This is a genomic window from Methanococcoides sp. LMO-2 (assembly GCF_038432375.1).
GTDB lineage: Archaea > Halobacteriota > Methanosarcinia > Methanosarcinales > Methanosarcinaceae > Methanococcoides > Methanococcoides cohabitans.
Genome location: NZ_JBCAUS010000002.1, coordinates 346029 through 461371, shown reverse-complemented (window position 1 = coordinate 461371; position 115343 = coordinate 346029). Strand labels below are relative to the sequence as shown.

Genomic DNA, 115343 nt, shown 5'->3' with positions numbered 1-115343 from the left:
CGCGTTATCCTTCGTAATTATGAAGGTGTTATTACCACCTACAAGGAACCAGAGTCATACAAACAGGTATATTGTGATCGCAAATGCGACGATTGTTGTCTTCAACTTAAACTTGACGATGCCACAGAATACAAGGGAATTGGTATTGCTAAGTTGCTTGCGGACCATGATGATACTACCAGTCTTGTTCCTGAAGATAATGCCAGGATGGAGAGACGGGCTTAATGGATTCAATTGAAAAAATAGGAAATTCCATTATCCAGCACGGTAGATATAACGACCGGATCTATCTCATGAAACTGGATCCGGCAGACATGCCTTCACTTCTGGATAAAATGGATTCACTTGCGGAAAAGGAAGGTTATTCCAAGATCTTCACAAAGGTTCCGGGGTCTTTCAAAGACCTCCTTTGTGCTCGCAACTATCTTTGTGAAGCATCTATCCCGCGATATTACGGGGGAGAGGATGCTGTCATCATGAGCAAGTTTCTTGATGAGAAGAGAAGCATTGACTCTCTGGATGAAATGCATGAGGAGGTTATCAAAAAATCTCTGTCAAAAGAAAAGTTTTTGAATCCAACTCTTCCATTCGGATATTCCATAAGGAAATGCGAGAAACAGGACATTGAAAATATGGCTGAGGTATATCAAGAAACATTTGATACATATCCTTTTCCTATACATGACCCTAATTATCTGTTAAAGACAATGGAAGACCATGTGGTATATTTCGGTGTTTTCAAGGATGAAAAAGTAGTTGCACTTTCTTCTGCTGAGATCGACTATGACCATTCAGCTGTAGAAATGACCGATTTTGCAACATTGCCTGAATTCCGTGGAAAGGGTCTTTCTTCACATTTGCTTATGAAAATGGCAGAAGAAATGAGGTCAATGGGCATAAGGACCGCATTTACCATTGCAAGAGCCAGCTCTTACGGAATGAACATTGTGTTTGCAAAATGCGGATATGAATATTGTGGAAGACTTGTGAACAATACCAACATTGGTGGAGATATTGAAAGCATGAATATCTGGTATCGAAAATTGAAAGCATGAATCCTTGTTTTCGATACTTTCATACCGAGTTATAGTTGCACTACTATTACTTTTTTTTAAAATCCTTATTTTGCACTTTGTCCGAATATTCATGATTCTGTCCGAAAAAACGTATTTTTGACCGAAAATTCGGGCGTTTGTCCGATAAATACCTTATTTTTTGGACAAAGCGCTTATTTTGTTTCCGTTCTCATTGTTAGAACCCTGCTACTTATAGTCGTTTTGTTGTTGCTATAATTATTTCAATATCTCAAAAATCACTATTAACTTTAGCCTGTAGCATGGCTAAACGCTTCAATCTTAATAAGATCATCAAAAAAATCCGAATTATATAAATTCTCCTTTATAATTTATTTTATTGTATATTAATGGGTTTAAGAACCTATAATCATTTTATGTATTCTTAATAGTTTTTAATTTCAATTATGTATATATACTAGGTTTGCTATTCAGGGCTTCTTATGATTAGAATGGATAGAAACTCAAATAAACCCTCTATATACATTATTACATCATGTATTATGTATGGATGCGTTGGTGTGCTATTAGAAGGTATAAATGGGATGGATACCGGTTCCATACTGTTTTATAGATTCTTCTTTGGATTAATAGGTATTATAATGTTTATTATAGCTACTAGAAGGTATAATGATCTATATTTATCTAAAAAAAAGCCTTCTATGGTCTTAAGAGGAATTTTAAACATTATATGCCTGTTTTCATATTTCCTATCCATGAAATACGCAGGGGTATCTATCGCAGTCATGTTACTCTATACATCACCTGTATATGTGACCCTGGCATCACCACTGCTGTTCAAGGAGAGGATAAGTACCCAGAGCATGATAGCTTTGCTATTCTCAGTAGTAGGAATACTAATGCTGATAGACCCAAGTAACATATCATCTGTTGGAGCTGCCGACAACTATCCACTGGGTATTTTCTTTGGAATAATAGCAGGGATCTCAAATGCATCTAGCAGCCTGATGATAGACAATCTCAAAGAAGACTACTCAGGATTGTCTCTGTTGTTCTGGTCAACTCTAATGGGTATGCTTATCCTTTCCCCATATGCGGTCAGGGTATCTGGTCAGGTATTACTTGAAAACATTTGGATGCTTTTGCAGATGGGACTCGTACTCTCGACTGTTGCAAGCCTCATATACCTAAATGGTGCAGTGAACATGAAAGCACAAACCACAAGTGTGCTTGCATTGCTGGAACCAGTAAGCAGTATCTTCTTTGGATACATGATTCTAAATGATCCTCTCTTTGGGAACACTATCAAGGGTTGTGGGCTTATACTGATCGGTGCTTTTATGATAAGTATGGGGGAGATGAACTTCTTTGGAAGTCGCATACAACCACGGTTAAAACTACGAAGGAACCTTTATGCTTCATCCTGGAGAGGCTTCCCGAGATTTCAGTTTGGGAACTTCAGGAAGTATTAAAACATTTTAAGATATAGCAGTCCACCAACGCTAATTGGTGGGCTCTGCCTATTTCTACCCTTTTTCCATTTTCAAATTGCATTAGAATGAAACTTATTTAAATCTTAATTAATGAATATGTAGAAATTCTAAATAATAAAATATGTGATCTTGTTATTGGATAGTTATGATCGATCACTTTTTCAGACAAAAAAAATAAAATGGGAGTTTTTGTCTTATTGTTCTCCCAACCACTCATTTACCTTTTCCGGATTGTTCTCGATCCATTTTGCAGCTGCTTCTTCCTGATCCATTCCCTGTTCAAGGTCTATCATAATGGATGCTATATCTGACATATCCATCTCATATCTTTCAAGAATCGCATATGCTTCTGGTTTGTCCTCTGAAAGACCATTTCTTGCCAGGAGAACAATATTGTCACCCTCGCCATAGACATTCTTCGGGTCTTCCAGGAATTTCAGGTCCATTCTTGCAAATGTCCAGTGTGGCTGCCAAAGGGTTACAACCATCCACTCTTCATTGTCGATGGAATCCTGCAGCTCAGTTGCCATTCCAACTGTACTGCTTGCACTTAATACATAATCAAGGTTGTATTCTTCAAGTGCAACTTCAGTGGTTGCCATTATTCCTGCACCTGGTTCAATTCCCTGTATAACTCCCTCGAACTTGTCACTATTTTCATTAAGTTCGTCTATGGAGTCAATAGTAACATAAGTTGGAACAACCAGTCCGATCTTTGCGCCAGTGCTTATGTTATTAACATAATCAAGGTCACCTTCATATCTTTCCCAGTAAGTTCCCTGAGTTGTCGGCAACCATGCACCTGCAAAGACATCGATGTCTCCCTGTGCAACTCCCTGGAAAATAGCACCAAGATCGGCGTTTACGGTCTCAACATCATATCCCTCTGATTCAAGTACTTGCTTTATTACGAAGGTATTTGCCCTTGTATCATCCCATGGAGGATATCCAAGGACGATAGATTCTGTTTCTTCTACTGTATTTTCGTTACTTTCGGATGCACATCCGGCTCCGATAATAGCCAGTGCAAGCATGAAACATGCTAACACGTATATTGATTTATTTTTCAACTTTTTTCCTCCTGATTATTTAGATACAGGGATTTTATGCAAATATTGAAGATAGGGAAGGAAACCCTGTTTGATCCGACCCAAACATAAATTTGAAGAAGGACAGAGAACACAGATCCTTTTCAGGTATTGTAGCTAAAATATGTATATTAGCTAAAATGAAAAGTGGGGTGAGTAATTACTCACCAAGCCACTCGTTTACCTTTTCTGGATTGTTCTCGATCCACTTTGCGGCAGCCTCTTCAGGAGACATACCGTTCTCCATGTCAAGCATTACAGACTGAATGTCCTCATGTGACCACTGGAATCTTGTGAGCAAATCATACACTTCAGGCATGTCTTCTTCAAGACCCATACGTGCAAGGGTGTCCACATTATCTGCCTGGCCAAATATACCTTCAGGATCATCGAGATATTTGAGATCCCAGCGACCGAATGCCCAGTGTGGTGACCAGAGTGTAACTATAATAGGCTCCTCATCAGCGATAGCCCTGCTAAGTTCAGCAGTCATTCCGGCTGTACTGCTTGAGATAAGTGTATAATCAAGCTCGTATGCTTCAATTGCATTTTCGGTGTTCTGCATGATACCTGCACCAGGATCGATGCCGATTATCTCTGAATCAAATGCTTCCTTGTTGGCATTGAGCTCATCGATGGAATTAACTTCAACGTATGTAGGTACTGCAAGTCCAAGCTGGCATCCTTCAAGGTTGTGTCTTACGTTGACAACCTGGTCACCATACTGGTTCCAGTAGTTCTCCTGTGTGATAGGTAACCATGCAGATGTTGTGAAATCGAAGTCTCCCTGTGAAAGACCCTGGTAAAGTGCTCCTGCATCAACTGCAATGATCTCAACATCATAGCCTTTCATCTCAAGTACCTGCTGGATCACATTTGTACTTGCGATCTCTCCGTCCCAGAGGACATATCCAACGGTTACTTCCTGTTTTTCAGAAGCAGCTCCATCTTCATTTGCATCACCCTGCTCTGCACAACCTGCAGCAAAAAGGGTCACCATCAATACTAAAATCAACATTAATGATTTCGTTTTCCTGTTCAAAATATCACAAACTTATAGTATTCTCCAATTCATTTTTGTATAGAAATCATACGGCCTTTGCCGTTATGAAAAATAAGCATCTTACTTAGGCGTAAGATGCTGTGTGAACCTGTCAAGTATGATCGCAATGATCACGATACCAAGTCCTGCTTCGAATCCCTGGCCGATATCGACCCTCTGGATACCAATGAGAACCTGGTAACCCAGTCCCCTTGCACCGATCATGGCAGCAATTACCACCATTGAAAGTGAGAGCATGATACATTGGTTGACACCTGCCATTATGCTTGGCAATGCGGTTGGAAGTTCCACCTTGACAAGTTTCTGCCATGGGGTAGAACCGAATGCATCGGCCACTTCTGTAAGCTCTTTGGGAACCTGCCTGATGCCAAGGTTCGTAAGCCTGATAGCAGGAGGCATTGCGAAAACAATGGTCGCAACAAGTCCCGGGACATTTCCAAGTCCGAAGAAAATGACTGCAGGAATAAGGTACACAAATGAAGGCATTGTCTGCATCAGGTCAAGTATTGGCTTGAGCACATGGAATATCATCTCGTTCTTTGCTGAAAGAATTCCCAGGGGAATTGCAATAAGCAATGCAAGGAATGCTGATGAGAGGACAAGTGCGATCGTCTCCATCGATAATTCCCAAAGTCCCAGGTTCTCCAGCAATAGCAGTCCAACAGCACTTCCAATTGCAAGTCTTTTATCTTTATTCCCAATGAAATATGCACCAACTGCGATGATCAGTGTGAACAGTATCGGCGGGAACATGAGCAGGCCATCATTAAGGCCTGAGATCATGTAATCGGTCACATCACTGAAAACATCAAGTAAGAATCCGAAATTAGCTTCGATCCAGGTAACAAGAACTTCTACGCCCTCGCCAACCGGAATTCTGGTCAATTCCATTGATCACACCTCCTCGATGGCAAGTGCACCAAGCACACTTCCCCTTACGATTATCCCTGTCAGTTTTCCATCATCCCTTGTAACTGCAAGGGGTGAACTGTTCTCAATTATCGGGATAAGCTCATTCAAAGGTGTATCGGGATGAATGGCAGTGACATCATCTGACATGATGTCCCTCAGTGTCTTTCCTTCTTTGGAAGCACTTACTGCATCATCTACTGTAATGATGCCCTCTACGTGCTTCTCCCTGTTTACGACAAAGATAGAAGAGATTCCATGTTCTCTCATCAACTGTAAGGCCACTTTCGGACCGGAGTTGATCGATACCACAGGTTCGGCACGCTTCATCACCGCTTCTGCTGTGAAGATCTTTGTTCTGTCAACACCTGCAACGAACTTTGAGACATAATCATCCGCAGGTTCGGTAAGGATCTCTTCAGCAGTACCTATCTGTGCGATCTTCCCGTCATTCATTATCATGATCCGATCGCCCAGTTTCAGCGCCTCATCGAGGTCATGGGAGACAAAAACGATGGTTTTCTGCATCTTGTCCTCAAGTGCAAGCAGCTCATCCTGCATCTCGCTTCTTATGAGGGGGTCAAGAGCACTGAAAGCTTCATCCATTAGAAGGATGTCAGGATCAGTTGCAAGTGCTCTTGCAAGTCCGACCCTTTGCTGCATACCTCCGCTGAGCTGGGAGGTCTTGCTTTCTTCATATCCTTTAAGGCCAACTGTCTCGATTGCTTCTACCGCTTTAGGATACCTCTCATCTTTTGACACTCCCTGTATCTCCAGGCCGTAAGCAACGTTGTCAAGAACGGTTCTGTGGGGAATAAGTGCAAAATTCTGGAAGACCATTCCCATCTTTTTCCTGCGCATTTCCCGCAGTTCTTCAGAGGTTGCAGTGGCCACATCGTCACCATCAAGGAGGACATGTCCATCGGTTGGTTCAATCAGGCGGTTAATACAGCGCAAAAGAGTGGATTTTCCGGAGCCGGAGAGGCCCATTATTACAAAAATTTCGCCTTCGTAGATATCGAAATTAACGTTGTAGAGTCCAACGTTCTGACCGGTCTTTTCAAAAATTTCACTTTTTGAGGAACCATTTTCGATGAGAGAAAGAGCTTTTTTGGGACGCTTCCCAAAAATCTTAGTTAAATTTCGTACTTCAATTTTTTTTTTTGGCTTTAAGATACTAAAATCTCCAGTTTACATTGAATGCCCTTTCAATGTTGAGTAATAGTGTATAAGGTTGCAATCCCTTAGTGTCCCTTAATTGAAACGATATTACTTATATAATTTATGGATTTCTGGAAATTTTTAAAGATATTGTGACTGATCATTTTGTAATAATCTAATGATATCAAAAAATGCAATAGTTTTGTAATAACAAAGATCAATAAATTTGAGATATCTATTGTGATCATTTTTGATATGCAGTCTCATGATCATATGGATTTTTTTATTCCGGGATCGAAGATCAAAAGGTTTTATTCTGGGATCTCCACCTACAATTAAACTAAAACATAACATCATCTATGAAAGCAAGATAAGCGAAGATTTTATATTTATATATTAATAATTTTACAATGGGGGTAAAGTTATTGGATAATATCATATATTCATCTGCTAAATCACTGGCACAGGCTATTCGTTCAAAAGAGATCAGTTCTGAAGAAGTTGTTGAAGCGTACTTAGAGCGGATCGAAGAAGTAAATCCTGACTTGAACGCGATCGTACAGCTTCAGGCCAATGAGGCCCGGGAACAGGCTCGAAAAGCCGATGCTGCTCTTGCACGGGGAGACATTAAAGGGCCGCTTCACGGTGTACCATTTACGGTCAAAGATAATGCAGAGGTAAAAGGAATTACTTGCACATCAGGAACTAAAGGGCGTTCATCCTTTATTCCGGCTCAGGACGCTACCATTGTAACCCGAATGAAGGAGGCAGGTGGCATCTTATTGGGAAAGACAAATCTTCCGGAACTTGCTCTTGGATTTGAGAGCGATAATCTAGTCTATGGACGTACATCGAACCCTTACGATCTTTCGCTTACATCCGGGGGTAGCAGTGGAGGAGAAGCAGCCATTATTGCTGCGGGCGGATCTCCATTAGGTCTGGGTAATGATGCAGGGGGAAGCATTCGTTTACCATCCCATTTCTGTGGCATAGCCGGAATCAAGCCAACTGCAGGACGAGTGCCATTAACAGGTCACTTTCAGCCTCCATTCGGACACATAACTCCATTATGGCAGGCCGGACCAATGGCAAGGTTCGTAGAAGATCTGATCTTAACACTCCCGATCATTGCAGGGGTTGACTGGCACGATCCTGCGATTGTCCCTATGCCTCTGGATGATCCTGATAAAGTTGAGATTGATAAACTGCGTGCCGCGGTTTACACAGATAATGGTATCATACCGCCTACGCCGGAAATATCTAAGGTCGTAATGAATACAGCAGAGGTGCTTTCAGATGCGGGTATGGAAGTGACAGAAGACATACCTGAAGGTATTGAACAGTCCTTTTGGCTCGAGAATGCTATGTTTGAAGCAGATGCAGGGTATTGTATTGAAAAGCCCTTAGAGATTGCAGGGACAACTGAAATCCATCCCTTTACAAAAGGCATTTTAGAAGAGTGCCACTCTAAAGCCGGATCATCTGCTGATTTTAGTGAATTGTTGATCCAGCTGGACAGGTTCCGCAGTAAAATGCTCTCTTTCATGGAGAACTATGATGTGATGATCTGTCCTGTGTGTGCATCTCCTGCTATGCCTCATGGAACCACGTTCGAAAATTTCTCTGCATTTAGCTATACTATGACCTATAACCTGACCGGGTGGCCCGGTGCAGTTGTTCGTGCCGGTACTTCACCGGAAGGATTGCCCATTGGCGTACAGGTGGTAGCTCGTCCGTGGAGAGAAGACGTTGCTCTGGCTGTGGCTCAGTACATTGAGAAGGCCATGGGTGGCTGGCAGCCTCCGCAGCTCTGAGGAAGTATTCATATTTGTTTCTGCATGGCAAATTGGATTATTTACAACGCTAAAAAAAGTGTGCGAGCTGTGGAGAATTATAAAATTCAATTGTTCCCGGGAGGAGAACGCCAGATCTCAACAAAGGTGCACGCATCCAAAAATATTAAATAGTTACCTCTCCCACTTTATAAAGTGGGAGTGGTGTTAGATGGAAGAAATCGATGAAAATATGAACTCCTACAGAAAGACCGCAATAATTGTGGGAATATTGTTCATATTTGCAATCGTCATGCTTTTTGTTGGAGAGGCTCTTTACAAGCCAATTCTGGATTCTCCGGATTATCTGGACAATGCTTATCCGAACAAAGTAGTTGTGATAACTGGAATTCTTATAGAGTTTACAGGTGTTCCTGCAGTAGTTCTTTTATCATTGTTCCTGTTTCCAGTCTTAAAAAAGTACAATGAAGTCCTGGCACTGGGATATGTCGTTTTCAGATTGTTTGAGGCTGCGCTCTTAAGTGTTGCTTATATCAGTAAGCTGCTACTGGTCAATCTAAGTCAGGACTATTTGAGCAAAGGAGGTGTTGATGCTTCATATTTCCAGTATATAGGAAGCTCGATACAGTCAGTAGATCAGTGGGCTGGCACACAGGGACTGATCTACCATATCGCTTTTGCTTTAGGATCCCTGATGCTTTATTATGTATTATATAGATCAAAGCTCGTTCCACGATTCATATCGGCTTGGGGCTTCATTGCTGCTATAGCTTTGTTGACCGGTTCTGTGCTGATCAATATTGATATGTTTTCCGGAATTTCAGAGGTGGGATTGGAGCTCATCTTTGCCCTTCCTATCGCTGTGGCCGAGATTATGCTCTCGATATGGCTTATAGTGAAAGGTTTCGATCCATCTGCGATCGCTTCCACGTCTGCCAGAACAGATACAGATGAAGTTTGAAGAAGCACATCTATAATATGGAAAGATACACAAATGAAAGCGATTATAGCCACAAAATATGGGCCAGCGGATGTTCTTGAATTAAAAGAAGTAGCTAAACCAATACTAAAGGACAATGAAGTTCTCATAAAAATTCATGCGGCAGCAGTAACAATATCAGACATAATGATGCTAAAGGGTACTCCTTATATTACAAGATTTTTCACTGGTCTTATAAGGCCAAGAAGGGCTATACAAGGCTCTGAGTTTGCCGGAGAAATCGAAGCAGTGGGTAAAAATGTAAAGCGATTTAAAAAAGGCGACAAGGTATTTGGAACGAACGGTGCCGATTGTGGTTGTTATGCCGAGTTTGTATGTATTCCTGAAGAGGATTTTCTGGATATAATGCCAGACAACATGTCCTATAAGGAAGCTGCTCCCGTCTGTGGGGCATTAGCAGCATGGAATTTTCTTAAAGATAAGGCAAATATTCAGAGCGGACAGAAAGTCCTTATCAATGGCGCTTCTGGAAGTATGGGTACAGCTGCGATACAGATCGCCAGGTACTTTGGAGCAGAAGTTACCGGGGTATGCAGTACCACGAATTTAGAACTGGTGAAATCTCTGGGAGCAGATAAGGTAATTGATAACACCAAAGAGGATTTTACCAAAAGTGGTGAGACATATAACATTATCTTTGACGTGGAGAGCAAGACTTCATTTTCACGTTGTAAAGGTTCGCTAACGCAAAAAGGCATATATCTTAGAACATTTCCCGGGATAGCGATCCTTCTTCAAATGTTATGGACTTCAAAGATAGGCAGTAAAAAAGCCAAGTTTTCAGCCACAGGTCTTCTGCCAGTTCCAAAGCGTCTTACCTTCCTCAAAGAGCTTAAAGAGCTTATTGAGGCCGGGAAGCTAAAATCGGTCATTGATAGAAGCTATCTGCCGGAACAAATTGTCGAGGCTTACAGGTATGTAGAAACAGAGGGAGAAGTAGGAAATGTAGTCATAACTTTGGGGGATAATATCAAAAACTGACAACTTCTTCTCAGGATAAGATTCACATCAAGTTCAAAGTGCTTAAATAGATTTTAGTCTTAAATAAAAATGGGGTGTGAACATGAAATTAGGCTTAACTCTATTCTTGGTCGGTGTGATCCTTGCAGTGGCAATTGGAGGGATTGCAAGTCACAGTGTAACTTCTACTTTTAAGGAAGCTTCTTCAATGGAAGAAGTAAATGAGACCATATGGAAAGTTCCGGGGTTTTGGTTCTTATTGTGGGCATATGGTGTTCCATTTGCAGCTATTTTAGCAGGAACTGGTATAATCCTTTATGGCAATGGAGATAAAAGTGTTCTTTTTGGAGGCGGAACTCTTCTTGTTGTTGCTTTTATTAGCATTATTAACATGCCACTTCCACATATTCCTGTTCTGTTCGGTATCGGTGGGAATTTGATACTGCTGTTCTTTTTTGGGATATTGTGGCTCTATTCCAGTAAACTTAAAGAAAAGAGCTCTTATTTTAAATTGACAGGATATACTTTTCTGCTTACCGGAATGTGGTTCTCATGCGAGAAGATGGCCAGACCATATTTGACTGCAGCCGAGGGGTTGGGGGAAAGCCCGGCAAATATAATGATCTTTTTTGTTCTGGCCTTTCTGTTCTTCTTCCTTGGTGAGAGGGATAATAAATGAGCGAAAACAGAAAGACCGCAAGAATTGTAGGATTATTGTTTATAACTGCAACAGTTGCCTACTCACTTAGTGTTATTTTATTGGACCCTATTCTGGGGGCTTCCGATTATCTTACCAGTGTTTCTGAAAATGAAAACCAGATGGTGATAGGATCGTTCCTTGTTTTGATCGATGCCGTTGCAGTTGCTGGTATTGGAATCATGATATATCCAATCCTAAAAAAGCAGAATGAAGCTTTAGCTCTTGGTTACGCTGGTGCCAGGATCGCGGAGGGCGTGCTTTTTACTATTAATGTGATCGCTATACTAACACTATTGGCATTAGGTCAGGAATTTTTAAAAGCAGGAACTCCGGTTGCTTCCTATTATCAAACCTTTGGCACGATATTACTGGCAGCAGGTGATCTGGCCTTTTTGTTTGGGTTTGCAGTTGCTTTTACCATATCTGCCCTGATCCTGAACTATTTATTGTATCGATCAAGGCTCGTTCCCAGATGGTTATCAGGCTGGGGCTTTATTGGAGTTGCATTGCTGTGGGTATATTATCTTTTGGAGCCTTTCAATATCGATCTACTTGGTATTCTATTTATTCCAATTGCCGTGCAGGAAATGGTTTTTGCATTATGGCTTGTCGTCAAAGGATTTGATTCATCTGCGATTGCTTCTGCATCTGCAAAATGAATGTAAACGCGACATAATTAGCATCTTGGAAAAAGGTAGTCCAGAAAGGAAAGAGGGGTATTGAAGAATGGATGAATGGCTGGAACCAAATTCACACTCTCCTGAATTCCTTAGGACTATACAGTCCAGAATAGCAGCTTCTGTGAGCACGGAGGACGAATTCGGTGAACTGGAAACAATAGCAGGATCAGATTGTGCTTTCCTTGGAGATCGTATCATCTGTGGAGTGGTCCTTCTTGAGTATGACACGATGGATGTCATTGAAAAGACACATGTGGTCCAAAGGATCAACTTTCCTTACATACCAACATACCTCACATTCAGAGAGGGAAAACCGATTGTTGATGCTCTTTCAGAACTCGGGAAAAAACCCGATCTCCTTATGGTCGATGGTTGCGGGATCAACCACCCGAGAAAAGCTGGCCTTGCTACCCACATAGGCGTCGTAATGGACATGCCTACCATAGGGATTGCGAAGAACATCCTTTGTGGTGAGGCTGACAGGCCGGATGTAGGAGAAGCAAAACCGCTGTTATATCATGGTGATCAGATAGGATGGCTCCTGAAAACGAACAAACGGAGTAATCCCATTGTGGTTGCACCAGGTCACCGGATATCCGTGGACACCTGTCTTGAGGTTACCAGAAAATGCCTGAGGGGTTACAAACTGCCGGAACCTACAAGGCTGGCTCACATGTATGTCAATGAGATCAAAAGGGATATGTTAGAGGATGGTCATGAAGTATTGGCAGAGTTGTAATTTTATAAGATCATTTGAGTTACAGCAAAGATCTGAAGTCCATTATTTTTGTTAAGATCTAAGTGGATCATGATGCGTTGATTCTTTTTTTCATATAAACACGGGTGTCATCATGTCCAATCTCTGACCATCCCAAATGGAGATAAAAAGAAATATTCTCTTTCAATAATACATGAGTTGCTAAACGCATTTCCAAATATCCTTTACGTTTAGCTTTAGACTCAGCGAATTCCATTAACTCACGCCCCAGACCAGTTCCCTGGAAATCAGGGTGTACTGCTATATTTGCTATTGTGGTATAATCTTCCTCGAACATTAATATTAGACCACCGACTATCTCTTTGTCAGATTCTGCGACCCAGACCGGGAAATAGGTTATTTCTTCTTTGTAATCAATATCCATGGGTGGCAAGCGTTCTCCTTTGAGCCTCTCCAGATACTTTGAATATGCCAGGTCCATACAAAGCTTGAGATCTTCTGCATCATCAACAACAGCTTTCCGTATTTTCCAGTTTTTTTGCTTCATATTCTTGCCTTTAATTTCAGTCATGGATACCAATTAACAATTTTAAGTTTCAGGTATATAGTATCATCACAAGGTCATTCAAAATAAAATATTCTAATTGTTTTGTTACTATGATTTTAATTTATTCTGTTCAATAACTTGAGATCGTGAATTCCTCGATAATCTCCTTATTGTATGATCAATTTCTGGGGAAATCGGTATATTCCAGCAACACAACATTTTAACAAGCAAAGGGGAGAGGAACATGAAAATAATAATTTTATCTGATACTCACATCAAAGCCGGAATGTCACTGATCGAGAAATTGCCGGATGACCTTGTAACGATTATGAGGAACAGTGACATTCTGATCCACGCCGGTGATTTTGAGACAATGGAATGCTACAATGAACTTGCAAGTCTGGGAAACCTTGTGGCGGTCCGTGGGGATACCGATGTACCCGAAATAATGGAACTACTGCCTGAAAGGAAGGTCATTGAGGTTGAAGGTTTAAAGGTAGGTGTTATCCATAGGGGACAGCTGACATCTGATAACCCGGATGGCCTGCGATATCTGGCAAAAGAGATGGGTGTGGACGTTCTGATCTTCGGGCATTTCCATCATCCGATCATCGAGGATTATGAGGTCCTTCTGCTATCCCCCGGCAGTCCAACTGTACCCGGTGTTGCTGAACCCAGTGCTATAGAACTCGAAATCGTTGAGGGCAAGGTAACTGGGAGGGTAATTAGGTGTGATGAGGATGTGTGCCGCTATTTTGAGTATGAGAAGAAATGATATGATATGAAACTATATGAAGTAAAATAAAAAAGATGTCGATAAGGTTTAAGAGAACCTTATCAGTCTTTGATCGTTCAATTAAGGTTCGGTCTCTGGTTAGTGACCATATATACGACGCTTTCACAGATGTTGCATGCGTGGTCTGCAATACGCTCCAGATACCTTAAAACGAATATAAGGTCCACTGCATTTGGAATAAGGATCGCATCATCGATCATCATATTAACCATCTTTTCCCATGTGGAGTAGAAGAGCTTATCGACTTTCTCATCCTCTGCAGCGGTCGCTTTTGCAAGTTCTGCATCTGATTCTGCGTAGGCTTTGATACAATTAGCGATCATATCCTCGGTGATGGATGCAATGGTAGTAATTTCGGATAGCTGGATCGTATGTTCGCCTTCGATCTTCTTGACAAGCTCTGCAATGTTCACCGCAAAATCGCTCATTCTCTCAAGGTCAATGGCGATCTTGTAAGAAGCTGTGATCAACCGGAGATCACCAGCCATTGGTTGCTGGAGGGCTAACAGGTGTGCTGTGGCTTTCTCAACGTCGTATTCGTAATTGTCGACGGCTGTATCCATCTCAATGACCTTTTCGGCGAGTTCTATATCAAGGGTTTCCAGTGCCTTTATCGAAATGGCCAGCATTTCCTGTGATACTTTTCCCATCTCTTCTATCTCTGATCTCAAATAATCAAGTCTTTCAATGTATCTTTCTCTCACCATTAAGATCACCCGAATCTTCCTGTAATATAATCCTCAGTACTTTTTACCTGTGGGTTCTCAAATAAGTTCTTCGTCTTTCCGAACTCGATAAGTTCCCCTAGCAGGAAGAACGCAGTGTAATCGGAAATACGGGCTGCCTGCTGCATGTTATGTGTAACAATAACAATGGTATAGTCCTTTTTTAGCTCAAGGATAAGGTCCTCGATCTTGGAAGTGGATATCGGGTCAAGAGCACTGCATGGTTCGTCGAACAGGATAATTTCCGGTTTGACCGCGAGTGTCCTTGCGATACACAATCTCTGCTGCTGTCCGCCACTGAGTGCGAATGCCTGATCTCCAAGCCTCTCCTGGACCTCTCTCATAAGGGCTGCATCTTCCAATGCACCGTGAACCCTTTCTTCAATCTCTGATTTTGGGCAACCGTGTATCTTCGGACCATAGGCGATGTTATCATAGATGGACATGGGGAATGGGTTTGGCTTCTGGAACACCATTCCGACCTTTTTCCTCAGGTCAACTACATCAATATTCTTTTCATAGATATTCTCGTCATCCACAAGAACATCTCCTTCTATTCTGCATGATTTCACAAGGTCGTTCATGCGGTTCAGGCATCTCAGAAAGGTGGATTTTCCACAACCTGATGGGCCTATTAGTGCAGTAACGCTCTTCTCCGGTATGTCAATTGAGATATCCTTAAGTGCGTGTTTTTCACCGTACCAGAGATTGAGGTCTTTAACATTGATATTTGTAGTAATTTCTTTTTTTGACATTATATCTCCCCGGATAATTTTACCTGTTCAGTTTTTTCCTGTAATGTCTTCTTATCATAACCGCGATACTGTTCATGAAAACAACGATCAATAGCAGTATCAGTGCGGTTCCGTACTGGATCGGTCTTGTCTGTGTGATGCTCGTACCTGAGGTCGCCAGTACAAAGAGGTGGTATGGCAATGCCATGAACTGGGTGAAGACCGAATCAGGTATTCTTGGTAAGAAGTATGCTGCTCCGGTAAGCAGTATAGGTGCTGTCTCGCCTGCAACCCTGCCGATACTAAGAATAATACCGGTCATCATTCCGGGAATTGCTGCAGGGAGAATTACCTTAGTTGTGGTCTGCCATTTAGTGACACCAAGCGCAAGGGATGCTTCCCTGTATTCCTGTGGGACTGTCATCAATGCTTCCTTGCTCGCACGGATTATCACTGGCAGGATAAGCAATGCCAGTGTAAGGGATGCTGACAGTAGGGATGCTCCAAATCCGAAGTACTTGACGAACAGTGCCAGTCCGAAAAGACCGAATACCACTGATGGAGTTCCTGCAAGGTTATTGATGGCCATCTCGATGGCCCAGGAGGTACGTCCAGGTGTTGAGTATTCGTTCAGGTAGACTGCTGAGAGTATACCAAGCGGGATGGCAAATGCCATTGATAGCCCGATAAGCATAAGGCTGCCCATAATTGCCGGATAGATCCCTCCTTCTGTCATCCTTTTCATCGGCATCTGGGTTATAAAGTCAAGGCTGAGCACGCTGTATCCGTTCACGGTAATGTAGATCACAAGGATCGATACGAAGGCAAGTACAATCGCCATGGAAAGCTTCAGCGTAGCAAATGCCAGCTTCTCGGAAGTCTTTGCTCCAAAGAACATTATACTGCCTCCTTAAGTCTGTATTTCTTCTTGACGCTGTCAGCGATGAGATTGATGATGAATGTGATTATGAAAAGTACTGAACCGACTGCGAACAGTGCATGGAAATGGTCACTTCCCTGTGGAACTTCCCCCATCTCGAGTGCAATGGTTGCGGTCATGGTCCTTACCGGATCGAAAAGCCCTTCCGGAACTCCTGGTATGATGGCGGTATTTCCTGTAACCATCATGACGGTCATGGTCTCCCCGATAGCTCTTCCGATACCAAGCATGACGGCTGCGGATATTCCTGACAATGCTGCCGGCAGTACTACCCTGTAAATGGTTTGCCATTTGGTACTTCCAAGTGCAAGGGATCCTTCTTTAAGTGCGGTAGGGACTGAATTGATAGCATCCTCTGATACTGATATTATGGTGGGAAGTGCCATCATCCCAAGCATAATGGAACCGGCCAGTGCGGTCTGTCCCGTAGGAAGATCGAGCAGGTCCTGTAGTAATGGGACCACTATTACAAGGCCGAAGAAACCGTAAACAACTGAAGGTATGCCTGCAAGGATCTCTACAAATGGCTTGATGATCTGTGCTACCTTAGGGTCTGCAAGTTCTGAAATATAGACCGCTGCAGCAATTCCTAGCGGGACTGAAAGGATAATAGCTCCGGCTGTAACGATCAGGGATCCTGTCAGTAACGGCAATAATCCGAATTTTGCCGGTGAGGATGACGGATACCATGAACTTCCGGTAATGAATGAAATAGGGGAATAATCACCGAATAAAAGATATCCTTCTCTGAAAAGGAAAAAACAAAGAAGGAACAAGGCTACAACTGTCACTCCACTTACCATTAGGAGAGTGGATTCGATGGCCTTTTCCTTCCTTTTTCTATCTAACATAGTTCATCCCGGCCCTTGAAGGACCTTAAAAGAATTAAGCAGGGAAGTACCCTACTTCAAAGACCATTGCTTCTCCTGTCTCGCTTGAGATGAACTCGACGAACTCAAGTGCAAGGCCGGTTGGTTCACCATCTGTGTAGAAGTAAAGTGGTCTTGCAAGCGGGTATGTGCCTGCGAGAATGTTCTCGGATGTAGGTTCTTCAGCACCGTCTCCCTTGTCGACTGCAAGTGGCTTTGTGGTCCTGTCAAGGTAAGCAACACCGACATATCCGATAGCGTTCGGGTTCTGTGAAACGGTCTGGATGATTGCTCCGGTTGATGGGTTGATCAGTGCATCAGCTCTGTACTCATTTCCTTCCATCACTTCTTCCTTGAAGTACTCGTAGGTACCGGAACTGCTGTCACGTGAAAGAACTACTATTTCCCTGTCTTCGCCGCCAACTTCATTCCAGTTTGAGATATCTCCTACATAGATCGCTTCGAGCTGCTCGTATGTCAGAGCAGATACCGGGTTCTCAGGATTTACAACAACTGAGATACCGTCCCATGCAATTGTAAGCTGGATCGGATCGACACCATTTGCCTGTGCATTCTCGATCTCTGCTTCTTTCATTGCTCTTGATGCCATTGCGATGTCAACTTCGTCGTCAATGAGTGCTGCAATACCGACACCTGATCCTCCACCGATAATAGAGACGGTCTTGTCAGGGTACTCCATCATGAAAATTTCGGCTTCAGCTTGTGCAAGCGGAAGAACTGTGTCAGATCCCTTGATCTGAATTGATTGCATTTCTCCATCACTGCCGGAATCGGCAGCGTCATTGCCTACACACCCTGCTCCGAAAAGAGCAAGTGAAGTGACCAGCAAAAGCGTGATCATATATGACATTGATTTCTTGAACATTGGTTTTTCACCTTATCGAACTAAATTGGTTTTAAATCACAGATCTGAATTTTGACCTTCTGGTCTGCAAGGTGGAAGATAAGGTGAACTGTATATAGACATTCGCTGTATATTCTATATTTATCTATATAATACTAAATATTTACTATATAGATATATATTTTATATATTTTTATTATTTACAGATCATCTGGTCCGCTTTTTGGCGATCGCATCGGAAAAGGGGAATGCCAAAAAATAAACTTAAAGAAGAAAGAACAGTTTTATAATACATAAAAAAGTAAATCCAAGCGTTAAGTTCAGCACGAATTATAATCCATCATTTTTAAAAGGGGCTCCATCGATGACTGATATCCTTATTAAGAACACAAAGGTCTTCTACAACAACTTTTTGCAGCCAGGCGAAATACTGATCAATAATGGAAAGATCGAGCGCATTGCAAAGGATCTCAGTGGGTCGGATCCAGATCTTCTTATCGATGCCAAAGGAGCGCTGACAATACCTGCCGGTATAGATGCTCATGTGCATTTCAGGGAGCCTGGCATGACACAGAAAGAAGACTGGCACACAGGTTCCTGCTCAGCAGCAGCAGGTGGTATTACTACTGTGGTCGAGCATCCAAACACTATTCCACCAACGGTGGACAAGTCATCTTTCAAGGAAAAGCTGAAGCTGGCAAAGCGCAAATCTGTAATCGATTTTGGAATCAATGGCGGTGTGACACAGAACCTTGAATCCCTTTCATTGCTCTGGGAGCTTGGTGTTACCTCATTTGGTGAGATCTTCATGGCAGAGTCCACAGGTGGGTTGAATATCTGTGAAGAGGATTTCGCAGAGGCAATGGGGATCATCAAGGAGCTTGATGCAGTGGCCTGTATCCATGCAGAGGATGAGAATCTGCGCCTGGAGAATGAAAAATTACTCAAGAAAGATCTTTCACCTTCATCACACTCACGTATTCGATCAAATCTCTGTGAAGGATATGCCGTGGAGAAAGCCCTCGAAGTTATTGCAGAGAAAGACACAAGGTCTCACTTCTGTCACATCAGTACCCTTGAGGCCATCGGTCAGATCCGCAAGGAAAGATATGTGGCAGCATCAGAGAACCGTGCACACACTGTAACCTGTGAGGTTGCTCCTCACCACCTGTTTTTGTCCACAAGGGACTGGGACAGGCTGGGTACCTTTGGAAAGATGAACCCGCCGCTTCGAGACCGCAGGAACGTTAAAGCACTTATGAATGCAGTCAATGACGGTACTGTGAGTTCCATAGCCTCTGACCATGCTCCGCACACGGAGTTCGACAAGGACCTTGACATCAGGAGTGCACCATCAGGAGTGCCGGGTGTGGAAACATTGATGCCGCTGATGTTGATGGCTGTCAAGAAGAACATTCTTCCTATTGGCAGGATGATCGAAGTGACAAGCAGGAACCCTGCACATATATTCGGTCTTGACACACGTCATTCAAAGGGAGTTTTTGCTGAAGGCTATGATGCAGACCTTATCATTGTGGACACACGCAATGCAACCACGATAAAGGCTGACAAACTCCACAGTAAGGCCGGATGGTCACCCTTTGAAGGCATGGATGCTATCTTCCCGGAGATAACGATAGCAAGGGGTGAAGTAATCTGGGAAGAGGATGTCCTTGCTGAGAAAGGTAGAGGTAAATTCCTTGAAGGGCAGGGTTATCCTGAAGAAGAGGAATGATGGACATAATGTTAATATCTGTGAACACAGCGAAAGTAAGCCTTATATACTGAGTGTCTTAATCTACTTTTATGGCACGAAACAAGTTCCCTGTTCACACAACATTAAGTTCTGACGCTGTTAAGATACTTGAAAGGTATGAAAAGGAACTTGGAGCCAAGAACCTTGTACTTGAAAAGGCACTGATGTCCCTTGACAGTAGCAAGTTCAAATCCAAGATAGATACGAACAATATAGACAAGGCTATCAAAAGGATCAATACCGGTGTAGTAGGTCTTGACGACATGCTCGAAGGTGGGGTTCCCGAGGGATTCAGCGTTGTAGTCACCGGTCCGCCGGGTACAGGCAAGACCACGCTTTGCATGCAGTTCCTGATGGAAGGCGTCAGGAACGATGAGAAATGTCTCTTTTTCTCCTTTGAAGAAAGGATTCAGCAACTGATACAGCATTTCATGCGTTTTGGCTGGGATATCGGCAAGCACATTGATGATGGCTATCTTGAGATATTTGGGATGTCACCACTGTCGTTTGAAGAGATCGGCGAGATAATTGATGCATACAAGCCAAAGAGGATCGTTTTTGATTCCCTGAACATTGTAACCGACCCGTCGGAGTTCAGGAAATCCCTGTCGTGGCGTACATTGCATAAGCAGCTTAAGGCAAAGAACATCACTTCATTCCTTATTACTGAAAAAGAGCATGGTATTGAGACAAAATCATATGATACATATGATTTCCTGGGTGATGGTATTATCTTCCTTGACCAGATTCAGGCAAATGAGGTGGAGCCAAACCTTACCCCTGTGATGGCCGTCCGGAAGATGAGAGCCACACGTGTGGATACTTCGCCACAGCCTTTCAGATTCACTGACAAGGGTATTTCAAAGTACAGGACGGTAAACCTGACAGCCAGTAAACTTCAGGAAAGAATGAACATGCACCAGAGTGCATCTTCACATGAACCAGGATATTAAAGCTGCAACAATCGTTGTTACATATATCGCCTTAAAGCTTCCAACCCCTCCAAGGTTGATGAAAGCACTTCCATTATTTTCCCTGTCCACCATAACGAGCCCTGTGAGATTCCCGAGAAGGATTCCTCCAACACCGGCCACGAATGTCACAGCAGCCGCGTTCTCAGGTGCGAATATTAGTGCGAAAGGAACTGCTATCAGTCCTATGTAATCGGGCATGACCACGCCGATACCATTGACAAAATCAGAGAGTAGTGTTGCGGCCACGATCATGATAAGCATGATCTCAAGTCCTACGAAATCAGGCTGGAATACGATCAGGAACAGCATCATAATAAAAGGAATTATGAACCCGCCAAGGTTGAGGGTCACAACTGTATTGAATGCCAGTTTCATGCTGGATGAGACATCCTTTACAAGAGGCACGGAATATATCTCTTCCAGTATCATTGCATCCCTGTCGAGAGACTGTGGTTTCCTTGACTTGAAAGAGCTGACAGGTATCTCAATGTTAGCGCCAACAAGCATGAGGACAAGCAGGATGAACAACGGATAAGAGGGTATTATCCCCAGTGATAGTTCTTGCTGGAAGAACAGGACCGCCATGGGTATAAGCATTATTCCAAAGATCAAAAACATCCGTATTTCTGATTTATTTATATAGCCTCTCATTGTTCTCATTAACAAGAGCTCGTTTTTAGTTATTAAATATTTCTAATGAAGATCGAATTGAAAGGTTTTGGTATATCGTGGATTTGGAATGCAAACTCCGACCAGATCATCCTCTCTAAATTCATAACTCAACAGCAACTGCAGGATGAATTCCTGTGTCTTGCGATCCTTCGCAGGTATTCTTTAGGAGGGAGCTTTATCGCATCTTCCGGACAGACTATGGCACATGCAGTGCATCCGACAATACAATTCTCTTTGTTGCAGACAACCGGCCTATCGTTTTCATTGCTAAAAACGTCGTGATTGCATTGTAAACAGACCATGCAACCATTACAGATTTCATAATTAATTGTCGGGAACCATTCGATGGTCTTTCTATTGATGCCGAACCATTTCTCTTCCTTCATTGTTCAGTCGCTCCTATGCTACTTCTTCTTCCTCTTCCATCTTGTTGTTGCACAAGCTATGTTCTAAAGTTCATTTGAACTCGATACACATCGGACCTGATCTTTGAGCCAGGGATCTTGCCAGGAAGCCGGCTTCGATCCTGCATACATTAAGAATACCGCATGGAACAAGACAGTTTGAAGAGCATTTTGCTTCCTGGGCCTTTACCATTACGTAGTTGTCTTTAATGTCGAGTATTTCCATCATTGGAACTTCCAGGTGTGACATCTGCTGTATTTTTTCACAGGGGGATTCGATATCAATTATTATTTTATCCCCTTTGAGTTCCCCGTGGATTTCATGAACAAAGTCACATATTGTTGAATTTACTGTTACATCTGTCATATGATCATACCTCTATAATTCATCTTTTTAATTGCAGGAGCCCTTAATGAGTTATAATTATTCTAGCATTTAAAGATATTTCAAAAATATCTGAAATTACATCTGTCTTTCTTATTATTTCCATTTAAGCTGAAATTATTCGCATGGAGATCTCATATCTCTCCTTTTGACATAGCTTAGTTTATTGCTGGAGTATAAAATCTATATATTTTACATTCAATTATATAAACTAATTACAAAGCATATATATTATACAATCGCGTATTGTCAAATGTAAAAGAACAGAGCAAAATATTGTAAAAACAAATAGAGGAGAGTTTATGAACACTATTCGAAATACAAACAACAGCATCCCGGCAAAAATGGCTCCGGGAAATAATGATCAGCATTCAGTTGTCGGGGGTCACACTTTTAATGATCTGGATGCTGACGAGCTTGACATTTACAGGTTCTTGCTCGGTGGTCTTCTGTCCAAATAAGTCCGGAACTCCGATAGTCAAAGGTGGTATAGAGCAAAGGGAGGAGTAAATTATGATAAAAGAGCAAAAACTATTCTGCCAGAATTGTAACACAGAACTTGAAAAGCAGGTTATAGGCCTGAACACATTCTACTGTTGCAGGGAATGCATGAGCATGACATCTGTAAGGGAAATTATCAAGCTAAAACTTGATATGATGAAATCGACAGAAGTGCTGGAAGCAAGTTCGTAACACAAAAATGATAGAAGCGTATGTGTCCCGGAATGTATATGATTCGGACACATCCATTTTCATTATTTAAGCTTAAAAAGGATCCTTCATTTTCGAGACTAAAAAGTCCGATATGATATGGACCTCAATTGAAAGCATCACTCCGACTATGGCCACGACAGCAAACCTTAAAGGAACGGTATGCAGGTCTACCCCGGCAAGCAATAGCAATAGAGCAACTATAACTGCAAGGTTAGCCACAATTGACAGAGGCCCGAGGATAGGATTGTGTGAGATTCCCCTGTGCTTGAATATGACCTTGTAGGGCCACCAGATGAACCTGAGGACACCCCATCTTTTGTAAGGTGTGCTTTCAATATCAAGGTCCGGGCTAAGGAAGAATGTTCCAAACAGGTAGGACATGGAAAAAAGCGCTATCGTGTAACTGTTCAGGTACCTGACAGCTATGGAATTCTTCTCCCAGATCACAAGATAGGAAAGACCTGCCAGTATAGCTATCATTGTTCCGATATTTATTGCGTCATGTGTTTTTGCATCCGGCATTGTTTATTCATTCCCCTGATTCTGAATCGTTCTTTTATGGTGTAGGGGACCTTATATCTTTGCATAAGGCCCTTTCCATATCGGGAAAACAGAAAAACGGGAACAGAAATCAGAAAAATAGGGTCAGAAAAGTGAAAAATTAAAACAGGAATGTGTCCCTGGAAAAAATAACTTCACATAAGGCCTGTGTCCGATGTAATACTGTTTTTATGGTCACATCAATTCCATCCAGAGCAATATGGCGGTAAATACTCCGATCAGGATCAGGAATGCTAATATGAAGAGAATATAATCTGAAAATTTTGCTTTTTTAAGGGGTATCTCAGCTGAATTCATTTTCTTTGAGGTCGTGTAAGCATCATATACTCCATATGCACAGATTATGAGTCCTGGCATAATGAAAACAAACCAGCCTACAACGGTACCCAGCAGTATGGCAATCCCTTTCACAAGCTCGCCGTTGTAGACCTGTCCCAATCCGCTGAACAAAACAGATAGAACAGCTGCAAGCCCGGGGTTCTTGGCAGATCGTGATGCAGGATATTGTGTGTCGTCAGGAACTTCACATTTTGGGCATATCACAGCATTTTCATCGATCTCAGCGCCACAATTTGAACAAAACTTCATTGCTTTTGCCATTATTTGTTCTCATACAGTTCAATAACTTATGCTACTAAATACAAACTATTTATAATGTAGGGATTTCAGACCTCACTGATCCCTGTTATCAAAGACCCTCTTGCTCTTTTTCTCACTGCGTGGAAGCTCTCCCATGCCAACGCATTCCACATTTACACTGATACCTATGAAATCCCTGAAGGCTTTATTCAGTGCTTTTGCAGACCCGGCATTCTTTTCAGGATCATCCGCTCCATCGATCTCGACCCTGAACAGCATTGAATCCCTTCCCTGATCCCTTTCAAGGATTATCTGGTACTCGCTGCTGACGCCTTCGACCCTGTGGATGACATCCTCGATCTGACCAGGGTAGACGTTTACTCCCTTGATCTTGATCCTGTCGTCGGTACGTCCCAGCAGGCGGTCTATTCTTGGGAAAGGACAACCACATTCGCAGGGTTCGGGAATGATACGTGTAAGGTCCCTTGTCCTGTAGCGTATAAGGGGGGCACCTTCCTTTGTGAGTGTTGTTATCACAAGTTCACCCAGGGTGCCATCGGGAAGTCTTTCTTCTGTGACCGGATCGATGATCTCAAAGAGCAGGTGGTCTGACCAGTAGTGGAGACCGTTATGCATGGAACAATCCAGGGCAATGCCGGGGCCGTAGATCTCGGTGAGACCGAAAATGTCAAAACTTTCGATACCAAGCTCGTCCTCGATACGGGACCTCATCTTGGGGCTCCAGCGCTCGGAACCTATGATGCCGACCTTGAGATTGATCCTGTCTTTCAGGCCCCGTTTATTGATCTCCTCTGCAAGGAGGAGGGCGTAGGATGAGGTGCTTGCAAGTGCTGTGGACTTGAGGTCGAGCAGCATCTGCAGTTGTTTTTCCGTATTCCCAGGTCCCATTGGGACTGCCATTGCCCTGAGGCGCTCCGCTCCTGCCTGGAAACCGATACCTGCGGTCCAGAGGCCGTATCCGGGTGTGATCTGTATCCTGTCAGTTTCGGTAAGGCCTGCCATCCGGTAACATCGCATCATCATTTCTGCCCATACATCAACATCCTTCTGAGTGTACGGGATAATAACGGGACTGCCGGTGGTGCCTGATGACGAATGTATCCTGATGATCTCTTCATCCGGAACTGCCTGAAGGCCCAGGGGATAAGCATCCCTAAGTTCTTCCTTGGTTGTGAAAGGAAGCTTTGCGATATCGTTTATCGTTTTTATCGACTCGATGTCAACTCCAGTCTCCTCTAACTTTTTCTGGTAGAAGGGACTTCCTGATACCACTCTTTTGAGGAGGTCTTTGAGCTTTGCCAGCTGATCTTCCTCAGAAAGTCCGGGGAACTCTTCTTTCTGACAGGGGTTGTTTTGGTCCATTTCATTGTTCCTGGAATCATTGCACATATTCATGCCCTCCGGATGTCTGAGACCTTTTCGAGGGACATGTCGAATGCCTTTCTGTTCAGTTCCCTGTACTTCTCCGGTACCATCTTCTCAAGCACGCTCCACAATTCGTCCGGATTGAAAGGAAGCAGATCCGCACCTGCAGCAGCGGCCAGCATGGCAACGTTCGCTGCCCTGTAGGTTCCTGCTTCTTTTGCAAGTTGTGTGAAATCCACGTTTATTGTTTCCTGGCAGTTCTCTTTCAGGAATTCGATGACCTGTTCCGGGATGTATTCAGTATTGATGGCTGAAGCTGAAGGGATCACAGCGTGTTCATTTACTACGATGCTGCCGTCCTTGCTCAGGAAATGGATGTTCCTTGCGGCTTCCGCAGGCTCAAGACCGATTATCAGGTCTGCATTCCCGGCAGGGATGAGTGATCCACAGACCTCATCTCCGATCCTGACGTGGCTGGTAACAGAGCCTTCTCTCTGGGCCATACCGATGGTCTCAGCGGTGGCCACATGGTAGCCGGCATCTATGGCAGCCGTTGCCAGCAGGCGGGATGCAAGTACAACTCCCTGGCCTCCCACACCTGCAATAAGAATATCGAATTTCATTGTAGTACCTCCCTGAGGACGATAGCATCCGACGGACAGACCTGTGCACAGAGACTGCAACCAGTGCAGTTGTCCTGTATCTGCGGTATTCCGGAAGACATCGAGAAGATTGCAGGACATCCAAGCTGTGAGACACAGAAGTTGCAACCTGTGCATTTCTCTTCATCGATCACGTATTGTCCGGTTGCTTTTGTGATGCCCACACATTTTCCTTTGAAGACCACAGCAGAGGGTCCTTCGTACTCAATTGCTTTTTTTGCCATGTCGATGCATTCACCAAGGTCATCCGCCCCGATGGTCTCAACAAGGTCCACGCCACAGCTTCGGAGCACTTCGGCAATATCGATCGCTTTTGTAGGATTGCCCATAGCTGTCAGTCCGATCCCCGGATGTGGCTGATGTCCTGTCATGGCAGTGGTTCGGTTGTCAAGGACTGCCAGTGTGATGTCAGCATTATTGTAAACGGCGCTGATCATTGCAGCGATTCCGGAATGGAAGAAAGTGGAGTCCCCGATGAAGGCCACCTGTTTAGCATAATTTCCATTCTGGTATTGTTGTGTGTGGGAAAGGCCTGCTGCCATACTGATACCCGCACCCATACAGAGGCAGGTGTCCACCATGTTGAGAGGCTGGGCATTTCCGAGGGTGTAGCAACCGATGTCACCTGAGAATACGGTGCCTTTTCCGTTCTCTTTCTTCAGCTTCGCTGCTGCTTTCTTGAAAGCATAGAAAACATTTCGGTGCATGCATCCTGCACAGAACGTGGGTGGCCTTACAGGAAGTGCAGGTATGTTCTCCCTGGCGACCGCAGGAGTTGAATGTGTCAGGAGAGGGACGTCTGCATTCATGGCCTGAAGTGAGCTGTTAACTCCATCTATAACGGCATCCACATCATATTCTCCACTTACAGGGAAGTGGCCGTTCTTCTTTCCATACACGTTCACATCGAGATGATGCCTGCCTATCAGTTGCAGGAACTGCTCCTCGAGGTATGGGTCAAGCTCTTCGATGACTATAAGGTCTGTAATGTCGCTGAGGAACTCAAGAGCTGCTTTTTCAGGGAATGGGTGGACTGTTGCGACCTTGAAATGAGAATATCTATCGGAGTGATCCTTTATGGCCTCCTTGGCGTACAGGGAGGACACACCGGATGATGCAATACCTATCCTGCTGTTTCCTTTTGTTATTGAGTTGAATGTGTTTTCACTGAAAAGATCTGAGAAACGGTCCGAAAGCCTTACCTGAAGATCTTCAAGCTAGGGGTGCCTTTGTGCTGTCAGTTTTGGGAATATGGTCCAGCGTGGCTCCTTTACGTAGCCTTCGATGTCACGACCTGCCTGCTCGATATCTTCGGTGATCACGTCAGCACAGCCATGGGAGACACGGGTGGTGGTCCTGAGTATCACAGGGATTTCCATCTCATGTGACAGTTTGAAGGCCAGTTTAGCCATATCATAGGCTTCCTGAGGTGTGGAAGGGTCAAGGACCGGAATGTTCGAGAAGTGACCAAAGGCTCTTGTGTCCTGTTCGGTCTGGGATGAATGTGGTCCGGGGTCATCAGATACGAGGATAACAAGGGAGCCCTTTACTCCTATATAGGAGAGGCTCATGAGGGGATCAGAGGCTACGTTGAGTCCGACCTGCTTCATGGTGACCAAAGTATTGGCACCTGAGTATGCGGCTCCGACTGCTGTTTCAAGGGCTACCTTCTCATTGGTTGCCCATTCGGCATATATGCCATATTTGCTCGCATGAGAGGCGATGGTCTCCATAACTTCGGTAGAAGGTGTTCCAGGATAGCCGCTTGCTACCTGAAGACCGGCCTTCATCGCCCCAAAGGCGATCGCTTCGTTTCCCATTAATATACGTTTAGCGGTCAATATCGTTCCTCTTGTATTTGATAGGTGAAAATAGGTAATTTGAATTACTCCTACGGATGTTTCAGTAGTAATTCAGATATGAGCCATCATGTTGTTTAAGCAGATGTCTGGAAAGTCCGCACATTTTAACCATAATGGAATTGTAGGGCCATTTAATTAGGCAGAGCTATAACATTGCATATATTTATACATTGATGTGATCATATGCACTTATTTAATGAAATATAAACGTTTTGTTATGACTTTTCTGACTTTGGCAGAAAGTCCGAGAACAGGTTCCAGATTGCTATGCTTTCTCTGAATATGATGGTTATGAGACTCTTTTAGAAAGGTTCTGTCATTGGGAACAAACAATAATGTTTTTAATCTATAATGTGCTATTCCGCGCATCATAGTACATAGTAGCCCAATGAAGAGGAGGATAGGAATTGGTATTGAAACACAACACATTAAAAATAACCATCACTAAGAATGAAAACCAGAATAGGAGGATGAGCTCCTGATGCCTCTACCCTACATTTACCTGATGATCGCCGTCATGATAATGCTGGCCACAACATTCTTTATCGTATTGAGGCAAGACCATGATTAATCAGGTTCTTCTGGTTTTATATATACTTGGGATACTTTTACTTTCCCTGAAGCTCAGGCAGGGAACCTTTTCAGGATTTGTGGTCTCGGACAGAAATGTGATGCACCCTGCGGTAATAGGCATTGCTTACATGGCTGCCTACTTTAGTGCTGCCTCTTTCCTCGGGGGCGGAGGCTACGGCCTCATTGCCGGGCTTCCATGGGTCATCTGGGGTGTATTCTTCCATGTTGCTTTTGCCTGCCTGGCATTCATCATTGCACCGAAGATATGGATGTTCTCCCAGAAGTACGATGCAAAGACAGTACCACAGCTACTGGAACGCAGGTACGATTCACAGGGAGGAAAAGTGCTGCTTGCAGGGATCATGCTGTTGATGTACACAATATACCTGGTTGCCATTTTCAAGGGTTGTGCCAACCTTTTCCAGGGACTGCTGGGAATAACATATGTTCAGGGTCTCCTCATAGCTGTTGCCATCGTGGCACTCTACTATGTGATAGGAGGACTGCCGGCAATTATCTGGATAAGCTTTTTGCAGGGTTTGATCATGCTTGTGGGTGCAGTGCTGCTTTACACAGGTCTTATTTCAAGTGGAGGGGGCCTGGCAATATGGGATATGGTCCCGGCCGACATACTGAGTATGACAGGTGCAGCAGTACCATGGCAAAAGACCTTTGGAATGGCATTTGCTATCAGTCTCGGACTTCTGGCATTACCTGATCTGCTGATCATGCTGTTCTCTGCAAAGGACAAGAGAGTAGTACGTTTTGCAGGTATCTATGGCCCCATATCCATCACCATTTATGCAATATGCATTTTCTCTCTGGGAGTCATGGTTCACGGGGTATTCAGTTCAGAACAACTGGCACCTTTCATGACAAACCCGGATGGTCTGATACCTTTCCTGGCAACATCACTGCTGCCTCGTGGATTTGACAGTATCGTACTGCTGGCCGCAATTTCCGCTGCCATGTCAACCATGAGTGCCATTGTATTGGTCACGACAACCGCCCTTACTTCGGATATCCTGAGATACCTGCGTCCGGCAACCCCGGATGATAAGGTGCTACGCATAACAAGGGTAGTAGGTGTTCTCATCATCATAGTATCTGCATTCTTCGCAATGGATGTGCCACAGATGATAGTGCCTCTGGTATCCGTAAGTATGGGTGTGATCGCTTGCTGCGTCTTTATACCCCTTATCTTTGGACTTTACTGGGACCGTGGTACTTCCACCGGATTTGTCGCAAGCCTTGTGGCAAGCTTTGGTTCTGTGGTACTGTGGCAGTTCCTTGGAAATCCTCTCATCCACCCCGTGTTCATCGGTTTGATCTGCGGTACCGTGGCATACCTGGGAGGAAGTCTGGCAAGTCCCCGTCCGGCTCCTGTAGTAGAAATGGAATAATGTATAAAGGTCTTCAATACCTGATTCGGTGCTGAAAACAAAACTTCAGCACCACTTCTTCTTCAGCCAAGTGTTTATTTTAAGATGAATGCAGTTCATCTTTATGGAAATCCGATTCTGTTTTGTTGTCTGATATTATGTTTGAAGTGATGCAATATGATGAATATCTATTCATTCCTCTCACAAAAATGATTTAACTTATCAATATCAATAAACCGACAGGGTGTTCAAAATTGAAGAATGTGATCAGCAAGAGCTTCGAAATTAAGGATTATGCCATAGATAATTCCCTGATCAATGGATTCTGGATGACTCTGGTGGACAGGGAAACACTAACAACAGAAATACTTTACAGTCCGCTAGAGGGCGATTCTTTTGATGCGGACCGGACAAAAAGGATGATTGGAGAGATCACCGGCAAATGTGACCACTTCAGCTCATTTCTCCCTGAGAACATCAGTTGTGCGGTTACCTTCAAGGAGCTCGATGGTCTCACATACGTTGAAGGCTCAGGTGATTTTGATGTGGATGCTGCTGAGATGGATGAGATAAGGGTGATCTATAGGCTGCATGTTGAGTATCATATCTGATCGCTTTCACTTGTCGGCCGAAGATGCTATAGAAATGTTTTCTAATAGCAGGTTTCCTTTTAGCCAATCTATCAAAGTTCAGCAATGCATGTTCCCGGGCTCAGCCGGTATGCTGAATCCAAAGGTGCTTCCTTTTCCGGGTTCGCTTTCCACCCAGACCTTGCCGCCATGCATTTCAACAAATTTCTTGACAAGAGTAAGCCCGAGCCCGGTTCCTCCAAATTCTCTTGAGCTCGAGGAATCCACCTGGAAGAAAGGCTTGAACAGTTTTTCCTGATCCTCCGGTGCGATTCCGATTCCGATGTCCTTTACGAAGAAATCAACGGCCTTATCGGAGATCTTACCGCCGATGGTCACTGCACCACCTTTTTCTGTGAACTTGATGGAGTTGTTAACCAAATTGTAAAGTATTTGCTTGAATTTCAAAAGGTCAGCTTTAATTACAGGTTTCTCGATCTCGATGTTGCATGTCAGGTCGATTCCCTTCTTCTTTGAAAGAGGCATCATCAATGCTTCGATCTCATCAATAGCATCAGATACGCGGAATTCGTTGACATGCAGTTCCATCTCCCCTGTTTCAATGTTAGAAAAGTCCAGGAGATCATTGATGAGCTTTAAAAGGTGATTCCCATTGTTGAGGATCGTGGATATGTAACTCTTCTGCTGTTCGTTCAGACAACCGTAATCTTCACTGCAAAGCAGGTCCGAGAACCCGATGATCAAAGTAAGGGGAGTTCTCAGCTCATGGTTGATGTTTGAGATGAATTCGGTCTTGGCCCGGTTCGAATCTTCCGCAGCAAGTTTGGCCTGAAGCATTGCCTCTTCTGCCTGTTTTCGCTCGGTGATATCCTCGACTATCCCCTGGTAGTGAGTTGCTTTTCCATTCTCGTCCCTCAGGATGAAGGTCTTCTCACTTACCCATAGCAACTTTCCATCCTTTGTTATCAAACGATATTCCGAGGTGAAGTTGTCACTACCATCATCGCACTTTGCAGCAAGAGTGTCCCATACTTTTTGATAGTCGTCGGGATGGACAAGGTTACCATAATTAATGTGACCATGTATGAAATCTTCAGCTGAATAACCAAGTTTTGCAACATTCTCCGAAGCATATTCCGCAGGCCAGAGTTCTTCTGCCTTCCACAGGAAGACCATTGTAGAGCTGTTGTTTATGATATCTTCCAGGGCTCTCTGTCTTTTAATTGCTTTTTCAAAGGCGAGATCATTGTTCTTCTTTTCAGTTACATCATCTACAGTTAGTAATACAAGTGGTTCACTATTTTGTTGTATTAATTTTGTTGAGATTATAAAATTGAGTGTCACAGACTTATCATTGGTTGTGATCTCCAATTCGCCTTCTTTTTTGTAAATGCTTTCACCTGTTTCAAAGGTGTGCATAACAGAGTTTCTTACAGCACATTCTGAGCATTCCCTGTTCTTCCCGCAACCGTCTCCATTTATCGAATTTACGCAACCGAACAGTTCACCACCAAGAAGACCAATGCTATCCTGTTTTTCGTTCCCTAGTTCAATAGAGGCAGTCCGATTGAGGTATTTAACTCTCCCTTCCTGATCCACAAGGATGATGATCATAGGAATATCCTCAAAAATGGGATTTAGGATATCAGGATCTATAAAGAATTCAGCATGATCCTTACAGGATCCTTCCAAGGCAAATTCACGTTGAATTATGTTACTTTCATTCAGATATGGCCCCTCCGTCTTCCCATATACACTGTTGAGCAGATTATGTGATTTAATGTGCTAAATTAGTATAATTTATGGTTGTATATATAATGCTATGATTTGATCTTTTTAGAGATGATAGTACTTCAGTAGCAAAATTAAAAAAAAGCATTAAAATAGTTTGAATGCTTCCAAAATGCCCAATGACGGCGCAAAAGCAACATTATCTGACGCCACAGGAAGTGGCCAAACATCTGAGGGTTGAGACAAAGACGATCCATGCATGGCTTGAGGAAGGAACCATGGACGGCCTGAATGTGGGAAGACTCTGGAGGATCCCGCGAACCCAGCTGGAGCAGGTGGATGATAATTCTTTCATGAAGAACGCAGACAAATTGAGTACTAAAGAGTTCCCTCGTAATATGTGTGATTACGACAGGACCAGGGAAGAGTGGAACAATGAGATGCCTGAGTTCTTTAATTTCGGTTATGACATCATTGATGCCTGGGCAAAGGAAGACCGCAACAAGCTTGCAATGATCTGGGTGAACCAGAAGGGTGAGGAGAAAAAGTACACCTTCAGGGACCTGATGAAACTATCCAACCAGGCAGCGAACATTCTTCTTAAATACGGTATCAACAAGGGTGACAGGGTCATGCTGATGCTCCACCGCGTGCCTGAATGGTGGATCTTTGTGATCGCACTGGCAAAGCTTGGTGCTATTGTGTGCCCGTGTCCTACACTTCTTACGCCAAGCGATCTCCAGTACAGGATCAATGCCGGCAAGTTCAAGATGGCAGTTACCGATCTGGAAAATGCTCCGAAGTTCGATGAGGTCCGCGAGGAATGTGCATCCCTTAAGGAATGCATGGTGGTTGACGGGGAAAGAGAAGACTGGATCAGCTTCCAGTATGAGCTGCTATATCCTGCACCTGTGTCACATCATTCGGTGTCCATGCCTGCACTTACCAGCTCCACCGACCCGTTGCTGATATACTTCACATCAGGGACTACCGGCAAGGGAAAGATGGTGCTTCACAACCATGCATACCCGCTGGGTCACAGGGTGACTGCAGAGTTGTGGCAGGATCTGACCGAGAACGACCTGCATTTCACCTACTCGGACACCGGTTGGGCAAAATGTGCATGGGGAAAGATCTTCGGCCAGTGGATTGCCGGAGCATGCGTTTTCGTGTATGACATCAGAGGCAAGTTCAAGGCAACAGAACTTCTTCCGCTTATCGAGAAGTATGAGGTCACATCCTTCTGCTGTCCTCCAACTATCTACAGGATGCTCATCCTTGCAGACCTGAGCAAGTTCGACCTCACCCAGCTCCGTCACTGCTGTAGTGCAGGCGAGCCGCTGAATCCTGAGGTCATCAAGGTGTGGAAGGAAGGAACAGGTCTTAACATCTACGAAGGCTACGGCCAGACAGAAACCTGCTGTGCTATCGCATCCTTCGCCTGCCTGGAGAACAAGCCCGGCTCAATGGGAAAACCATCTCCGGGATGGAATATCGAACTGCACGATGATGACGGCAATCCGGTGGACAACTTCGAGGAAGGAAGGATCGCGATCTCACTTGACCCACGCCCACCGGGCCTTCTTGTGAAATATGTCAACAACGATGAAGAGAACGAAAAGTCATTCCAGAACGGCTTCTACTACACCGGTGACAAGGCATACAGGGACGAGGACGGTTACTTCTGGTTCGTGGGCCGCGATGACGACGTTATTAAGAGCTCAGGATACCGTATCGGCCCGTTCGAGGTGGAAAGTGCACTCCTTGAACATCCTGCTGTGCAGGAATCCGCTGTGATCGGTGTTCCGGACAACATCAGGGGTATGATCGTCAAGGCTTTCATAGTACTTCATGACGGGGTCGAGCCATCGGAGAACCTGATAAAAGAGCTTCAGGACCATGTGAAGCACACAACAGCCCCATACAAGTACCCGAGAGCCGTTGAATTCGTGAAGGACCTGCCAAAGACCATTGGTGGCAAGATCAAGCGAAAAGAGCTCAGGCACATGGAATCTGAGAAAGCTGGTTGCGAGTGATCTTTCGGTTATTTTATTTTCGTGGGGATTGTTCCCCACATTTTTTTCATTAGATTCAGGCAAGCAAGCAAAAAGCTTCAAAAATGTACAGCTCTGAGGTTATGTTCATTCACTGAATAGCTGGGTGTTCGTAACATGCTTTTTTTTATAAGGAAACTCCTTTTCGAATTCCTCAGTGACCTCAAAGGAATTTGATGCGAAGAATTTCCCGGATACCTCATTCAGGCTTCCGTCATTGAGTTCCAGTGCCATGAAAGCATCGAAATGTTGGCCAGGGTCATTCCGAATACAGAAAATACCAGCCAGATCCATGCTATAAAGAAAAGAGATGCTTCCCAGGGTATCTCTTTGATTTTATCGATTAATGATGCCATCAATCCATAACTTTTGTTCATTTTTTTCTCCAACTCCCTTCCTCACTTTCTGTCCTTTCTCTTCTCTCCCATATTTATAACTTTAGACAAATAATCGCGATAAAATAAAAGAATTTATATAGAATGCAATATTACTGGCATCAGTCAGGCAATGCGTGATCATCTGCAACTTGCAGACAGGGAAAGGGGTCCCCTGGTCTTGTTGCATCCATACTATCCGGTAATGGCACAAACATGATGATGCAGACATATCTAAATCTTGATCTGTCGATATCATTGTTTTCATGAAAGATAGCAGATACCAGACAATATATACAGGTAGTAGATAAAAAAAGTAGCTACAGGTACTGTATACCAGGCGCTAACACTCCTTACATCATGCAAATGTCTGAAACCGACTATAACATGACAAAGTGATGTAATATGGAACAAAGGGGTACAACAAACAGAACATTAAAGGATACAATAATAATTGCAATTGTATTTTGTACGATCATAGGTGGCTTTACATTCCTGGCAGCTGCAGCAGAGCTTAATCACCAGATGAAGAACAGCGAAAGTTTTGCCCAAGGGTATTCAGATTATCCAAGCGATGACAAGTATAATCAGGTCGTGGTAAATGCGAACGTGTTCGAAGATATTGATTCATTCTTCTACGTGCGTGGATTTGAGACTGCTAAGAACGATGAAATGATGCGCTTACCGCATCGTGATGTGATCCATGGGTGATGAGGGATGGTATTGGGGATCCTGGTAATCCTCAATATCTGCTATTTTTGGTTTTTGGAATATTGTTGGGAGTATGTTGATTCTTGTTGGCAGCTACTTTTTGTCTTATGGTATTGACAAAAAAGATATAATGCTAAAAAGAAGACTATGCGTTTATGAAATCAGAGCATGTTAAAGGAACTCCATTTGATTATAGCGATGACAAAGTAACTGTCTATTTTGAGATCGCTGATAAACAAAGCACAAAAGAAATTATGGATAATATGTCTTTTATAGACAGCATTAAAGATCTGGAACATGGCTTTGAAGTAAAAATCGCAATACAACAAATACCAGAGGTAATCCGTTATTTATCAAGGGAAAACATTGCTATATATGCTGTAATTCCTAAAAAAGAATAATAACCATAAACGGTATATCGCTGTTGAAACTCTGTTTTAAACAGGTCTTATTTTTCTCCGTAAAATATTGGGAGATTTCTACGAAGTTCCAAAGTGAAAAGCCGTTTACTCTTAATGGTAATGTTCGGGAAGGATTTCACTGCATGATGAAACTAAGCTGCAGATTGTCGCAACTACAGTTGCCTTTATTTCCATTAATCCTCCTCTTTACTATTAGTTATGTGCCTGGCGAAATTATACGGAAATCGAAATCACGAAGATTTGATTCTTCCTGTTTAATGTCCTTTCGGATTGCTATAATTATCTGCCTAAGAATCTTATCTTGTTCTGCTTGAGTATAAGGTGCTCCATTGCGAGCAGCATTAATGTAATCAAGGAGCTTGTTCACATTGCTTAAAACTTCAGGGCTTGCGATAAGATTCATCTTGCTTATTGACTGAGCCACCTTCAGATGGGCTTCGTGTGTCTTAGACTCTGATCCAAGATCAGAGATACCTGAGAGGAACTCCGAATATATATCCAGACGAAACTCCAATTCTTTCAGTTTATGCTCTCGGCGACGATCAACTAAATAAACGATAATTGATGTAAAAGCTCCTATAACTGCAACCCAGATTATAGCTTCCATTGTATCCCATCTCCCTATGTTTAATATTTAGTATATCAGTGAAGCACGCTGTTACTTTGCGGAGATCAATAACAACGTTGTAGCATAGTTTTTCGTCTATGCTTCGTGTCTGATTAAAATAACTCCTTCACACCAGTAGGTAAGCACTTTTGAGAAGACATTATTCAATCCACATTTTTTTATTTGTAACATGTATGTTTATAGTTAATTATTTAAAATTCTTAAGATGAAATACTTTATGAAATTATCTGGATAAATACAAATTTAGTAGAATCAATTCGGGTAAGTAAGAATACTGTAATGCTGCTTTCTATATTTGTAAAGGAATAATTCTGAAGATAAGATCTCTTTTCCTTTCAATGCTCCTTATCTGGAAAGATTGGGGAGTTAGGAAGAGTATTCTTAAAATTTTAGCAGTTCATTTGAATTTAGAAAAAGTATTTCTACAAAACCTATTACTATTTGCTCTTACATATTACACAGGAAAAAGATAGAGATCAAAAAATAAACATTTGTCAGCTTCCCTCTTACCAATGATCATTTTATGATATGTCCGCCAGAGGCAGTTTTTTCAAAATATTGCTGGTGATATTCCTTTGCCCTGAAAAATCTTGCAGCAGGACGTATCTCGGTGATAATGTCCTTCCTGAATTTCCCGGAACTCTCGATCTCCCTTTTTGAAAGTATTGCAAGTGACTTCTGCTCATCGTTATGGTAAAAAATAACTGAACCATATTGACCTGGCACTTTTTCCCCTTTTTCATCAGGAGCCGTTGGGTTATGCAGTTCCCAGAACAATTCCAGGAGCTTTACATAAGGCACAACATTCGGATCATAAACGATCTGGACAACTTCAAAGTGTCCGGTATCTCCCACGCTTACTTCTTCATAGGTAGGATATTCAAGTTCTCCTCCCATGTAACCTACTGCAGTCGCGACAACGCCCTGAACCCTGCGAAAGATGGCTTCTGCTATCCAGAAACTTCCCGCAGCAAAAGTGGCGACCTCATATCCTTCGCTCCTTAGCTTCTCAAAAAGCTCCATTGTAACATCGGTAAATGTAATACCTCCATCATTATGTTGGTGAATCCTTTAAGATTCATTTTGAGTTCTTAGTTTATAATTGCGTTCCTGGAAGCAATAAATATCGGGTTTGTAGGGAGTTAAAGAAAGATTAAAGAAAGGGTTATTGCCCCCCAGCTAACCTAATTATGTCCTGTATCCTCTTAATAGTTCCTCTGTAAGCAATGCCTACCTTCCTGAGAATGAACAGCTCCAGATTCTCTTACCATGGCTTCATCCAGGGCCAGAAGTAGCACATATAATATAAATGAAGATAGAGCAATTAATAGATAGGTGAGTTGTATGAAAAGAAACATTATCTTAGTTCTGCTCATTTCCATAGCTCTTTTGACCGGAATGATGGGTACAGGCCTGGCTTTATCCAATACAGGGGGAGGAGAATGGGATTTCTCTGAAGAACTGACAATAAAAGAGAACTCTGGTAAGGATCTAACCAATTACCAGGTACAGGTTCTGCTGGATCCTTCAAATTTCGATTTCTCAAAAGCAAATCCGGATGGGTCAGATATCAGATTTTCCATAAATGACAGGCAATTGTATCATTGGATCGAAGAGTGGGATGCTGGATCAGAGAGTGCTATTATATGGATCAATGTCCCATTTATTCCTGCTAATGGAATGACAGATGTGACAATGCATTATGGAAATCCAGCTGCAACTGACATTAGCAATGGTGCTTCCACGTTCGATTTCTTTGATGATTTTGTCGAATCGCGCCTGGGTATTGCGAACTGGAGATCTGATACAAATGCAGGAGGAGAGATTGAGATTAGCAATGGGATCCTCCGCCTGGTAAACCCAGTAAAACACCCCACGGATTTTGCAAAAATAACTTCCAAGGATGCATTTGGGATAAACTCAATGTTCGTTGTCAAGAGAATGAAGGTTACCACAGGGTCCGAACCAATAGGTCCGGTACTGGAGCAGGGACTTCTTGATCCGCAAGATGAAACCGAAAATAGGATAATCCTTCGTACAGAACTCGCCAATGAGAGTAAGGTTTCATGGACTCTGACCAGGGATGACGATAGGTTCAAGTCATGGGATCTGACAAACCTTGGTATTGCAGAGGGAACATGGTATACATCAGGTATTGCATGGTATCAGGATGGTGATTTCAAAAACGTTTCATGGTTCAAGAATGGGGTAAGAGATACAAGGATGGATTATTCCTATTACATTGAAAATGAAGATGAAACTATAATTGACCACATCCCGGACAATGAATTGAAATTATACCTGTATTCAAGTACAGCCAGCACCATAAATAATATGGGCTATATGGCTGTGGATTATGCAATTGTACGTAAATATACACCACAGGAACCAACCGTTTTCATGCCTGGAGAGATCGTTACGCAAGAGCCTGAGTCCTTGCCGGAAAGTGATGTACAGGTACCTCAGCCCATTTTAAAAGATATTAATATGCCTGCCTCTGAGGCTGGAAAACAAGCGATATTTATCTTTGAGCCTTATTCTGACGACAGATCGATTTCTGTTATAAACGATCTGAAGGACAGTGGCATAAATACAGTGTTCCTGAGGACGGATATCGACAATATCTGGAGCTCTGAGAGATTCATAAAATCGGCCCATGAAAATGACATAACAGTCCACGCAATGATCCTTGATGAAAAGAAGGATTTCGTGGATGGAAGTGGTGAAAGTTCAATTGAGGCGGTCGAGGCAGTCCTTGATTACAACACGAAATCACTTGCAGGATTTGATGGCATATACATAAGCCTGAAAACCTGTGATCCTGCTGAACTGGAACAGGTGTGTCTGGAAAATGCACTGCTTTTGGAAGCCATCCATGAAAGAACAGCTGGAAATGTATTACTGGTTGCAGGAATTCCGGCAGCTTATGACAGATCAGCTATAGAGAACATTACATCCAATGTTGATCTCTTTGTTCTAATGGCCCATGACATGGATGAGGTCGATCTGACAGCTGAAGAAATAGAGGATTCCGTTGCTTCAAAAATGGGAGAGATCCGAGGGGCTGAAGAATATGCCCTGATCACAGTTGTCGTTAGCGAAGAATCTGATGATGCAAAAGTCAATGAATTGTTGAATAGCCTATACGCCTACTACTCTGAAGATCCGGCATTCCTGGGTGTTTCTCTTCTAATGCAGGAAGACCTGCAAGAAGTCATAGAGGCTTCAGCTCCGCCCGAAGATAAGGGAACACCAGGATTCGAAGCTATATTTGCGATCATTGGTTTGCTATCGATCGCATATATACTGAGGAAGCGATGAGAGCGTTGGTATTGCGGAACAACTGAAAATGTAAATAGGATGGATATTTGGATAACAATTTTCAATTATTCATTCCTTAAGCTCTTTTTTTAATGATCTCTTTTTCTTTTATACAGATACTTCTTGAAATCAATCACGAAGAATGGCGAGCTTGCAACTGCCTTATACTGAATGGAAAAAGATAAGATTCTCTAAAGGTACTTTGCACTACATGAAGCAGAATGCGAGGAGTGATAAACCATTTACTCTCAATGCTCATCACAACGTGCAATTGTCCCTAAGGATAGTGAAATTGCTTGAAGTTTTTTGATGTATTTTGTCGTACAATTGTCATTTTTTTTGTAAATATAAAATTTGATAGCAGAGGTTATTTATATTATACGATGCTGTTAAGTGCTAGTTCGATTGCTCAACGATTTTATAAAGGATTACTCTATTTTCGTGTGCTTCTTTTAACAATTGCTGATAGTAAGAAGTAGTCGTATCGGAATGAGCGATTTGGTTAAGACAAGGTAAAACTGGTCATGCGATAATTCTCAGTCTCGGTTCTGCTGTACGGACTATATAAATATTTAGGAGATAAAACAAATGGGATACAATGACAGAGGCGGAAACAGTAGAGGCGGCGGTGGCTTTAGATCAAACAATGGTCCAAGAGAAATGCACAAGGCAACATGCTCAGACTGCAAACAGGAGACTGAAGTACCTTTCAAGCCATCTGGTGACAGACCTGTATACTGCAGGGAATGTTTCCAGAAGCACAGACCAGCCAGATACTAATTATATCTTGATATAATTCAATTCTGACATATTTTTATAAAAGACAGATACACTGTAATCGTCCCGATTGATCAGTATCTGTCTGATATACTTTTTCTTTGTCCTTTTTTTTGACGATCTATCTTGTAAGCTAAGCTAGAGAGGTATCTATTAATAAAAATCGAAAATCCTTTTCCCCAATAATTCATCGGTTTATTCCCACCAAACCTCTCACAAATCGTTTAATACTAAAAGTACAAATAGCAGACTATGTCTCACAGCTCCTATGCTGAAGAGGACGACGATGTTGAGATCGAAGAGGAATACCTGGGAGATTATGCCAGTGTTCGGTCTATTGTGAAGGAGGCATTGCCGTTCCAGCTTATTGCTACGTTAGGAGGAGCTGTGGCCGGGCTTATACTCACGGGGATGACGGAGGAGCTTGAGCTTATTCCGGGGCTGATCGTTATTTATCCGGCGGTCCTGGGGATGCGTGGGAATATTTCGTGTACTCTGGGGTCACGGCTTGGGAGTGCTATTCATATGGGTCTTATTACTAAGATCGAGAGGAATCCGGAGCTTACCAATAATATCCTGGGGTCTTTGATACTCGGTTTTATTCTTTCTGTGGCTCTTGGTATACTGGGGCATGGCATGACAGCCCTGCTGGGGCTTGAGAGTGCTGGTGTTGTAGCACTTACGGTGATCGCTGTGCTTGCAGGGGTGTCCTCAGGGCTCATTCTTGCGGTTATTGCTGTGTTCCTTGCGCTGGGTATGTTCAGGTTCGGATTTGATCCTGACAACGTTGTGACGCCTGCAATTGCCACCATTGGTGACATCGTATCCATGTTCATGCTGTTAATGGCTGCAAAGGTGGTGCTGATGTTATGACCTACTATACCATCGACAGCATCGTTCGCAGGGGATTGCCTATCCTTTTGCTCACATCACTGCTCGGGCTTACTGCAGGACAGCTGATGAACTCCCAGATCGACAATCTCGTAGCCATTCCAACCATACTTCTACTGATACCCGCGCTGATCAAGATAGGTGGCGACACCGGGAGCATGCTGGGCGCAAGGCTGTCCTCGGCATTCCATATGGGTATCGGTACCACGCATATTCAGAAGAACCCGGTGGTCAAGAACAGCGTCATTGCAGCGTTCATAGTCGGAATATCAGCTTCGGTGTTCCTTAGCATCATCGCCTGGATGATATGCTGTTTCGGGGAAAGTGATTTTGGTTTCTTCAAGATCTTTACCATATGCATCATCTCCAGCTTCTTTGAGCTGATAGCTGTCTTCTCAGCCACCATTGCGATAGCATTCGCATCCCACAGGTTCGGGATCGATCCGGATGATACCGTAATTCCCATCATCGCAACACTGGGGGATATCGTGGGGATCATTGCTATCTTCTCAACATTACATCTAATGCACATCATCTAAAAACGTCATGAAAAACGATTATATATAAATAATTAGAAAATCATAGCTAATAGCTGGTATTAATAACATGAGTCCCAAAGAAATCAAGTATATTCCGAGGAATCTAAAAGACCTTCTCATTGAAATGAAGGACACTTCGGAGCTGATGGTCGATCTTGCCTATTCTGCAATGGTATATGATGACGAGGACATTGCCGAGGAAGTGCTTCATCTTGAAGAAAGGATGGACACGCTTCACTACCACATGAAAATGGCCGCAATGCTTAGCACACGCCGTATTGACGAGGCTGAGGACATGGTAGGCGTTCTCCAGGTGGCAGCATCCGCCGAGACCATCGCCAACGCAGCCGGTGACATTGCAAAGATCATCGACATGGACATCGGAATTCCTCTTGAGCTCAAACTTGGTCTCAGGGAAGCCGAAGAGACCATCGTAAGGGCCACTGTCAATGAGAACTCCGACATGTGCGGACGTACTCTTGGTGACCTCGAACTTGAGGTCGAGACCGGCATGTGGGTCATCGCCATCCGCAGGAGCGATGACTGGATCTATGACCCGCACCACGACACCCGCGTCCGTCCCAATGACGTGATCTTCGCAAGAGGTCATGACGAAGGCGTACCTCTATTTGTTGAGCTTGCCACCATGAAAAAATATGTCCCGCGCAAGTTCGAACACGAGAGCGTCTTAAAGGACCTCGAAAAGGCAGTGGATCTTATAGTTGACATGAAGAACACCGCTGAACTGTCCGTAGGACTCGCATATTCAGCCTTGCTCTTTGACAATACCGATATCGCTGAAGAAGTAAAGGCCCTTGAGGCCGAGATGGACAAAAAGAAATCCGATCTCCAGCACTGGGTCCTTGAGACCGCAAAACACGTTCCTGACGTGAACCAGCTTCGTGGCCTGCTTCAACTGGCCAATGCATCAGAGTTCATCTCTGACGCCGCATACGGAATTGCAGATATCGTCCTCCGTGACATCGATCTGCACCCCATCATCACCATCGCTGTACGTGAATCCGATGAGGTCATGATCAAAATGCAGGTTGACGGCTGCTCACCTATCATCGGCAAGAGCCTCAGGGAGCTGAAGCTTGAGACCGAGACCGGAATCCACATAATGGCTATCAAGCGTGATGAGCGCTGGGTCTACAGTCCTGTCCCACGCACAATGGTCAGGGAAGGAGATATCCTCATAGGCCGTGGTTCACAGACCAGCGAGGAAGCACTTCTCGAGATGTGCGCCTGTCCCACAAGAGCAGATGAGTGATTTTAGCTCTGTAGAATTGTCAACTAAGCTAAATACATGGCCTTGATATCCCATCGAGGTTGTGTATTAATATCTTTAATTTCACTTCTTTCACTTGATTTTCGTACTTCTTTGCATAATAATTCTCTTTATGATCTTTTTTCAGAATTGCAATAGCAATGTCTATGTACATTTTAGGCCAGATTGCAATTGATATGAACAAATTCTGCATAAACTAATCAAAATATTTATAAAACATCAGTTAATTTATTGTAATGTATGGGTTCGGCAAAGTTTAGCAGCAACAGCTAAACCCTACAACAAAAAGGTACGATCATATTTGTCTTAATTTAGTCTAAAGCTTTTGTGATTTTGCCTCTGTTGTATATGAAATGAAGTGAGAAAATGAAACGAAAAGATGGATTTCCACAGAGCCTGATCTTTAGTAGCGGGGGTTTTTGCTAAATGGATAAAGCAGTTGTATACGGCCTGCTTATACTTTTTTTAGGAATCGCAATTGGGTACAGCATCAATGACATGGCAACTATCGAAGAGGTTCCCGGTGGAATGAAAGTACCGGAAATGTCAGTCGGCTTGGGCTCCATTGATGAGAACAATACTGACAGTCACAGACTTAGTTACAATCTCTTTTTGTATAATTCAGGAGATGAAGATGTATACGTAAATTCGGTAGAACCAATTTTCGGTGAGAACATCTCAAAAATGGTAGTGACCGAAAACAATACTATAGTTGTGGACAGAACTATAAACGGAAACTCTTCGGCAGAGATTAGCGGTCAGGTGGAATTGAATACCACCGGTCTATCAAAAGAAGAGATTTTTGATGCAACTGAAATAACCATCATAGGATACAACATATCTTCAACAGAGACCATCTATAATTTCTGGGCAGAATTTTAAAAAATCGTAGAAAACACCTGTGTATAAGCCAAATGATCATTGCAGGTCTTTCTCCCTCTTTTTTGTAAGATCAGTTCAGCAAGTTGAAATGACTTAATGATTTCAGCATCTTCATCTTTAAATTAATTTAGCAGCTGAGGCAGAATTGACCGATATTACTACCATCCTCCTTAAGTACTAACAACTCCTTTATATATGATGGAAAAAACACAATCGGATATACAATGAACTCAGACCACAGTAATCGTGGTAATGGACCCATAACTACAGCATTATTATTGGCAGCCGGAAAGGGCAGCCGTCTTTATCCTCTGACACGCGACACACCGAAATGCCTCACAATGGTTCACGAGGCGTCTATTCTTGAACGACTTGTCATCAATTTAAAAAAGCAAGGCTTCAAACGTCTTGTTGTAGTCACAGGATATCAGGAAAAATGCATTCGTGATTTTTTAGAAACGCGGGCTTGCGGAATGGAGATCGACTTTATTATAAGCCCCCTTTACGCGACCACCAATAACATATATTCACTCTGGATGGCACGTAATATCATCAATGAGCCGTTTTTGCTTGTTGAAAGTGATCTTGTTTTTGATGGATCTCTTCTGGATGACATGTGCTCTCCTGACAGAATTGCTGTTGCACGCATGCAACCGTGGATGAATGGTTCAACTGTTACGATCAACCGATCCCAAAATGTTAAGAAATTCCAAAATGGTATTGCCGGGACGTTTGATGAGGCCAGATACAAGACTGTTAATATCTACAGTTTTTCACTATCTTCATGGCATCGTATTACAGAAAGACTTGACCAGTACATTTCAGCCGGCAAAGTAAATGACTATTATGAAACCGTATTTGCAGAAATGGTGGCTGATGGCAGTCTCGACCTTAAAACAGTCTCTTTTGACAGCAAGCGATGGTATGAGATTGATACAGTTGCAGACCTGGCAAAGGCTGAAACACTATTTTAGGCGGATAAATACGAAACAATAATTCCTTACGAAACCAAGCCACATACTTCTGGAATACCAAGGCCGTTTTTCCAGCAATCAAAATGTGGGGTGAAGGTGGGGATTCCTCGTTCACTTTCAGGTTTAAAACCATTACCTAAGCCCTGCTCTTTAAACCTGAAACCACTTCTTGAGGCTAACAAATTAAAAAATAAAGTATCACATCAAAAAAGTTCTATGGAGGGGATGCATGATGCAACAAAATTATGAGACTCAATCTGAAAAATATGAATTTATTTCCGGACAGCATGGCGGTTACTATCGCCATGATTTTATTGATCATGCTTATCTTTACAATCTATATTTCCCGCCAGAAGAAGTTTTTACAAGCTTTAAAGATAAAATTCACGACCTTGTCCTTAACTACCCGATTGCACAGGATGCTCTTGACGATCTCATAGGTGATCTGATCGATCAGCCTGCTGAAAGGATCGTTGTAGGAAACGGCGCTGCCGAGCTTATCAAGATCATATCCGGCCACATATCCAGCAAGTTGATTGTTCCAGTACCATCTTTTAATGAATATGTGAATGCAGCACCAGTAGACAAAGTAGTTGAATTTCCTCTTGAATTTCCATCTTTTCAATTGGATGTAGACAAGTTTGCTGCTGAAGCGATCAAGGTTAAAGCAGATGTTGCTGTCGTGGTAACACCTAATAACCCAACATCGATCCTGGTTCCAAAGTCTGATCTAATATCTCTTGCCCAAAAACTTGCAGACCATGACTGTATGCTGATCATCGATGAATCATTCATAGATTTTGCACATGATAAGGATAAGGCAACTCTGGAACATGAACTCGAACGTTATCCGAACATAGCCATCATTAAAAGTATGAGCAAAGCCTATGGCATCTGCGGTATCAGGATCGGTTATCTGCTAACTGCAAATTTAGCATTTGCTGAATCTGTAAGAAAAGGTGTACATATATGGAACATTAACGGATTTGCCGAAGAGTTTCTGCGGATATTGCCCGATTACAGACAGGAATTTGTTGAAAGCTGCAAGCAGGTACGGATCGACAGGTACAATCTGTACAAAAGCCTGTGTGCGATCCCGGGAATGACTGTTTACAAACCCGATGCAAACTTTATTTTCTGCCGCCTCCCTGATCATGCACAAAGTGGTCCTGAAGTCACACGGAAGTTGTTCATTGAGCATAATATGTACATAAAACACTGCCAAGACAAGACCCTGCCTGATTCTGACCGCTATGTTCGTATCGCCAGCCGTACTGAAGCAGAAAATTGCAAATTAGTTGAAGCATTAGTAGATGTTATTGACTCCAACAAGGTGGAAGTATTCTGATGAATAATTCAGAACGTCAGCGATCGCATCAGACAGGAATGCTTGCTTTCACCCGTGATCTTCCAAATATCTGTTCGCTTGCAGGACTGTTATGTGCGGTCCTTAGCATATACTATGCCATATTAGGTAATTTGTCGATCGCGATAATTGGTATGATGTGGGCTGTTGTTTTTGACTGGGGTGATGGTCTCATTGCTCGCAGGATGAAGGGACGAACTGATGAATATCGAGCTTTCGGGGGACAGCTTGATTCATTGATAGATATTGTAAGTTTTGGAATTTGCCCCGCTGTATTTCTCTTGAGCTATGGAGAATTCAGCCCATGGTTCCTACCCGGAGCGTTCGTGATCGTCGCCGTCAGTGCAATACGGTTGAGTTATTTCAATGTTTTCGGCCTGGTCGATGATTCGACATATATGGGATTAGCACTTGACAACAATGTACTGATTCTTGCTTTTATCTTCCTGTTTGACAGTTTTTTCAGCCATCCGACCTTTTCAGTCGCTATATATTCATTGTTTATGTTTATGGCTGTCTTTAATTTAGCACCAATCCGAACGCCCAAGTTTTCCGGCAGGTGGTTTTCTGTTCTCCTGGTTTATGTCCTGCTGTTAACAGTCATCTATAGCTGGATGCTGTGGAGCAAGTAACAATAAAATGGAAACTACTTATCTAAAAAAAGGAAGATTTAATGTATGAATATCAATCACTCAGAAAATGCATCTCAAACAATGACAATGAGCTAATAATTTTCGGGGCAGATCGTTTTTCACAGTTTCCGTGCCGTGATGCATCCGTTAATTCAAAATGTGACCGAGTGCTTCCGGTAGCACGTTCTGATGATGTGGTAGTTCTACGCGGAAAGCTGGACTCCGAGTATCATAAATGGCTGCGTTCCCATGGTCTGGGGTCTGATCATATTGTAGAATATAATGCTTATTCAGGAGAAATGTCGCTCTCAGAACTTATCGTTAATGATCCTGAACCAGTTAAAAAGATCATCAGGCAGATCGGGAAAAAACCTGTATATGTGCCATGGTTTTCAGGTCGTATGGAAACTGAAGCTGCAAAAGTTCTTGGAGCTGATCTTTTTGGAGCAACTGAAACTGCAACACTAAAGTATAATGATAAGTCAGCTTTTAAGACCGTATGTCAAGAATTAGGCATTGCTGTTGTTGAAGGTACTTCATTTGACATGCATCCTGAAGACAATAATAATTGTACAGATATGGAAAACATCATTAACGAATATCTGTCAACCTGCGAAACTGTTATTATTCGCGGTACTTTGGGTGAAGCCGGCATGTCGTTATACAAAACGAAAGGCAATGATATTTCTGAAATCTATAACGAAATTGCAGCTAGTGGTGAAAGATCAATTATCATTGAACCTTTTATGAATGTTTCTTCTTCTCCGAATGATCAGTGGGCGATCAGCAGAGATGGAAATATAAATTCACTTGGCATGCGAGATCAAATATGCGAAAGGGGGATGGTACACGTTGGCACTCTCAAAGAAGCAGATGCATCAGCAGATACTTTAAATTGCATTACAAAAACATCTGTAAAAATTGTAACTAATATGGCTGAATTCGGATATCGGGGTATAATCGGTATAGATTATATTGTATCGGATGATGGTATATTTCCTGTTGAAAATAATGCTCGTTTTAACGGTTCCTCTTATGTGAGCATGATCGTAGATAACATTGAAGAATCATTTTCCCCTATTCCATTCTGGAAATTTATCAAGATAAGGACAGAAGCATGCTCATTTCTTGAGCTAACTGAACGTATTGAGCCAGTACTTTACGATGGCAAAAAATTAAATTCCGTATTTCCTTTTAGTTGTGATACATTGCCGTTATCCGGAGATTTTGCTGTTATACTCTTAGCCGAGAATATGGCTGAGATCTTTAACATCGAAGAATCACTCAAAGAAATGGTGATCAAAAGTTTTTGATCAATCTTATATGCCAATAAATTATCGATCAAAATCTAAAAATTAAAAAAGTACAATGCAGGTCCTGAATTTATCTTAAAGGGCCACGCATTGGAAATTTAATATGACGGTTATTTGATGATCTCAACAGCGCCGCCTTTCCTGCCAACATAGACCTCGTCCGTGTTCAGGAAAATGCCGTGCTCTACAACTCCCACGCATGCGGAAAGCCTCTGGTAGAGCTCTGCAGGGTCGTCAATGGTTCCGAATTCCACGTCCATGATGACATTGCCGTTGTCTGTGATGACAGGACCGTCCTTTCTGGATGCCATCCTTATTGCAGGGACACCGCCAAGTTCGATCATCTGCTTTTTCACAAGCTCCCTTGCGTATGGAAGGACTTCCACAGGCACGAAGTGGTTGAGCTCTTCGCTCATCTTGGAGTCATCTGCAACCACAATGAAGCGAATTGCTGAATTTGCAACGACCTTCTCGCGGGTATGTGCTGCACCGCCGCCCTTGATGACGTTCATCTTAGCATCGACCTGGTCTGCACCATCGATTGCAAGGTCGAGCACAGGATGCTCTGCAAGGCTTGTTAGTGGCACACCTGCTTCGATTGCAAGCATCTCTGCCTGGTAGGATGTGACCACTGCGAGAACGTCCAGGTGTTCTTCACGCACACGTCTTCCAACCTCTGCAATAGCAAAGGCTGTGGTGGAGCCGGTACCAAGACCGATCACCATGCCGTCTTCCACAAGTTTTGCAGCTGCAATTCCTGCTGCCTGTTTTTCAGCACTGGATGCACTTGCATTTCTTTCTTTCATCTTAATTCCCTTCTTAGCGGAAAATAAATGATGAACGATGCCACCATTAAGGTGACAGTCGCCTCCTGTCCCTTGGGAACAGGACAGTGTCACGGATGTTCTCTACACCGAGCATTGTCATAACAAGACGCTCACAGCCGACACCCCATCCGGAGTGAGGTGGCATACCATACTTGAATGCACGTAGGTAGAAGTCAAAACCATCAGGATTGAGACCCTGTGATTCGATCCTCTCCTTGAGCATGTCATGCAGGTGGATACGCTGTGCACCGGAGGAAAGCTCCATTGTCCTGTGCATCATATCGAATGACTTGGAGATAAGTGGGTCGTTCTCGTATGGCATAGCGTAGAACGGCTTGATCTCGGTTGGCCAGTCAGTAATGAAGTAGTGTGATTCGCCGGTCTCCTTGAAGACGTGCTCACCGATGGTGTGCTCTGCCTGTGTACCAAGGTCATCTCCCCACTCGAGCATTTCATCGCCCTTTGCGTTGACGATATCTACAGCCTCGCTGTATGGGACCTTCATGAAAGGTGTCTCCGGTACCTTAAGCTCAACACCAAGAGCCTCAAGGGAAGCGGATTCGTTCTCAATGACCTGTCCATAGACGTAAGCGATCATATTCTCGAGGATCTCCATGACCTGGAAGTGGTCCACGAAGCTTGCCTCGATATCGATGGATGTAGCTTCATTAAGGTGCCTGCGGGTGTCGTGTTCCTCTGCCCTGAAAATAGGACCGATCTCGAATACCCTGTCAAGTCCTCCTGACATCAGGATCTGCTTGAAGAGCTGAGGGCTTTGGTTAAGGAATGCTTCCCTGTCGAAGTATGTGATCGGGAAGAGTGATGTACCACCTTCGGTAGCTGTTGCCACGACCTTAGGACTTGATGTCTCGATGAAGCCCTCGGTTGAAAGGAAGTTCCTCACTGCACGGAGGACCTCATGGCGTATCTTGAAGATAGCTGTGGTCTTCTCACGTCTTAAGTCAATGAACCTTGAGTCAAGACGTGTGTCAAGCTCAGCATCTACCTTTCCGGTGGTGTCCATTGGAAGTGGTGATTCTGCCTCGTTGAGGAGTACGACCTCATCAGGGATGATCTCATATCCGTTTGGAGCCTTGCCTTCAGGTTTTGCAGTACCGGTAACAGCCACAACTGACTCACGTACCAGCTTTCTTGCAGTATCGAAGAGTTCCTTGTCGATCTTCTTCTTGACAAGTGTGACCTGTGCCCTTCCGTCGCGGTCACGGACCACCAGGAAGCAGATACCGCCAAGGTCCCTGACTTCATGTACCCATCCGCAGACGGTGACCTTCTCATCACCGATCGTTTCCGGGTTGATCTGTGAAGTATAATGTGTTCTCGGGTTTTCTAATGCCATTTGTTCACCTTATAAAGTTATCAAAATGATATGTATCGCGCTTTATGACGCTTTTGATAAGCCTGTTAGTATATAAACTATTCTTGTAGTCTAAAATGCATTAATGTAAATATATCTTACTGTACCACTTCTTTTTAGGTGGGATCACATGAATTACCATATTAATGATCTTTCACTATAGATCAGAAACGATAGATCATATTATACGCTGAAAATCCTTTATCGATACGTGTATCCATTGCAGGATGAATGATCTTTGTGATACTATTGTATGAGCGAAAGTATTATCTAAAATATTATCCATGACGCCTGTTACGTAAAAATAACAGACGTGTTTTGTACTTTTAGGGTCAAGAAGGAAGCATAGTTTAAGTTTCCTCCACATTTTTAGCAATTGTTAAAACTATCATCCATTCAGGAAAGAAAACCATGAACAGAATTCTCATTAATTTTGCTCATCCGTCAAGGCCACGCTCAAAGTTCAATAATGCCCTGCGTGCTGCTGTTGAAGATCTTGAAAATGTAACTATCAATGATCTTTATGCAAACTATCCGGATTTTATGATCGATATCAAAAGAGAACAATCCCTCTGTGAAGATCATGATGTGATTATTTTCCAGCATCCTTTCTATTGGTTCTCAACTCCGTCGATCATGAAAGAGTGGCTTGATCTGGTACTTGAGCATGGCTGGGCCTATGGTTTGAAAGGCAATGCACTCGAAGGAAAGATTTTCCTGCAATCTATTACTGCAGGTGGTGACGACAGTACCTATCAGGAAGGTGGTTGTAACATCTTTACGATCAGAGAGCTAATATCTCCATATTACGCTATGGCAAAGGTATGTAGAATGAAATGGCTTCCACCGTTTGCAGTTCTGGGTATTCATGGAGGCTTGTCCAAAGAAAAAGTAAATGCTCATGTAGAGGACTATCGCCGTACCATCATTGCCTTGCGGGATGGAACACTGGATATTGAGAAAGCCCAGCAGGAGAAATACCTTAACAGTGATCTAAATTCAATTATCAGGAGATCGTAAAAGTGGAGAATTTCTTATTTCAGCTCTTTGTATTTCTGATCGCAGCAGCCATTGCCGTTCCTATTGCAAAGAGATTCGGTCTTGGCTCAGTTCTTGGATATCTAATAGCAGGTATCATCATTGGACCTTTCGGTCTCTCTCTGATCGCTGATATTGAAGAGGTCATGCATTTCACGGAGTTTGGCGTAGTAATGATGCTTTTCCTGGTCGGTCTTGAACTAAAACCATCACTGCTCTGGCAGATGCGCACCCCCATATTGGGAATGGGCGGAGTACAGGTCATTCTTTCGAGCATTATCATTGCTGGTATAGCCCTTATCTTTCTGCCCTGGCAACAGGCAATAGCCATCGGTCTTATCCTTTCACTTTCCTCTACAGCTATAATTTTGCAAACCCTGCGTGAAAAAGGATTGATGAATACCTCTTCCGGAAGATCGGTCTTCTCAGTTCTCCTTTTTCAGGATCTGGCAGTCATTCCTATGCTTGCAGTTCTACCTTTCCTGGCAACGATTGCTATGCACGATGATGGCCATCTTGAGTCAGCACTTTTTGATATCAGCTCACTGCCGGAATACATGCAAATTATTATTACGCTACTTGCGATTCTATCCATTTTGTTCCTTGGTAAATATGCAAGCAGGCCAATATTTAGGACCATTGCAGCTACACGGGTTCGTGAGATCTTTGTTGCTGCTGCCCTTGCCCTTGTAGTTGGCATATCCTTACTCATGATGACAGTTGGTCTTTCTCCTGCCCTTGGAGCATTCCTTGCAGGTGTTGTCCTTGCAGACAGCGAATATCGTCATGAGATTGAAAGCGATATAGAACCATTCAAGGGCCTCTTGCTTGGTATATTCTTTATCTCTATAGGTGCCAGTCTCAATTTCATACTGATCGGAGAACAGATAATGCTGATCGCAGGACTTACAGCAGGTCTGCTGGCTTTCAAATGGCTAGTCCTCTCTATTACTGCTTTCATCTTTAAGATGCCAACAAAAGAGCGCTCATTTTTTGCAATTGCCCTTGCTCAGGGTGGTGAATTTGCATTTGTTCTTTTCCAGTTTTCCAGAGTAAACGGAGTATTACCAGCTCAAACCATAGAGCCTCTTATTTCTGCAGTTGCGATCTCCATGTTCCTGACACCTCTTCTATTCCTGGCACATGAAAAGTTCAGTAAAAGTGGTCAGGATGATGAGGAGGCCAGACGTGATCCAGACATGATCGATCACACTGGACACAAGGTAATTCTTGCTGGATTTGGTCGTATTGGGACCGATCTTGGTCGTTTCCTTATTTCTGCCGGTGTTAAACCTGTCATTATCGATAATGATGAAGCCAATGTGGATGTTCTGAGAAAATTCGGATTTGAGGTTTATTATGGTGATATTACACGACTTGATCTTCTTGAAGCCGCCGGAGCTTCTGAGGCTGAACTCTTAATAATCACTATAGGTGATATAGACAAATCAAGAAAGTTGATCGAATTGGCAGGCAAGCACTATCCACACCTTAAAATAGCCGTTAATGCCTTTGATCGTCCTTCAGTCCATGAGCTCATGGATATGGGAGTCACTAACATACGAAGGGAGACTTTCGGTACTTCCCTTGCACTTGGTCAGGATTCCTTGCAACTTCTTGGTTTCGATCCTTATGAAGCACACAAGTTGATGCTCATTTTTAAGAAAAAGGATGAAGAGATGATGCCTGAACTGCACACAAAATGTCGTAAAGATGAAGACAGCTACATCTCAATGTATAAGAAACATAATGCAGACCTTGAGAAATTGATGACACTCGACCTTAATCTGGACATGAAAGAGATCGACAAAGCCTGGACTGCTGAAAACCCGGATACATAATGCGATATAAAGAAATCAGGAATATTTGGTAAATCACCCGGATCGTATTAACTTCCCTCTGGAATTGAAGCAGTCTCATGAAATTGATTTCAGGGGGGGGATTACATACCTTTTTCTATATTTTCAATATTTTTGCTTTTTCTTCTATTGGAGATGTTCAAAAAAAGAAGCAATTCCCATTGCCTGCCCGGATATCAGGCGCATATTTTCCTAAGGGCTCTTCATCACGATAATCATAAATTATATATAAAACCGGGTAGATGATGGTTTAACTAAAGAATATATATTCAATATATTTACTGACATCTGTCAGGACAAACTGTCGGAAAAGACAGCAAGCAACAGAACAGGTTAATACAGCGTAACGGTGATAAGATGGCTCATGGGCAGGATTCAACAACAGACATAAAAGTTTCCGGAAGCTGGGATGTCGTCGTTACTCCAAAAGAACCAACATATTTTGATCGTTTCTTACCCAATACCCATCAGCAGACCACACTTGCTGAATGTGGTATCGACTCAGGTGATGAATACGCATTGCCATACCCCAAGATCCACGTCCTTGCAATAAAACAACCCTGGGCATCACTGGTCATACGTGGCCTGAAGGACGTAGAACTACGTTCAAAGAACACATTCATTCGGGGCACTATCGCTATCTATGCAAGCAGGGCTCCTATCAGGAAGAAAGACCTGAAATGGGTTAGCGAGAACTATGAAATTCCTCCTGAACATCTCCATGACCTTCCCACAGGAAAGATTATCGGGACTGTAAATCTCGTTGAATGCAAGGAATATGAATCTGATTATCATTTCAAGCTGGACCAGAGTCGCCATCTGATCCCCGAGGAGGGCTATTCAAGCAACATAAAAGGATGGTTGTTCAAGTCACCCAGGAAGATCGAACCTGTGGACTACAGGTTCAATGGCGAGGTAGTCTGGAGCCTGGCAGATACCGAGATCATCCGACAAACGGTTTGATGTTCCTCTCGCATTGATGAACGTATTCTTATGTCCTATCTAACTTCTCCGGGCATGTATCGGTATCGGCTATTTTTCGACACAGCCGATATTTTGATTTTGCGATGTATCCTTCAGTAAATGTGGTTTGTAATCATATCTTTAATATACCTGTAATGCATACTAAGAGCAGATTATTTGACATAAAAATCAATATCTGCTAAATTGAAAATTAATAAATTCATTATGTGTTTTAACTACAAATATCATTTACACGATAAATGATCTTACTTGAGGGTAAAAAGCCACATCACATGGAGAAAATCGCGATGAGTGAAAGGCAAGATTACGATGCAACACACATTCAGGTTCTTGAGGGGTTAGAAGCGGTACGTAAACGACCCAGCATGTATATCGGAAGTGTGGACACCAGAGGACTTCATCACCTTGTGTACGAGATAGTTGACAACAGTATTGATGAAGCACTTGCAGGTTTTTGTACTTCTATAGACGTATCCATAAACGCGGACGGTTCTGTTACCGTTGTGGACAACGGTCGTGGAATACCTGTAGGCACTCATCCCAAATACAAGAAATCGGCCCTTGAGGTCGTTCTTACTGTCCTGCACGCAGGCGGAAAGTTCGACAAGAGCAACTACAAGGTATCAGGTGGTCTTCATGGTGTCGGTGTATCTGTGGTGAACGCCCTTTCCGAGTGGATGGAGGTTGAGGTAAAGCGTGATGGTAAACTTTATTACCAGCGCTATGAGCACGGTGTGCCGGTTTCTGACGTTTCCGAGATCGGAAATAGCGATGGTACCGGAACAAAGAGCACATTCATGCCTGACCCTGAGATCTTCGAGACCACTAATTTCGATTACAGCACTCTTATCACCAGGCTCCGGGAACTTGCATTCCTCAACAAGGGTATCCGTATCAGTATTACGGATTCCAGAGAAGAGGAACTGGAGCAGGATGTCTTCGAGTACGAGGGAGGTATCGTCTCCTTTGTCGAGCACCTCAACATGAACAGGACCGCTCTTCATAAGGACCCTATCTATTTCGAACGTGAGAAAGAAGGCACCATCGTAGAGATCGCCATGCAGTACACTGACAGCTATGGCGAATACGTCTATTCTTTTGCTAACAATATCAATACGCATGAAGGTGGAACACACCTCGTCGGTTTCAAGACAGCACTCACACGTGTTGCCAACGATTACATCAAGAAGAACAACGTCGTTAAAGGCGATGAGAAGCTTACCGGTGACGATATCCGTGAGGGGCTTGCAGCCATTATCAGCGTAAAACTTACAGAACCGCAGTTCGAAGGTCAGACCAAGACCAAGCTCGGTAACAGTGAGCTTAAGGGTATCGTTGATTCCATGGTCTCAGAAGGACTTGCTGAGTACATGGAAGAGAACCCAAAGGTTGCAGCTATCATCTTCCAGAAAGCGCTGGACGCCAGGCGTGCAAGGGAAGCTGCCAAGAAGGCACGAGAACTTACCCGAAGGAAGAGTGCCCTTGAGGTCAGCACACTTCCCGGAAAGCTGGCAGACTGTTCCGAGAAGGACCCGACAGTAAGTGAGATCTACCTTGTGGAAGGAGATTCCGCAGGCGGTTCCGCAAAACAGGGACGTGACCGTAAATTCCAGGCGATCCTGCCATTCAGGGGTAAGATCATCAACGTGGAGAAAGCACGTCTTGCAAAGGTCCTGAAGAACAATGAGGTCCTTTCCCTGATCACCGCAATGGGTACGAGTATCGGAGAGGATTACAACCTGGAAAAAGCACGTTACCACAAGGTCATCATCATGACCGATGCTGATGTTGACGGTGCACACATACGAACTCTTATACTTACTTTCTTCTTCAGGTACATGACCCCGCTTATCGATGCCGGTTATGTGTACATTGCCCAGCCACCTCTCTACAAAATAAAGAAGGGTAAGAAGGACTACTATGTCTATTCTGACAGGGAAAAAGTGGCAAAGCTTGACGAGATAGGTGAAAAAGGAACCAGTATCCAGAGATACAAGGGTCTTGGAGAGATGAACCCTGAACAGCTTTGGGAGACCACAATGAACCCTGATACAAGGACATTGTTGCAGGTGAGCATGGAAGATGCAGTAGCTGCCGATGAGATGTTTTCTGTGCTCATGGGAGACGAGGTTGCACCACGTAAAGCATTCATACAGAAGTATGCAAAGGATGTTGTCAACCTGGATGTGTGAGGTGAGTTAAGATGGCAGATAATACTAATAATGGTCCAGCAGATGAAAGGACGGAAGAAGAAGCACCTCTGGATATCCAGCCTACTGATACAGGCGAAAGGATCGTTCCTGTCCTTATACAGGAAGAGATGAAGAACTCCTATATCGATTATGCAATGAGCGTCATTGTGGGAAGGGCATTGCCTGATGCACGTGACGGTCTCAAGCCTGTCCACAGGCGTATCCTGTATTCCATGAAGGAAGCCGGTATCACATATGACAAGGCATACAAGAAGTCCGCCCGTGTAGTGGGAGACGTTCTTGGTAAATACCACCCTCACGGTGATTCCGCTGTTTACGATTCCCTTGTCAGGATGGTACAGGACTTCTCCTTAAGGTATCCGCTTATTGACGGTCAGGGTAACTTCGGTTCAATTGACGGTGATTCCGCAGCAGCAATGCGATACACCGAGGTCCGTATGGACCGTGTATCCAATGAGATGCTCTCAGACATCGACAAAGAGACTGTGGAATACAAACCGAACTACGATGGTTCCCTCAAAGAGCCTTCTGTGCTTCCTGCAAAGTTACCAAACCTTCTTATTAACGGTTCCACCGGTATTGCGGTGGGAATGGCCACCAACATGGCACCACACAATCTCGGAGAGGTCATCGATGCAACACTGAAGCTCATTGATGATCCTGAGACCACGATCCAGGAACTTATGGAGATCGTGAAAGGACCGGACTTCCCGACAGGTGCTACTATCCTGGGAAAACAGGGCATCAGGTCTGCATACGAGACCGGAAGAGGTCCCATCAAGCTGCGTGCTGTGACCTCTATAGAGGAGATGAAGAACGACAAGAACCGTATTGTTGTGACAGAACTTCCGTATCAGGTCAACAAGGCCAAACTTATCGAGAACATCGCTGCGCTTGTCAGGGAAAAGAGGATAGTCGGAATTTCTGATCTGCGTGATGAGTCCGACAGAGATGGTATCCGTATAGCAATTGAGCTTACAAGGAACACCAATCCTGAAGTTATCCTGAACCAGCTTTACAAGCATACCCAGATGCAGACAACCTTTGGTATCATCAATCTCGCACTGGTGGATGGTGTGCCAAGGGAACTGACCCTCAAGGAGATCCTCCAGATCTACCTGAAACACAGGATCGAGGTAATTCTAAAACGCAGTCAGTTCGACCTCAGGAAAGCCGAGGAAAGGGCACACATACTCAAGGGTCTGCTGATAGCACTTGATCACATTGATGAGGTCATCGCTCTTATTCGTGCTTCAAAGACAGTGGAAGATGCAAGGAACGGCCTGATGGACAAGTTCGGCCTGGATGAGATACAGGCAAAGGCAATCCTTGACATGCGTCTCCAGAAGCTGACCGGACTTGAAAGGCAGAAGGTCGTTGATGAGCACGAAGAACTTCTCAAGGTCATCGAGGACCTGAAGGACATCATCGCCAGCGATGAGAGAAAATATGATATTATCAGGGAAGAGCTGCAGGATATCCGTGACAGGTTCGCTGATGAACGCAGGTCAAAGATCACAGGCTCCCATGTTGAGATAGAGGACGAGGATCTTATTCCTGAGGAAGATGTCGTTGTGACCATCACGAACCACGGTTACATCAAGAGAATGCCGATCGATACTTACAGCCAGCAACACAGGGGTGGAAAAGGTGTCATTGGTATGGATACCAAGGAAGAGGACTTCGTAGAAGATATCTTCGTGGCTTCAACCCATGATTATCTCATGTTCTTCACAAACCGTGGAAAAGTACACTGGCAGAAGGTCTATGGAATCCCACAGGGAAGCAGACAGTCCAAAGGTAAGGCTATCGTCAACCTTCTGGAACTTGCAGAGAACGAATCCGTTACTGCGATGATCCCTGTAAAGGAATTCGATGAGGATCAGTACCTGTTCATGGCGACCAGGTCCGGTACGGTAAAGAAGAGCAGCCTGTCTGATTTCAGCAATGTCAGGAAGGCCGGTATCATTGCCATCAAGCTTGACGAAGGCGATGAACTGGTCAATGTGGCACTCACTGACGGCTCAAGGGAGATCATGATGGTCTCACGACACGGTAAGGCCATAAGGTTCTCTGAGGACGATGTACGTTCAATGGGAAGGGCTGCAAGAGGTGTACGTGGTATGAAGCTTGCAGGCGATGATATCGTTGTAAGCCTGGATATTGTAGACCCTGAGAGCAAACTTCTCACAATAACCGAGAACGGATACGGAAAGCGTACTTCATTTGATGAGTATCGTGGAATGAGAAGAGGCGGACAGGGTGTTATAACCATAGTAACCAGCCTGCGTAACGGTCCTGTGATAAATGTGAAGGCCGTTCAAGAGGACGACGAGGTCATTATTACCAGCTCTGATGGAATTATCATAAGGATCCCTGTTAAAGATATCAGGGCACAGGGAAGGAATACACAGGGTGTTAAAATTATGAACGTGAAGGCCGGCGACAAGGTCGTTGGTGTTGCAAGAATTAAGAAAGAGGATGACACGAACTAAACACTTTTAACCATTGACTATATTTAGTACTCTAAATTCAACAGAAGGATGATCATATGGAACTTGAAAAATTACGACATGGTACCGAACTTATCAAGCGCGGTTTTGCAAAGATGCAGAAAGGCGGCGTTATTATGGACGTTACAACTGCTGAAGAAGCTAGGATCGCTGAGGAAGCAGGAGCTGTTGCAGTTATGGCACTTCACGCTGTACCTTCCGATATCAGGAAGGCAGGCGGCGTTGCAAGGATGGCAGACCCACAGGTCACCGCTGACATCATTGAAGCAGTAACAATCCCTGTAATGGCAAAGGCAAGAATCGGCCACTTCGTTGAAGCTGAGATCCTTCAGTCACTTGGTGCTGACATGATCGATGAGTCAGAAGTACTAACACCTGCTGACGAGCACTTCCACATCGACAAGACCGAGTTCACAGTTCCTTTCGTATGTGGTGCACGTAACCTTGGAGAAGCACTCAGAAGGATCAACGAGGGTGCAGCTATGATCCGTACAAAAGGAGAAGCTGGTACAGGTGATGTCAGGGAAGCTGTACGCCACATGAAGCAGATCATGGGCGAGATCAGGACCCTCAAGGGCATGACCAAGGAAGAGCTTATCATGTACGCAAGAGAGATCGAAGCACCTATCGAGCTTGTTATGGAGACCGCAGAGATGGAGCGTCTTCCTGTTGTGAACTTCGCAGCTGGTGGTGTTGCAACTCCTGCTGATGCAGCTCTCATGATGAGACTTGGCTCAGACGGTGTTTTCGTCGGATCAGGTATCTTCAAGGCAGAGAATCCACCACTCATGGCAAAAGCTATCGTAGAGGCTGTCAACAATTACGACAACCCTGAAGTGCTCGCAGAGATCTCAAAGGGAATCGGCGCAGGCATGAAAGGAATCAGCGTAGATTCCATTCCAGAGGATCAGGTTCTCCAGACACGTGGCTGGTAACCTTTTTTCCTTTTCTTTCTTTTTTTACGGTGTTAATTATGCGTATAGGTGTTATCGCTATTCAGGGCGATGTTTCTGAACATGTTGAATCTGTCGAGAGAGCACTTGCCGAACGCGGGGAGACTGCCGAAGTTGTCACCATCAAGCACAAGGGAATCGTTCCTACATGTGATGGTCTCGTGTTCCCGGGCGGGGAGAGCACAACCCTTGGACGCCTGATCCTCAGGGAAGGCATTGCCGAAGAGATCAAGGAAGCAAAAGACAAAGGTATTCCAATACTTGGTACCTGTGCAGGCCTCATCCTTCTTGCAACAAGAGGAGATTCACAGGTTGAGAAGACACACCAGTACCTGCTTGGACTGATGGATATTAAGGTCAACAGGAACTCCTTTGGAAGGCAGTTCCAGTCCTTCGAGGTAGACCTTGATGTATCCGTACTGGATTCACCATACAACGCTGTCTTCATCAGGGCACCGGCAATTCTTGAAGCAGGAGAGGATGTGAATGTCCTTGCATCAATTGATGACAAGATCGTTGCTGCAGAGCAGGACAATGTTCTGGCACTGGCATTCCACCCCGAGCTTACCGAGGATATGAGGATACACCAGTATTTCCTTGACAAGCTGTTCAATTAAAACACGCAAAATAGATTGGATCGGAACAGCATAATTTGCTGTTTCACAAAATATTTTCATTCTTTTTTTCTTTATTGTTTCATCTAATAATGCAAAAGCCGATAAGAATTTTTAGCTAAAATATGTTCTGATAACGGCAACATGGAACAAATAAGAAATTCTTATTAAGGTATAGCGTGTTTTTACTTTTAGGTCTTGAAAGAGATCATGATTATTCTACGATATATGGTGATTTAGATGGTTAAACTTACAGAAGATATGAAGGAAGCATTTTCAAAGGTAAAGATATTCCCATTCGCAACAGCATCAAAGGCAGGAATGCCAAATGTGATCCCTATTGGCATGTGCCAGCTGATGGATGATGAAACTATCTGGATCACTGACAACTATTTCCTGAAGACACGTGAGAACCTTGATGAGAACCCTGTAGCATCTGTCTTTGTGTGGGGTCCTGAGGTTGGTGCCTGCTTCCAGATAAAGGGAGATGTCGAGGTCAAGACCAGTGGCGAGGACTACGACAAAGCCTATGCAGATGCCAAAGCAAAGGGTGACAGATTCCCTGCAAAGGCACTCATGGTTATGAATATCACTGAGGTCTTCGAATGCAAATCCGGTGACGATGCCGGAAAGAAGCTCCTCTGAGCACAAAATCTTATCTTTTTTCTTTTTTCCCCTTTTCTCTTTTTTCCATATTTTTATCGGACCAGTTCCACCATTTTAACAGTTCTGGATCGTGATCCCGGTTTGATGCATAATAGATCGCTTCCCTGAAACCGTACAATACACATCTGTCAATGTGTCTGCCTCTTAGTTCGGTCAATTCAAAATACATCAGCTCAGGATCCTTATCTTTGAGATCGGAGATGGAACGTATCCCAAGATCCCATAACTGCTCAGCGGATTTCCTGCCAAAACCAGGCATCTGCATCAGATCTCTCAATACTTCTTCCCTCTTCGATTTATTCATCTTTTACCCCCCATTAGGACATAGAGCTATTATAGAATTTTCTAAAAGAAAGTATAAAAACATTGATGTATTTCTAAAATGTATGAAAGTTCGTTGCGAGTGGGCAAATGCAAATGACCTTGAAAAAGAGTATCACGATACTCAATGGGGAATGCCCGTGCATGATGACCGGATCCTTTTCGAGTTTCTGATACTTGAAGGTGCACAGGCAGGTTTGAGCTGGGATACCATTTTGAAAAGAAGAGACGCTTATAAAGATGCCTTTGATGATTTTAATTTCAATAAAGTTGCTGGATATGATGAAGAAAAGGTCGAGGAACTGATACAAAACAGTGGTATCATACGCAACAGGAGAAAGATCCTGTCTTCAATAAAAAATGCCAGGGCGTTTATCGAAATAATAGATGAATTCGGATCCTTTGACAATTATATTTGGGGTTTTGTAAACCACATACCTATACAGAATTCTTTCAATTCTATCAGTGAAATTCCGGCAAAGACCGAGCTCTCTGAAAATATAAGCAAGGACCTGAAGAAAAGGGGCTTTTCATTTGTTGGCCCTACCATAGTCTATGCATTCATGCAGGCAGTTGGAATCGTCAATGATCATCAGGTCGAATGCTTCAGGTACGAAGAATGCAGGAAATTGGCTAATAAATAAGTGAAGACAACAGCAAATAAACAATAAAAAGCAAAAAATTGATCGAAAAATGAACTGAACAGTCCAAAGATGCGATATGTTTATATGTTTAGAAGCATTGTAGGTGTGCTCATAACAGCAATCAGTCGCAATGTCCGAATAGTGTAGAGGCCTATCATGGAGCCCTGTCGAGGCTCCGACCCGGGTTCGAATCCCGGTTCGGGCGTTTCTGAGATTACCGGCATTTTCGCCGGTAAATCAATCTTTTTTTGCAATTTTAAACTAAGAACAAAAACTTGGAAACCAGAAGCTACTGCTCTATATGTGGGAGCATAAGCGAAGCGAGGTGTAAAACTTTTAAGGGGAGGTACTTTGTCAGACCGAAGTCGGATTGGAGTGGCAAAGAATTTTCTTCGCTTTCACTCCCATAGAATGTATCGGGTTCGTACTAAAAACGGCTTGTGGTTGATCCAAATATTTATTTAACAATAATTTAACAAAATAAATAAGTTAATTTAATTACTTCGCTGAGATCAGCAAACACCACATGCAAATTCATCTACATGTAAGCAGATCAAAAATAAAATAAAACGAAGTGATCGAATCATCTTCGATCGATCACTCTCTTCGCCCTTCCTTTCAGCTTGTACAATTCAAGCTCTCTAGATCCCATCAGTTTGATATCAACATCGAGATTCCCGTCATTATAAAGCCCTCTGGTTCCTGTTATAGTAGAAAGGAAACCTTTCAGGAAATTCTCCTCAATAACAGACCTGTCACATTTTTCCGGATCGATGCATTCCAAACTTACCTTAAGAATAGAAACTCCTTCCTCATCCTCGTACAGGAAAGCTTCGTACTCCCCTGTCAGATAATCCATGTTCTCCCTCTGAAAAACACCTCTTTCGACATCCACCCGATTGAATGGGGAACCTGATACCCAGAAGGTCTCAGCCTCTCGTTCGGGAGTGAAGATACGCATGTGTGTCCTGCCACATGCACATTTTTTCCTTGATAGTACAACAGTTGTATCCTCAGTATCATAGTTGATAAGGAGACTTCCGCACTTTTCACCGGGGCTCAGGAGGGTCGTCAGAACTATCCTGCCACATTCTCCATCCTCTAGGAACTCCTTCCGGTGCGGATCATAGATGTCCAGGTGAACGAGATCCTCCGGGACATGGAGTCCACTTTGCTCCGTACACTCCCCGCACATCGTTCCTTCGGTACTTCCATAGGTGTTGTATACAGGACAGTCCCAGATCTCTTCCAGATAGCTTCTGCTTTCCTCTGCAAAGCTCTCTCCCCCCACAACCAGCTTTTCGATACTGGTTTCCTTTGGGTCAATGCCTTCGGTTTCCAGCCTTCTTGCAAGCCTTAAAAGCTTGAAGACACTTGCAACGATCCCTGTAGGCTGATAGCTTTCCAGGACGCGTGTGGGAAAGACACATTTACCTTCCGGTATGACTGCCATGCCAACGTCACGTGCAGAAAGTGTCATTGTATTGGCTCCCACATTCATTCCGTAGGAAGCACACATTATCATCCTATCTCCTGTTCCAAATCCCTGAGATGTGAAACTTCGGCTGTATTTTTCGGCAAAACGCAGCCAGTCATCCCATGTGAGGAAGAATGCTTTGGGAGTTCCGCTTGTGCCGCTGGTCTCATGTATCGTAAAAATATCTTCCCAGCTGGTACTCATAAAATTAAAATCGTTGATCTTTGGAGGCTGGTTGTTCCTTATTAGTTCGCCTGAGACCAGTGGCATTTCCAACAGGTCTTCATGATCCCTGATGCTCGAAGGTGAGACATTGTTTTGTTCAAACCATTTCCTGTAAAAGGAAGAATGTTTTACAGCGTAGTCTATGGTATATCTCAATTTCTCTTCGACCAGGGCATCAAGGTCCCCCCGCTCCATGGTCTCTATTTCTTCATTGTAATATTCCCCACTCAAATTCTTCACCCCTTGCCTTTAATAAGGCAATTCTGTATTATTGATTTTTCTTGAATTTTTGTTTAGTTGATGCTATTAATTTTACTGGCTTCGCAGGAACAACACTCCAAACATAAAGATACCTACAACGAATCCTGCTACTCCAAGGGTTGCAAGGCTGCCTTCCGACTGTGATGCCATATAGGCTGAAGCCACCAGGATAATAGACAGGAAAACATACTTCGCGAGGTTCTCGATCATTTTGTCATGCTTGATCTCCCGGGTCTTTTCTTCCAGTTTCTCGATACGATATCCCCTTATCGTCTCGATAACATCATTTACGCCCTGTGGAAGATTCTTGAATATCTCAAGATACCTGTCGCCTTCCAGCAGGAAGTATTCAGCTGCCCTGAATGGTGAATATCTTTTCATCATGACCATGGCGATGAGTCTCTTGGCATCTTCGATAATGTTGAACCTTGGATCAAGTTCCAGGCAGACCCCTTCTACAAGAACCAGAGAACGTTCAAGTGTAGAGAAATCGCTCGGAAGAGATAGGTTGTACTTTAAAGCAAGATTTGCATAACTGTCGTTCTGCCGTTCTCCGAGAGCGAAGTTTTGTATTGATATAAGTGTATCAAGATCAACCTTGAACTTATGTACATTGATCTCATCCTTGTTGATATTGGCAATTTTCAGGAAAGCATCAAAAGCGATATCGACATTCTTTTTGTATATTCCATAGAAGAGATTCAACATGTTCCTTCGGAGATCGGAATCGATAAGCCCCACAGCCCCGAAGTCGATGTAAGCGATGCCATCATCACGAAGAAGGATATTTCCGGAATGCGGATCCGCATGGTAGAATCCATGCACATATACCTGGTTCAGGTAACTTGAACTGATGATATGAGCATATTTTGTCCTGGTCTTTTGATCGGTTGTATCAAGGTCCTTTACAAGAATACCTTCCATGTAATCCATCACAAGGATACTCTCGGTACAATATTCATCATATACTTTAGGTATATGAATTTCCTTTTCGCTTTCGAATATCTCCTCAAATCTTTTTATGTTACGTGCTTCGTTGAGGAGATTGACCTCTTTGTTTAGCATATCCTGAAATTCATCAAGAAAATCATCAATATCTATATTGTTCCCAAAACCACCAACTTTTTTCATAATGGGTTTGAGGTCATTGATAATTGCAAGGTCTACGTTGATCTGGTCTATAAGCCCGGGTTTTGCTATTTTTACTGCTACCTTTTTACCGTTGATCCTGGCTTCATATACCTGAGCTATGGAAGCACTTGCAATTGGCTTTCTCTTAAAGTCATCAAAATTAGAAAGGAATTCTGATACGGTCGTCTCGTTGTCTGCTTCTGCAATAGAGCACCCTGCACGAAATCCTTCAAGCGAATCTGACATTTCTTCAAGTTCAAGAGGGCGGACCTTGTTCTGAAGCTGTGATAGTTCCCGGACGTAATCTATGGGAAGAAGGTCCGGACGCTTGCTCATGATCTGTCCTAATTTTATGAACGTTACTCCGAGATCTTCAAATGCAAGCCTGAGCTTCCTGGCATTTTTTTGCCTCTCAACATCAATATAACAGGTTCCTTTTCTGTTGGAAACATAGTTCTGCTGTATGTCCTTGTACAGAAGGCTGAACAGGTTATATTTGAAAAAGACCTTTGCAATGGAGAAATAACGTCTTGTCTTCTTGAACATTGATATAATGTATGTTTTGTTCTAGTAAATAAATTGGAGGGATGAGCAATCTAAAAGCAAAAAAGAAAATAAATAAAAATTCTATTATTTCAACAAAATTCCATATGGTGATGATGAAATTACTTCGAGTTCTATATTTTTTATTTATAAAACATCATCTAAAGAGTCACACAATGATGAATCTGACAACGATATTTCCGTATCTTTAATGGTAACATCAACTGAGTTTTCAAAGTGTTTCTTCATAAAATATGTCATCAAAGCAACAAGCAACCCAAAGGATCCTGATGCTATAAAGACCGTATCAAGATCAAAATTCAAGAGGACTATACCAAGCACTATGGGTGAAAGACTCTGACCAACATACTTCATGGTGTTGTGAATGGACAGTACACCACCTCTTGACTCTGAAGGGGAGATTTGAATTATCTGTGCATCATTTGCCGTTTGAGCAAGCCCGAACCCTGCCCCGAATAGCAACAATAGAACAAGAACTGTGGCAATCGAATGTGCAAATGAAATGGATATTATTGCTAATCCAACAAGTAGAAAACCAACGGCAATAACTCTTGTCATTGAGTATTTACCAGCTAGTTTCTTCACACGGGATGCCATTAAGATAACAGCTATTCCTTGAAAAGCCAACATAAGTCCAGCTTCTTTTGCTGTATAACCGAATACATCTTTAAGCATGAATGGTACGTAGATGACAAGGGAATATAATAAAAAGAAAATAGCAAAGCTCAGGAACACCGTATATATTAGTCGAAATTCTTTGAGTGTTGTAAGTACATCAAATATGCCTTTGTGATTAACATTCCCTTTCTGAACCCTTGTCTCTGGAAGAAATGTTATAACAACAAAAGCAAATGGTAGTGCTATTGCATAGAATAGGAATGGGTAGTTCCATCCTAAAATTGCCAGTCCTCCGCCTATAAGAGGAGCAGATATCGACCCAATAGCAATCGCTATACTAATCTTACTCATGGCTTGCACACTTTCAAGACTTTTATATACATCACCTATGACCAGCATAGCCAGGGACATCATGCCTGCTACTCCAATTCCCTGTATGAATCTCAGGATAAGAAGTGATTGCAGATCAGAGACAAAATAACTTATAAGTCCCATTAAACCATAGATCATAAGGCAGGGAACAAGTATCTTTTTACGGTTTACACGGTCAATAAAATGTCCTATAATTAGTGTGAAAATAGCCGTTGAGATAGTATACACCGACATCAACAGTCCTACTTCATGTGGCGTTGTCTGAAGAGGTTCCACCATCTCTGGCAATACAGGTGCTAAAATTGCACCTCCTGCCATTGCAAAGAAGGCAATTATACAAAGCATTAGAAGATGAGTGTTTCTAAAATCCATAATTTTGCCTATCAATCTTACATTAATTTAGATACATTCTTGAACATCGTTTCAAGTGAGTTCATAATATCTTTTCTTTGACCTTCATCAAAATCGGATAAAAGGACATTTTGCCACTCTGCAGCTATTTTTTTCATATCAGGTTCGATTGATCTTCCTTTCTCAGTCAGAAAAACCCGGTATGAACGTCTGTCTTCTTCGTCCCTCTGTCTGAAAACATAGTCTTCATCAACCAGTCTTTTTATGGCCCTTGTAGCTGTGGCCTTATCCACTTTTATGCTCTGGGAAAGAGATTCCTGATTAACGCCATTCATTCTGTAAAGGTGCATCAAAAAACTGAACTGTCCGCTTCCAATATCATAGGGTTTCAGCTCTTTTTCAAGGTATATCATAGCATATCTGTGGAGGTATGAAATATATTTTCCAATGAATTCTTTATCGTCCATTCTTACGCCTTTTTTAAAAACACAGTTCAACATCAAAAAAAGCTGTATAATATTTATCTACAGCTTTTATGATAATTTCATAGATCTTTCCCCATCTGCCTTGCAGTTTCCAGTATGAATTCCTGAGAAAGAATGTCTGATCTTTCTACTGTTCCGGTTACCACAATAGTCTCCTCTACGTTAAATGCAAGGAAACCAAACATTTTTGCAAGATATTCAAAATAGAAATTGAACATCTCGGAATCAGGGTTGCCCTGGGTAAAAGCAAGGATAAGCTTCTTTTCCCCATTTAATCGGGTACTGAAATCCGGCTTTATAAAAGCGCACAGCCTGTCAACAAATGACTTAGCCTGAGCGGTCATCTCCCACATGTAGATCGGTGAGCCAAGCACAATGACATCTGAGGCCTGAATCTCATCATAGAGCTTCTGCATATCGTCATCGAGTATGCATGTGCCATCCTTCTTACATGCATAGCAACCGATGCATGGTGCAACATTCATTTTTGCCAGATTGAATATCTGCACATCTGCACCATTATCGGATGCACCTGAGAGAATTTCTTTTACAAGTTTTGCTGTGTTTCCGTCAGCACGGGGGCTTCCATTGAGTCCGATTATCTTCATTTTTTATCCTCCAAATAGTCCAAAAAATATAGTTGTGGACACAACCATATGCAGTTGCAGACGCATCTATTTGTTATATAGTTGTCGATGCAACTATATTGTCAGGATACCTGGAAATACATGCATCTGTAAACTTACATAACTCTCCACCCATAATATTATATACTATGATTTATGCGGAGATTCTTTTATCTATTTCTTTTTCTGATACTGATTTTTAATCTTAAATACGTTAGTCTTAAATAATATAAAGCGGAAAGCTGCTGCATATTACCGTATTATAATTTGGAGAACAATTATGTTTGATTCAGGAACTACAGCTTTTATGATAGTTGCGACCAGTCTTGTAATGTTAATGACACCGGGACTGGCGTTTTTCTATGGAGGACTTGCAAACAGGAAAAATATAGTTGGAATAATGATGCAAACATTTGTATCATTGGGAATAACAAGTATCCTCTGGCTATGTGTAGGTTACTCCTTGTGTTTCAGTGGTGACGGAGCTATTCTGGGGAATCTGGACAAAGCATTTTTACAGGGAGTTGTAGTAGATTCAGTGTTCTCAGGTAATGATAAGATCCCTGAACTGGTATTCATATCCTACCAGATGATGTTCGCTATCATCACTCCTGTATTGATAACCGGTGCATTTGTCAACCGCGTGACCTTCAAGGCATTCCTTATTTTCCTGGTCCTCTGGCAGTTCTTTGTGTACTACCCATTTGTTCACATGGTATGGGGAGGTGGCTTTTTTGCTTCCATTGGTGTTCTTGATTTCGCGGGAGGCATCCCGGTGCACGCAATAGCCGGATTTGGTGCATTAGGAGCGGTCTCTTATGTAGGTGCAAGGAGAGAAAAAGATGAACAACCTCATAGCATTCCGCTAATAGCTATTGGAGCAGGTCTTCTCTGGTTCGGATGGTATGGATTCAATGCAGGAAGTCAACTTAATCTTGACCAGTTTACTGCACTGGCGCTCCTGAATACTGATATTGCAGCTTCTTTCGCAGCAATTTCATGGCTCATGATCGAATGGGCAAGAGAAGGAAAGCCAAAATTTGTAGGCTTATTAACAGGTGCTCTTGCCGGACTTGTGACAATAACACCTGCAGCAGCATTTGTATCCATGCCAGTTGCTGCCCTTTATGGTATCGTAGGAGGTTCAGTATGTTACTTTGCTATCCAGTTCAAGAATAAGATGGAATGGGATGATGCACTGGATGTATGGGGGCTGCACGGAGTAGGTGGAGTTCTGGGAATGATGATGCTGGGTATTTTTGGTTCATCAGCAATTAATCCGGCTGCAACAGACGGTCTGTTCTTTGGCGGAGAACTTATGTTTTTCATAACAGAAGTAGCTGCAGTCATTGGAGCATCAGTCTATGCATTCATATTCACCTTTGGAATGCTTAGAATAATTGAATTTGTAACTCCTGTGAAAGTTTCAGAAGAGTTTGAAATAAAAGGACTTGATGAAATGATCCATGGGGAAAATGCATACGACTATGACCTATCATTTGATTGATTGATTGATTGATTGATGAAAAAAGTAATAAAAGGAGTTAACTCTCATTTTTTAAATGAGTACTCCTTCCTTTTTTAATAGATGATTTATTTGTCTTATCTTATCTTTTCTTCAGCATCCACACATGCTCTATGCCGCCATCATCGAAGGTCTCACCAAATTCCTCAAAACCAAAGGACTGGTAAAAACCTCTTGCGTACATTTGTGAGCTGAGATAGATATCATTATATCCAGATTCTGATGCTTTTTGAAGCAGCAGTTCCATGAGGATTCGACCAAGACCGGTCCCACGGTGTGTGTTCAGGACACATATTCTCCCAATGTAGGACTTATTGTCTTTTTCATAGAACCTGCCGGTTGCGATCGGTTCGTTCTCTGAGAACAGGACGAGGTGAGTGGCATATTCATCTATCTCATCGATCTCTATCTCTTCAGGAATGGCCTGCTCATCAATGAAAACAGCTTTCCGGACACTGTAGGCTTCATCAAAGCCCTCCATGCCTGTAGTCCATCGGACCTGCATTTATTCCCCTCTGCTTTTCACCCTGAGGTAGATCAGAGTAATGAGTCCTGCAATTGTACCTGCAGGGAGTCCTACGAATATGGAGAAGAAGATGCGTTCCTGAAGAAGGTCAGTTACGGCAATTGTTACTATAGCAAATACAATTAAAGCTATCAGAAAGTGGACTATTCTCATCATGTTGGTCAAAAATAAAGTTTGCCGGAAATTAACCGGCAACTTATTTAATGTTTTCTCTTGACCACTTTGCACCGGCTTCAAGAATATCCAGGTTCATCGGGATAAGCTTTGGCTTGCTTGCAAAAGTATCCTCGATCGCTTCCCTGAAAACCTTCTCCGGAAGACGTGTGTCACCCTGTGCCATAAGCACACCGAGCATGACGGTATTTGCAGCTTTCACTGAGCCAGCATCCTTTGCGATCTGCATGGATGGTACTGCAATTGCCCTTACTCCTTCAGGAGTATCGAAATCGCCAATGGTATCGTCATAAAGGATGAGTCCTCCCTTCTTCACATCATTTGCGAATTTCTCAAGGGATGGCTGGTTAAGTGCCACAAGCACATCAGACTCGTAAACAACAGGTGAACCAATGGATTCTCCTGAAATGACGACTGAACAGTTGGATGTTCCACCGCGCTGTTCCGGTCCGTATGATGGATACCAGGAAGCATAGCGCTGGTCACGGCATCCTGCACGTGCAAGTGTAAGTCCCATGCTCAATACACCCTGTCCACCGAAACCGGCGATCTTAACAAGTGCCTGGCCAAACTCAGGGTCAGGTACCGAATCAGGGGATGCGCTGCTTTCAAGGCTGTAAAGGTCATCAATAGCCTGCTTGGAGAAATCACTATCTGAGCGCAGCAGTGGTTCGGTCTCGTCGAAGTTGTCCCTGAAGTTTCCAAGAGGGAATTCCTTCTCCATCATCTCGTTCACGAACTCAGTGCTCTGCTCGGAGTTCTGCCTGAGGTTGGTTGGACATGTGGAAAGCACTTCAACGAATGCGTATCCTTTGCCTTCCTTCTGGACCTCAAGAGCTCTTCTGACAGCTTTCTTTGCCTTCCTGATGTGTGCAATATCAGATATTGAGACACGCTCAATGAACACAGGAGCTTTGAGGTTGTCAAGAAGTTCGCACATGTGCATTGGGTATCCTGCAAAGCGTGGGTCCCTTCCATCAGGACATGTGACTGTCTTCTCACCGATCAGTGTTGTTGGTGCCATCTGGCCACCGGTCATACCATAGACGGTGTTGTTCACGAAGAACACTGCCATCTTTTCACCACGGTTAGCTGCCTGCATGGTCTCATTAAGACCGATGGATGCAAGGTCACCATCACCCTGGTATGCGATCACAACAGAGTTGTCCTGTGCCCTTGACATACCTGTACCTACAGCAGGTGCACGTCCGTGTGCCACCTGAAGGTTTCCACAATCAAAGTAGTAGTAAGCGAAAACCGCACAACCTACAGGACTGATCATAACGCTTCTATCCTGGATCTCAAGGTCTTCCATAGCCTCTCCGATCAGCTTGTGCAAAATACCGTGTCCGCATCCCGGACAGTAGTGAGTAGCAGCTGGAGCAGCTCCGCCTTTGCGTGGGAATTCCGGATAGATTCCGGATGGTCTTCCAATGATCTTTTCTGCCATGTTCATTCCTCCCTTGCAGCAATGTCTCTTATCTTTTCCATGACCTGGTCCATTGTGATCAGGTTTCCGCCCATGCGGTTAACGAGTTCCACCTTTTTGCTGCAACCGGTGGCAAGGCGTATATCGTCCCTTAGCTGGCCGTTGCTCATCTCTACGGATACGAAGGTCTTATCTCCTGCATCTGCAAGAGCCTTCAACTGGTCTTCTGGGAACGGGAACAATGTTATAGGACGGAAAAGACCGACCTTGATGCCTTCCCTTCTTGCGATCTCCACAGCTGAACGGCAGATCCTGCTGCTGATACCGTAGGCCACAAGCACGATCTCTGCATCGTCCATCATGTATTCTTCGTACTCGACCTCGTTCTTCTTGACGGTCTCATACTTCTCCTGAAGTTCATAGTTGAAGTCCTCAAGCTGGTCGAAGTCCAGAAAGATGGATGTTACAAGATTCTCTCGTGTTTCCTTTGTTCCACAGACAGCCCATGATTCATCAATGACAGGTTCCACAGCTTCCTCAGGGAACTGGAGTGGCTCGATCATCTGGCCGAGCACACCGTCTGCCAGTACAACAACAGGGTTGCGGTACTTTGTTGAAAGCTCGAATGCCTTTATTGTGAAATCACACATCTCCTGTACGGAGTTTGGTGCGACGACGATATTGCGGTAGTTTCCGTGTCCGCCACCCTTTACGACCTGCACGTAATCACCCTGTTCAGGTCCGATGTTACCAAGACCGGGACCTGCTCTCATGATGTCCACGATGACACATGGGAGTTCAGCTCCTGCAAGATATGAAACACCTTCCTGTTTCAGGCTCATGCCAGGACCGGATGAAGCGGTCAAGACCCTGTGGCCAGCGGATGCTGCACCATAAACCATGTTAATTGCAGCCTCTTCGGACTCTGCCTGTACGAACTTCCTTCCAAGCTTCGGGAATGTCTGGGAAGCTTCGTGGAGGATCTCACTTGCAGGTGTGATCGGGTAACCGAAATAACAGTCACAACCTGCGTATAAAGCACCAATGACAACTGCGGAGTTGCCTTTAATCAATTGTGTAGCCATAGTATTACCTCTTTTTTTGGCTTATTTTTCCTTGATCGGGACGTGCACTGCAATTGCCAGTGGCTCAGGACAGGTGTAGTAACAGTTTCCACAGCCTATGCATCCTTCTCCCGTATATTCAACATAGTGGTAGCCGCGTTCGTTGATCTGTTCGCTCATGAAGAGCACATCCTTTGGACATGCAGCTACGCATCTTTCACATCCTTTACACTCAATGATGTTGAGTTCCGGATATGGTTGCATCTTTTCATTATTTTCAGACATGATATCAACTCAATGAAGGGACCACGAAGGTCCGGAATTATCAATTGTTAAATATTTTAGATCAAACTCTTTTTGATATGTTCAAAGTGATTTGATCAGGAAACCTTCCGGCTCCCTGACATGATGTTATCAGGATTTATTAGTTTGCTTCCTTGTCGTGATCACGGATCTCGACACGCCTGATCTTACCACTAATGGTCTTTGGAAGCTCATCAACGAATTCCACGGCCCTTGGGTACTTGTAAGGGGCAGTGGCCTTCTTGACATGTTCCTGAAGCTCCTTCTTAAGCTCATCGCTTGCTTCATAGCCTTTTGCAAGCACGATGGTTGCCTTGACGATCTGTCCGCGGACAGGATCAGGGACACCGGTAATAGCACATTCAAGTACTGAAGGATGCTCAATGAGTGCACTTTCAACCTCGAACGGACCGATCTTGTAACCGGAGCTCTTGATGATGTCATCAGACCTTCCGATGAACCAGAAGTAGCCGTCCTCGTCCTTCCATGCCATGTCACCTGTGTGGTAATATCCGTCATGCCAGGTCTCAGCGGTCTTCTTCTCATCTCCACGGTATCCTGCAAAAAGACCTACAGGCTTGCCTTTGGTCGTATTGATGACGATCTCTCCTTCCTCTCCGGAATCACAGAGCTTTCCGTCAAGGTTGATAAGCTGGATGTCATATTCAGGTGATGGTTTGCCCATGGATCCCGGTTTTGGCTCCATCCATGGATAGGTTGCAATGGTAACGATGCTTTCGGTCTGGCCGAAACCTTCCATGAGCTTAAGTCCTGTGAACTCAAGGAACCTCTCATAGACCTCAGGGTTGAGCGGTTCACCGGCGACCACACAGTACTCAAGACTGCTGAAATCATACTGTGAAAGGTCTTCCTTAATAAGGAACCTGTAAATGGTAGGTGGTGCACAGAAGGTTGTTACTCCATAACTGCTTGCTTTTTCGAGCATGTTCTTTGCATCGAAGCGCTCATAGTCATAAACAAAGACCGCGGTTCCGCAGATCCACTGACCGTAGAGCTTTCCCCATACACATTTTGCCCAGCCGGAGTCTGCGACTGTAAGGTGCAGTCCGTCATCCATGACGTTCTGCCAGTAATTCGCAGTGATTATATGACCAAGAGGATAGCTGAAATCATGCTGTACCATCTTTGGCAGGCCGGTGGTTCCGGATGAGAAGTATAAGAGAGAGATGTCATCGTTCCTTGTTGCTTCAACGCCCTCTGGCCTGCTGAAGTCCTCGGAAGCTGCTTCAAGCTCTTCTGTGAAATTGAGCCATCCTTCTTTTTCAACATTCAGCACAGCCTTGTGAAGCAGGATATCCTCGTAACCCTCGTGTGCTTCGTCAATGTATCCCATGAGACCTTCATCATCAGCACTTACTACCATCTTGATATTTGCAAGCTCTATACGGTATGTTATATCCTTGGTCGTCAGCATATGGGTTGCAGGAAGTGTGACAGCTCCGATCTTGTGGAGTGCAAGGATGCATATCCAGAACTCATATCTACCCTTGAGGGTCAGCATTACCACATCGCCCCTCTTGATGCCATATTTCCTGAAAACATTTGCAGCTTTGTCGCTGTATTTCTTCAGGTCTGCGAAATTGTAGATGAGTTCTTCACCATCGTCATTGCACCATACAAGAGCTCGTTTTTCAGGCTGCTCCTTTGCGTACCTGTCAACGATATCGTATGCGAAGTTGAAGTTCTCAGGGACCTTTATCTTAAAGCTTTCCTTGAATTCATCATACGATTCGAATTCTGTACGTGAAACATATTCTTCTAAAAAGGATGACATATTTACACCGTTTTCCATTGTCTTATAGATCGGATCTCAAATCTGGGTTCGAATATAAAATTCAGTAGATGCATTTCAGACTATCATGGCCAGGAATTTTGCAGGCTTGTCCCCAACGGCTTCCATTGCATGATCATAGCCGGAATCAAAGTAGATGGAATCTCCTTCTTCAAGGATGATCTCATTGTCATGTATCTTTATCTTCAGTGTACCTTCAAGCACAAAATCGAACTCCTGGCCCGGGTGTGAGCTCATGGAGTGTTCAGGATCTGTTGATCCGGGTTCTACCAGTACAATGAATGTCTCGGCCTTTTTGTGTATGAAATTTGGCCCGAGGTTCTGGTACTTGTAAGCTTGTCTTCTCTCGACAGTAGGCCCCTTACCTTTTCTGGTGACAGTAAAGATATGCATGCGTGGTTCTTCACCGGTCAAAAGCAATGTCATGTCCACTTTCAGGAACTGTGCGATCTCAAAAAGGATGCTGGCAGGAATGTCAGCCTCGCCTGTGTCATACTGCTGGTAGATTTCAACAGGTATGTTCAGGTATTTTGCTATTTCTTCTTCAGTGATGTCTGACAGTTCACGTAATTCATGGATGCGTGATGAGATTTCCTTTATTTTTTCCTGCATGATATCAACTTTTATTGGTTAATAAGGAAGATACTTACAAAATAAAATAGAATTTTGAAAGAACAATATTCAGGCAAGTTAGCTTGATATTGCGATCCTTTCCTGTATTTTAACAGACAGGAAGTTAAAAAAAGTACCGGGTGCCATGTTAACACATGACACTACCCGGTATAGTAGGCCAGGCACTTATTTTGCCGGACCGATATTGATGGAATATTCAAAGTTCTCTGTGTTGTGTGGCATGATCTCAAGTGTCCACTCACCAGCAGCACCATCAACAGTATAGGTCTCCGTATATCCCGTGGAACCTTCCTGATAGACAGCAAGCTGTTCAATGTCCTCACTTACCGGAGATTCGGCTTCCATGTAGCTGCCTGCAGCTTCATCCATTGCCATCCTGTAAAGAACAGGGGATTGCTGTCCCAGACTTACAGAGCCAGTGTAACTTGTGCTCACCAGTACAGGTTTTACCTCACCGTTTGCGTTCTTCATCACTACATCGAATGAAGGTGTTGTGGAAGATATACTGCCGGTACCATAATTGTAGTCAACTGAGAAGACCTTGATGGTAATTGGATCGGCAGTTGCTGCAGTGAAAGTTGTCCTGTATGCTTCATCCGGCTGTTGCCAGACATCGAAGTTCATGCTGACCTTCTGGCCCCATTCACTGATCGTCCTGTCCTTAATGTTCAGGTTGATCCTTCCATTGACACTTCCTTCCGCATCAGCAGGGATCTTCACCTTTACCTTCACAATAGCCTTCTCTCCTGCTTCTATAACAGAAGGTGCTGTGATGATCACATCTTTCTCATCAAGGGAGACCTGTGAATCATAGTACCATTCATCCTCTACCTTTTCGAACTCAGGATCAATGGATATCGGCTTATCTGCAACGTTCTTCATCCTGATGATATATTCATATTCAGAACCAGCTTCCACGCGGTCACTGATATACGAATTGAATACCTGTACATTTGGTGGCAGCCATACGTTCACTGAAAGATCAAGCGCTCCGTTGTAACCAGGATACATGGCAGCAATGTCTCCTTCAAGACCACTGAAGAAGATATTTGCATTATAATGTCCGAGTTCAGCATCCTCAGGGACTGACACTTTGATGGTGAATTCCTGTGTATCTTCGGTTTTGATCTCAGCTTTTGAAGGTGAGATACTTACCCAGTCCTCGTCGAGTTTGTTGTCGCTGAAGAACTTTGGTGCAATACGTGGTTCAACGGTTATTGCATCTTCACCATAGTTATAGAGGGTAACAGTAATTTCATCTGACTCGCCAGGTTTTATAGTAAGGTAGGAATATCCCGGATCAACATAGAGTGGCACGGCCTCTCTTGCAGATTCAGGATATACCATGTCCTGATAGTATCCATCAGCAGCGATCTTTTCAGCTATCAGTACAGGTTCCTCGGCCACAGGTTCAGAAATGGCAACAGCAACCCCTGCTGCTGTCATACTGAGCAATAACATGCCGAGTGTAACAAATGTGAAGTATTTCTTCATATGGATCTCTCCTTTGCTTTTGTGATATTGATGTTTTCAATTTTGAATTTGAATCTTGTAATTCTCATCGTCTTTCGACATGTTACAATATGTCGTTGACTTATTAAAGAATTGTCTAAACTTCAAATCGATTCGTAGTTATCAAACCAGGAAAAAGAACAGTGGTATGCTTAAAACATACCACTTGGAACTAATTTTATTATGAAACATTCATCATTTGATCCTGCTTCTTTTCATCAGCAGTGAGTTCGTCACAACAGACACCGAGCTCATTGCCATGAAGGCCGCTGCCATGGCAGGTGTAACAAGCACCTGATGGAACACCGGATAGAGAACACCTGCAGCTATCGGAATACCAAGGCTGTTGTACCCGAAGGCCCAGAACAGGTTCTGTTTGATCTTCCTCATGGTAAGCCGGCTTAAGCGCAGGGAAGCCACCACATCGAGGAGGTCATTCTTAATGAGCACGATCTCTGCAGACTCCATTGCAACATCCGTTCCTGCTCCCATGGCAATGCCGACATCCGCCTGTGTAAGTGCAGGAGCATCATTGATACCATCACCAACCATTGCAACGATACGCCTTTCTCCCTGAAGCTTCTTGATCTCAGCGGCTTTGTCTTCAGGCAACACCTCTGAAAGAACGCGACTGATGCTTGCCTGAGATGCAATAGCGGATGCTGTCCGGCTGTTGTCTCCTGTAATCATCACAACTTCAAGTCCAAGTTCCTTGAGCTTTGAAACAGCCTCTATGGAGTTCTCTTTGAGAGTATCTGCAACGGCTACGATGCCGATAGCATTGCCATCGACCGAAACCAACATGGCAGTCTTTCCCTGATGTTCAAGCTCCTCGAGCCTGCTGATAAGCGAAGAAACTTCAATATTGTTGTCAACCATGAGCTTACGAGTACCAAGCAGTATCTCCTGCTCTTTGATGATCGCCTTCACACCATGTCCGGGTATGGACTCGAAGGAAGATACATCAAGAATTGGAATATTCCCATCCACAGCACCGTTCACAATAGCTTCACCAAGAGGATGCTCTGATCCCTTCTCAGCAGTTGCTGCAAGGGAGAGGACCTCATCTTCACTGTGTTCTCCTGAAGTGATCACATCGGTCAGTACAGGCTTTCCTTCTGTAAGCGTACCTGTCTTGTCGAATACGATGGTATCGATCTTACGGCTGACCTCAAGAGCTTCACCGCCCTTGATAAGGATTCCATTCTCAGCTCCTTTTCCGGTACCAACCATTATGGCCACCGGAGTTGCAAGCCCCACAGCACAGGGACAGGATATCACAAGGACCGTGATCCCTATCAGGAGTGAGAACAGAAACGGGCTTGTGATCACGGAATACTGTGCAACATCGAACAGGTTGTATCCCACAAGGAACCAGAACAGGAATGAGATGGTTGCTATTATGATAACCGCAACAATGAAACGACCGGCAACATAATCAGCGATCCTCTGGATAGGTGCTTTGGATGTCTGTGCATCTTCCACAAGCTTGATGATCTGCGAAAGGGCAGTGTCAGCACCCACTTTTGTAGCCTTGAACCTGAATGAACCGGTGCCGTTCACAGTAGCGCCGATCACCTGGTCACCGATATTCTTCTCAACAGGGATGCTCTCACCGGTGATCATGGACTCGTCTATGGAGGATGAACCTTCGGTCACGATACCGTCAACCGGCAGTTTCTCACCAGGCCTGACAACAACAATATCTCCTGTGACAACGTCTTCCACAGCGACCTCTGTTTCCTCGTTATTCCTGATGACCCGTGCTGTCCTTGCCTGAAGGCCGATAAGCTTTCTGATAGCTTCGGAGGTCCTGCCTCTTGCCTTTGCTTCAAGGTAGCGACCGAATGTTATGAATGTGATAAGCATGGCAGCCGAATCGAAGAAAGTATGCTGGTATCCCGGCCCGAGATCGATGAAACCGGTCACAACGCTAATGGTGTATGCAGCACCTGTACCCGTTGCTATCAGCAAGTTCATATCAGCAGAACCGTGGCGCAGTCCTTTGTAAGCACCAACGAAGTACTGTCTTCCGGGGAAAGCCATGACTATGGTTGTAAGAATGAATAGTACGAACCTGTCAGCAAGGATCGGTGGCACAAAGTAAAGGTACTGGGGGAATCCGCCACTCATTCCACCTAGCATGATCGGTACCATCAGCCCGAAAGCTATCAGCAGGTTGTTCCTCTGCCGGGTGATCTCCATATCCCTTGCCACCTGTTCCCGGTCAGCAGGACTGCCTTCTTTCTTTACGGATGCTGTATAACCGATGTTCTCTATCGCTTCAAGCATCTCAGCTACGGAAACCTTCGAGGAATCGTACTCTGCATGCGCAGTAGACATCGGGAAGTTAACGCTTGCATTGCTGACCCCTTCGAGCTTCCTGAGAGCACGCTCGATATTTGACGCACATGCTGCACAGGACATGCCACCAACATCAAAATTGATCTCATCTTTTAAAATTCCATAACCGGTGTCTATAACTGTCTCTTCAAGCTTACCGGTGTCTGTCAGTTTTGGATTATAGGTCACAGATGCCTTCTCAAGAGGAAGATTGACAGTTGCCGAAAGGACACCGGGTTGTTTCTTTAAAGCATCCTCTATACGCAATGCACAGGCAGCACACGTCATACCGGTAACTTTCAGGGTGGAATCTGCTGGTTCCTCTGCCTTTTCTACAGGTTCTTCTGTGGGGATCTCCTCTGATGTAGCTTCATCTGGATTTTCTTCAGTTTTCTCTGCCGGGCTTTCCTCTGAAGTTTCTGGGAAGCCGATTCCACCTGTCTCATAACCGGCATCCTCAACAGCCTGCTTGATGCCATCAGAGGTCACTTTATCAGGATCAAAACTTACAGTAGCATTGTTCTCCTCAAGACTTACTTCAACACTTTCCACGCCTTCAAGGGAGGAAATAGCCTTTGTGACCCTCTCATGGCAATGCATGCAGGTCATTCCGTGGACATCGATCGTGATCTTCATGTTATCACATCAAAATAAAGAAATAAGGTTCATCGGACAAGTGATGGCTGACAATACGTTCGTTCATTGTGTATTGTTACCTGGCAGCAAAGATAAATCCAGAGTTAAATCTATAAGTTCAGGCCTTATATCCGGCATCATTGACCGCCTTTTTGATAGCTTCAATATCTGTTGACTGAGGATCGTAGGAAACCGCAGCTTCTCCTTTCTCAAGATCAACGTCAACAGAAGAAACACCCTCTAGTCCGGATATTGCTTTTGTAACGGCCATCTGGCAATGTCCACAGGACATGCCTTCTACTTTAATGGTGGTATCAGTCATTTTTGCACTCCCATACATATATAAAAAATTCTGCGATTAATACTTTTTCCATTATTTTCAGTTAGCAAAAAGTATTTATTCGGTCAGCCGGTAAGTTAACGCCGTTAACATACATAAATACTACCCATATTTATAAAAACGAATAAGCATACTTAGCTATAGAGCTCGATATTAAAATAAAAGATGTTTTATATGTTATATTATGAAAATTATTATGTGGTGGGAACATGCAGGACATGAAAGATATAATTGACAGGATAAACTCCCTGAAAGCCGAACACAATGCAGTTATCCTTGCCCACAATTACCAGCGCCCTGAAGTCCAGGACATTGCAGACTTCACAGGCGATTCGCTTGGCCTCAGCCAGCAGGCCGTGGAAACCGATGCCGATGTAATCGTATTCTGTGGTGTAGACTTCATGGCAGAAAGCGCTGCAATACTCAGTCCGGAAAAGACTGTGCTTCTCCCTGAAAAGGACGCAGGCTGCCCGATGGCCGAGATGGTCGATGTGATATCACTTGCCGATGTAAAGCAGGAGTACCCTAATGCAGCTGTAGTCTGTTATGTGAACTCCTCTGCTGAGATAAAGGCCCAGTGCGACATTTGCTGTACATCAGCAAACGCTATCGATGTGGTAAGATCCCTTGATGAGGATGAGATACTCTTTGTTCCTGACAAGAACCTCGGGACCTATGTCTCACATTTCACCGACAAGAAGGTCATCACCTGGGAAGGCTTCTGCCCGACCCATCACCAGATGCGTGCAGATGATGTCATTAAGGCAAAGGAAGAACACCCTGATGCCCTTTTCCTCGCACATCCCGAATGCAGGACAGAGGTCCTTGACCTTGCAGATGAGGTATTAAGCACTACCGGCATACTCAACTATGCTAAAAGCTCTAATGCTAAAGAGTTCATCATCGGTACTGAGAATGGCCTCCTCCACAGGTTAGGTAAAGAGAACCCTGATAAGAAGTTCTACTACCTGTCCGAGTTCACGATCTGCCCTAACATGAAGATCACAACCCTCGAATCAGTACTGAATGCACTTGAGAACATGGAATATGTGATCACCGTACCTGAAGAGACAAGGCTCAAAGCTAAAAAATCACTTGACAGGATGCTTGCGGTAAAACGCACAATGTAAAGTTCAACTATGGATGCCGAGACGAAAGCTGATCATATATCAGTTCAGGCATCCAATATGTTTTTACTTCTGTTATTCATTCAGTTTTTAAACAGTTGATTCTGGTTCTCGGTTAAAAGTCAAAATCGATCCGGCCATCTTTAACTGCCATTACAATGCTTTTATCATGCTCAGCAGCAGGATAGTTTCCATTCACCAGCTCCAGCGCTCTGTCATGTTCCCTGATCGCCTCATCAAATCGCCCTTCAAAGAAAAGCACATTTCCCATCCCATTGTGAGCACTGGCGTTCTCCGGATCGAGCTTAAGGGATCTCTCAAAAAAGATCCGTGCACGAGCCAGATATTCTTTGCGTTGCTCAGGTGAAAGCAAATCCTTTGAACTCTGGTAGATATCCTTTAGCGTATATCCCATCAATGCGTGAAGATCCGCATCTTCCGGAAAACTCCGGAGGGCTGTATCAATCGCCTGCAGGTTCTTATTGGTCAATGCCCGGGCAGCATCTGCTTTCCCGGATCCCAGCATTTTTACGGCTTTTGCCTGGACACTTGCCAGATACTCGAAAACCTCATCCCTGTATTCAACTGTCTCCGGTATCGGATCAGGTGGAGTCTGACGGTTTTTTAAGCGGCCTATCCAGTCGGTAGCAAGGGCAATGATCAATAATACAAGGGCAATATATGGATACAGTTCAAGCCCGGTAAGCGGATAGGCCAGAACACACAGAACAAAACCAGCCAATGGTGCCCACACAAAAGGATTCTCGATATTTTCTACGAACTTGCGAATTATGGGTTCAGCGACTGTAAGAAAGCCACTTGTGTCCTCGTCTCTATTCATATTAGTCTCCCCCGATCTGCCCATACTAACAAGCTTAGATCCCCATATAATATATTCAATTTAATATAATTAAAATCGATCGGAGAGATCAGCAGATATTTCGCATGGTCACTCGGTAGGAGAAATTATCACATCCAACTCCGGGATCATTTCAATCAATGCCTGAACATCATCTACATCGTCCGGCATCCCCAGGATCCTGATGAAGCTGTCGTGGAATTTGTGGAATGGGCCTTCACCGATATCTTTCACGATAATAACATTAACTCCCTTTTCCTCAAGGAATTCAGCTGTCTTCACACCTCTTTTCCTTTCAAGATCAGCCGCCGGGTTCTCAACTACATCCCAGCTTTTTAATTTGTTGTCCTCCATATCAACAAAAATGTAATAGGGTGTTTTGCCAATATGCCGGGAAAGCTTTGACTGCAATCCTTCCAAACCGGTCACCGGGATCGCGATCCTGAGCTCTGACATTTTACCGGGTTTTACGTCCACTGAGAGATGTTCTAGATTTTTGATCTCGCCTTTGACCACTTCTTCGATCTCAGCTGAAAGAACTTCCACCCGCTTCAGGTCACACTCTCCTGCACTTTCCACCTGCATTTCACCAAACACTACAAGACCGGATCTTCTGAGCCTTATATCATCAACCCTGTTAACACCTGGAATGTGCTCCACTGACTCCCTAATTGTTTCGATGGAATCCCTGTCCAGCCATGCATCCATCAGAGTGAGTGCTGATTCCTTTGCTGTGCTGATACCAAGCTTGAAGATTACAACAGATATTACAAGGACACCCAGGCTGTCCAGACAGGGCATTCCGAGCATCGAACCAATGATGGCAACAACAACGACCATAGAACTGAACACGTCTGTGTAGGAATGGGTAGCGTCTGCGATCAAGGCCTGTGATTCGATCTCTTTTCCTACCCTGAACTTGTACTGTGAAAGCGCATAGATGGTGATGACCGAGAAGACTGCCGCTCCAAGTGCCAGTCCCTGGAACTCTATCTCAGCAGGGTCCCGTATAGTTGACAGTGCCTCACGTACAAGTTCAACACCGGATAATATGATCAGTAGCGATACGAAGAGGGCAACCAGGTTCTCTGCTTTGTAGTAACCGTAAGGAAAGTGTTCTCCGCTGCTTTTCAGGCTCAGCTTCAGGCCGACCCAGACAGCCAGGGAAGTAAAAATGTCCATTGATGTATGGATAGCATCTGCTATCAGGGAAGAGCTTCCGGAATAGAAACCAACTGTTCCTTTGATCGCTGCAAGAAAGATAAGTGCAATAGTAGAATTTCTTGAAGCCTTTGCACCCGCCCTAAGTTCTTCTTTTACAGCCACACTTTATCCCCCAATAAATAATGAACATTAAAAAAGAAAAAACGATCCCTCAAAGGGATCTTTCTATGGACTTAATCATTCAGGACCTCACTGATGAACTGGCCCTGACCTACAAGTTCAATGATGTTACCAAGTCGTTCCTTTCCGGGTTTTGTCCTGTACTTGACAAATGTCTTACCTATCTTATCGATAAGAGCAGGGATCTCCTCCTTTGTACAGAACGCCTTGAGAAGGACGCCGTTCGTTGGCCTTCTTGCATCGTTACCGCCGATCCAGACAGAATAGCCTACCTCATCCTCAACAGCCGCTTCATGCGGACATCCCCTGACACACCATCCACAGTTGATGCACAGGTCCCTGTCGATAACAGCCTTTCCTGCAGTCACAGTGATAGCGTTCAGTTTGCAGAGTTCAGTACACCTTCCGCAGCCGGTACACTTTTCAGTATCGATCTTAGGACGTAGCTGTCCCACGATACCGATATCATTGCTTTCTGCCCTGACACAGCTGTTCGGACATCCTGCCACACCGACCTTCATCTTGTGCGGGGTTAGTTTCTGAGCGAACTGCATGGTGATCTCATTTGCAAGGTCCTTGGTGGTGACAAGTCCCTCAGGGCAGTAATCCATTCCCGGACATGCATTGGCATATCCCATTCCAATGGTCTTTAAGCCACTTCCATAGACATCTGCCATAAGGTCATCGACATTTTCGCCTTTGACACCCTGTATCTCAACACTCTTCCTTGTTGTAAGCTCAAGACTACCGTCACCGTACTTCTCTGCGAGTTCCGCGACCCTGGCAATGTAATCGTGCTGGGCGATACCAGAATTGGTCTTGATCTTTACAAAGTTAGTACCATTCACCTCAGGCCTGACACCAGGATAGTCGCGTACCCAGTAGAAGTTGACCTTCTTCCCGTCTTCAAGGCGGTTGTCAAGCTCCTTTCTGAACTTTTTCATCTTGATGGCTGCAAAGTCCTCCAACATGCTGATATCAACATCATCGATGGTCTCAATGTAACCTGCTTTTTCAGCTGCTTCAAGAAGTTCCAGGCCCTTGGCATTGCGGGCTATCAGGGTTGTCCATCCGGTTGATGATCCCACATGTCCTGCTGATATGTCTGCCACTTTGGAGACAGCGTCCCTGCATATGCGGCATCCGTCCCAGACGCAGTCCTTGATATCCTTTAATGAGATCTCGATCTCACCATCATCAGTGGTGACGATCATTTCATCAAGATGGATGGAATATTTCCTGACCTTGTTAAGGTCAATGCCTATGCTTTCCATATAATTGGACAGCTTTTCGTAGTTGAAGTTCTCCATGCAGAACAGGCCGATGGTATATGGGATATTAGGAATGTTGGCCTTTTCACCGTCCATTCCGACCTCAACCGGATGAACGTTCAGACCTGTAAAGAACTGTGTCCTTCTGGTACCGTAGGTCTGGCAGGGAACCCCCACCATTGCAACATTTTTCATTTCAGCATCGTTCTGGCGCAGTGCAGCCATCACAGGAACTGCTGAATATTTTGCTCCCTGAGTGTCCATAAGTTCTTCTTTACTTGCAACGATGCAGGAATCAGGCTTTGTGAAACCTGCAGTTGTCACAGCTCCATCGATGAGACCATTGTCAAAGCAGTATCCTAACAGAGCGGTCACAGCTCCGCCATCCTGCCCCTTCCCGGCGATCTCCGCATCAGTAGCCCTGGCAGAGACGATCTTCTGGTACTGTCCCACAGGTGTAGGAGGAAGTGATTTGAAATTGAACACGTTCATGGATATGCGGGCTGCATCTGTCATGACACGCTGGCATACATCCTTACAGGCACCCTGCCCGTTCCTGTAGCACTCATCCTTTAATTTTGGCCCGTTCTCATCGAATTCGATGATCTCATAGGGACAAACAGCAGCACAGGCACCGCACATAGTACACATTCCGGTGTCTACGACCGCGTCTTTCAAAAACCACTTGTATTCTTCTGACATTGTTCTCATCTCGTATTATTTATTACATTTAAAGCAAGCATGGTTTGGCTTGGTTGTGGTATAAACGAACAAAATCTACAAATATTTAAGCTTTCCTATTTTAATTTTCAGAAGAGATCATAGAATATCTGAATTAATTGTAGCCTGCAATTTATTGATTCATGCCTTTACCTGCCCCGCTACGGCCTCCCATTCCCCGACCTGCTCCGCCAGACCTTCTACCTCCGCCCATGCCTCTTCCAGGCGCAGCCATAGAAGCATGTGCCTCTGCTGTTGGAGCAGCGGTTTCCTTCAACTGACCTTCTTTATACTGATTAATGGCATCTTTGACCGTTCCACTGGCTCCGGTCATTACTTTAATTCCGGCTGCTGAAAGGATCGGGAAAGCATTGGGTCCGACGTTACCGGTAAGGAGAACATCGATCCCCTTGTCAGAAATGTTCTGGGCAGCCTGTATACCTGCTCCTCCTGAGGCCGAGGCTGCTTCATTGGCAACTGCTTTAAATTCCATGGAATCCGGATCTACGAGGACAAAGTAAGGGCATCTTCCAAAACGTGAATCCATTGCTGCGTCAATATTTTTATCTGTGGCTGTTACACATATCTTCATTTATATTCCTCATGTTGATCTATCTTTTTGTTGTATAACACACAGATGAGAGGAAATATATAAAGCTTGCTGGAAAAGGCTATATATTTACCCATCTATGAGAGATTATATTGAATAATTTCGTTGAAGATAAATGAAATTTTATCTTCAGAAAAACTAAAAGTTACGGAGAAATCGAAATGGATTATGCAAAAATAAGTGAGAAGCTTATTGAGACGCTGGAACTTAATGGAAAACCAGTAGCAATATCATTACTTAAGCGGGAAAAGGACATCCCTGAAGGTCTCGAAAAGATCGATACACCAAAAAGATACTGTCAGATGCTTCAGGATGCAAGGTTCGATGACAAGGTCACTTATGCTACCATGGATGAGCATGCCTGCAAAGGCGGTGCTGCAGCAATCGGATTACAGGACTACCCTGACAAGATCAAAAGCGGAGAGCTTTATTTCGACAAGCTTGGAAAAGAGATCTCCCTGAGTGTTGCAAAACGTGTTGTTGACAACATGCCAAGACCTGCACCCGGATCCACAGTTGCAACGATCGTTGCTCCACTTGATAAGACACCAGCAAAACCGGATGTCATTATAGTGATCGGTAACACACTTGTGGCAAGGAGGATCGCACATTCCGTTATCTACAGGCGCGGAGGCCGTATGAACGCAAACTTTGCAGGTATCCAGTCCACCTGTGCAGATGCTACCGGCTCACCTTACACCACCGGTGAAGTAAACATTTCTATCGGATGTGACGGTGCTGCCAAGAACGCAGGACTCAAGGACGACGAAATGGTCGTTGGTATCCCAGAAGAACAGCTTGAGGACATCACCAACATACTTGCTGAAAAAGCAGGTGCATGGAACGACTGGATGAGATCATAAACGGTTTGATCCTGTTCTTTTCTTTTTTCTTTTCCTTTTTATATCAATTTTCATTTTGAGGCATCTGAAAGTAGCTAAAGCTTTTTTTCTTGATAACGAGTGGTAAAACTTATATAAAATCAGTTGTGTACATTTATAACACAACCGAAACAAACCGTTATAAACAGTAGCTACAACACTGTTAACAAATAATTCTAAACTGAACAAATTTTACCTTACATAACACAGAGTGATCAATATGGATATCAAGGAAATAAACGAATTTGGAAAACAGCTTACCGAGAAGTTAAACCTTAAGACAAAACCTGTTGCGGTCTCACTTATCCCTGAAGGACATGACATCCCGGAGGGCATTGAAAGAATTGATGAGAGCACCAGGCACTGCCAGATGGTCGATAATGTCAGGAAGACCGGAAAGCAGTTCTATGCCTTAGCAGATGACCAGATGTGTAAGGGTGGATCTTCTGTAATGGGATTGCAGGAAATGCCACACAAACTGGCTACAGGTGACACCTACTACAACCTCAAGCGCTTCAGTACTATCAATGCTGCAAGAAGAACAATGGAAAAGGTCACAAAAGTAGCACCCGGAGCTACAAAAGCAGTTGTTTACGGACCACTTGAAAATGCAACATTCATCCCTGATGTTGTCGTTATCGTAACGTCACCAAAACAGGTCATGCAGCTTTCCCAGGCACTTCTCTACAAGTTCGGTGGAAGGGTCGATGCAAGCTTTGCAGGAATCCAGAGTGTCTGTGCCGATGGCGTTGCACTCCCATACAAGGAAGGTAAGATCAGTGTAACCGTCGGATGCGGTGGAAGCAGGAAATTCGCAAACATTGCTGACGATGAGATGATCCTTGGAATTCCTGTAGAAAGACTCCACGACCTTGTGGAAGCTGTGAATGAGATGTTCGGTTGAACATCTTATTCTGTTTTAATTGATCTAAAATGCACTAAGTTATATAAATATTTTAAAGTATATATTGTACAATCCATATCTAAAATTATATTTTAATTAGAAGTCATCACGTCCATACAAAGCATTATCAGCTTCTCTTAACTTATCCCTCATCTGCTTCGTCCTGACATCATCCGGTTTTATCCTGAGGGCTTCATTATAGGCCTCAATGGCGCCTGCACGGTCCCCCAGAAGCCGTAAAGCAGTCCCTTTGTTCTTCCAAACCATAGCGCTCTTTACATAACCAAGGTCAATGAGCCTGTTAAAGCACTGGAGAGCCTGTGCATGCTTCCCCATCATGATGTATGTGATACCTTTGTTCGAGAGTGCAACACTGTTGTCAGGCTCCAGCTGCAGGGCCTTATCAAAACAATCGCATGCCTTTCTATGATCCTTCTCTTCCCTGCCGGCAGCGATTCCTCGCTTGATCCATTCTTCAGCACCTCTTGAGCCCTGGCGCTTGAGCTTCTTCCTGGCCCTGTTCAATGCTTCGCCTGCATCGTTACTGTCCTTCTTTTCCTGAGGCCTGCTAATACCGTTAGCTCCGGACCTCTGCTTTGATACCTCGGACAGGTGCCTTGTTTTCGGGATATACTCTGGCTTGCCAAGCATCTTCCTGAGGATCATGATCGCTGCATCCTTGTCCAGAGGATTGTTGTTATTTCCACATTTGGGTGACTGGATACAGCTCGGACATCCATCTCTGCAGGGACAGCTCTCAATAGCCTTCAGCGTGACCTCAAGCATTTCAGCTATCCTGCCATAGCCTGCTTCAGCATAGCCGACACCACCGGCATGGCCATCGTAGACAAAGATACCGCTCTTTCTCTCCAGGTCAGCATGTTCAGGTGTGGAAACACCACCTACGTCGTTCCTGTCAGCAAGAAGATGGAGTGGATACATGGAAATTATGGCATGTTCTATGGCATGGATGCCACCGTTGAAATCCCTGCCATGTTTTTCCACCAGTTCGGTGAAATATTCAGGAAGCTCTATCCAGAGAGCCTCTGTCTCAAGGCTGAACTTCGGCATCGTCAGGGAATGCTGTCCGATCTCTTCGTCGGTACGCTGCCTGAACCTCTTGTAGCCGGTAACCTGCTGGGTGACCTCAACATCACCAAACCCTACAGTGATGCAGTCACAGGTCTGCAGGGATTTTGTTTCAACCACATCAGTGATATGGATGTCAGAAGCCACCTGTGATCTTGTGTAATAGCCATCCCTTGCTTTTTCAACCCGGATGACGTGCTTCTCATGGTCGATCTGACTAACAGAATACGGAGTTCCCTTGTTGATGTAAACAGCACCTTTGAAGGCCTCCCTGTATGCCCTCAGTTTACCAATGTCCTTTTCCAGGGGAGCACGGCTTCCTTTCTCGAAGATGGTATAACCGTCGCCTTCAATTCCCCTTATGGACACCCGCATATGGGCTCTGTCGTCAGTACAGCGCTTTTCAAGACCACCCTCAAGCAGCCCTTCCTCTTCAAGCACTCCCATTATTTCGTTAAGGTCATTGCCGAAATATTTCTCGTCCTCCGGACTAAGCGGTAGTTCCCTTGCTGCACAGAGGAGGTGTCCTGCCTGAATGTACCGATTGGATACATTGATCACAGCCTCCTCACATTCCTTCCTGAAAAGGTCGGTGGGATTTCTCATGTAATACTGGTCAAGGGCATTGGAATCCGCTACAAGGGCAACAACACTCTCCTGACTTCCACGCCCTGCACGTCCGGATTGCTGTCTTGCACTCATGATGGTACCAGGGAAACCATCCATAATACATGCATCCAGGCCTCCTATGTCGATTCCAAGCTCAAGGGCCGTGGTGGATATGACACCTGCGATATTCCCGCCTGAGAGTCCCTTTTCTATTGCTTCACGCTCGTTCCCGTGATAACCACCTCTGTAAGGACTTATGGTCTTCTGCACACCACGCTGCTCAAGTCTGCTCTTAGCCTCCACGTACATCCTCTCGACCTTCTGCCTTGCCCTTGCGAACACAATGGTCTGGAGGTCGCTCTGCACGAAGGTTGTGAAGAGGTCGACAGTCTCGCCAAAACTTGCTTTTCGAAGGGTGAAATTGTTAGATCTTGACTTGGTATAAAGGGGTGGGTTCCAGAAGATGAACTTCTGCATACCACTTCCGGAGCCATCCTTATTGACCAGTGTAACATCCCTGCCAATGAGGGCGGAGGTGTGCTCTGTGGGATTACCTATGGTAGCTGTACAGCAGATGTACTGTGGACTGGACCCGTAATGGTCACAGATGCGGTTGAGACGCCTGAGAAGGTTTGCCATGTTGCTTCCCATGACACCGCTGTAGGAATGACTTTCATCAAGGACGATGTACTTCAGGTTAGAAAGGAACTTCTTCCACTGATGCTTCCATTGCAGGAAACTCAGGTGGAGCATTTCCGGGTTGGTGAAAAGAATTCGTGGGTTGCCATACTTTACAGCGGACTTTTCCTCGGAGGACATGGTACCGATGAACCTGTTGATGTTCATATCGAGTCCCATGAGGTCACGGAAGCCCTTGAACGTCTCAAGCTGGTCGTTTACAAGAGCGTTCAGGGGTGAGATGTAAAGGGCAGTTGCACTGGGATCTTCCATCAAAGTTTCGAAAATAGGAAGCATGTAACACATGGATTTGCCACTTGCTGTGCTTGTAGAAAGTGCAAGGTGCTCGCCCCTTCTGACCGTGTTTATGGCCTCTGCCTGGTGAGTGTAAAGTTTTTCGATCCCCATTTCACTGAGAGCATAGCTTATCAGTGGTTTGAGCTCCAGATCCTCAAATTCCGGCTCTTTTGGAGGAATGGTCTCAACGTGTACGATCTGGCCTTCATACCTGCGTGAGGAACGGATAGTATTGATCAGCTGGGGAACATCCATTATAGGGCAACTCCGCTATCCATTACAGAATTGATGATACTTAAAATGGTGTGAAATGGATCTTTAGAAAAAAGAAATGGCCAAAAACAAAACGTTTGATCAGAATAGGGAAAATCCTATCTGACCGCACATTTTACTTCGATACTTAGAATGTTATTATCCAAAACCAGTTACTCTTTTTTAGGCTTAAGTTTCTGGAAGCAATCCCTGCAGTATACCGGCCTGTCCGGGTCCGGTACGAAAGGCACGCTCGTTTCCTGACCGCAGTCAGTACACTTTGTTTTGTGCAAATCTCTCGGCCCTTTGAAATCTACTTTCTTCATTTGATATCTCCCCCTTGCCATATCTGAAATTGTTCATTCTTGCAGGGTGCAATAGGTTTGTCATAGCAGATGAAATGTTCACAAGCTTTTGCCAGATACTATATCCTGAATCAGTTATCTACATCAATATTCCAGCATAAAAATATCAATATTTCAATGACCCAAATGATCTGAAAGACCCCGAATTGCATTTCCCCACTAAAAAATGATACCCAATTTAATATATACCTATTGGAAGTGTTCAGGAATCTACGTGCTGGTCAAAAAGAATGGGATTCCCGTCCGGGTCGATCACAATTAAACTTGCAGGTCCGGAAGAGGTCTCATCTACTTCATCCGGTATTTCAACACCCTTAGCTTTAAACTGCTTCTGGAGCTCCCTGATATCTGTAAATGAATTAAGCTCATTGGCATTTTGATCCCAGCCGGGATTAAAGGTCAGAATATTCTTTTCAAACATTCCCTGAAACAAGCCAAGTACGCAACTGCCATTCTTCATGATCAGCCAGTTCTGTGATATGTCCCCCTGAAAAACCATAAAGCCGAGTTTCTCATAGAACGATCTTGAAGCTTCAATATCCTTTACATTAAGACTTACTGAAAATGCACCTAATTCCATGTTCCCACCTGTTGAATTCCCTTAACTTAGAATATCTTGGTTTTTTATATATCCACTTTTTGCACTACATGAAGCAGAATACCAAACCTAAAATTCACTATAACTCCTACCTCACTCTTCCAGCGATTCCATAATTGCATGGAAATACTGCATTTCATGAGTAACAGATAACTGATACCATGCTTTAAGGGTCTGAGCCGAAAATACATCCAGGTTCCTGATAACTTCCTTTGCGAATTCAAGAGGGACAATTCCTGAGACAGTTATAAGGTTACCATCCGTCACAGCAGCCTCCTGGCGATAAAATGATCCACCTTCTCCGCCTCTGTCGACATCTTCAACTGCTGCCAAACTATTTCTATGTTCAGGGATAAACTCTATTTGGGATTTAATGGGAGAAGAGGTTACTCTTAAAAGAGAGCTTGGGCTTTTGGAGATCACACTCAGTGGTGTGGGAAGCATACTGGGAGCCGGCATATATGTTCTTATTGGAAAGGCAGCAGGTCTTTCGGGCAATGCCCTTTGGTTGTCCTTTTTGTTTGCTGCCATTGCTGCCGGGCTTACCGCTATAAGTTACATGGAGCTTTCATCCATGTTCCCCAAGGCAGGGGCCGAATATGAGTATGTCAGGAATGCCTTCGGTGAGTTCCTGGGTCTTCTCATAGGCCTGCTGGTCGTTTTCGTGGAGATCATTTCAAGCTCTACCGTTGCCCTGGGCTTTGCGGGATATTTCGAGGTTCTGTTTAACACACCTGTTATTCCCTCAGCTATCGCTCTTATACTACTGTTCACATTGATCCTTTTTGTGGGTATTAAGCAATCTGCAAGGGCTGCCATTCTTATGACCGTCATCGAGATCATAGGCTTGCTTGTGATAATCTACATAGGTCTTCCCGAGATGGGGGCTGTGGATTATCTGGAGGTACAGAGCCTGTCAGGTATATTTGAGGCATCAGCGCTTGTTTTCTTTGCATTCCTCGGCTTTGAGGAGATAGTAAAGCTATCACAGGAGACAAAGGACCCTCATAGGACGACACCCAGAGCCCTTATGATTGCTATTGCAACCACTATATTGCTTTACATACTTGTTGCATTGGCTGTTGTGAGTGTCCTTGACTGGAGGGTATTGTCAACGTCTTCGGCTCCCCTGGCAGAGGTTGCATCCGTGGCATTGGGCAGCAATGCATTTGTCATCCTTTCGTTGATAGCTCTTTTCTCGACTGCCAATACCGTTCTGCTTATGCAGATCGGGGGCTCGAGGATACTCTATGGTATGGCGGAATCCGGTTCACTTCCCTCATTGATCTCCTGGGTTCATCCAGGGACAAGGACTCCATGGGTCTCTATATTGGTGTTCACATCACTCTCAATAATGTTTGTTTTCATAGGTGATATCGCGATCGTGGCGAATATGACCAATTTCATGGTCTTTATCATCTTTATAACGATCAATCTTTCACTGATATGGTTGAGGTACTCAAGACCTGATATCGAAAGACCATTCAGGATTCCCTTTAACATAGGCCGTTTTCCTCTTTCACCGCTTTTTGGTATATTATGTGCCCTTTTGCTCTTTGCACACCTGAGTCTTGAGGTCATTACCTATGGTTTTATTTTATTGCTCGTGGGTGTCGTGGCGGTATTTATCAGGCTAAAGAGCCAAAGTAATTTAAGGCAGGTCAAATAAATAAAATGTGTATTCTGATTGGGAAAACTAGGATTTTCAAAAGGGACATTGCATTATATGGAGCATAATGCGAGGGGTGAGAAACCGTTCACACTAAATACACATGTTAGGGAGAGGTTGGAACTGTGGGGAGAGGTTTAAAGGTGGACAAATTAACTATTGGTGGCAAGAAATTCAACAATGATGAAGAAATCCGTCAGTTCTTGAAAGATAAGTTTTATTTTCCTGACTACTATGGAATGAATGCTGATGCTTTGAACAGGCCAGAGCATTGGAGAGAGTGACAGAGCTGAGAACATTGATGAGCAGGGTCTTGATGCAATTAGGAAAATGCATTATTCTGACTGCTCTTGGAAGCATTTTCTTTATTTTGCAGACTGGTAAAAATGTAGTTGTCAAATCACATAAGTTGGAATGAGTAATAAAACAAAAAAATAAAATTAAAAATGATTTGTATTCGGATGTGACCTGCTTTTTATGAGCAAGTCACTCCACATATAAGCTATTAGAGTTTGTTCTTCTGAAAAATGTAGAACGCATAACCATATTCATCTGGGCTTTCTCTGAAGAGTTTTATCTCTTTTCTGTTAAACTCAAGTATCATTTCTGCCTCAGTGTTTCCTTTATAGTTATCACTGATTTCATCAACTCTTTTTTCCAGATTGTCATAAAACTCGTACCAGACAGAAACTGGCAGTTTAAAGTGATCAATGACATCATATCCTACTGCCGTAATAACTTTTTCAGTATCAGATATATTCATGATGCCAGGATATATTTCCTGCCAGAATTGAAGCACTTCCGAAGAAGGTTCATCTGTGAACCATGTGTTCTCTGTTATTGCCATGTATCCCCCATCTTTTAGGAACTGTTTCCAGTAGCTAATTCCTTTTTCAAGGCCAAGGATAAAGATGGATCCTTCTGCCCAGATAACGTCGAATTCTCCTGCTTCGAAAGGCAGTTCATCCATGGAAGCACAAACTGTAGTAATCCTGTCATCAAATCCTTCTTTAGCTGCATTTTCCATCAATTTATCCAGAAATGGCTGGTAAATGTCAGTTGCAGTGATGTGACAGTCGTTGCAGATCTTCGCAAGATGTATTGTCTGCATACCCACACCACAACCAATATCAAGGATCTTAGTGCCTGCAGGAAGAGAAGAAAGCAAATTAAAAGCTTTTTCTGTACATTCATTACTGCCGGGCCCCTGTCTGGGTAAACCATCAAATATCTCAAAAATTGGCGATTCCATTTTTACACCTATACTCATCATTTATTTTGCTTGATATGGATATGTAATAAAGTCAATATGACTTTTTGACAATTACAATTTTATATGTTCAAGCAGTGATTCTTAATATCACGCAGAATAGATAACAATTTTACTTTACAATAAACTCAGAAGTAGTGAAAAGATGGATGATAAGTTACTTGCAAACATCGGTTTAAACAAATATGAGAGCTCTGTTTACTGGACGCTTTTAAAAAAAAGAGAGCTGGAAGCAAGTAAATTGTCGCAGTTATCACGAGTTCCCATTGGAAAGATCTATGAGATTTTGAAGGATTTGAACAAGTATGGCCTTGTGGAGATCCAACCTTCAAGGCCACGAAAATATAGGGCTGTTGATCCGAAAATTGCTTTTGAACTCATGTACAAAAGAAGAGAAGAAGAAGCACTCAATGAGCTCAAACTACTCAGGGAAACATTTGCTGAAATTGAACGGCAACTTTCCAATGGTGATTCTCCAAAGCATGTTGAAACAATATTCTGGCCCGACAAGTTCCATGATAATGAACTAGAAGAGACGGTGAATTCATTTTTTGAGGATATTGAACATGACATATGTGTTGTTACTCCCCTTAAGTATAAACCAGGAGTATCAGAACAATATGATGATTCAATGTCAATATTCAGTAAGGCTTACTTAAATTTAGCACAACGTGGCATTCATGTTAAAATTCTAGATTCCCACTCTCAACTGTTGCCATCAATAAAAGAACTTATTAATTCAATAGAAGATGAATCAGTCAAAAGTAATGTTCAGAAATTCATGGAAATAAGAATTTTGGAAACAGAGCATGATTTTGTAATCTTTGATTCAAAGACTATCTTTCTTGATATTGAAGATCAGATTAATACTGGTACTAGTCTCGGTATGACACAAATTCATGATGAGTCATATACAAAGCGTTTCAAGGCTAAATTCGATGACCTCTGGACTAAGGGGAAGCGATTCAATTTCAAATAAACTGGTCTAGGTTATGAGCTTCTTATTGATGCCTGCTAGTTTGTAACCTCATTGAATTGTTGCATAATACTTTTTGAATAAATTGCAATTTAATTGATGACCAAATAATTTTCTAAGAGTTCGGTTTTTTGAGCTTACCTATATCCCCGACTTGCTTTGGAGGGGTAAGATTCGAAACCATAAAAAAATCAAAAATTTAGCGTTGCCATTTTTCACGTTATATATATCCCCGATAGATTGTGAGGGGGATTAAATTCGAATCCTCAACACTTTCACTTAATGTTTCAATATCCCAAAACCTTATTTCCTGTAATCCGGAACCAGCCTCTTCTCCATCGCCGTAAAGATCACATCCAATGTCATTGCTATCAATATCGCTGGAATGGCACCTGCAAGGATCTTTTCATTGTTGAAACCTACAAGTCCTTCGAAGATGAGCTCTCCAAGGCCACCACTGCCGATGTAAGCCGTCAGTATGGCTATACTGTTGATGAGGATGGAAGCGAACTTGATTCCTGCGAAAATGGCAGGGTAAGCATTCGGAAGGCGGACGTACCTGAGTATCTGCCACTGGTTGAGTCCTATGCCGTCCGCATAGTCAAGCATGGCAGGATCTACCGTTGAGAGGCCAATGTAGGTGTTCTTGATGATGGGCAGGAGTGCCCTCAGCAGGATGGCAATCAGGGCCGGGTAGAATCCGATCCCGATAAGAGGGACCACAATAGCAACGACAGCGAAGCTCGGCACTGCCTGGGCAAGGTTTGCGAACTTCATGATCACATAGCCGATGCGTTTGCTGTAAAGGGAAGCGAACGCAAGGGGCAGAGAGATAGCAATACTGACGAACAGTGTGGTAAGCAGGAGCACGAGGTGTTCACCGGTGTGTCCCAATATGGTCTCAATGGTTACCATGTACCGTACCTCCTCTGCAGCTTCTTCTCAATGGTCCCGGCAAAGCCGTCAAGGATGACTGCCAGAAGACCGGTCCATATGCCTGCAACTAGGATCGTGCCAACATTATAGAGCTGTATGCCGGCTATCAGGGCTGCTCCCAGGCCGCCTGCAGCAATAAGTCCTCCAAGTGTCACGACGCCCATGGTAAAGACAAGGGCTATTCTCAATCCACCTGCGATCATTGGCAGGGAAAGTGGAATTCTCACTTTCAGGAGGATCTCACGCTGGGATAGTCCCATTGCATGTGCAATATCGATGTACTGCTGGTCGACCTCTTTGAGGCCAGTATAGGTGTTACGTGTGATAGGTAAGAGTGAATAAAGGATGGATGCCACGATGGTTGGTTCCTCTCCAAGTCCGAATATCGGCAGGAGAAGTACAAGTAACGGAATATCCGGTATTGTCTCCACCACGTTCAGGAAATTAAGGACAGGATGAGCTATCCGGGGCCTGCTGTACAGGTAAATGCCTATGCTTACCCCGATGACGGAAGCAATGACTATAGCTATGCTGAACATCGTCAGGTGCTCAATGGTACGCGTGGTCAGGGAATTCGTTTCCCAGACATCTACAAGATCAGTTAGTAGCACGTTCCTTCCCTCCGCTGGTCATACCAGTTGTTTGAAAACATCGTTCGGGAACAGGAAACCTTTGACCTTCCCGGCATCTGTGACGAAAGCAATGGAATCATCGTTCTCATGCAGTTCCCTGAGTGCATTCTCGAGGAAGCCACCAATTTCGTATGATGGAACTTTGACAACGTGATTACCGATGATATCGTTAGTTTCACCAAGGCGCATCAGGTCATTCAGCCTGACAACACCCATCGGTTCATCGCCATTTACTACAACGGCAAGTTCGATGTCCCTTTCAAGCATTGAGTCGATGGTCTCGCTGACAGAAAGGGATGCAGGATGGACATACTTGTTATCAAGAGGGGACATCAGGTCCTTTATTCTCAGGGTGTCCAGATGCTTGAACTTCTTCCCGGTGTCAACAATACTTGCCACCATATCGTTCACAGGATGGAAGATCAACTCCTCTGCCGTTCCGATCTGCACAAGCTTCGCATCATCCATAATGCCTATCCTGTCTGCCAGACGGAAAGCTTCTTCGATATCATGTGTCACGAAAATGATGGTCTTCCCGAGCTTTTCACGGATAAGACAGAACTCTTCCTGAAGCTGCTTTCTCAGGATAGGGTCGAGAGCACCGAAAGGTTCGTCCATAAGCAAAAGCGGCGGGTCCATTACCAGTGCCCTTGCAAGACCGACCCTCTGCTGCTGGCCTCCGCTTAACTGGTGAGGATACCTGTCCATGAACATATCTGCCGGAAGGGATACGAAATCCAGAAGGTAGCGTACCCTCTCATTGATCTTTGCCTTATCCCAGCCTTCAAGTTTGGCAACAAGGCCAATGTTCTCACCGATGGTCATGTGAGGGAACAGGCCAATGTTCTGGATGACATAACCGATGTTCCTCCTGAGAGCAACCTGCTCGAGTTCCATGATGTTCTGGCCGTTTATGTAAATGGTACCTGAATCCGGTTCGATCAAACGATTGATCGTACGCAATGTCGTAGTCTTTCCCGAACCACTTGGACCTATGAGAATGAGCATTTCCCCACCCTCGATGTCAAGGGACAGGTCATTGATGGCAAACCTGCCTTCATATTTCTTGGTCACACCGCGGATCTCTATCGAATCTATTCTGTCAAATATCCTTTTGGACGGCATAGGTAGATCTCAATTTAAAAGCTGTTCTTGCAGCGATACTAAAAAAGTAAAAGGATGATAGAGGGGTTCAGGCCTCTATGAATCCATTATCTACGAGGTATTCTCTTGCAATGTCCTCAGCATCACGCTTCTCGACATCGAACTGGTAGTTCAGGCTTCTCATGGTGTCTGTATCGATCTGACCATTCAGTTTTCCAAGAGCAGTGGCAGCATCAGGATTTTCCTCAGCAAACTCTGCAGACATCACAAAGATGGCATCGTATGGAGGTAATGCATTCTTGTCATCGTTCAGGATGCGAAGATCAAACACTTCGTTCCTGGTATCTGTTGTATATGCTGAAACTATATCGACCTCATCGTTCTTGATAGCCTCATACATGATGTTGGCAACTGTAGGCTTGACCTCCATGAACTCAAGACCGTAAAGCTCATTGATACGTGGAAGACCATCCTCACGCTGTGCGAATTCCGGATCTGTTCCTACGATCATTTCAGTTGAATATCCTTCAAGATCACTGATGGTGACGACATTGTTCTCATCAGCCCACTGTTCCTTTACAGCAAGTGCATATGCGTCCTCAAAGCCAAGGTCTGCCACGATGACAACACCGTCAGCATTGAGACCTTCTTCGGTTACCTGGTACACAACTTCAGGGTCCCATACCTCAAGTGCAGGCTCCTTCAGAATTTGGCTATATGCTGTACCGGTGTATTCGGCATAGACATCCACTGTGCCCTGCTTGAGACCTTCGTAGTTAACGAGAGTGCCTCCAAGGCCTTCTTTTACATCGACTTCATACCCTTCTTCCTCGAGCATGATACCGGCCATATGGGCCAGGATATAAGACTCCTGGAACAATTTAGAACCAATGACCACTTCTCCCTTCACAGCATCTGCAGTTTCATCAGATGCAGGTTCTGTACATCCACTGAGGATTACAGCCAGAACAACAAAAGTTGCTAATAGAATTTTTATATTCATTTTTTACCCCATTCATAATGGGGAACTCATGAATATATATAAGTTTGGAATGTTTTGACAGTTTTTCGACTTGCAGAGAGGTTGCCAACTATAAAAATATGATCGAAATATAAAAAGGTAGAGACGTTAATTATAAAAAAGAGTTAAATAAAAATAAAGAAAAAGAAGCGACCAATACTCAGATCGCATCCTTTCCTATCTGTGCGATGGTCTTATCAATATCTGCTGCAAGCTCATCAGGAAGACCGGTGATACCAACATCAAGGAATCCACGAACGATCATTCCCACTGATTCTTCTTCTGAAAGACCGCGTGCCATCAGGTATTCCACCTGATCCTTTGCGATCCTCCCCACAGCAGCTTCGTGGGTAAGTTCCACATCATCAACATTAGCCTCAAGGATAGGTATCGCACGCTGTGTTCCCTCGTTGTTGAGAACAAGACCGTGGCATTCCAGGTGACCTTTTGAATGAAGCTCATTTGCCACCATTTCTCCTCTTGCAATGACCGTTCCACCTGTAGTGATGGTCCTTGAAACAAGCTCCGCTTTTGTGTTAGGAGCATTGAAAAGAACCCTGCTTCCAAGATCAAGCTCTGAACCGGGGTGTGCAACAGCAATGGTATGGAACCTTGCAAAAGCACCCTCTCCGTCCAGGATAGCGGTCGGATAGGACTGGATAGATCTCACAGGCTTCAGGAGGATGTAATTGTTGACGAATGTTGCTCCTTCCTCCAGGTGGATAACTGTCCTCGGGCGTACTCCGATATCCTCTGCCCAGTTGTGTATCATGGTGAAGTTAAGAACACCGCCCTTTTTGACATATATCTCGGATATACCAAGGTGCATTGCCCTTTCGACGCCCTTTTTGGTAGTACATCCGGTGATGACATCAAGCTCTGCATCCTCTTCTACGATTAGGATGTTGTGGACTGTCTGTGTAACATCCTTGTGGCCCATGACAAGACATGTCTGGACAGGCATTGAGCTCTTCTTGCCTGCAGGTGCACGGATGAAATATCCATTGGCATTTTCAAGATAGCTCTTTGCAGTGTACTTGTCTGCATCCACGGAGACGAGCTTCCAGGAATATTCTTCCAGCCAGTCGTGTTTCTCCATGGCTTCATGCAGGGACATAAGTTCAACGTCAGGATCCCTCATGGTTGAATGGGATACTGTATTGTCGAGCATCAGGAAACTTCCGGAGCGTCCTTCCTCGTCAGGGAGTACACCGGCATTGAGGAGTGTCTGCTTGAATTCACTGTCAAGATCTTCAAGGTTCTCAGTTTCCGGTAATTCCTTTTCACCAACCTCGAATTCATCGAGGTTGAAGTCCTCACCGTACATTGCGATCTTTGTTATGGCCTTTTCAGCCTTCTCCTTTAAATCTGTCCCAGTTTGCATGTGTAGCACTCTCCATATCCCTGCTTTTTTATTTCCCTGAGCATTTCACGTGGGTGTCCTTTACAGACAACACTACCATTACAAAGGATGTAACCCATGTCAGGCTCCACATAATCAAGCACCTGACCGGTGTGGGTAATAATAAGTGCGGAGTTTCCTCTTCTGTTGTGATCAACAAAACAGTTTGACCTGCTCTTCAGGAGCTCATCTATGGTCTTACCTATCTCCTCAATGCTTACAAGGTCAACACCTGATTCCGGCTCATCGAGCAGGTAGAAACATGGGTTCTGTGCTGATAGCTGCAAGAGTTCGGATCTCTTGATCTCTCCGCCGGAGAAGCCGACATTGACATCTCTTTCCATGAAACGGACCATATCGAGTTTCTTTGCCATTACTTCAGTATCAAGACTGTTTTCTGTTGATATAGCATCCACGAGGTCCTCAAGCTTTACACCTGTCATGTTAGGTGGTCTCTGGGTCATGATACCCATTCCGCGTTTAGCTCTCTCGTCAACTGAAAGATGAGTTATGTCTTCACCTTTGAATATAATCTGCCCGCCAACTACATTGTAACCGCTAAATCCCATAAGCGTCATGAGAAGCGCGGATTTACCAGCTCCGTTCGGGCCGAAAAGAACAGTGGTGCTACCCTGCTCTACTTTGAGATTGACCTTGTTCAGGATGGTCCTGCCGCCGATCTCAACTGTCAGATCTTTTACCTCGAGCATGTTTCCTCCAATTTTTAGAAGAGATATCAGTTATCTATGAATTAAATATGAAGTTACCAGATTACTATAATCAAATATGATCAGTTGCTGACCACCAATTGATTCATCTGGAATTTCAAATCAGAACATGAGTATCTGCTACTTAGTTCTATCGACAAAAATAATTCAATCGATTAGTCATATAGCCATTACTGATAAGCTTTTGTGTTTGTGTTAACGGCGTGAAATGGGGTGTGAACAGATATAAATGTATCTTAAGGGCAACAATTGCCATTTCTTCAACAGACTTTATATGCATTGAGTTCAATTTAGAAACACAAATATGCTTATGGTTTGTTATTAAAAAGATCATATTCACTTTTTTGAATGATAAATTATATTGATCATATTTGCCCGATCATCAAATAAACGGCATTACAAGGACTTGCCAGAATTGAGATCCATCAAGTGCTTAAAAGCACTTCCTGACAATTCACATGGCCCATTTTATTTGCTGATCTGACCGATCAGAATGCCCACACGCATTCCAAAAAAAGATTTAGTAGAAACGAGGAATTAATCTGGCTAATTATAGAAGTAATATGAGGAAGAATAAAGGTACCAGTGGTAAATCTTCCGACACTCCGGAAGTGACAAGGGTCCGTACACCAAGAAAGGACAAAAATGAGATCCTGGCAACAGTAGGTACACTACTTGGTGGAAAAAGGGTTACGTTACAATGTATGGACGGCGTCGTAAGAATGGGACGCATACCCGGTTCAAAGAAGAAGAGGATGTGGGTCCGTGAAGGTGACATCGTGATCGTTACTCCATGGGACTTCCAGGACTCAAAAGCTGATGTGATCTGGAAATACACAGGTCCGCAGGTTAACTGGCTCCAACGTAAGGGGTATCTGAAATAAAATATGAATGATCAAACATTCATTATTTTATTTTCATTATTTTGCTGATTTTAGTTTTATTTTCCCGGATGATATTTTTTGATCTCACAGAAATCGAGATACATCGAATCTTGATGTGATCATTATATCTTGTTGACCATTGTAGATCTAATCTTAGCCGAAGGCTTGATCATGATATCGAATAGCTCAAAAAACTTCATACAACAAACTGTGAGTTCTGCTTAAAGTGTCAGGACTTTCAAATTAATGATAATAAGTAAATTACTGATAATAAGTAGAAAAAGCCAATCGAAATTAGCATTAAAAAAAGGCAATTAAATTGAAAATAATATCAAAATAACTGGATGAAGGACCTGATAACAGGTCCCTCCACCAGTATGGTTATTGTTAAATAATTAAGCAACTTCGCCGAATGCGAACTTTCTCATTACTTTGGTTACCTTGATTGTTACTTCATCGCCTACCTGTGTGTTTGGGATGAAAATAACGAAACCGCTTACTCTAGCGATTCCATCGCCTTCTCTTGCGATATCTTCAATTGTTACGTCGTATGTTTCACCAGCTTCTACTGGAGCAGTTGATTCCATGTTGTTAAACAAATATTTCACTTCCTATATGATGCTTAAAAGGATAATAACAAAACCGGTAAACACACAGAGAAATAGTAAAACAGTTAAAGCAATACCATCTAAACCTATATATTCATCAAAGCAGCGTTAATCCTCTAAAAGCACATTGAATACATGCTTGTTTACATATAAGTGTATTGGGTGTTGCTAATTTTATCAATTGAAACAGGAACAGATCGATCAGTCTATATAAGTCCTTTTAAATTAGTTAGACGAACTTTACTTAAAAAACATATATAAATACAAATTCTTTATATAGTATAATTGCAAATAAGAAACATTGCAAGATATATTATTACTAAGAAATTCAATTTATATGAATTTGGGGACTTGGAGAAATGAGATCTAAATATTATTCCTATACGATCATAATTCTTTCATATGGATTACTTGCTCTTGTTGCTGAATCGTTGATCCGATTAGAGACAATTGCAATGCAAACAGGTATCAACGGTTTCCTTGAGAACAACTTATTCCTTATGGTGGCCTTTTTAATGGTGCTTGTGGGCTATGCGGCAGTCAAAACCGTTAAATTGACTGACTGAGATGGGAGTCATCTCGTACAGATCCATTTTTTTAATGAATTTTTTTTATGAAAATATGTGATATTGTACCATTGCAGACATTTCCTATTTTTCCATAAATGCATCCTTAAAATCCAACCTCCTGCCAATCCTGCTTAAAGCTGATCCACATCGACCCAACAGGATTTCGATCAAGGCGTAATCACAAACCGCAAAATTAAGGATCAATTGAACAGAAGAAAAACAATGGTTCAGTAATCTTTAACTCGGGAGTGCCACCATACGTATTCAAAGCAATCAGCCATCAATTGCTCCCGGGCTTTTTCATCATCAACATCACTCCAGGTAATTTCCCTGGCCATATCAAAACCGATTTCGGTGTGGAAGATCTTCATCATTGTGAGGCTTCCTTTTGCGTTGAGCGAAATGGAGCTACCAGTGAATACTATTTTTTTACCACTTAGCTCATCGGAATGCGACAGAATTACAGGCATGATCTCATAAATTGAAGCGATCATTGAATTACGCAACTGCTCATTATCAGTATAGGTCTTTTTTTCAAGCCCGATAACTATCGCATCAACATTTTCATAGTAACTGACCCCAACTACATCCACCCCCGAATCTAACGGCATTTCATCTAACTCGGACATCAGGATATCTGCTATTGTCGGATGTTCTTGTGCAGATCCAACCATAGCTCCCCCCGAAAATGTAGAATTATTATTGACTATCAGAGCTGCACTGGTTATCAAGAGGACCCCAATTATCAGACCAATTGATAATTTTAAGACAGACTTCATCACTTTAGTACCACCACATATTGAATGTACAAATGAGCTAAAAGATAAATTGACATATATATTTTACTATTGTGTTGTAAATTATTGTGTACAAAAGGAAGATTGAAAAAGATTATTTTGCTTTTTGTCAATAATCATCTGCTTTTAATAAAAGTGGTGTTGCACTGATCCTTAAGTGAAACAACAAATAACAAAAAAGTAGGGTCAAAAAATGAACTGGTCACTATTCTGCAATCCCAACTAGAGCTATGACTTATCCTATGCTATTCTATAAATCAGAGATAGCATGCCAATTGCTGGGCCAATTCCTTTGCTTCACGAGAGTTTATGATGATCGTTTCACGATCTGTGGATATTTCAATCATATCCTCTTCGTATTCGTTAACCATTATCATAACATGTAATGGGTTTAATGATTATATAAATTTTTATATATGCATCTTCAAAAGTTCGTTTAACTACAAAAAATAGGGCATATTATAGAGATACCATATATAAACCTGCACAAAAAGTAACAAAAATACCGAAACATCAAATTCAAGACATTAAGATCAATTAAAAAAGAATTTGGTAGCCCGGCACGGATTCGAACCGAAGTTGCGGGATCCAGAGTCCTGCATGATTGACCACTACACTACCGGGCTGCTAATGATTGCAGCTCCTACATAGTAATTCTAATTAATAAAGGTATCGGCTGGTGCTTAAAAAGAGTTAAAGATCATCCGGATTCTCGTCCAGAATTGCTGTCATCCACCATCTGGCCATGTCCATAAGATCACGACTGAACTGGCCGGACAAGCGGTATTTTTGGTTCTTGTTTGTGATCATTCCGGCACCAAGAAGCTTATTTCGCATAGCGTAGAACGAGGCCCTGCCTATGTCAAGCTCGTTAATGACATCCTGCCACTCACTGGTCTTGATAGGATTTCCTGCCTTCTGGCGCTCTTCAACCATTATCAGGAACTTCTGCCCGCGCATAGCCGTGGCATCTTCCTGGAATAGACGGCGCATGAGGCTAAAATAAGGATCTCTGGAGCGAGTTATGCGCGCATTGGTATCAGAACGTACCATTAAGGTCGTAGAGGTCCTGGGAGCATCTTTTACAGATACCATGTAAGATCTGAGCCTGCTGATCGATCATCAGCTTGAGGCAATCCCCTTGGAACTAAGTTCTGACTTTAAGAGATCAGCATATTCTTCCTTTAAAGAATAGACCGTAGGGGTCTTGTAGGATTCCTTATGCGATCTGAGGATCCCTAGCTTTGAATGTATATACCCGACCATCGAAGCAACTGCACTTCTGGAAACATCATACCTTTTAGTAATGGTCTGATGTAATTCATCAACAGTAGACTTCTTTAAATTTAAAAACAATGATAAGACATAGCTCCTCAGTCCATCAACATCCAGTTCAATGAATTTTTCAAGGCGGTCTTTTATTTTAGATCGAATAGATGCCATGTATATTATTCTCCCTAAAGAACAGTAAAACATATTATGTAGATTGCAGTATATATATCTTTGTAAAATAATAGGATAAATGTGCTACAGAGGCATTTATCTGCAAAGGGATGCAAATGAAAAACCCCGAAACTCACAACTACAGCTACGATCTAAAAGAGAATCTTTTTTACGCAGGAGAACGCCGGATCCCGGCCTATGAGCTTGAAGAGAATGAGATCGGCACCTGCGGAGACTGTGGTTCGACCATCACAAGCCTCAGTTATCATGAACTGGATGACGAATTCGTTATTGCAGGTAAATGTGTGAACTGTGGAGCTCTCTCTGCAAATATCTATGACAATGACTGGAACTGGGTCCGGGAAGTAGCTATCTCTCACTTTTCCATACCAATCCCTGCAGACACATCAGATAATATAGACATAACTATTCCTGATGCCAGAGAACAAAAAAACAAAGAGGTCCAGGTAAGCAACGAGGTCGATGACCTGGAAATGCTGAATAGCATACCCATGAAGCAGATCGAGACCATATTTTCACCTACAGAGATCAAAGCAATGTTCGCCCGTGCAAAAGGGGAAAAATGCACCCGCCAATATCTCTACAATGCCAGGAAGAAATATCAGGCATTTGAGGATGTTTTCGGAATTAAGTTAACAATTTAATGAAATCTGATTTTTATAAACTCTGCATTAATTAAATATGATGTGTAATAAAATAATATTACATTAATTAATTGCAAAAATATAATATATAATTATAAGTAAGATACATATTAGAGGCATGATAATTATAGAGGATATTGCAATTAATTTGAGAAGTTCAATAATTTCCAAACAAAACTAAAATATAAAAAAATCATGTGCAACTTTATAAAAATTATATGACTTTAAGCCATGGTCAAATAACTTTTAAAATTTATAGATTCAATTTTGCATATGTGTTCCTACTATTTTTTTACTTGCAGAGTGTACATGCAACAACTCTAAAAGTACAAGAATAACATAGTCATTTTTTTAAAAATATATTTGTTAAAACACAAAATAATTAGAGAAATAAGTTATATGATCTCAAATAGCAAACCACTATAAATTAAAAAGTGAGAGCAAATTCTACAAATAAATAACTCTCACTTTTTAATGCAACAGGCAAAACAAAAATATGATCTTTAATAATCATAAAGATCTCGAGAACTTGATCCTGAGAGCATACAAAAACTACGTGACATTTTGCCTATGCTATTCTGATATAATTTTGCTCGCCACCTATACACGTGGCAATCCAAAAATTATCAGAAAAGCATAGCGACTTATCCAAGAAAATCAAACATAATTTTTAAACATCTTTGGAACGGCAAAACAAAATCTTGAACTTGATTTGGCATAAAGCTAGAAAAAATTAGAGCAAAAAAAAGACCATGAAATTCATATAACAAAGACTATATGCATGGATGGCCTGGACATATGTGATATGCATTTCTCGATTCTTTTTTGTACAGAATAGGGGGTCTGCAAGATCATTACTGCTTATTCCCATAGACTATGTAATTCGTGAGTTTGGTTAATTGGTGCTTTTCAGCTAGTCCACTCTGCCGTTCTTATATAATATAAGAATAAGGAATATGGAAGGATTATAAGTCTTTTTTATGATCATTTCGGAAAATACCTGACTACTCTAAACACACTAGAACTTCAATCTCTTACTAAAATAATTTAAAATTTTAGATAAACTATGACCGAACTTTTAATGAAATTTAATGGTATTAAAAATAATTTATAAATTCTTGCTATGTGTATTTGCACATATACTAATTGCAACATCTACACTAAGTAAGTAATAAAATATTATATAAATATAGCATTATAATATTAAAATTACTAATACATTCACTATAATATACATAAAAAATATAATAGATATCATCATTAAAAATATATGTTTTATAATAGACGTATCATACAATAAAGAATGTTGTATATTTAATATATAGTTAATAATACACATTAAAGTATCAAAATATCAGATTTAAAAAAATAAAAATGTAACAAAGCACCATATTAATAATATATAATATACAATAAAGTTAAGAACAAATGCATATAAATAAATATAATAAAACAAATACGTAATAAAATATATTGTATACAATACTATAATAAAATAACAGCCAAAATATAATTAAATGTTGGCCTATGCGAATTAGATATAATTAAGCATACAACCTATACACTATGCAAATTAAAAAATGTTAAATAAATATAGGCATATAAAATTGAGATGAGATGTGCCATCTATTTATAAGAGATAAATAATAATAATAATAATAATAAGCTGGATATAAAGGTACTAGGAATCCCAATTACAATAACTGATAAAAGAGTTTATTATACAAATGAATACTATAATTTAATCTGTTAAATCTAAAAATTACACCATCATTTAAAATATATGCCAATTTTATATAACAATTATATAAATTAAATGTTGTTCAATATACATATACCATAAAGAATATATTAAAATATATACTAGTTATAATCTGTTTATTAGATTTTACCTATATAATTCGTTTTATAAATCCTTTTTTTAAATTGGATTGTTGTAAATAATATATATTAAACAATATAATATGACTATACTTTGTTATTAAATAGTTATAATAAAGTATATACTTTTAAAAGAATACTCATTCATGGATATAACCAAACAAACAACCAGACCAGACTACCAAATGAAAAGCAGACCGAAATTATTCACCCAGCCATTCATTTACCTTTTCAGGATTGTTCTCGATCCACTTTGCAGCAGCTTCTTCAGGAGACATGCCGTTCTCCATGTTAAGCATTACAAACTGCACATCTTCATGAGACCAGTGGAACCTTGTGAGAACATCATATACCCCGGGCATATCCTCTTCAAAACCCACACGGGTAAGCGTATCCACGTTGTCCTCATAACCAAATACCTTTTCAGGATCATCAAGATACTTAAGGTCCCAGCGGCTAAATGCCCCGTGCGGAGACCACAAAGTAACTACAATAGGCTCTTTATCAGCAATAGACCTGCCAAGATCGGAGGTCATTGAGGCAGTACTACCCGGAACGAGTGTATAATCAAGCCCGTATACCACAATAGCATTTTCGGCGTTATACATTATACCTGCATCAGGATCGATGCCAATTATCTTCGAATCGAATGCTTCTTTGTTAGCATTGAGATCTTCAATAGAATCAATTTCCACATATGCTGGAACTACAAGTCCAAGGCGACACCCTTCAAGATTATGACTTACATAAACTATCTGATCGCCATACTGGTTCCAGTATTTCTCCTGCGTGACCGGCAACCAGGCAGATGTTGTGAAATCTATATCTCCCTGCGAAAGACCCCGGTAAAGCTCTTCCAGATCAACTGCCACGATGTCCACTTCATAACCTTTCATTTCAAGTACCTGTTGCATCACATTAGTACTTGCAACCTCTCCGTCCCAGAGGACATAACCAAACGTTACCTTTTTAGAAGTATCTTCGCCTTCATTAGGACCGGCTTGTTCAGTACACCCGGATACAGAAAAAGTTAGCAGCAATATCAGGATCAATGCAACTGATTTCATAGTTTCCATCAAAGTATGATATACTTTGTACGCCCCCAATTCATTTTTGTACATATATCATACTCTTTTCTGCTTTATGAAAATATGCATCAAAGTTAGACGAAAGGTACTATTTGAACTTGTATGAAAAAATTAAAACTGAGAGATAAAATAAGGAGTAAAAAACTAAAAATAAGCAAGAGACTCGTATCAAAGGATCTTGCTTAAAAATGATCTTGTCCTCTCATGCTTAGCATTAGAGAAGATATCCTCAGGAGTACCTTCTTCGACGATGATGCCTTCATCCATGAACAGTACGCGGTCGGCAACTTCCCTGGCAAATCCCATTTCATGGGTTACCACTACCATGGTCATGCCCTCTTTTGCAAGGTCTTTCATAACATTGAGAACCTCACCCACCATCTCGGGATCAAGGGCTGAGGTAGGTTCATCAAAAAGCATTACTTTTGGCTGCATGGCAAGTGCTCTTGCAATTGCAACTCTCTGCTGCTGTCCACCCGAAAGTGCACCTGGCCGGACATCTGCTTTATCCACCAGACCAACCTTTCGAAGCAGGTTCATTGCCCTGTCATTGGCTTCACCCTCGCTAAGCCCTCTTACACGGATCGGTGCAAGAGCTACATTCTTCAGGGCTGACATGTGAGGGAAAAGGTTGAAGCGCTGGAACACCATGCCCACCTCTTCTCTTATCTTGTTGATATCAACGGAAGGATCTGTTATGACCTCCCCTTCAACTGAGATCTGGCCGGATGTGGGCATCTCAAGGAGGTTCAGGCATCTGAGGAAGGTACTTTTACCTGATCCGGAAGGACCGATCACACATACCACCTCGCTTGGTTCAACTGTGGTCGATATGCCATTTAAGACCTTAAGGTCACCGAAATGTTTGTGCAGATCATGCACTTCAATCATTGCCAACGCCAAGCCTCCTTTCTGAATAATGTACTAAACGTGAGATAGTCAAGGTCATCACCAGATACACCAGTGCAACACCTATGTAAACCGGGAACGATGCGAAGGTGGTAGCAACGTAGAGCTGTCCGCTCTTTAGCAGCTCAGGCACACCTATCACAGCCAGAAGTGAAGAATCCTTCAAAAGCACAATGAACTCGTTGCCCAGAGGAGGCATGATCCTCCTGAATGCCTGTGGCAGGATGATGTCCTTCATGGTCTGGCTATGGCTCATTCCAAGGGAACGTGCAGCCTCCATCTGACCCTTTTCTATGGACTGGATACCTGCCCTTACGATCTCTGCAACATATGCACCACTGTTGATACTACAGACCACCACACCGGCAAGGATAGGATCGATCCTCAGCGGCTCACCAGTGACACTACTGATAAGTCCCGGAATACCATAATAGAACAGAAGTATCTGAACAAGCAAAGGGGTTCCCCTTATGAAATCGATATATACAACACTTGGATAATGGAATATCTTTGATTTGGACAATTTCCCAAGGGCCATGAATATGCCAATAATTGTCCCGAAGAATACTGATAACGATGTAACTTCAACAGTGATCACAGCACCTTGCAATAAACTTGGCATTACATTGATGATATGACCAATATATGATTGGAGAATGTCCACTTGAGATCACCTTAGAACAAAAAAATGGATGCGTGATATAAAAAACCACGCATCAAATCGAGATATTGAACAATTGTTTAGCTGAAGTATTTAGACTGGATCTCATCATAAGTTCCGTCTTCAATAACATTCTGAAGACCTGTATCGATCATGGTGAGCAATTCTTCATTGCCACTTCTGACAGCAAAACCGTATGATTCACTTTCCAGCTTTTCGCCTGCGATCTTAATGGTTCCTGGCTGCTGAACCATGTATGCCTGGGTAACAGGCAGATCGTTGATGACAACGTCAGCGCCACCGTTGACAAGCTCCATCATGACAACATCAACTGTATTGAATGTCTTTACCTCTGAAAGGACACCAGCATCCATGAGCTCCTGTGCCTTTTCATGACCTGTTGAACCGATCTGTACTGATGCAACAAGACCTTGAAGATCATCTATACTGCTAACATCACCATTATCAGCTGCGACTGCAATTGCAAGACCAGCATCAATATATGGTGCACTGAAGTCAACCTGTTCTTCACGTGCTTCTGTGATGGTCATACCTGATGCAATGATGTCAATGTTACCGCTCTGTACAGCAGGGATCAGTGCATCAAAACCGATGCTCTGTATCTCAACCTCAAATCCCTGATCTTCAGCGATAGCCTTGATAAGTTCAATGTCAAAACCGGTAATTGCACCGGATTCGTCTGTCATCTCAAATGGAGGGAAGGTTGGTTCCGTTCCCACAATAAAAGTAGCTGCCTCAAGTTCCTCGCCTTCAGCTGTTGTGTTATCGGTACATCCAGAGAATGCAACAACTGCAACAAGCATGAGCACTGCTACAAATGCCGTTAATTTGTTCATATTTCTCATCCTATTAAATTCTAAAAAATCTGTTTTTAAGTTTGTCTTTAATATCCAAACTGTTAATAAGCATAATTTATCAATTCATTTAAGGTTTTCCATATTCTTTTTTTACGAATTCCGCAGAACTATTATTAGATCTCAGAACTACCCATACAAATTATAATAAAGGTTGATCAAGAAAAAGATATACAATAATAACAGCAGATCCGAAAAACAAAGGGGGTACAATTTGTTGAACCAAGATGAAAAGACCAGAAAACCGAACAGGTTGATCCACGAGAGAAGTCCATACCTTCTTCAGCATGCCTATAACCCTGTTGACTGGTATCCGTGGGGAGATGAAGCATTCAGGAAAGCAAAAGAGGAGAACAGGCCGATCTTCCTTTCCATCGGGTATTCTACCTGCCACTGGTGCCATGTAATGGAAGAGGAATCCTTCGAGCATCAGGAAGTGGCTGACCTTCTGAACAACAATTTTATTCCCATAAAGGTTGACCGGGAAGAAAGACCCGACATAGATGCTGTCTACATGGAGGTCTGCCAGGCAATGAACGGAAGAGGTGGCTGGCCGCTTACCATAATAATGACACCTGAGAAGGTGCCTTTTGTTGCTGCAACCTATATCCCGAGGGAAAGCATTCCGGGAAGGATAGGCCTGATGGACCTCCTGACACAGATTAATGGAGTCTGGACTGACCAGCCTGAAAAAGTAGAAGAACAAACTTCCATGGTGCTTTCACATTTCTCAGCTCAGGCCACCCAAAAACCTCCCGAAAAGGGAACAATTAATGAAAACACACTATATCTTGCTTTCAAACACCTTGAAGACACCTTCGATGAAGAGAACGGAGGTTTTGGAAATGCACCAAAGTTCCCCTCCCCGCACAACCTACTGTACCTGCTGAGATACTGGCACAGGAGCGGTGATGAAAAAGCACTGGATATCGTGGAGAGAACCCTCAAAGCCATGAGAGCCGGAGGGATCTATGACCACATCGGTTTCGGATTCCACCGCTATTCAACGGACAGCTCCTGGCTTGTCCCGCACTTTGAAAAGATGCTGTACGACCAGGGAATGCTGGCAATTGCCTATTCAGAGGCCTACCAGGCAACGCATAAACCTGAATATGCACAGACGATCAGAGAGATCTTCGAATATGTAGAGAGGGACATGACATCCCAGGAAGGTGGCTTCTACTGTGCAGAAGATGCCGACAGTGAGGGTATTGAGGGTAAGTTCTATGTATGGGATGTCGATGAGATCAAGGAACTCCTTGGAGATCCTGATGCTGATATCTTCATCGACCATTTCAACATTCAGGAAAATGGTAATTTCCTTGATGAAAGTACACACCAGCCGACCGGAAAAAACATATTGCACGTCAGGAACAGCGTGGCCAGTGTTGAAGAGACCGCAAACAAATACAGTATCACAATAGAAGAACTTGAAAGTTCCATTGAGAAAAGCAGGATAAAGCTCTTTGATGTTCGTGAGAAGAGAGTACACCCATCTAAAGATGACAAGATCCTCACTGACTGGAACGGACTGATGATAGCAGCCCTTGCCATCGCTTCAAGGGCAGTCGGGGAAAAGAGGTACGAAGAGACGGCGAGAAGATGTGCGGACTTCATACTTACCAGCACTTATATGAAAACAGGTAGCCTTTCCCACCTGTGCAACGAAAGCGCAGAGTCAGTGTCGGCTTCACCTGCATTTCTTGACGACCATGCTTTCCTCATATGGGGACTAATAGAGCTTTATGAGAGCACTTTCGAGACATCCTACCTCAACACAGCATTAAAGCTCAACGAATACCTGCTGGAAAATTACGAGGATGTTGAAAACGGAGGGCTCTACCAGACATCTGCAGACTCGGAGAATCTCCTTTTCCGGAAAAAGGAAGTCTATGACGGTGCCATGCCAAGTGGGAACTCGGTCGCCCTGTCAAATCTGATCCGCCTTGGAAGAATGACAGGCAACCCGGAACTTGAAAAGAAAGCCCATGAAATGATGGAAAGCTTCTCAGGGACCGTTTCAGCAATACCCATAGGATACACACATTTCCTTTCCGGTGTGAACTTCATACTGGGCTCATCGAGTGAAGTTGTGATTGCAGGAGAGTTTGATTCAGATGACAACAGGAAGATGCTTTTAGCTCTTGATAATGAATACCTGCCCAACAATGTTGTTATATTCAAGCCAGCCGGAGCAAATGGAGAAGCCATCACCAGGATAGCAAAATATACTGAGAACTATTCCATGAAAGAGGGCAGAGCAACTGCTTATGTGTGCAAGGACATGCAATGCAATAAACCGACCAACGATCCTGAAAATATGGTGCAGTTGCTAAAATCTAAAGAATAAGCAGGAGAACGAACATTTTTTTGGTCTTGAAGAAGCTCAAAGTGAGAAATTTCCGGATTTTGGAATACAAAACACTTATTTGCAGATAGTCCCCATATTTAATGGGGGCTTTAAATGCAATTTAAAAAGAACATGGGCTTAGTTTCAGTTTTGCTGATATTGTTCGTTGTCATTTTTTCCGGTTGTGTGGAAGATGAGACTCCTGAAGATAGCGATCCGGTAGAAACTGTTGACTGGAGGGATGTCGAACTTACGGATGTAAGAACAGGAGAAGTCTTCAAAATAAGTGATCTTGAAAAACCTGTCCTTGTTGAAAGTTTTGCAGTCTGGTGTCCGACCTGTCTTCAGCAGCAAAAACAAATGCAAGAGCTTATT

114 protein-coding genes and 2 tRNA genes (2 of these 116 cut by a window edge) are annotated in these 115343 nt (G+C 43.3%); 51 read left to right on the top strand and 65 right to left on the bottom strand.

Annotated elements, in window-relative coordinates; genetic code table 11:
• The 3 genes from kamA to WOA13_RS02430 all read left to right on the top strand — a co-directional run.
• Positions 1–225, top strand: partial view of a lysine 2,3-aminomutase gene (kamA, locus tag WOA13_RS02440; RefSeq protein WP_342126408.1) — the final stretch only. The gene continues 1083 nt to the left of window position 1, outside the view; only the last 225 of its 1308 coding nucleotides appear in the window; the start codon falls outside the window, past its left edge; it ends in the stop codon at positions 223–225.
• The gene (ablB, locus tag WOA13_RS02435) at positions 225–1055 is read left to right on the top strand and encodes a putative beta-lysine N-acetyltransferase (protein WP_342126407.1); all 831 of its coding nucleotides are present in this window, start codon (positions 225–227) and stop codon (positions 1053–1055) included. Before kamA ends, ablB begins: the two co-directional genes overlap by 1 nt.
• A 461-nt stretch (positions 1056–1516) precedes the next feature.
• A complete protein-coding gene (locus WOA13_RS02430; protein ID WP_342126406.1) occupies positions 1517–2506 on the top strand; it encodes a DMT family transporter in 990 nt (329 codons plus the stop codon).
• Between the two features lie 215 nt (positions 2507–2721).
• Here WOA13_RS02430 and WOA13_RS02425 read toward each other — a convergent pair whose 3' ends face one another.
• The 4 genes from WOA13_RS02425 to WOA13_RS02410 form a co-directional block, all read right to left on the bottom strand.
• Entirely contained in the window at positions 2722–3597 is an 876-nt protein-coding gene (locus WOA13_RS02425) for a glycine betaine ABC transporter substrate-binding protein (protein ID WP_342126405.1), read from the bottom strand.
• A 178-nt stretch (positions 3598–3775) separates the two neighbouring features.
• The gene (locus tag WOA13_RS02420) at positions 3776–4633 is read right to left on the bottom strand and encodes a glycine betaine ABC transporter substrate-binding protein (protein WP_342126404.1); all 858 of its coding nucleotides are present in this window, start codon (positions 4631–4633) and stop codon (positions 3776–3778) included.
• A 105-nt stretch (positions 4634–4738) separates the two neighbouring features.
• The gene (locus WOA13_RS02415) at positions 4739–5569 is read right to left on the bottom strand and encodes an ABC transporter permease (RefSeq protein WP_342126403.1); all 831 of its coding nucleotides are present in this window, start codon (positions 5567–5569) and stop codon (positions 4739–4741) included.
• Positions 5570–5572: 3 nt separating this feature from the next.
• Positions 5573–6655, bottom strand: coding sequence for a quaternary amine ABC transporter ATP-binding protein (locus WOA13_RS02410; protein WP_342126884.1), 1083 nt, complete (start codon positions 6653–6655; stop codon positions 5573–5575).
• 518 nt (positions 6656–7173) lie between these two features.
• Here WOA13_RS02410 and WOA13_RS02405 point away from each other — a divergent pair.
• The 6 genes from WOA13_RS02405 (at position 7174) to WOA13_RS02380 (ending at position 12620) form a co-directional block, all read left to right on the top strand.
• Entirely contained in the window at positions 7174–8562 is a 1389-nt protein-coding gene (locus tag WOA13_RS02405; RefSeq protein WP_342126402.1) for an amidase, read from the top strand.
• Positions 8563–8752: 190 nt separating this feature from the next.
• A complete protein-coding gene (locus tag WOA13_RS02400) occupies positions 8753–9502 on the top strand; it encodes a DUF4386 domain-containing protein (RefSeq protein ID WP_342126401.1) in 750 nt (249 codons plus the stop codon).
• Between the two features lie 33 nt (positions 9503–9535).
• A complete protein-coding gene (locus tag WOA13_RS02395; RefSeq protein ID WP_342126400.1) occupies positions 9536–10522 on the top strand; it encodes an NAD(P)-dependent alcohol dehydrogenase in 987 nt (328 codons plus the stop codon).
• Positions 10523–10604: 82 nt separating this feature from the next.
• Positions 10605–11180: a hypothetical protein gene (locus WOA13_RS02390; RefSeq protein WP_342126399.1), complete on the top strand. Its 576-nt coding sequence runs from the start codon at positions 10605–10607 to the stop codon at positions 11178–11180.
• On the top strand, positions 11177–11860 hold the full coding sequence (locus tag WOA13_RS02385; protein ID WP_342126398.1) for a DUF4386 domain-containing protein: 684 nt from the start codon (positions 11177–11179) through the stop codon (positions 11858–11860). Before WOA13_RS02390 ends, WOA13_RS02385 begins: the two co-directional genes overlap by 4 nt.
• Before the next feature lie 67 nt (positions 11861–11927).
• Complete coding sequence (locus tag WOA13_RS02380) at positions 11928–12620, top strand: endonuclease V (RefSeq protein ID WP_342126397.1); 693 nt, start codon at positions 11928–11930, stop codon at positions 12618–12620.
• A gap of 67 nt (positions 12621–12687) precedes the next feature.
• Here the strand turns inward: WOA13_RS02380 and WOA13_RS02375 are convergent, their stop codons facing one another.
• Complete coding sequence (locus WOA13_RS02375) at positions 12688–13170, bottom strand: GNAT family N-acetyltransferase (RefSeq protein ID WP_342126396.1); 483 nt, start codon at positions 13168–13170, stop codon at positions 12688–12690.
• A 220-nt stretch (positions 13171–13390) separates the two neighbouring features.
• Between WOA13_RS02375 and WOA13_RS02370 the strand changes: the two genes are divergently transcribed.
• Positions 13391–13921 (top strand): metallophosphoesterase, encoded by a 531-nt coding sequence (locus WOA13_RS02370; protein ID WP_342126395.1) that lies wholly within the window; start codon positions 13391–13393, stop codon positions 13919–13921.
• A gap of 77 nt (positions 13922–13998) precedes the next feature.
• On the opposite strand, the gene phoU is transcribed toward WOA13_RS02370, so the two are convergent.
• Genes phoU through WOA13_RS02345 form a run of 5 tightly spaced genes read right to left on the bottom strand, consistent with a single transcriptional unit; the run spans position 13999 to position 18096 of the window.
• A complete protein-coding gene (phoU, locus tag WOA13_RS02365) occupies positions 13999–14649 on the bottom strand; it encodes a phosphate signaling complex protein PhoU (RefSeq protein ID WP_342126394.1) in 651 nt (216 codons plus the stop codon).
• A 5-nt stretch (positions 14650–14654) separates the two neighbouring features.
• Positions 14655–15422: a phosphate ABC transporter ATP-binding protein PstB gene (pstB, locus tag WOA13_RS02360; protein WP_342126393.1), complete on the bottom strand. Its 768-nt coding sequence runs from the start codon at positions 15420–15422 to the stop codon at positions 14655–14657.
• A gap of 19 nt (positions 15423–15441) precedes the next feature.
• Positions 15442–16299, bottom strand: coding sequence for a phosphate ABC transporter permease PstA (gene pstA / locus WOA13_RS02355; RefSeq protein WP_342126392.1), 858 nt, complete (start codon positions 16297–16299; stop codon positions 15442–15444).
• Positions 16299–17192, bottom strand: a complete 894-nt coding sequence (gene pstC, locus WOA13_RS02350; RefSeq protein WP_342126391.1) for a phosphate ABC transporter permease subunit PstC — start codon at positions 17190–17192, stop codon at positions 16299–16301. Before pstC ends, pstA begins: the two co-directional genes overlap by 1 nt.
• A gap of 34 nt (positions 17193–17226) precedes the next feature.
• Positions 17227–18096 (bottom strand): PstS family phosphate ABC transporter substrate-binding protein, encoded by an 870-nt coding sequence (locus tag WOA13_RS02345; protein WP_342126390.1) that lies wholly within the window; start codon positions 18094–18096, stop codon positions 17227–17229.
• A gap of 343 nt (positions 18097–18439) precedes the next feature.
• Between WOA13_RS02345 and WOA13_RS02340 the strand changes: the two genes are divergently transcribed.
• Both WOA13_RS02340 and WOA13_RS02335 read left to right on the top strand, forming a co-directional pair.
• Positions 18440–19810: a dihydroorotase gene (locus WOA13_RS02340; protein WP_342126389.1), complete on the top strand. Its 1371-nt coding sequence runs from the start codon at positions 18440–18442 to the stop codon at positions 19808–19810.
• 71 nt (positions 19811–19881) lie between these two features.
• A complete protein-coding gene (locus tag WOA13_RS02335) occupies positions 19882–20784 on the top strand; it encodes an RAD55 family ATPase (protein WP_342126388.1) in 903 nt (300 codons plus the stop codon).
• Here WOA13_RS02335 and WOA13_RS02330 read toward each other — a convergent pair.
• From WOA13_RS02330 to WOA13_RS02320, 3 genes are all read right to left on the bottom strand, one after another.
• Positions 20764–21423 (bottom strand): DUF1614 domain-containing protein, encoded by a 660-nt coding sequence (locus tag WOA13_RS02330; protein ID WP_342126387.1) that lies wholly within the window; start codon positions 21421–21423, stop codon positions 20764–20766. The genes WOA13_RS02335 and WOA13_RS02330 overlap by 21 nt on opposite strands.
• 161 nt (positions 21424–21584) lie before the next feature.
• Positions 21585–21863, bottom strand: a complete 279-nt coding sequence (locus WOA13_RS02325) for an ATP-binding protein (protein ID WP_342126386.1) — start codon at positions 21861–21863, stop codon at positions 21585–21587.
• Positions 21864–21933: 70 nt separating this feature from the next.
• Entirely contained in the window at positions 21934–22248 is a 315-nt protein-coding gene (locus tag WOA13_RS02320) for a DUF6951 family protein (protein ID WP_342126385.1), read from the bottom strand.
• Positions 22249–22568: 320 nt separating this feature from the next.
• Here WOA13_RS02320 and WOA13_RS02315 point away from each other — a divergent pair, with 320 nt between their 5' ends.
• Positions 22569–22727 (top strand): hypothetical protein, encoded by a 159-nt coding sequence (locus tag WOA13_RS02315; protein ID WP_342126384.1) that lies wholly within the window; start codon positions 22569–22571, stop codon positions 22725–22727.
• A gap of 52 nt (positions 22728–22779) precedes the next feature.
• On the top strand, positions 22780–22959 hold the full coding sequence (locus WOA13_RS02310; RefSeq protein ID WP_342126383.1) for a hypothetical protein: 180 nt from the start codon (positions 22780–22782) through the stop codon (positions 22957–22959).
• A 72-nt stretch (positions 22960–23031) separates the two neighbouring features.
• Here WOA13_RS02310 and WOA13_RS02305 read toward each other — a convergent pair whose 3' ends face one another.
• The 6 genes from WOA13_RS02305 to WOA13_RS02280 all read right to left on the bottom strand — a co-directional run bounded on the left by WOA13_RS02305 (position 23032) and on the right by WOA13_RS02280 (position 28009).
• Complete coding sequence (locus WOA13_RS02305; RefSeq protein ID WP_342126382.1) at positions 23032–23502, bottom strand: DUF2227 family putative metal-binding protein; 471 nt, start codon at positions 23500–23502, stop codon at positions 23032–23034.
• A 213-nt stretch (positions 23503–23715) separates the two neighbouring features.
• Complete coding sequence (locus WOA13_RS02300) at positions 23716–24141, bottom strand: zinc-ribbon domain-containing protein (RefSeq protein ID WP_342126381.1); 426 nt, start codon at positions 24139–24141, stop codon at positions 23716–23718.
• Positions 24142–24213: 72 nt separating this feature from the next.
• Entirely contained in the window at positions 24214–25536 is a 1323-nt protein-coding gene (locus tag WOA13_RS02295) for a phenylacetate--CoA ligase family protein (protein ID WP_342126380.1), read from the bottom strand.
• Positions 25533–26129, bottom strand: a complete 597-nt coding sequence (locus WOA13_RS02290; RefSeq protein ID WP_342126379.1) for an indolepyruvate oxidoreductase subunit beta — start codon at positions 26127–26129, stop codon at positions 25533–25535. The genes WOA13_RS02295 and WOA13_RS02290 overlap by 4 nt, the downstream gene beginning before the upstream one ends.
• Entirely contained in the window at positions 26126–27274 is a 1149-nt protein-coding gene (locus tag WOA13_RS02285; RefSeq protein WP_342126378.1) for a thiamine pyrophosphate-dependent enzyme, read from the bottom strand. The genes WOA13_RS02290 and WOA13_RS02285 overlap by 4 nt, the downstream gene beginning before the upstream one ends.
• Before the next feature lie 111 nt (positions 27275–27385).
• Positions 27386–28009, bottom strand: coding sequence for a hypothetical protein (locus WOA13_RS02280; RefSeq protein WP_342126377.1), 624 nt, complete (start codon positions 28007–28009; stop codon positions 27386–27388).
• Positions 28010–28593: 584 nt separating this feature from the next.
• Between WOA13_RS02280 and WOA13_RS02275 the strand changes: the two genes are divergently transcribed.
• Positions 28594–30006 (top strand): sodium:solute symporter family protein, encoded by a 1413-nt coding sequence (locus WOA13_RS02275; protein WP_342126376.1) that lies wholly within the window; start codon positions 28594–28596, stop codon positions 30004–30006.
• A 242-nt stretch (positions 30007–30248) separates the two neighbouring features.
• Positions 30249–30596 (top strand): hypothetical protein, encoded by a 348-nt coding sequence (locus tag WOA13_RS02270; RefSeq protein WP_342126883.1) that lies wholly within the window; start codon positions 30249–30251, stop codon positions 30594–30596.
• A gap of 78 nt (positions 30597–30674) precedes the next feature.
• Here the strand turns inward: WOA13_RS02270 and WOA13_RS02265 are convergent, their stop codons facing one another.
• Positions 30675–32189: an ATP-binding protein gene (locus WOA13_RS02265; RefSeq protein ID WP_342126375.1), complete on the bottom strand. Its 1515-nt coding sequence runs from the start codon at positions 32187–32189 to the stop codon at positions 30675–30677.
• A 278-nt stretch (positions 32190–32467) separates the two neighbouring features.
• On the opposite strand from WOA13_RS02265, the gene WOA13_RS02260 reads away from it, so the two are divergent.
• The gene (locus tag WOA13_RS02260) at positions 32468–34342 is read left to right on the top strand and encodes an AMP-binding protein (protein ID WP_342126374.1); all 1875 of its coding nucleotides are present in this window, start codon (positions 32468–32470) and stop codon (positions 34340–34342) included.
• Positions 34343–34447: 105 nt separating this feature from the next.
• On the opposite strand, the gene WOA13_RS02255 is transcribed toward WOA13_RS02260, so the two are convergent.
• A complete protein-coding gene (locus WOA13_RS02255; protein ID WP_342126373.1) occupies positions 34448–34594 on the bottom strand; it encodes a hypothetical protein in 147 nt (48 codons plus the stop codon).
• Between the two features lie 545 nt (positions 34595–35139).
• On the opposite strand from WOA13_RS02255, the gene WOA13_RS02250 reads away from it, so the two are divergent.
• Complete coding sequence (locus tag WOA13_RS02250) at positions 35140–35445, top strand: hypothetical protein (RefSeq protein ID WP_342126372.1); 306 nt, start codon at positions 35140–35142, stop codon at positions 35443–35445.
• A gap of 155 nt (positions 35446–35600) precedes the next feature.
• A complete protein-coding gene (locus WOA13_RS02245) occupies positions 35601–35846 on the top strand; it encodes a hypothetical protein (protein WP_342126371.1) in 246 nt (81 codons plus the stop codon).
• Positions 35847–36063: 217 nt separating this feature from the next.
• On the opposite strand, the gene WOA13_RS02240 is transcribed toward WOA13_RS02245, so the two are convergent.
• On the bottom strand, positions 36064–36474 hold the full coding sequence (locus WOA13_RS02240) for a hypothetical protein (RefSeq protein ID WP_342126370.1): 411 nt from the start codon (positions 36472–36474) through the stop codon (positions 36064–36066).
• Between the two features lie 537 nt (positions 36475–37011).
• Entirely contained in the window at positions 37012–37518 is a 507-nt protein-coding gene (gene msrA, locus WOA13_RS02235) for a peptide-methionine (S)-S-oxide reductase MsrA (protein WP_342126369.1), read from the bottom strand.
• Positions 37519–37839: 321 nt separating this feature from the next.
• Here msrA and WOA13_RS02230 point away from each other — a divergent pair, with 321 nt between their 5' ends.
• The 10 genes from WOA13_RS02230 (at position 37840) to WOA13_RS02185 (ending at position 48481) form a co-directional block, all read left to right on the top strand.
• Positions 37840–39816: a DUF2341 domain-containing protein gene (locus WOA13_RS02230; protein ID WP_342126368.1), complete on the top strand. Its 1977-nt coding sequence runs from the start codon at positions 37840–37842 to the stop codon at positions 39814–39816.
• Positions 39817–40404: 588 nt separating this feature from the next.
• On the top strand, positions 40405–40596 hold the full coding sequence (locus WOA13_RS02225) for a CxxC-x17-CxxC domain-containing protein (RefSeq protein ID WP_342126367.1): 192 nt from the start codon (positions 40405–40407) through the stop codon (positions 40594–40596).
• Positions 40597–40845: 249 nt separating this feature from the next.
• On the top strand, positions 40846–41466 hold the full coding sequence (locus WOA13_RS02220; protein ID WP_342126366.1) for a magnesium transporter: 621 nt from the start codon (positions 40846–40848) through the stop codon (positions 41464–41466).
• A complete protein-coding gene (locus WOA13_RS02215) occupies positions 41463–42023 on the top strand; it encodes a magnesium transporter (RefSeq protein ID WP_342126365.1) in 561 nt (186 codons plus the stop codon). Before WOA13_RS02220 ends, WOA13_RS02215 begins: the two co-directional genes overlap by 4 nt.
• Before the next feature lie 67 nt (positions 42024–42090).
• Entirely contained in the window at positions 42091–43296 is a 1206-nt protein-coding gene (locus WOA13_RS02210) for a potassium channel family protein (protein ID WP_342126364.1), read from the top strand.
• 444 nt (positions 43297–43740) lie between these two features.
• Positions 43741–44196: a hypothetical protein gene (locus tag WOA13_RS02205; protein WP_342126363.1), complete on the top strand. Its 456-nt coding sequence runs from the start codon at positions 43741–43743 to the stop codon at positions 44194–44196.
• A gap of 224 nt (positions 44197–44420) precedes the next feature.
• A complete protein-coding gene (locus WOA13_RS02200; RefSeq protein WP_342126362.1) occupies positions 44421–45170 on the top strand; it encodes a phosphocholine cytidylyltransferase family protein in 750 nt (249 codons plus the stop codon).
• 229 nt (positions 45171–45399) lie between these two features.
• The gene (locus WOA13_RS02195) at positions 45400–46518 is read left to right on the top strand and encodes a pyridoxal phosphate-dependent aminotransferase (RefSeq protein WP_342126361.1); all 1119 of its coding nucleotides are present in this window, start codon (positions 45400–45402) and stop codon (positions 46516–46518) included.
• Positions 46518–47168: a CDP-alcohol phosphatidyltransferase family protein gene (locus WOA13_RS02190; protein WP_342126360.1), complete on the top strand. Its 651-nt coding sequence runs from the start codon at positions 46518–46520 to the stop codon at positions 47166–47168. The genes WOA13_RS02195 and WOA13_RS02190 overlap by 1 nt, the downstream gene beginning before the upstream one ends.
• Before the next feature lie 41 nt (positions 47169–47209).
• Positions 47210–48481, top strand: a complete 1272-nt coding sequence (locus WOA13_RS02185) for a hypothetical protein (protein ID WP_342126359.1) — start codon at positions 47210–47212, stop codon at positions 48479–48481.
• Positions 48482–48591: 110 nt separating this feature from the next.
• Here WOA13_RS02185 and rpiA read toward each other — a convergent pair whose 3' ends face one another.
• Complete coding sequence (rpiA, locus tag WOA13_RS02180) at positions 48592–49287, bottom strand: ribose 5-phosphate isomerase A (RefSeq protein WP_342126358.1); 696 nt, start codon at positions 49285–49287, stop codon at positions 48592–48594.
• Positions 49288–49333: 46 nt separating this feature from the next.
• Positions 49334–50665, bottom strand: a complete 1332-nt coding sequence (gene aspS / locus WOA13_RS02175; RefSeq protein WP_342126357.1) for an aspartate--tRNA(Asn) ligase — start codon at positions 50663–50665, stop codon at positions 49334–49336.
• 429 nt (positions 50666–51094) lie between these two features.
• On the opposite strand from aspS, the gene WOA13_RS02170 reads away from it, so the two are divergent.
• From WOA13_RS02170 to WOA13_RS02135, 8 genes are all read left to right on the top strand, one after another.
• Positions 51095–51703: an NAD(P)H-dependent oxidoreductase gene (locus tag WOA13_RS02170; protein WP_342126356.1), complete on the top strand. Its 609-nt coding sequence runs from the start codon at positions 51095–51097 to the stop codon at positions 51701–51703.
• A gap of 2 nt (positions 51704–51705) precedes the next feature.
• Positions 51706–53562 (top strand): monovalent cation:proton antiporter-2 (CPA2) family protein, encoded by a 1857-nt coding sequence (locus WOA13_RS02165; RefSeq protein ID WP_342126355.1) that lies wholly within the window; start codon positions 51706–51708, stop codon positions 53560–53562.
• Positions 53563–53937: 375 nt separating this feature from the next.
• Complete coding sequence (locus WOA13_RS02160; RefSeq protein ID WP_342126354.1) at positions 53938–54543, top strand: ASCH domain-containing protein; 606 nt, start codon at positions 53938–53940, stop codon at positions 54541–54543.
• 308 nt (positions 54544–54851) lie between these two features.
• Positions 54852–56756 (top strand): DNA topoisomerase (ATP-hydrolyzing) subunit B, encoded by a 1905-nt coding sequence (gene gyrB / locus WOA13_RS02155; RefSeq protein ID WP_342126353.1) that lies wholly within the window; start codon positions 54852–54854, stop codon positions 56754–56756.
• Between the two features lie 11 nt (positions 56757–56767).
• On the top strand, positions 56768–59272 hold the full coding sequence (gyrA, locus tag WOA13_RS02150) for a DNA gyrase subunit A (RefSeq protein WP_342126352.1): 2505 nt from the start codon (positions 56768–56770) through the stop codon (positions 59270–59272).
• A gap of 56 nt (positions 59273–59328) precedes the next feature.
• On the top strand, positions 59329–60225 hold the full coding sequence (pdxS, locus tag WOA13_RS02145) for a pyridoxal 5'-phosphate synthase lyase subunit PdxS (RefSeq protein WP_048205254.1): 897 nt from the start codon (positions 59329–59331) through the stop codon (positions 60223–60225).
• A gap of 38 nt (positions 60226–60263) precedes the next feature.
• A complete protein-coding gene (gene pdxT, locus WOA13_RS02140; protein ID WP_342126351.1) occupies positions 60264–60860 on the top strand; it encodes a pyridoxal 5'-phosphate synthase glutaminase subunit PdxT in 597 nt (198 codons plus the stop codon).
• A gap of 237 nt (positions 60861–61097) precedes the next feature.
• Complete coding sequence (locus WOA13_RS02135) at positions 61098–61502, top strand: pyridoxamine 5'-phosphate oxidase family protein (protein ID WP_342126350.1); 405 nt, start codon at positions 61098–61100, stop codon at positions 61500–61502.
• 10 nt (positions 61503–61512) lie between these two features.
• Here the strand turns inward: WOA13_RS02135 and WOA13_RS02130 are convergent, their stop codons facing one another.
• A complete protein-coding gene (locus tag WOA13_RS02130) occupies positions 61513–61827 on the bottom strand; it encodes a helix-hairpin-helix domain-containing protein (protein ID WP_342126349.1) in 315 nt (104 codons plus the stop codon).
• An 82-nt stretch (positions 61828–61909) separates the two neighbouring features.
• Here WOA13_RS02130 and WOA13_RS02125 point away from each other — a divergent pair, with 82 nt between their 5' ends.
• Together WOA13_RS02125 and WOA13_RS02120 are read left to right on the top strand one after the other, a co-directional pair.
• Positions 61910–62488 carry a DNA-3-methyladenine glycosylase I gene (locus WOA13_RS02125; RefSeq protein WP_342126348.1) on the top strand — a complete coding sequence of 193 codons (579 nt, stop codon included), beginning with the start codon at positions 61910–61912 and terminating at the stop codon, positions 62486–62488.
• Between the two features lie 132 nt (positions 62489–62620).
• Positions 62621–62693 (top strand) — tRNA-Asp (locus WOA13_RS02120).
• A gap of 378 nt (positions 62694–63071) precedes the next feature.
• On the opposite strand, the gene ftsA is transcribed toward WOA13_RS02120, so the two are convergent.
• The 5 genes from ftsA to WOA13_RS02095 all read right to left on the bottom strand — a co-directional run bounded on the left by ftsA (position 63072) and on the right by WOA13_RS02095 (position 68580).
• Positions 63072–64385, bottom strand: a complete 1314-nt coding sequence (ftsA, locus tag WOA13_RS02115) for a coenzyme F390 synthetase (RefSeq protein ID WP_419095404.1) — start codon at positions 64383–64385, stop codon at positions 63072–63074.
• A 117-nt stretch (positions 64386–64502) separates the two neighbouring features.
• Positions 64503–66128: an ABC1 kinase family protein gene (locus tag WOA13_RS02110; protein WP_342126346.1), complete on the bottom strand. Its 1626-nt coding sequence runs from the start codon at positions 66126–66128 to the stop codon at positions 64503–64505.
• 144 nt (positions 66129–66272) lie between these two features.
• The gene (locus WOA13_RS02105) at positions 66273–67508 is read right to left on the bottom strand and encodes an MFS transporter (RefSeq protein ID WP_342126345.1); all 1236 of its coding nucleotides are present in this window, start codon (positions 67506–67508) and stop codon (positions 66273–66275) included.
• Between the two features lie 17 nt (positions 67509–67525).
• Positions 67526–67954, bottom strand: a complete 429-nt coding sequence (locus WOA13_RS02100) for a MarR family winged helix-turn-helix transcriptional regulator (RefSeq protein ID WP_342126344.1) — start codon at positions 67952–67954, stop codon at positions 67526–67528.
• Between the two features lie 77 nt (positions 67955–68031).
• Positions 68032–68580, bottom strand: coding sequence for a flavodoxin family protein (locus WOA13_RS02095; RefSeq protein ID WP_342126343.1), 549 nt, complete (start codon positions 68578–68580; stop codon positions 68032–68034).
• A gap of 298 nt (positions 68581–68878) precedes the next feature.
• On the opposite strand from WOA13_RS02095, the gene WOA13_RS02090 reads away from it, so the two are divergent.
• Complete coding sequence (locus WOA13_RS02090; RefSeq protein WP_342126342.1) at positions 68879–70105, top strand: ammonium transporter; 1227 nt, start codon at positions 68879–68881, stop codon at positions 70103–70105.
• A gap of 100 nt (positions 70106–70205) precedes the next feature.
• Here the strand turns inward: WOA13_RS02090 and WOA13_RS02085 are convergent, their stop codons facing one another.
• From WOA13_RS02085 to WOA13_RS02040, 10 genes are all read right to left on the bottom strand, one after another.
• Positions 70206–70628, bottom strand: a complete 423-nt coding sequence (locus WOA13_RS02085; RefSeq protein ID WP_342126341.1) for a GNAT family N-acetyltransferase — start codon at positions 70626–70628, stop codon at positions 70206–70208.
• Positions 70629–70805 (bottom strand): DUF8147 domain-containing protein, encoded by a 177-nt coding sequence (locus WOA13_RS02080; protein ID WP_197072236.1) that lies wholly within the window; start codon positions 70803–70805, stop codon positions 70629–70631.
• 40 nt (positions 70806–70845) lie between these two features.
• On the bottom strand, positions 70846–72273 hold the full coding sequence (locus tag WOA13_RS02075; RefSeq protein ID WP_342126340.1) for a 2-oxoacid:acceptor oxidoreductase family protein: 1428 nt from the start codon (positions 72271–72273) through the stop codon (positions 70846–70848).
• Positions 72274–72275: 2 nt separating this feature from the next.
• The gene (locus tag WOA13_RS02070; protein ID WP_342126339.1) at positions 72276–73337 is read right to left on the bottom strand and encodes a 3-methyl-2-oxobutanoate dehydrogenase subunit VorB; all 1062 of its coding nucleotides are present in this window, start codon (positions 73335–73337) and stop codon (positions 72276–72278) included.
• A 21-nt stretch (positions 73338–73358) separates the two neighbouring features.
• The gene (locus WOA13_RS02065) at positions 73359–73601 is read right to left on the bottom strand and encodes a 4Fe-4S dicluster domain-containing protein (RefSeq protein WP_048205264.1); all 243 of its coding nucleotides are present in this window, start codon (positions 73599–73601) and stop codon (positions 73359–73361) included.
• 139 nt (positions 73602–73740) lie between these two features.
• A complete protein-coding gene (locus tag WOA13_RS02060) occupies positions 73741–75414 on the bottom strand; it encodes an AMP-binding protein (protein WP_342126338.1) in 1674 nt (557 codons plus the stop codon).
• Positions 75415–75489: 75 nt separating this feature from the next.
• Positions 75490–76044, bottom strand: a complete 555-nt coding sequence (locus WOA13_RS02055; protein ID WP_342126337.1) for a cupin domain-containing protein — start codon at positions 76042–76044, stop codon at positions 75490–75492.
• A gap of 186 nt (positions 76045–76230) precedes the next feature.
• Positions 76231–77559 carry a COG1470 family protein gene (locus WOA13_RS02050; protein ID WP_342126336.1) on the bottom strand — a complete coding sequence of 443 codons (1329 nt, stop codon included), beginning with the start codon at positions 77557–77559 and terminating at the stop codon, positions 76231–76233.
• Between the two features lie 213 nt (positions 77560–77772).
• Positions 77773–80556 (bottom strand): heavy metal translocating P-type ATPase, encoded by a 2784-nt coding sequence (locus WOA13_RS02045; protein WP_342126335.1) that lies wholly within the window; start codon positions 80554–80556, stop codon positions 77773–77775.
• A 118-nt stretch (positions 80557–80674) separates the two neighbouring features.
• On the bottom strand, positions 80675–80878 hold the full coding sequence (locus tag WOA13_RS02040) for a heavy-metal-associated domain-containing protein (protein WP_342126334.1): 204 nt from the start codon (positions 80876–80878) through the stop codon (positions 80675–80677).
• Positions 80879–81105: 227 nt separating this feature from the next.
• Between WOA13_RS02040 and nadA the strand changes: the two genes are divergently transcribed.
• Entirely contained in the window at positions 81106–82026 is a 921-nt protein-coding gene (gene nadA / locus WOA13_RS02035; protein WP_342126333.1) for a quinolinate synthase NadA, read from the top strand.
• A gap of 112 nt (positions 82027–82138) precedes the next feature.
• Here nadA and WOA13_RS02030 read toward each other — a convergent pair whose 3' ends face one another.
• The 4 genes from WOA13_RS02030 to WOA13_RS02015 all read right to left on the bottom strand — a co-directional run bounded on the left by WOA13_RS02030 (position 82139) and on the right by WOA13_RS02015 (position 86809).
• Complete coding sequence (locus WOA13_RS02030) at positions 82139–82864, bottom strand: tetratricopeptide repeat protein (protein ID WP_342126332.1); 726 nt, start codon at positions 82862–82864, stop codon at positions 82139–82141.
• 108 nt (positions 82865–82972) lie between these two features.
• Positions 82973–84208: a cation diffusion facilitator family transporter gene (locus WOA13_RS02025; RefSeq protein WP_342126331.1), complete on the bottom strand. Its 1236-nt coding sequence runs from the start codon at positions 84206–84208 to the stop codon at positions 82973–82975.
• A 71-nt stretch (positions 84209–84279) separates the two neighbouring features.
• Positions 84280–86199 carry a Coenzyme F420 hydrogenase/dehydrogenase, beta subunit C-terminal domain gene (locus tag WOA13_RS02020; RefSeq protein ID WP_342126330.1) on the bottom strand — a complete coding sequence of 640 codons (1920 nt, stop codon included), beginning with the start codon at positions 86197–86199 and terminating at the stop codon, positions 84280–84282.
• A 151-nt stretch (positions 86200–86350) separates the two neighbouring features.
• Positions 86351–86809, bottom strand: a complete 459-nt coding sequence (locus WOA13_RS02015) for a NifB/NifX family molybdenum-iron cluster-binding protein (protein WP_342126329.1) — start codon at positions 86807–86809, stop codon at positions 86351–86353.
• A 179-nt stretch (positions 86810–86988) separates the two neighbouring features.
• On the opposite strand from WOA13_RS02015, the gene WOA13_RS02010 reads away from it, so the two are divergent.
• Together WOA13_RS02010 and WOA13_RS02005 are read left to right on the top strand one after the other, a co-directional pair.
• Positions 86989–87690 carry a DUF169 domain-containing protein gene (locus WOA13_RS02010; RefSeq protein ID WP_342126328.1) on the top strand — a complete coding sequence of 234 codons (702 nt, stop codon included), beginning with the start codon at positions 86989–86991 and terminating at the stop codon, positions 87688–87690.
• A gap of 238 nt (positions 87691–87928) precedes the next feature.
• A complete protein-coding gene (locus WOA13_RS02005; RefSeq protein ID WP_342126327.1) occupies positions 87929–88612 on the top strand; it encodes a DUF169 domain-containing protein in 684 nt (227 codons plus the stop codon).
• A 96-nt stretch (positions 88613–88708) separates the two neighbouring features.
• Here the strand turns inward: WOA13_RS02005 and WOA13_RS02000 are convergent, their stop codons facing one another.
• From WOA13_RS02000 to WOA13_RS01985, 4 genes are all read right to left on the bottom strand, one after another.
• On the bottom strand, positions 88709–91540 hold the full coding sequence (locus WOA13_RS02000; RefSeq protein WP_342126326.1) for a DEAD/DEAH box helicase: 2832 nt from the start codon (positions 91538–91540) through the stop codon (positions 88709–88711).
• Positions 91541–91710: 170 nt separating this feature from the next.
• Positions 91711–91863: a CxxC-x17-CxxC domain-containing protein gene (locus WOA13_RS01995; protein WP_342126325.1), complete on the bottom strand. Its 153-nt coding sequence runs from the start codon at positions 91861–91863 to the stop codon at positions 91711–91713.
• A gap of 241 nt (positions 91864–92104) precedes the next feature.
• Positions 92105–92482 (bottom strand): VOC family protein, encoded by a 378-nt coding sequence (locus WOA13_RS01990; RefSeq protein ID WP_342126324.1) that lies wholly within the window; start codon positions 92480–92482, stop codon positions 92105–92107.
• Positions 92483–92593: 111 nt separating this feature from the next.
• Positions 92594–92833 (bottom strand): type 1 glutamine amidotransferase family protein, encoded by a 240-nt coding sequence (locus WOA13_RS01985; RefSeq protein WP_342126323.1) that lies wholly within the window; start codon positions 92831–92833, stop codon positions 92594–92596.
• Positions 92834–92873: 40 nt separating this feature from the next.
• Between WOA13_RS01985 and WOA13_RS01980 the strand changes: the two genes are divergently transcribed.
• Positions 92874–94169: an APC family permease gene (locus tag WOA13_RS01980; RefSeq protein ID WP_342126322.1), complete on the top strand. Its 1296-nt coding sequence runs from the start codon at positions 92874–92876 to the stop codon at positions 94167–94169.
• Between the two features lie 143 nt (positions 94170–94312).
• On the top strand, positions 94313–94453 hold the full coding sequence (locus tag WOA13_RS01975) for a barstar family protein (protein ID WP_342126321.1): 141 nt from the start codon (positions 94313–94315) through the stop codon (positions 94451–94453).
• 221 nt (positions 94454–94674) lie between these two features.
• Here WOA13_RS01975 and WOA13_RS01970 read toward each other — a convergent pair whose 3' ends face one another.
• Positions 94675–95442 carry a class I SAM-dependent methyltransferase gene (locus WOA13_RS01970; protein ID WP_342126320.1) on the bottom strand — a complete coding sequence of 256 codons (768 nt, stop codon included), beginning with the start codon at positions 95440–95442 and terminating at the stop codon, positions 94675–94677.
• Between the two features lie 142 nt (positions 95443–95584).
• Between WOA13_RS01970 and WOA13_RS01965 the strand changes: the two genes are divergently transcribed.
• On the top strand, positions 95585–96418 hold the full coding sequence (locus tag WOA13_RS01965) for a TrmB family transcriptional regulator (RefSeq protein ID WP_342126319.1): 834 nt from the start codon (positions 95585–95587) through the stop codon (positions 96416–96418).
• Between the two features lie 300 nt (positions 96419–96718).
• Here the strand turns inward: WOA13_RS01965 and WOA13_RS01960 are convergent, their stop codons facing one another.
• The 6 genes from WOA13_RS01960 to WOA13_RS01935 all read right to left on the bottom strand — a co-directional run bounded on the left by WOA13_RS01960 (position 96719) and on the right by WOA13_RS01935 (position 102220).
• Positions 96719–97330, bottom strand: coding sequence for an ABC transporter permease (locus WOA13_RS01960; protein WP_048205282.1), 612 nt, complete (start codon positions 97328–97330; stop codon positions 96719–96721).
• Complete coding sequence (locus WOA13_RS01955) at positions 97324–97962, bottom strand: ABC transporter permease (protein WP_342126318.1); 639 nt, start codon at positions 97960–97962, stop codon at positions 97324–97326. Before WOA13_RS01955 ends, WOA13_RS01960 begins: the two co-directional genes overlap by 7 nt.
• Positions 97963–97980: 18 nt before the next feature.
• Complete coding sequence (locus WOA13_RS01950) at positions 97981–99108, bottom strand: ABC transporter ATP-binding protein (protein WP_342126317.1); 1128 nt, start codon at positions 99106–99108, stop codon at positions 97981–97983.
• A gap of 67 nt (positions 99109–99175) precedes the next feature.
• On the bottom strand, positions 99176–100090 hold the full coding sequence (locus WOA13_RS01945; RefSeq protein ID WP_342126316.1) for a glycine betaine ABC transporter substrate-binding protein: 915 nt from the start codon (positions 100088–100090) through the stop codon (positions 99176–99178).
• A gap of 178 nt (positions 100091–100268) precedes the next feature.
• A complete protein-coding gene (locus WOA13_RS01940; protein ID WP_342126315.1) occupies positions 100269–101492 on the bottom strand; it encodes a SufB/SufD family protein in 1224 nt (407 codons plus the stop codon).
• Positions 101471–102220: an ABC transporter ATP-binding protein gene (locus tag WOA13_RS01935; RefSeq protein ID WP_048205287.1), complete on the bottom strand. Its 750-nt coding sequence runs from the start codon at positions 102218–102220 to the stop codon at positions 101471–101473. Before WOA13_RS01935 ends, WOA13_RS01940 begins: the two co-directional genes overlap by 22 nt.
• 581 nt (positions 102221–102801) lie before the next feature.
• On the opposite strand from WOA13_RS01935, the gene eif1A reads away from it, so the two are divergent.
• Complete coding sequence (gene eif1A, locus WOA13_RS01930; RefSeq protein WP_342126314.1) at positions 102802–103122, top strand: translation initiation factor eIF-1A; 321 nt, start codon at positions 102802–102804, stop codon at positions 103120–103122.
• A gap of 395 nt (positions 103123–103517) precedes the next feature.
• On the opposite strand, the gene WOA13_RS01925 is transcribed toward eif1A, so the two are convergent.
• Positions 103518–103709, bottom strand: coding sequence for a TRAM domain-containing RNA chaperone (locus tag WOA13_RS01925; protein ID WP_342126313.1), 192 nt, complete (start codon positions 103707–103709; stop codon positions 103518–103520).
• Positions 103710–104089: 380 nt separating this feature from the next.
• Between WOA13_RS01925 and WOA13_RS01920 the strand changes: the two genes are divergently transcribed.
• Positions 104090–104296, top strand: coding sequence for a hypothetical protein (locus tag WOA13_RS01920; RefSeq protein ID WP_342126312.1), 207 nt, complete (start codon positions 104090–104092; stop codon positions 104294–104296).
• Positions 104297–104526: 230 nt separating this feature from the next.
• Here the strand turns inward: WOA13_RS01920 and WOA13_RS01915 are convergent, their stop codons facing one another.
• From WOA13_RS01915 to WOA13_RS01900, 4 genes are all read right to left on the bottom strand, one after another.
• Positions 104527–105078 (bottom strand): hypothetical protein, encoded by a 552-nt coding sequence (locus tag WOA13_RS01915; protein ID WP_342126311.1) that lies wholly within the window; start codon positions 105076–105078, stop codon positions 104527–104529.
• 568 nt (positions 105079–105646) lie between these two features.
• Positions 105647–105722: transfer RNA gene (locus WOA13_RS01910), tRNA-Gln, on the bottom strand.
• A 67-nt stretch (positions 105723–105789) separates the two neighbouring features.
• Positions 105790–106191 carry a hypothetical protein gene (locus WOA13_RS01905; protein WP_048205292.1) on the bottom strand — a complete coding sequence of 134 codons (402 nt, stop codon included), beginning with the start codon at positions 106189–106191 and terminating at the stop codon, positions 105790–105792.
• 27 nt (positions 106192–106218) lie between these two features.
• Positions 106219–106539 (bottom strand): DUF2551 domain-containing protein, encoded by a 321-nt coding sequence (locus tag WOA13_RS01900; RefSeq protein WP_048205293.1) that lies wholly within the window; start codon positions 106537–106539, stop codon positions 106219–106221.
• Positions 106540–106655: 116 nt separating this feature from the next.
• Between WOA13_RS01900 and WOA13_RS01895 the strand changes: the two genes are divergently transcribed.
• A complete protein-coding gene (locus tag WOA13_RS01895) occupies positions 106656–107204 on the top strand; it encodes a hypothetical protein (protein ID WP_342126310.1) in 549 nt (182 codons plus the stop codon).
• A gap of 2084 nt (positions 107205–109288) precedes the next feature.
• Here the strand turns inward: WOA13_RS01895 and WOA13_RS01890 are convergent.
• The 4 genes from WOA13_RS01890 to WOA13_RS01875 all read right to left on the bottom strand — a co-directional run bounded on the left by WOA13_RS01890 (position 109289) and on the right by WOA13_RS01875 (position 112600).
• Positions 109289–110152 carry a glycine betaine ABC transporter substrate-binding protein gene (locus WOA13_RS01890; protein ID WP_342126309.1) on the bottom strand — a complete coding sequence of 288 codons (864 nt, stop codon included), beginning with the start codon at positions 110150–110152 and terminating at the stop codon, positions 109289–109291.
• A 189-nt stretch (positions 110153–110341) separates the two neighbouring features.
• The gene (locus WOA13_RS01885) at positions 110342–111064 is read right to left on the bottom strand and encodes an amino acid ABC transporter ATP-binding protein (RefSeq protein WP_342126882.1); all 723 of its coding nucleotides are present in this window, start codon (positions 111062–111064) and stop codon (positions 110342–110344) included.
• Positions 111057–111746 (bottom strand): amino acid ABC transporter permease, encoded by a 690-nt coding sequence (locus tag WOA13_RS01880; protein ID WP_342126308.1) that lies wholly within the window; start codon positions 111744–111746, stop codon positions 111057–111059. The genes WOA13_RS01885 and WOA13_RS01880 overlap by 8 nt, the downstream gene beginning before the upstream one ends.
• Before the next feature lie 77 nt (positions 111747–111823).
• Positions 111824–112600 (bottom strand): basic amino acid ABC transporter substrate-binding protein, encoded by a 777-nt coding sequence (locus WOA13_RS01875; RefSeq protein ID WP_342126307.1) that lies wholly within the window; start codon positions 112598–112600, stop codon positions 111824–111826.
• A gap of 235 nt (positions 112601–112835) precedes the next feature.
• Here WOA13_RS01875 and WOA13_RS01870 point away from each other — a divergent pair, with 235 nt between their 5' ends.
• Positions 112836–114968: a thioredoxin domain-containing protein gene (locus WOA13_RS01870; protein WP_342126306.1), complete on the top strand. Its 2133-nt coding sequence runs from the start codon at positions 112836–112838 to the stop codon at positions 114966–114968.
• 114 nt (positions 114969–115082) lie between these two features.
• On the top strand, positions 115083–115343 hold the start of the coding sequence (locus WOA13_RS01865) for a TlpA family protein disulfide reductase (RefSeq protein WP_342126305.1). Its footprint extends 282 nt past the window's final position; 261 of the gene's 543 nt are visible here — the first part of the coding sequence; the start codon lies at positions 115083–115085; its stop codon lies beyond the right edge, outside the window.

Coding starts and splice junctions, on each gene's coding strand:
- ablB (WP_342126407.1), top strand. CDS start 225: ATGGATTCAATTGAAAAAATAGGAAATTCCATTATCCAGCACGGTAGA.
- WOA13_RS02430 (WP_342126406.1), top strand. CDS start 1,517: ATGATTAGAATGGATAGAAACTCAAATAAACCCTCTATATACATTATT.
- WOA13_RS02420 (WP_342126404.1), bottom strand. CDS start 4,633: ATGTTGATTTTAGTATTGATGGTGACCCTTTTTGCTGCAGGTTGTGCA.
- WOA13_RS02415 (WP_342126403.1), bottom strand. CDS start 5,569: ATGGAATTGACCAGAATTCCGGTTGGCGAGGGCGTAGAAGTTCTTGTT.
- WOA13_RS02400 (WP_342126401.1), top strand. CDS start 8,753: ATGGAAGAAATCGATGAAAATATGAACTCCTACAGAAAGACCGCAATA.
- WOA13_RS02395 (WP_342126400.1), top strand. CDS start 9,536: ATGAAAGCGATTATAGCCACAAAATATGGGCCAGCGGATGTTCTTGAA.
- WOA13_RS02390 (WP_342126399.1), top strand. CDS start 10,605: ATGAAATTAGGCTTAACTCTATTCTTGGTCGGTGTGATCCTTGCAGTG.
- WOA13_RS02385 (WP_342126398.1), top strand. CDS start 11,177: ATGAGCGAAAACAGAAAGACCGCAAGAATTGTAGGATTATTGTTTATA.
- WOA13_RS02380 (WP_342126397.1), top strand. CDS start 11,928: ATGGATGAATGGCTGGAACCAAATTCACACTCTCCTGAATTCCTTAGG.
- WOA13_RS02375 (WP_342126396.1), bottom strand. CDS start 13,170: ATGACTGAAATTAAAGGCAAGAATATGAAGCAAAAAAACTGGAAAATA.
- WOA13_RS02370 (WP_342126395.1), top strand. CDS start 13,391: ATGAAAATAATAATTTTATCTGATACTCACATCAAAGCCGGAATGTCA.
- phoU (WP_342126394.1), bottom strand. CDS start 14,649: ATGGTGAGAGAAAGATACATTGAAAGACTTGATTATTTGAGATCAGAG.
- pstB (WP_342126393.1), bottom strand. CDS start 15,422: ATGTCAAAAAAAGAAATTACTACAAATATCAATGTTAAAGACCTCAAT.
- pstA (WP_342126392.1), bottom strand. CDS start 16,299: ATGTTCTTTGGAGCAAAGACTTCCGAGAAGCTGGCATTTGCTACGCTG.
- pstC (WP_342126391.1), bottom strand. CDS start 17,192: ATGTTAGATAGAAAAAGGAAGGAAAAGGCCATCGAATCCACTCTCCTA.
- WOA13_RS02345 (WP_342126390.1), bottom strand. CDS start 18,096: ATGTTCAAGAAATCAATGTCATATATGATCACGCTTTTGCTGGTCACT.
- WOA13_RS02340 (WP_342126389.1), top strand. CDS start 18,440: ATGACTGATATCCTTATTAAGAACACAAAGGTCTTCTACAACAACTTT.
- WOA13_RS02335 (WP_342126388.1), top strand. CDS start 19,882: ATGGCACGAAACAAGTTCCCTGTTCACACAACATTAAGTTCTGACGCT.
- WOA13_RS02330 (WP_342126387.1), bottom strand. CDS start 21,423: ATGTTTTTGATCTTTGGAATAATGCTTATACCCATGGCGGTCCTGTTC.
- WOA13_RS02325 (WP_342126386.1), bottom strand. CDS start 21,863: ATGAAGGAAGAGAAATGGTTCGGCATCAATAGAAAGACCATCGAATGG.
- WOA13_RS02320 (WP_342126385.1), bottom strand. CDS start 22,248: ATGACAGATGTAACAGTAAATTCAACAATATGTGACTTTGTTCATGAA.
- WOA13_RS02315 (WP_342126384.1), top strand. CDS start 22,569: ATGAACACTATTCGAAATACAAACAACAGCATCCCGGCAAAAATGGCT.
- WOA13_RS02310 (WP_342126383.1), top strand. CDS start 22,780: ATGATAAAAGAGCAAAAACTATTCTGCCAGAATTGTAACACAGAACTT.
- WOA13_RS02305 (WP_342126382.1), bottom strand. CDS start 23,502: ATGCCGGATGCAAAAACACATGACGCAATAAATATCGGAACAATGATA.
- WOA13_RS02300 (WP_342126381.1), bottom strand. CDS start 24,141: ATGGCAAAAGCAATGAAGTTTTGTTCAAATTGTGGCGCTGAGATCGAT.
- WOA13_RS02295 (WP_342126380.1), bottom strand. CDS start 25,536: ATGAATATGTGCAATGATTCCAGGAACAATGAAATGGACCAAAACAAC.
- WOA13_RS02290 (WP_342126379.1), bottom strand. CDS start 26,129: ATGAAATTCGATATTCTTATTGCAGGTGTGGGAGGCCAGGGAGTTGTA.
- WOA13_RS02275 (WP_342126376.1), top strand. CDS start 28,594: ATGATTAATCAGGTTCTTCTGGTTTTATATATACTTGGGATACTTTTA.
- WOA13_RS02265 (WP_342126375.1), bottom strand. CDS start 32,189: ATGATCATCATCCTTGTGGATCAGGAAGGGAGAGTTAAATACCTCAAT.
- WOA13_RS02260 (WP_342126374.1), top strand. CDS start 32,468: ATGCTTCCAAAATGCCCAATGACGGCGCAAAAGCAACATTATCTGACG.
- WOA13_RS02255 (WP_342126373.1), bottom strand. CDS start 34,594: ATGGCACTGGAACTCAATGACGGAAGCCTGAATGAGGTATCCGGGAAA.
- WOA13_RS02250 (WP_342126372.1), top strand. CDS start 35,140: ATGGAACAAAGGGGTACAACAAACAGAACATTAAAGGATACAATAATA.
- WOA13_RS02245 (WP_342126371.1), top strand. CDS start 35,601: ATGAAATCAGAGCATGTTAAAGGAACTCCATTTGATTATAGCGATGAC.
- WOA13_RS02240 (WP_342126370.1), bottom strand. CDS start 36,474: ATGGAAGCTATAATCTGGGTTGCAGTTATAGGAGCTTTTACATCAATT.
- msrA (WP_342126369.1), bottom strand. CDS start 37,518: ATGGAGCTTTTTGAGAAGCTAAGGAGCGAAGGATATGAGGTCGCCACT.
- WOA13_RS02230 (WP_342126368.1), top strand. CDS start 37,840: ATGAAAAGAAACATTATCTTAGTTCTGCTCATTTCCATAGCTCTTTTG.
- WOA13_RS02225 (WP_342126367.1), top strand. CDS start 40,405: ATGGGATACAATGACAGAGGCGGAAACAGTAGAGGCGGCGGTGGCTTT.
- WOA13_RS02220 (WP_342126366.1), top strand. CDS start 40,846: ATGTCTCACAGCTCCTATGCTGAAGAGGACGACGATGTTGAGATCGAA.
- WOA13_RS02215 (WP_342126365.1), top strand. CDS start 41,463: ATGACCTACTATACCATCGACAGCATCGTTCGCAGGGGATTGCCTATC.
- WOA13_RS02210 (WP_342126364.1), top strand. CDS start 42,091: ATGAGTCCCAAAGAAATCAAGTATATTCCGAGGAATCTAAAAGACCTT.
- WOA13_RS02205 (WP_342126363.1), top strand. CDS start 43,741: ATGGATAAAGCAGTTGTATACGGCCTGCTTATACTTTTTTTAGGAATC.
- WOA13_RS02200 (WP_342126362.1), top strand. CDS start 44,421: ATGAACTCAGACCACAGTAATCGTGGTAATGGACCCATAACTACAGCA.
- WOA13_RS02195 (WP_342126361.1), top strand. CDS start 45,400: ATGATGCAACAAAATTATGAGACTCAATCTGAAAAATATGAATTTATT.
- WOA13_RS02190 (WP_342126360.1), top strand. CDS start 46,518: ATGAATAATTCAGAACGTCAGCGATCGCATCAGACAGGAATGCTTGCT.
- WOA13_RS02185 (WP_342126359.1), top strand. CDS start 47,210: ATGTATGAATATCAATCACTCAGAAAATGCATCTCAAACAATGACAAT.
- rpiA (WP_342126358.1), bottom strand. CDS start 49,287: ATGAAAGAAAGAAATGCAAGTGCATCCAGTGCTGAAAAACAGGCAGCA.
- aspS (WP_342126357.1), bottom strand. CDS start 50,665: ATGGCATTAGAAAACCCGAGAACACATTATACTTCACAGATCAACCCG.
- WOA13_RS02170 (WP_342126356.1), top strand. CDS start 51,095: ATGAACAGAATTCTCATTAATTTTGCTCATCCGTCAAGGCCACGCTCA.
- WOA13_RS02160 (WP_342126354.1), top strand. CDS start 53,938: ATGGCTCATGGGCAGGATTCAACAACAGACATAAAAGTTTCCGGAAGC.
- gyrB (WP_342126353.1), top strand. CDS start 54,852: ATGAGTGAAAGGCAAGATTACGATGCAACACACATTCAGGTTCTTGAG.
- gyrA (WP_342126352.1), top strand. CDS start 56,768: ATGGCAGATAATACTAATAATGGTCCAGCAGATGAAAGGACGGAAGAA.
- pdxS (WP_048205254.1), top strand. CDS start 59,329: ATGGAACTTGAAAAATTACGACATGGTACCGAACTTATCAAGCGCGGT.
- pdxT (WP_342126351.1), top strand. CDS start 60,264: ATGCGTATAGGTGTTATCGCTATTCAGGGCGATGTTTCTGAACATGTT.
- WOA13_RS02135 (WP_342126350.1), top strand. CDS start 61,098: ATGGTTAAACTTACAGAAGATATGAAGGAAGCATTTTCAAAGGTAAAG.
- WOA13_RS02130 (WP_342126349.1), bottom strand. CDS start 61,827: ATGAATAAATCGAAGAGGGAAGAAGTATTGAGAGATCTGATGCAGATG.
- WOA13_RS02125 (WP_342126348.1), top strand. CDS start 61,910: ATGAAAGTTCGTTGCGAGTGGGCAAATGCAAATGACCTTGAAAAAGAG.
- ftsA (WP_419095404.1), bottom strand. CDS start 64,385: ATGGAGCGGGGGGACCTTGATGCCCTGGTCGAAGAGAAATTGAGATAT.
- WOA13_RS02110 (WP_342126346.1), bottom strand. CDS start 66,128: ATGTTCAAGAAGACAAGACGTTATTTCTCCATTGCAAAGGTCTTTTTC.
- WOA13_RS02105 (WP_342126345.1), bottom strand. CDS start 67,508: ATGGATTTTAGAAACACTCATCTTCTAATGCTTTGTATAATTGCCTTC.
- WOA13_RS02100 (WP_342126344.1), bottom strand. CDS start 67,954: ATGGACGATAAAGAATTCATTGGAAAATATATTTCATACCTCCACAGA.
- WOA13_RS02095 (WP_342126343.1), bottom strand. CDS start 68,580: ATGAAGATAATCGGACTCAATGGAAGCCCCCGTGCTGACGGAAACACA.
- WOA13_RS02090 (WP_342126342.1), top strand. CDS start 68,879: ATGTTTGATTCAGGAACTACAGCTTTTATGATAGTTGCGACCAGTCTT.
- WOA13_RS02085 (WP_342126341.1), bottom strand. CDS start 70,628: ATGCAGGTCCGATGGACTACAGGCATGGAGGGCTTTGATGAAGCCTAC.
- WOA13_RS02080 (WP_197072236.1), bottom strand. CDS start 70,805: ATGATGAGAATAGTCCACTTTCTGATAGCTTTAATTGTATTTGCTATA.
- WOA13_RS02075 (WP_342126340.1), bottom strand. CDS start 72,273: ATGGCAGAAAAGATCATTGGAAGACCATCCGGAATCTATCCGGAATTC.
- WOA13_RS02070 (WP_342126339.1), bottom strand. CDS start 73,337: ATGGCTACACAATTGATTAAAGGCAACTCCGCAGTTGTCATTGGTGCT.
- WOA13_RS02065 (WP_048205264.1), bottom strand. CDS start 73,601: ATGTCTGAAAATAATGAAAAGATGCAACCATATCCGGAACTCAACATC.
- WOA13_RS02060 (WP_342126338.1), bottom strand. CDS start 75,414: ATGTCATCCTTTTTAGAAGAATATGTTTCACGTACAGAATTCGAATCG.
- WOA13_RS02055 (WP_342126337.1), bottom strand. CDS start 76,044: ATGCAGGAAAAAATAAAGGAAATCTCATCACGCATCCATGAATTACGT.
- WOA13_RS02050 (WP_342126336.1), bottom strand. CDS start 77,559: ATGAAGAAATACTTCACATTTGTTACACTCGGCATGTTATTGCTCAGT.
- WOA13_RS02045 (WP_342126335.1), bottom strand. CDS start 80,556: ATGAAGATCACGATCGATGTCCACGGAATGACCTGCATGCATTGCCAT.
- WOA13_RS02040 (WP_342126334.1), bottom strand. CDS start 80,878: ATGACTGATACCACCATTAAAGTAGAAGGCATGTCCTGTGGACATTGC.
- nadA (WP_342126333.1), top strand. CDS start 81,106: ATGCAGGACATGAAAGATATAATTGACAGGATAAACTCCCTGAAAGCC.
- WOA13_RS02030 (WP_342126332.1), bottom strand. CDS start 82,864: ATGAATAGAGACGAGGACACAAGTGGCTTTCTTACAGTCGCTGAACCC.
- WOA13_RS02020 (WP_342126330.1), bottom strand. CDS start 86,199: ATGTCAGAAGAATACAAGTGGTTTTTGAAAGACGCGGTCGTAGACACC.
- WOA13_RS02015 (WP_342126329.1), bottom strand. CDS start 86,809: ATGAAGATATGTGTAACAGCCACAGATAAAAATATTGACGCAGCAATG.
- WOA13_RS02010 (WP_342126328.1), top strand. CDS start 86,989: ATGGATTATGCAAAAATAAGTGAGAAGCTTATTGAGACGCTGGAACTT.
- WOA13_RS02005 (WP_342126327.1), top strand. CDS start 87,929: ATGGATATCAAGGAAATAAACGAATTTGGAAAACAGCTTACCGAGAAG.
- WOA13_RS02000 (WP_342126326.1), bottom strand. CDS start 91,540: ATGGATGTTCCCCAGCTGATCAATACTATCCGTTCCTCACGCAGGTAT.
- WOA13_RS01995 (WP_342126325.1), bottom strand. CDS start 91,863: ATGAAGAAAGTAGATTTCAAAGGGCCGAGAGATTTGCACAAAACAAAG.
- WOA13_RS01990 (WP_342126324.1), bottom strand. CDS start 92,482: ATGGAATTAGGTGCATTTTCAGTAAGTCTTAATGTAAAGGATATTGAA.
- WOA13_RS01980 (WP_342126322.1), top strand. CDS start 92,874: ATGGGAGAAGAGGTTACTCTTAAAAGAGAGCTTGGGCTTTTGGAGATC.
- WOA13_RS01970 (WP_342126320.1), bottom strand. CDS start 95,442: ATGATGAGTATAGGTGTAAAAATGGAATCGCCAATTTTTGAGATATTT.
- WOA13_RS01965 (WP_342126319.1), top strand. CDS start 95,585: ATGGATGATAAGTTACTTGCAAACATCGGTTTAAACAAATATGAGAGC.
- WOA13_RS01960 (WP_048205282.1), bottom strand. CDS start 97,330: ATGGTAACCATTGAGACCATATTGGGACACACCGGTGAACACCTCGTG.
- WOA13_RS01950 (WP_342126317.1), bottom strand. CDS start 99,108: ATGCCGTCCAAAAGGATATTTGACAGAATAGATTCGATAGAGATCCGC.
- WOA13_RS01945 (WP_342126316.1), bottom strand. CDS start 100,090: ATGAATATAAAAATTCTATTAGCAACTTTTGTTGTTCTGGCTGTAATC.
- WOA13_RS01940 (WP_342126315.1), bottom strand. CDS start 101,492: ATGCAAACTGGGACAGATTTAAAGGAGAAGGCTGAAAAGGCCATAACA.
- WOA13_RS01935 (WP_048205287.1), bottom strand. CDS start 102,220: ATGCTCGAGGTAAAAGATCTGACAGTTGAGATCGGCGGCAGGACCATC.
- eif1A (WP_342126314.1), top strand. CDS start 102,802: ATGAGGAAGAATAAAGGTACCAGTGGTAAATCTTCCGACACTCCGGAA.
- WOA13_RS01925 (WP_342126313.1), bottom strand. CDS start 103,709: ATGGAATCAACTGCTCCAGTAGAAGCTGGTGAAACATACGACGTAACA.
- WOA13_RS01920 (WP_342126312.1), top strand. CDS start 104,090: ATGAGATCTAAATATTATTCCTATACGATCATAATTCTTTCATATGGA.
- WOA13_RS01915 (WP_342126311.1), bottom strand. CDS start 105,078: ATGAAGTCTGTCTTAAAATTATCAATTGGTCTGATAATTGGGGTCCTC.
- WOA13_RS01905 (WP_048205292.1), bottom strand. CDS start 106,191: ATGGTATCTGTAAAAGATGCTCCCAGGACCTCTACGACCTTAATGGTA.
- WOA13_RS01900 (WP_048205293.1), bottom strand. CDS start 106,539: ATGGCATCTATTCGATCTAAAATAAAAGACCGCCTTGAAAAATTCATT.
- WOA13_RS01895 (WP_342126310.1), top strand. CDS start 106,656: ATGAAAAACCCCGAAACTCACAACTACAGCTACGATCTAAAAGAGAAT.
- WOA13_RS01890 (WP_342126309.1), bottom strand. CDS start 110,152: ATGAAATCAGTTGCATTGATCCTGATATTGCTGCTAACTTTTTCTGTA.
- WOA13_RS01885 (WP_342126882.1), bottom strand. CDS start 111,064: ATGATTGAAGTGCATGATCTGCACAAACATTTCGGTGACCTTAAGGTC.
- WOA13_RS01875 (WP_342126307.1), bottom strand. CDS start 112,600: ATGAACAAATTAACGGCATTTGTAGCAGTGCTCATGCTTGTTGCAGTT.